This is a genomic window from Paenibacillus spongiae (assembly GCF_024734895.1).
GTDB classification, from domain to species: Bacteria; Bacillota; Bacilli; order Paenibacillales; family Paenibacillaceae; genus Paenibacillus_Z; species Paenibacillus_Z spongiae.
This window is the reverse complement of the sequence record NZ_CP091430.1, coordinates 1,914,388-1,997,500: the sequence shown is the minus strand read 5'-3', so window position 1 is coordinate 1,997,500 and position 83,113 is coordinate 1,914,388. Positions and strand designations below refer to the sequence as shown.

At 53.8% G+C, this 83,113-nt stretch carries 73 protein-coding genes, 1 other RNA gene and 2 pseudogenes (1 of these 76 cut by a window edge); 26 read left to right on the top strand and 50 right to left on the bottom strand.

Going from position 1 to position 83,113, the window contains the following annotated elements; translation table 11 throughout:
- Nucleotides 1-332: 332 nt before the first annotated feature.
- Nucleotides 333-701 carry a VOC family protein gene (locus L1F29_RS09140; RefSeq protein WP_258388014.1) on the bottom strand — a complete coding sequence of 123 codons (369 nt, stop codon included), beginning with the start codon at nt 699-701 and terminating at the stop codon, nt 333-335.
- 236 nt (nt 702-937) lie between these two features.
- Between L1F29_RS09140 and L1F29_RS09135 the strand changes: the two genes are divergently transcribed.
- A complete protein-coding gene (locus L1F29_RS09135) occupies nt 938-1,774 on the top strand; it encodes a helix-turn-helix domain-containing protein (RefSeq protein WP_258388013.1) in 837 nt (278 codons plus the stop codon).
- An 80-nt stretch (nt 1,775-1,854) separates the two neighbouring features.
- Here the strand turns inward: L1F29_RS09135 and L1F29_RS09130 are convergent, their stop codons facing one another.
- Nucleotides 1,855-2,316, bottom strand: coding sequence for a MarR family winged helix-turn-helix transcriptional regulator (locus L1F29_RS09130; RefSeq protein WP_258388012.1), 462 nt, complete (start codon nt 2,314-2,316; stop codon nt 1,855-1,857).
- 301 nt (nt 2,317-2,617) lie between these two features.
- Here L1F29_RS09130 and ilvD point away from each other — a divergent pair, with 301 nt between their 5' ends.
- The gene (gene ilvD / locus L1F29_RS09125) at nt 2,618-4,303 is read left to right on the top strand and encodes a dihydroxy-acid dehydratase (protein WP_258388011.1); all 1,686 of its coding nucleotides are present in this window, start codon (nt 2,618-2,620) and stop codon (nt 4,301-4,303) included.
- Nucleotides 4,304-4,407: 104 nt separating this feature from the next.
- On the opposite strand, the gene L1F29_RS09120 is transcribed toward ilvD, so the two are convergent.
- Nucleotides 4,408-5,790 carry a polysaccharide deacetylase family protein gene (locus tag L1F29_RS09120; protein WP_258388010.1) on the bottom strand — a complete coding sequence of 461 codons (1,383 nt, stop codon included), beginning with the start codon at nt 5,788-5,790 and terminating at the stop codon, nt 4,408-4,410.
- A 273-nt stretch (nt 5,791-6,063) separates the two neighbouring features.
- Here L1F29_RS09120 and L1F29_RS09115 point away from each other — a divergent pair, with 273 nt between their 5' ends.
- From L1F29_RS09115 to L1F29_RS09105, 3 genes are all read left to right on the top strand, one after another.
- Nucleotides 6,064-7,179 carry an AI-2E family transporter gene (locus L1F29_RS09115; RefSeq protein WP_258388009.1) on the top strand — a complete coding sequence of 372 codons (1,116 nt, stop codon included), beginning with the start codon at nt 6,064-6,066 and terminating at the stop codon, nt 7,177-7,179.
- A gap of 223 nt (nt 7,180-7,402) precedes the next feature.
- The gene (locus L1F29_RS09110) at nt 7,403-8,356 is read left to right on the top strand and encodes a metallophosphoesterase family protein (RefSeq protein ID WP_258388008.1); all 954 of its coding nucleotides are present in this window, start codon (nt 7,403-7,405) and stop codon (nt 8,354-8,356) included.
- Between the two features lie 278 nt (nt 8,357-8,634).
- Complete coding sequence (locus L1F29_RS09105) at nt 8,635-9,510, top strand: AraC family transcriptional regulator (protein ID WP_258388007.1); 876 nt, start codon at nt 8,635-8,637, stop codon at nt 9,508-9,510.
- Nucleotides 9,511-9,546: 36 nt separating this feature from the next.
- Here the strand turns inward: L1F29_RS09105 and L1F29_RS09100 are convergent, their stop codons facing one another.
- The 3 genes from L1F29_RS09100 to L1F29_RS09090 form a co-directional block, all read right to left on the bottom strand.
- Nucleotides 9,547-11,394 carry a peptidoglycan D,D-transpeptidase FtsI family protein gene (locus L1F29_RS09100; RefSeq protein ID WP_258388006.1) on the bottom strand — a complete coding sequence of 616 codons (1,848 nt, stop codon included), beginning with the start codon at nt 11,392-11,394 and terminating at the stop codon, nt 9,547-9,549.
- A gap of 138 nt (nt 11,395-11,532) precedes the next feature.
- Nucleotides 11,533-12,456: a glutamate biosynthesis transcriptional regulator GltC gene (gltC, locus tag L1F29_RS09095; protein WP_258388005.1), complete on the bottom strand. Its 924-nt coding sequence runs from the start codon at nt 12,454-12,456 to the stop codon at nt 11,533-11,535.
- A gap of 69 nt (nt 12,457-12,525) precedes the next feature.
- Entirely contained in the window at nt 12,526-13,128 is a 603-nt protein-coding gene (locus tag L1F29_RS09090) for a rhomboid family intramembrane serine protease (RefSeq protein ID WP_258388004.1), read from the bottom strand.
- A gap of 99 nt (nt 13,129-13,227) precedes the next feature.
- Here L1F29_RS09090 and tpx point away from each other — a divergent pair, with 99 nt between their 5' ends.
- Nucleotides 13,228-13,746 carry a thiol peroxidase gene (gene tpx / locus L1F29_RS09085; protein WP_258388003.1) on the top strand — a complete coding sequence of 173 codons (519 nt, stop codon included), beginning with the start codon at nt 13,228-13,230 and terminating at the stop codon, nt 13,744-13,746.
- 84 nt (nt 13,747-13,830) lie between these two features.
- On the opposite strand, the gene L1F29_RS09080 is transcribed toward tpx, so the two are convergent.
- The 4 genes from L1F29_RS09080 to cshA all read right to left on the bottom strand — a co-directional run bounded on the left by L1F29_RS09080 (nt 13,831) and on the right by cshA (nt 17,187).
- A complete protein-coding gene (locus L1F29_RS09080; RefSeq protein WP_258388002.1) occupies nt 13,831-14,220 on the bottom strand; it encodes a DUF1499 domain-containing protein in 390 nt (129 codons plus the stop codon).
- A gap of 99 nt (nt 14,221-14,319) precedes the next feature.
- Nucleotides 14,320-14,503, bottom strand: a non-coding RNA gene (ssrS, locus tag L1F29_RS09075) — 6S RNA.
- 52 nt (nt 14,504-14,555) lie between these two features.
- On the bottom strand, nt 14,556-15,371 hold the full coding sequence (locus tag L1F29_RS09070; RefSeq protein ID WP_258388001.1) for a YesL family protein: 816 nt from the start codon (nt 15,369-15,371) through the stop codon (nt 14,556-14,558).
- A gap of 229 nt (nt 15,372-15,600) precedes the next feature.
- Entirely contained in the window at nt 15,601-17,187 is a 1,587-nt protein-coding gene (gene cshA / locus L1F29_RS09065; protein ID WP_258388000.1) for a degradosome RNA helicase CshA, read from the bottom strand.
- 188 nt (nt 17,188-17,375) lie between these two features.
- Between cshA and L1F29_RS09060 the strand changes: the two genes are divergently transcribed.
- The 3 genes from L1F29_RS09060 (at nt 17,376) to L1F29_RS09050 (ending at nt 19,924) form a co-directional block, all read left to right on the top strand.
- The gene (locus tag L1F29_RS09060) at nt 17,376-18,200 is read left to right on the top strand and encodes a YitT family protein (protein ID WP_258387999.1); all 825 of its coding nucleotides are present in this window, start codon (nt 17,376-17,378) and stop codon (nt 18,198-18,200) included.
- A gap of 176 nt (nt 18,201-18,376) precedes the next feature.
- On the top strand, nt 18,377-18,571 hold the full coding sequence (locus tag L1F29_RS09055; RefSeq protein WP_258387998.1) for a hypothetical protein: 195 nt from the start codon (nt 18,377-18,379) through the stop codon (nt 18,569-18,571).
- 165 nt (nt 18,572-18,736) lie between these two features.
- Nucleotides 18,737-19,924, top strand: a complete 1,188-nt coding sequence (locus tag L1F29_RS09050) for a putative glycoside hydrolase (RefSeq protein WP_258387997.1) — start codon at nt 18,737-18,739, stop codon at nt 19,922-19,924.
- 265 nt (nt 19,925-20,189) lie between these two features.
- Here the strand turns inward: L1F29_RS09050 and L1F29_RS09045 are convergent, their stop codons facing one another.
- Genes L1F29_RS09045 through L1F29_RS09030 form a run of 4 tightly spaced genes read right to left on the bottom strand, consistent with a single transcriptional unit; the run spans nt 20,190 to nt 22,842 of the window.
- Nucleotides 20,190-20,390 carry a DUF3906 family protein gene (locus tag L1F29_RS09045; RefSeq protein ID WP_258387996.1) on the bottom strand — a complete coding sequence of 67 codons (201 nt, stop codon included), beginning with the start codon at nt 20,388-20,390 and terminating at the stop codon, nt 20,190-20,192.
- 28 nt (nt 20,391-20,418) lie between these two features.
- The gene (gene pfkA, locus L1F29_RS09040; protein WP_258387995.1) at nt 20,419-21,387 is read right to left on the bottom strand and encodes a 6-phosphofructokinase; all 969 of its coding nucleotides are present in this window, start codon (nt 21,385-21,387) and stop codon (nt 20,419-20,421) included.
- A gap of 36 nt (nt 21,388-21,423) precedes the next feature.
- The gene (locus L1F29_RS09035; protein ID WP_258387994.1) at nt 21,424-22,503 is read right to left on the bottom strand and encodes a tetraprenyl-beta-curcumene synthase family protein; all 1,080 of its coding nucleotides are present in this window, start codon (nt 22,501-22,503) and stop codon (nt 21,424-21,426) included.
- A gap of 24 nt (nt 22,504-22,527) precedes the next feature.
- Nucleotides 22,528-22,842 (bottom strand): hypothetical protein, encoded by a 315-nt coding sequence (locus L1F29_RS09030; protein ID WP_258387993.1) that lies wholly within the window; start codon nt 22,840-22,842, stop codon nt 22,528-22,530.
- Between the two features lie 186 nt (nt 22,843-23,028).
- Here L1F29_RS09030 and L1F29_RS09025 point away from each other — a divergent pair, with 186 nt between their 5' ends.
- From L1F29_RS09025 to L1F29_RS09015, 3 genes and pseudogenes are all read left to right on the top strand, one after another.
- Nucleotides 23,029-24,357: a multi antimicrobial extrusion protein MatE gene (locus L1F29_RS09025; protein WP_258387992.1), complete on the top strand. Its 1,329-nt coding sequence runs from the start codon at nt 23,029-23,031 to the stop codon at nt 24,355-24,357.
- A 10-nt stretch (nt 24,358-24,367) separates the two neighbouring features.
- The gene (locus tag L1F29_RS09020) at nt 24,368-25,552 is read left to right on the top strand and encodes an MFS transporter (RefSeq protein ID WP_258387991.1); all 1,185 of its coding nucleotides are present in this window, start codon (nt 24,368-24,370) and stop codon (nt 25,550-25,552) included.
- Between the two features lie 23 nt (nt 25,553-25,575).
- Nucleotides 25,576-25,744: pseudogene (locus tag L1F29_RS09015) on the top strand (nitroreductase family protein); the annotation flags it as partial.
- A gap of 99 nt (nt 25,745-25,843) precedes the next feature.
- Here the strand turns inward: L1F29_RS09015 and L1F29_RS09010 are convergent.
- From L1F29_RS09010 to L1F29_RS08985, 6 genes are all read right to left on the bottom strand, one after another.
- A complete protein-coding gene (locus tag L1F29_RS09010) occupies nt 25,844-26,566 on the bottom strand; it encodes a YebC/PmpR family DNA-binding transcriptional regulator (RefSeq protein WP_258387990.1) in 723 nt (240 codons plus the stop codon).
- 152 nt (nt 26,567-26,718) lie between these two features.
- Nucleotides 26,719-28,005, bottom strand: a complete 1,287-nt coding sequence (locus L1F29_RS09005) for a neutral/alkaline non-lysosomal ceramidase N-terminal domain-containing protein (protein WP_258387989.1) — start codon at nt 28,003-28,005, stop codon at nt 26,719-26,721.
- Nucleotides 28,006-28,021: 16 nt separating this feature from the next.
- Nucleotides 28,022-29,368: a DegT/DnrJ/EryC1/StrS family aminotransferase gene (locus L1F29_RS09000; protein ID WP_258387988.1), complete on the bottom strand. Its 1,347-nt coding sequence runs from the start codon at nt 29,366-29,368 to the stop codon at nt 28,022-28,024.
- Nucleotides 29,369-29,480: 112 nt separating this feature from the next.
- Entirely contained in the window at nt 29,481-30,416 is a 936-nt protein-coding gene (locus L1F29_RS08995) for an AraC family transcriptional regulator (protein WP_258387987.1), read from the bottom strand.
- A 163-nt stretch (nt 30,417-30,579) separates the two neighbouring features.
- Nucleotides 30,580-30,777, bottom strand: coding sequence for a cold shock domain-containing protein (locus tag L1F29_RS08990; protein ID WP_258387986.1), 198 nt, complete (start codon nt 30,775-30,777; stop codon nt 30,580-30,582).
- Nucleotides 30,778-30,853: 76 nt separating this feature from the next.
- Nucleotides 30,854-31,546 carry a class I SAM-dependent methyltransferase gene (locus L1F29_RS08985; protein WP_258387985.1) on the bottom strand — a complete coding sequence of 231 codons (693 nt, stop codon included), beginning with the start codon at nt 31,544-31,546 and terminating at the stop codon, nt 30,854-30,856.
- Between the two features lie 215 nt (nt 31,547-31,761).
- Here L1F29_RS08985 and L1F29_RS08980 point away from each other — a divergent pair, with 215 nt between their 5' ends.
- The 3 genes from L1F29_RS08980 (at nt 31,762) to pepF (ending at nt 34,234) form a co-directional block, all read left to right on the top strand.
- Complete coding sequence (locus L1F29_RS08980; RefSeq protein ID WP_258387984.1) at nt 31,762-31,995, top strand: hypothetical protein; 234 nt, start codon at nt 31,762-31,764, stop codon at nt 31,993-31,995.
- A gap of 90 nt (nt 31,996-32,085) precedes the next feature.
- Nucleotides 32,086-32,265 carry a hypothetical protein gene (locus L1F29_RS08975; protein WP_258387983.1) on the top strand — a complete coding sequence of 60 codons (180 nt, stop codon included), beginning with the start codon at nt 32,086-32,088 and terminating at the stop codon, nt 32,263-32,265.
- A 178-nt stretch (nt 32,266-32,443) separates the two neighbouring features.
- Nucleotides 32,444-34,234: an oligoendopeptidase F gene (gene pepF / locus L1F29_RS08970; protein ID WP_258387982.1), complete on the top strand. Its 1,791-nt coding sequence runs from the start codon at nt 32,444-32,446 to the stop codon at nt 34,232-34,234.
- Between the two features lie 205 nt (nt 34,235-34,439).
- On the opposite strand, the gene L1F29_RS08965 is transcribed toward pepF, so the two are convergent.
- From L1F29_RS08965 to L1F29_RS08940, 6 genes are all read right to left on the bottom strand, one after another.
- A complete protein-coding gene (locus L1F29_RS08965) occupies nt 34,440-35,006 on the bottom strand; it encodes a DNA-3-methyladenine glycosylase I (RefSeq protein ID WP_258387981.1) in 567 nt (188 codons plus the stop codon).
- Between the two features lie 194 nt (nt 35,007-35,200).
- Nucleotides 35,201-36,085 carry an ABC transporter ATP-binding protein gene (locus tag L1F29_RS08960; RefSeq protein ID WP_258387980.1) on the bottom strand — a complete coding sequence of 295 codons (885 nt, stop codon included), beginning with the start codon at nt 36,083-36,085 and terminating at the stop codon, nt 35,201-35,203.
- Between the two features lie 3 nt (nt 36,086-36,088).
- Nucleotides 36,089-38,980 carry an ABC transporter permease gene (locus tag L1F29_RS08955; RefSeq protein ID WP_258387979.1) on the bottom strand — a complete coding sequence of 964 codons (2,892 nt, stop codon included), beginning with the start codon at nt 38,978-38,980 and terminating at the stop codon, nt 36,089-36,091.
- 40 nt (nt 38,981-39,020) lie between these two features.
- Nucleotides 39,021-40,061, bottom strand: a complete 1,041-nt coding sequence (locus tag L1F29_RS08950) for an efflux RND transporter periplasmic adaptor subunit (RefSeq protein WP_258387978.1) — start codon at nt 40,059-40,061, stop codon at nt 39,021-39,023.
- Nucleotides 40,039-40,758 (bottom strand): ABC transporter ATP-binding protein, encoded by a 720-nt coding sequence (locus L1F29_RS08945; protein ID WP_258387977.1) that lies wholly within the window; start codon nt 40,756-40,758, stop codon nt 40,039-40,041. The genes L1F29_RS08950 and L1F29_RS08945 overlap by 23 nt, the downstream gene beginning before the upstream one ends.
- Before the next feature lie 227 nt (nt 40,759-40,985).
- Nucleotides 40,986-41,819: a DUF92 domain-containing protein gene (locus L1F29_RS08940; protein ID WP_258387976.1), complete on the bottom strand. Its 834-nt coding sequence runs from the start codon at nt 41,817-41,819 to the stop codon at nt 40,986-40,988.
- Between the two features lie 46 nt (nt 41,820-41,865).
- Here L1F29_RS08940 and L1F29_RS08935 point away from each other — a divergent pair, with 46 nt between their 5' ends.
- Complete coding sequence (locus tag L1F29_RS08935) at nt 41,866-42,213, top strand: hypothetical protein (RefSeq protein WP_258387975.1); 348 nt, start codon at nt 41,866-41,868, stop codon at nt 42,211-42,213.
- A gap of 79 nt (nt 42,214-42,292) precedes the next feature.
- Here the strand turns inward: L1F29_RS08935 and L1F29_RS08930 are convergent, their stop codons facing one another.
- The 4 genes from L1F29_RS08930 to L1F29_RS08915 form a co-directional block, all read right to left on the bottom strand.
- Complete coding sequence (locus L1F29_RS08930; protein ID WP_258387974.1) at nt 42,293-43,024, bottom strand: glycerophosphodiester phosphodiesterase; 732 nt, start codon at nt 43,022-43,024, stop codon at nt 42,293-42,295.
- Between the two features lie 6 nt (nt 43,025-43,030).
- Entirely contained in the window at nt 43,031-44,500 is a 1,470-nt protein-coding gene (locus L1F29_RS08925) for a CapA family protein (RefSeq protein ID WP_258387973.1), read from the bottom strand.
- 98 nt (nt 44,501-44,598) lie between these two features.
- On the bottom strand, nt 44,599-45,603 hold the full coding sequence (locus tag L1F29_RS08920) for an MBL fold metallo-hydrolase (protein ID WP_258387972.1): 1,005 nt from the start codon (nt 45,601-45,603) through the stop codon (nt 44,599-44,601).
- Nucleotides 45,600-46,343, bottom strand: coding sequence for a class I SAM-dependent methyltransferase (locus tag L1F29_RS08915; RefSeq protein ID WP_258387971.1), 744 nt, complete (start codon nt 46,341-46,343; stop codon nt 45,600-45,602). The genes L1F29_RS08920 and L1F29_RS08915 overlap by 4 nt, the downstream gene beginning before the upstream one ends.
- A gap of 410 nt (nt 46,344-46,753) precedes the next feature.
- Here L1F29_RS08915 and L1F29_RS08910 point away from each other — a divergent pair, with 410 nt between their 5' ends.
- Entirely contained in the window at nt 46,754-48,034 is a 1,281-nt protein-coding gene (locus L1F29_RS08910; protein ID WP_258387970.1) for an ArsB/NhaD family transporter, read from the top strand.
- A 125-nt stretch (nt 48,035-48,159) separates the two neighbouring features.
- Here L1F29_RS08910 and fni read toward each other — a convergent pair whose 3' ends face one another.
- Nucleotides 48,160-49,224, bottom strand: a complete 1,065-nt coding sequence (gene fni / locus L1F29_RS08905; protein WP_258387969.1) for a type 2 isopentenyl-diphosphate Delta-isomerase — start codon at nt 49,222-49,224, stop codon at nt 48,160-48,162.
- Between the two features lie 698 nt (nt 49,225-49,922).
- Between fni and nagB the strand changes: the two genes are divergently transcribed.
- Together nagB and nagA are read left to right on the top strand one after the other, a co-directional pair.
- A complete protein-coding gene (gene nagB / locus L1F29_RS08900; RefSeq protein ID WP_258387968.1) occupies nt 49,923-50,645 on the top strand; it encodes a glucosamine-6-phosphate deaminase in 723 nt (240 codons plus the stop codon).
- Nucleotides 50,645-51,838: an N-acetylglucosamine-6-phosphate deacetylase gene (gene nagA, locus L1F29_RS08895; protein ID WP_258387967.1), complete on the top strand. Its 1,194-nt coding sequence runs from the start codon at nt 50,645-50,647 to the stop codon at nt 51,836-51,838. The genes nagB and nagA overlap by 1 nt, the downstream gene beginning before the upstream one ends.
- A gap of 205 nt (nt 51,839-52,043) precedes the next feature.
- On the opposite strand, the pseudogene L1F29_RS08890 reads toward nagA, so the two are convergent.
- The 8 genes and pseudogenes from L1F29_RS08890 to citZ form a co-directional block, all read right to left on the bottom strand.
- Nucleotides 52,044-53,197 (bottom strand): annotated as a pseudogene (locus L1F29_RS08890) (IS3 family transposase).
- 285 nt (nt 53,198-53,482) lie between these two features.
- Nucleotides 53,483-54,277 (bottom strand): DeoR/GlpR family DNA-binding transcription regulator, encoded by a 795-nt coding sequence (locus L1F29_RS08880; RefSeq protein ID WP_258387966.1) that lies wholly within the window; start codon nt 54,275-54,277, stop codon nt 53,483-53,485.
- Nucleotide 54,278: 1 nt separating this feature from the next.
- The gene (locus tag L1F29_RS08875; protein ID WP_258387965.1) at nt 54,279-55,235 is read right to left on the bottom strand and encodes a sugar kinase; all 957 of its coding nucleotides are present in this window, start codon (nt 55,233-55,235) and stop codon (nt 54,279-54,281) included.
- Nucleotides 55,236-55,264: 29 nt separating this feature from the next.
- On the bottom strand, nt 55,265-55,690 hold the full coding sequence (locus tag L1F29_RS08870; RefSeq protein ID WP_258387964.1) for a hypothetical protein: 426 nt from the start codon (nt 55,688-55,690) through the stop codon (nt 55,265-55,267).
- 80 nt (nt 55,691-55,770) lie between these two features.
- A complete protein-coding gene (recQ, locus tag L1F29_RS08865) occupies nt 55,771-58,011 on the bottom strand; it encodes a DNA helicase RecQ (protein WP_258387963.1) in 2,241 nt (746 codons plus the stop codon).
- A 92-nt stretch (nt 58,012-58,103) separates the two neighbouring features.
- Nucleotides 58,104-59,045: a malate dehydrogenase gene (gene mdh / locus L1F29_RS08860; protein ID WP_258387962.1), complete on the bottom strand. Its 942-nt coding sequence runs from the start codon at nt 59,043-59,045 to the stop codon at nt 58,104-58,106.
- 145 nt (nt 59,046-59,190) lie between these two features.
- Nucleotides 59,191-60,483, bottom strand: a complete 1,293-nt coding sequence (gene icd, locus L1F29_RS08855; protein ID WP_258387961.1) for an NADP-dependent isocitrate dehydrogenase — start codon at nt 60,481-60,483, stop codon at nt 59,191-59,193.
- A 207-nt stretch (nt 60,484-60,690) separates the two neighbouring features.
- A complete protein-coding gene (gene citZ / locus L1F29_RS08850; RefSeq protein WP_258387960.1) occupies nt 60,691-61,806 on the bottom strand; it encodes a citrate synthase in 1,116 nt (371 codons plus the stop codon).
- A 294-nt stretch (nt 61,807-62,100) separates the two neighbouring features.
- Here citZ and L1F29_RS08845 point away from each other — a divergent pair, with 294 nt between their 5' ends.
- Complete coding sequence (locus L1F29_RS08845) at nt 62,101-63,630, top strand: Ppx/GppA phosphatase family protein (RefSeq protein WP_258387959.1); 1,530 nt, start codon at nt 62,101-62,103, stop codon at nt 63,628-63,630.
- Here the strand turns inward: L1F29_RS08845 and ppk1 are convergent.
- Entirely contained in the window at nt 63,610-65,685 is a 2,076-nt protein-coding gene (ppk1, locus tag L1F29_RS08840; protein ID WP_258387958.1) for a polyphosphate kinase 1, read from the bottom strand. The two genes, L1F29_RS08845 and ppk1, sit on opposite strands and share 21 nt — an antisense overlap.
- Before the next feature lie 186 nt (nt 65,686-65,871).
- Between ppk1 and ytvI the strand changes: the two genes are divergently transcribed.
- A complete protein-coding gene (gene ytvI, locus L1F29_RS08835; protein WP_258387957.1) occupies nt 65,872-66,987 on the top strand; it encodes a sporulation integral membrane protein YtvI in 1,116 nt (371 codons plus the stop codon).
- Between the two features lie 17 nt (nt 66,988-67,004).
- Here ytvI and L1F29_RS08830 read toward each other — a convergent pair whose 3' ends face one another.
- From L1F29_RS08830 to L1F29_RS08795, 8 genes are all read right to left on the bottom strand, one after another.
- Nucleotides 67,005-67,397 (bottom strand): FxsA family protein, encoded by a 393-nt coding sequence (locus L1F29_RS08830; RefSeq protein WP_258387956.1) that lies wholly within the window; start codon nt 67,395-67,397, stop codon nt 67,005-67,007.
- A gap of 17 nt (nt 67,398-67,414) precedes the next feature.
- A complete protein-coding gene (locus L1F29_RS08825; RefSeq protein WP_258387955.1) occupies nt 67,415-67,912 on the bottom strand; it encodes an acyl-CoA thioesterase in 498 nt (165 codons plus the stop codon).
- A 232-nt stretch (nt 67,913-68,144) separates the two neighbouring features.
- Nucleotides 68,145-69,899 carry a pyruvate kinase gene (gene pyk / locus L1F29_RS08820; RefSeq protein WP_258387954.1) on the bottom strand — a complete coding sequence of 585 codons (1,755 nt, stop codon included), beginning with the start codon at nt 69,897-69,899 and terminating at the stop codon, nt 68,145-68,147.
- Nucleotides 69,900-69,982: 83 nt separating this feature from the next.
- A complete protein-coding gene (locus L1F29_RS08815; RefSeq protein WP_258387953.1) occupies nt 69,983-71,011 on the bottom strand; it encodes an acetyl-CoA carboxylase carboxyltransferase subunit alpha in 1,029 nt (342 codons plus the stop codon).
- Entirely contained in the window at nt 71,001-71,873 is an 873-nt protein-coding gene (gene accD / locus L1F29_RS08810; protein WP_258387952.1) for an acetyl-CoA carboxylase, carboxyltransferase subunit beta, read from the bottom strand. The genes L1F29_RS08815 and accD overlap by 11 nt, the downstream gene beginning before the upstream one ends.
- Nucleotides 71,874-71,900: 27 nt before the next feature.
- On the bottom strand, nt 71,901-72,095 hold the full coding sequence (locus L1F29_RS08805; RefSeq protein ID WP_204817885.1) for a glutamate decarboxylase: 195 nt from the start codon (nt 72,093-72,095) through the stop codon (nt 71,901-71,903).
- Between the two features lie 279 nt (nt 72,096-72,374).
- Nucleotides 72,375-72,887, bottom strand: coding sequence for a phosphatidylglycerophosphatase A family protein (locus tag L1F29_RS08800; RefSeq protein ID WP_373876533.1), 513 nt, complete (start codon nt 72,885-72,887; stop codon nt 72,375-72,377).
- Between the two features lie 193 nt (nt 72,888-73,080).
- Nucleotides 73,081-76,779: a DNA polymerase III subunit alpha gene (locus tag L1F29_RS08795; RefSeq protein WP_258387950.1), complete on the bottom strand. Its 3,699-nt coding sequence runs from the start codon at nt 76,777-76,779 to the stop codon at nt 73,081-73,083.
- 129 nt (nt 76,780-76,908) lie between these two features.
- Between L1F29_RS08795 and L1F29_RS08790 the strand changes: the two genes are divergently transcribed.
- The 3 genes from L1F29_RS08790 (at nt 76,909) to L1F29_RS08780 (ending at nt 78,105) form a co-directional block, all read left to right on the top strand.
- A complete protein-coding gene (locus L1F29_RS08790) occupies nt 76,909-77,235 on the top strand; it encodes a YtrH family sporulation protein (protein WP_258389647.1) in 327 nt (108 codons plus the stop codon).
- Between the two features lies 1 nt (nt 77,236).
- Nucleotides 77,237-77,731, top strand: coding sequence for a sporulation membrane protein YtrI (locus L1F29_RS08785; protein WP_258387949.1), 495 nt, complete (start codon nt 77,237-77,239; stop codon nt 77,729-77,731).
- A gap of 83 nt (nt 77,732-77,814) precedes the next feature.
- Nucleotides 77,815-78,105, top strand: a complete 291-nt coding sequence (locus tag L1F29_RS08780; protein WP_258387948.1) for a YtpI family protein — start codon at nt 77,815-77,817, stop codon at nt 78,103-78,105.
- A gap of 78 nt (nt 78,106-78,183) precedes the next feature.
- Here L1F29_RS08780 and L1F29_RS08775 read toward each other — a convergent pair whose 3' ends face one another.
- Together L1F29_RS08775 and L1F29_RS08770 are read right to left on the bottom strand one after the other, a co-directional pair.
- The gene (locus L1F29_RS08775) at nt 78,184-79,530 is read right to left on the bottom strand and encodes a DRTGG domain-containing protein (RefSeq protein ID WP_258387947.1); all 1,347 of its coding nucleotides are present in this window, start codon (nt 79,528-79,530) and stop codon (nt 78,184-78,186) included.
- Between the two features lie 153 nt (nt 79,531-79,683).
- Nucleotides 79,684-80,019, bottom strand: coding sequence for a YlbF/YmcA family competence regulator (locus tag L1F29_RS08770; protein ID WP_258387946.1), 336 nt, complete (start codon nt 80,017-80,019; stop codon nt 79,684-79,686).
- Nucleotides 80,020-80,296: 277 nt separating this feature from the next.
- Between L1F29_RS08770 and L1F29_RS08765 the strand changes: the two genes are divergently transcribed.
- Nucleotides 80,297-81,661: a YheC/YheD family endospore coat-associated protein gene (locus L1F29_RS08765; protein ID WP_258387945.1), complete on the top strand. Its 1,365-nt coding sequence runs from the start codon at nt 80,297-80,299 to the stop codon at nt 81,659-81,661.
- Nucleotides 81,662-81,978: 317 nt separating this feature from the next.
- On the top strand, nt 81,979-83,113 hold the 5' portion of the coding sequence (locus L1F29_RS08760; protein WP_258387944.1) for a YheC/YheD family endospore coat-associated protein. The gene runs 32 nt beyond the window's last position; 1,135 of the gene's 1,167 nt are visible here — the first part of the coding sequence; its start codon is at nt 81,979-81,981; its stop codon lies beyond the right edge, outside the window.

Genomic DNA, 83,113 nt, shown 5'->3' with positions numbered 1-83,113 from the left:
ACCCCGCAAGAAAAGCACCGTCTTCACGAGCATAAACGTGTGAAAAACTACCACGCCTAATGTTTCATAACCACCTGCCAACGGAAGCAAAATACCGTGCAGTACCTTATGAAGGGAGGTTGCGTTAATGGCAAAACAACAAGGACATGCCCGGCAAAATACACAAACCCGTACGAAGGACCGGAAAGGAAACGGCGGCAAAAGCTAGCAAGCTCCAAGTGAGCGGATAAAGAAGGGAAGGCCCTTTATCGCTATGCTGTACACTCGCAAGTGGACAAATTCTCAGATGAAGGGGCCTTCCACCCGCTTAAGAACGGCTGCCTTATTGTACCTTACATCCATTCGATGAATTCGAGCCGGTTGCCGAAAGGATCATCGATGAAGAAACGCTCGATCCCTTCTCGCTCTTTATCGTCACGCACCTCGATTCCCCGCTGAATAAGGAGCGTACGAAGTTCAGAGAGCCCTTCCACCCGAAAAGCCGGATGAGCCTTGCGGGCCGCCGTGAAATTGTTTTGAATGCCAATATGGACCTGATGATTGCCGCATTGAAACCATACGCCTCCTCGGCTCTTCAGCTTCTCGGGCTTCTCGATTTCCGGCATGTTAAGAATGCCCGTATAGAAGGTCCGTGCTTGACTTTCCGATTGTGCCGGCGCCGCCAGTTGAACATGATCCAAACCGTGGTATTGATGCTTCAATCTCCGCCCACCCCCTTGTTCCACTTAATGAAACTAAGTTTCATTAATATCATACAATATGACGGCAATGATTTCCATAATATGTTTGCTATGTAGAACGAAGCATTCCTGAAACATCTCCTGCAGACGCTCATCGAACCTCCTTCTATTGCCGCCTCTTAAGCGGCATGCTATGCTCATTCCAATACCTAGTGCTGCCTCTTGTGCAATCGCAATTCAACAGGGGGGATAACCGAATGCAGACGCATGGCAGTATACCTTCGAGTCATTATGGGACATTGGGCATCGATACTTACGTTGCCGGCCATTTTAATCAAGCAGATACCTACTTCACCCTTCGGCCTGAAGGCAGAACAGACTGGCTCATCACATATACGTTGTCAGGGGAAGGCTATTTCAAGCTGGGAAGGTCAACCTACCGCACGCAGGCAGGCGACGTCGCTTTATTGAAACCGGGCACACCTCACCATTATGGAACAAGTCCCGGCCATAAGTGGAATTTCATCTGGACCCATTTCACCCCAAGCCCGCAGGATATGCCCATGTGGCAATTCCCTGAGCAGCAGCCGGGCTTCTATCATACCTCCATTGAAAACGCTCACAGCAGAGAGCGCATCGCAGGAGCTTTATCGCGAATTATTATGGATGTCCGGCAGCGCCGGCCCTACTGGAAGATGCTCTGCGCGGGCGCTATACAAGAATTGCTTCTCTTGCTGACACAGACCGCGTCGCGCAATATAGATCCGCGTGTGGAGGATGCTCTCGATTTGCTGACGAAACGGATGAAGGAGCAGGTACGCGTGGAGGATATCGCCAAGGAAGTCGGCATCTCGGAATCCAGGCTCTCCCATTTGTTCAAATCGGAGACCGGTCAATCCGTCATTGATGCTCTAAACCGTATGCGCTTGAGAGAGGCAGCCGCGCTTCTGCTGCATACGCACCGCAGTGCGGCCGAAATTAGCGAGGACGTCGGATTCGGCAATTACAATCATTTCTTGAATCAATTCAAGAAACGGTACGGAGCGAGTCCAAGCGCATACCGCAAATATAACTTTACGGCGCGTGACGAATAGAGCTGGGAATGTCAAACAAGCCCAAGGCTGCTTGTCCGTAAGACAACAGGCTTGGGCTTGCACGGACCATGCCGCATTCCTCAACATTCTTCAGGTTCAAGCGCGTTCGCAGCGTCCATATTCGCGTTTATTTTCTCGAAGAGCCGTGTCAATTCCCTCACATCTTCATTCGATAATCCCGAGAACATCTTCTCCGAAATCAGCTTGCGCCTCGACTTCAGCTTCTCGGCCAGCTCCGCTCCTGCTTTCGTAACCGTCAGAATTACGACACGCCGGTCGTCCTCCGCACGTTCACGCACGATCAGGTTCATCTCAAATAACTTATCGGCTATTCCGGTCACGGCACCGGGCGTTATGTAAAGCTGGTCCGCCAATGCGGAAGCCTTCTGCGGCCCATCGTCAAACAATCGGACAAGTATTCGGCCCTGCAGCGCATTCAAGCCACGGTAATTGCCTTTGGTCCATTCCGAATCCATTCTGCGTTTCATCTGGATAAACGACCGTTCGAGCAGCGCCAAATCATGCTGATCCATCTCCGACATGCGCCGTTTCACCCTCTCCATCGAGCATCTTTCATAAACTTAGAACAAACCGTTACAGTTGTAAAGGGTGCGGCTGCATCTAAGCGCAAATAAGCCCAAGTAAACCTCTATTCGTTTATCATGAGCCGTTCCAGCCGCTTTTATAATTTGAGGCGCCGGGCAAAATCGCGTTCAAGAAAGGGGGCTTCAGACAGTCTGGTTAAAGCATTCGGCCGCTTTCGATTCTAGTATTGTATTCTAGCCATATAGCGTCCATTGTGGTAGACTGTTCAGTATTGAATTATCCTTGGGAGGGACAGATATGGCGGCAAAAAAGATGCGCTCAGACATGATTAAAAGAGGTTTCGACCGCGCCCCGCACCGCAGCTTGCTGCGCGCTGCCGGTGTCAAAGAAGAAGACTTCGACAAACCGTTCATCGCGGTTTGCAACTCGTATATTGATATTATTCCCGGACACGTCCATCTGCAGGAATTCGGCAAGCTCGTTAAAGAAGCAATCCGCGAAGCAGGCGGCGTTCCCTTTGAATTTAATACGATCGGCGTTGACGATGGCATCGCGATGGGTCATATCGGCATGCGCTACTCGCTAGCGAGCCGCGAAATTATCGCCGACTCCGTCGAGACGGTCGTGAATGCGCACTGGTTCGACGGCATGGTTTGCATTCCGAACTGCGACAAGATTACCCCGGGTATGATGATGGGCGCGCTTCGCGTCAACATTCCGACGATCATGGTATCGGGCGGCCCGATGAAAGCCGGCAAAACTTCCGACGGACGCTCCATCTCGCTCTCCAGCGTATTCGAGGGCGTAGGCGCTTACCAATCAGGTAAGATCGACGATAAAGGCCTTCAGGAGCTTGAGCAGTTCGGCTGTCCGACCTGCGGATCCTGCTCCGGCATGTTCACCGCGAATTCGATGAACTGCCTGGCGGAAGGACTCGGATTGGCCCTCCCGGGCAACGGTACGATTCTCGCCGTCTCTCCGGAGCGCAAGGAATTCGTCAAGAAGTCGGCGGCTCAGCTGATGAAGCTGATCGAGCTCGGCATCAAGCCGCGCGATATTGTTACCAAAGAAGCGATCGACAATGCGTTCGCGCTGGATATGGCTTTGGGCGGTTCCACAAACACGGTTCTTCATACGCTTGCTCTTGCGCATGAAGCCGAAATCGACTACCCGATCGAACGTATCAACGAAATCGCATCGCGCGTTCCGCATTTGGCCAAGATCGCGCCAGCCTCTGACTGGCATATCGAGGACGTTCACGAGGCAGGCGGCGTAAGCGCCGTTCTTAACGAGCTGTTCAAGAAGGAAGGCGCGCTGAACGGGGAAGTTATAACGGTAACCGGCAAGACGCTCCGCGAGAACGTTGCAGGCTGCGAAATTACGAATACCGAGGTGCTTCGCACGATCGACAACCCGCATAGCGAGCAAGGCGGCCTGGCCGTTCTGTTCGGCAATCTTGCACCAGGCGGCGCAATCATTAAAGTCGGCGCGGTGGACAAGTCCGTCGGCGGTTATTTGAAAGGCCCTGCCATCTGCTACAATTCGCAGGACGAAGTACTTGCAGGCATTGCAGCCGGCCAGATCAAAGAAGGACATGTCGTCGTCATCCGTTACGAAGGACCTAAGGGCGGACCTGGCATGCCAGAGATGCTCGCTCCAACCTCCCAGATCGTTGGCATGGGTCTTGGCGCCAAAGTCGGTCTCGTTACCGACGGACGGTTCTCCGGCGCTTCCCGCGGCATCAGCATCGGACATGTTTCGCCTGAAGCGGCAGAAGGCGGCCCGCTCGCGTTCGTTGAAGACGGTGATCTGATCGAGCTGGACTTGAACAACCGCACGATGAACCTGCTTATCAGCGATGAAGAATTCGATCGCCGCAGAGCGAACTGGAGCGGCTTCGAGCTTAAGGTGAAGAAGGGCTATCTGGCCCGTTATGCACACCTCGTCACGAATGCCAGCACAGGCGGCGTTATGAAAATATAATCGGCATTACACCAAACAAAGCGCCAGAAAACGTCTACGGACGACTCCTGGCGCTTTGTTTGGTTTTCTCATACGCAAAGAACAGCCTCAACGGAAAAATGCCGTTAGGGCGTAAACTCCCTCGCGGCATTGGCGTTGTCGTACGTGCTATGCGATAGTGTCGTCCGGTTGGATGGCTGAAGATTCTCTTCATACCCCGCTGCCGATTTCCACAGCGGCTTCAACGACTCTTCCTTCCCGTAACGACGGTTAAATTCCTCCATTGACATGGCGATTATTCGTGGCGACAGCCGCCCTCCCTGATCCTTCACCCGCTTCTTGCCGGACGGATGAAGCACCCGCAGCAGAAACTTCAAGTACAATCGCGTCATTTTGTCGAACAGCCCTTTGGGAAGCTCCAGCACACTAAACCCGAATTGCTCCGCACCTTTGTTTATCATGCTGATCCCGTACAATCCTCTGACGCGTTCATAATCCTTACGGCCGGCTATTGTTGCCGCCAGCTTCGGCAGAGCCTGCTCCACCTCGCGAATGAGGCGAATGGCGACATGCATGACTGACCGCGACTCCGTCATCAAGCGGTATAACTTGCCGTTATCGAAGTGAAGCTCAATGACTTCATCTTTATCTTCGATTGTTTGTCCGTCAGAGAGGTGAAGGGTTTTGCCATGGTACGGTACAACCCGAATGTGGAAGACGGAATCCGTACCGCCGGATTCAATGCGGAACAGAACGTGAAACAACCGCTCCCAAGCCATCCAGCCGGCTACGATTGTTCGTTTATACCAGCTGATTGAGGGCTTCAAGGACTTGTTTCGGTCAGTGATCTTAATCATATCGGGTACGGTGACAAATTCGTATCCACGATGCTTGCCTGCTTCCAGAAAAGGCTCAAGCGCCGCCAGCATGTTGGCGGGCGCATCGCGATCGGCACCTAAGGTAGCCCCGCAGTCATGCAGCAGCAGCACCTCACCCGGGCGGAGCTTCTTAAACATACGCTTCTGCAATCGTTCGGATCCTACCCGACTGCGCCAGTCGCCGAACAGCGCCGACCATAAAATAATTTGCAGGTAGCCTAAATTGGAGAAATCGAATAAATTGACGATCCCCCATGGCGGACGATAATAAACGGTACGCTCGCCCGTTACCTTCTTAATAATTTCCGAGGTTCGGTGAATTTGTTTCTTGACCGTTCCCGGTCTCATGAACCAGTTGCTCTTATGCACGTAGTTATGGATTCCAATGACATGTCCTTCCTCGTGCATGCGGCGCAACAGCTCAGGATGTCTCTCCGCATGAATGCCGACTACAAAGAACGTCGCCTTCGCATTGAATTTCTTTAACAGATCCAGCAGCTGCGGCGTATAAACCGGATCAGGACCATCGTCAAATGTAAGCGCGATTTCGTTCTTCGCCCGTCCTTTCTTGAAAACCCGAAAACCGAACGTACGGCTGATCAGTCCCGGGAGAAAAGCGTAAAACGTCAAAATGTAAAAACCCCAAAGAAATAAATTTTCCATGTCCGTTTCCCCACCATCCTGTTTCAATCCCCTGTCCAACCCTGGAAGGCGGTGCTGCTTCAGATGCCTACTTTATTGTAACATACACCTGATAAGAACGGCTATGGTTGTTGTCATATAGGTGTACCATGAAATAACGGAGCACCACCTATTTTGAACAAGTTTAATTAGGCAACACTTGGAATATATAGTACAATCGTGATGATCCAAATCTATACTGAAGAAGAGGAGTTAGAAAGCATGATTTCCTTTTACCGTAAATATTGGCGAACCGCGTTCGACATCGCGCTCATCGCCTTGACGGTCTATTTGATTATGTTCGCGTTCAGTTATTTGTATCGAATTGCTACACCGATATTCCTCTCTTTCCTAATCTTTATGTTCATTGAACCGCCTGCCCGCTGGCTGACCCGGATCGGATTGAAGAAATCGATAGCCGCGGCGGTTTCCATTCTTATCTTTACGCTTGTCATTGTCGGCGCATTCGTCGGAGCCGGCATTATCGTCGCCAATCAAATAACAGGCCTCGCTGAGAAGCTGCCCGTTTATCAGCAAATTCTAGCCGAGGAATTCGCTCAGAACGCTTCGGTCTGGGTGGATAAGTACAAAGCGCTTCCGCCCGGTATCATCGAGAAAGCGCAGGATGCCATATCGTCTATTACGGAATGGGGACAGCGTATCGCCACCAGCTTTCTCGTATCATTAGGCGGGTATTTGACTTCGTTCTCCACCTTTATCTTTAACTTCGGCATCGGAATTATTCTAGCGTACTTCTTAAGCCTTGAAATTAAAGACTGGAAGAAAGTGGCCCGCGAGAAGACACCGAAGACCTTCAAGACAGCGTTCTTCTTTCTGAAAGATAATGTGTTCACAGGCATTGGCATCTACTTGAAATCGCAGCTGAAGCTAATCTCCGTCACCTTTATCGTCATTTTCATCTCGCTGTTATTTCTCGGCGTAGACAATGCGCTATCGATTTCCTTGCTTGCAGCTGTATTCGACGTTCTGCCGCTGCTTGGCGTCAGCGCCGTATTCGTGCCGTGGATCATCTACTTGGTTATTGTTGGCAAGCTGTCGCTCGCGATCTGGCTTACGGCGCTGCTGCTCGTCGTCACATTGACGCGGCAATTTCTCGAGCCCAAAATAACCGGCGAGACGCTCGGCGTATCTGCGTTTACCATGTTCGCGTTCATGATCGTTTCCATGTCGCTATTCGGCATAGCCGGCGTCATTCTTTCCCCGATCTTGATGATTCTAATTAAAGCCTTGTATGATCAGCGGTATTTTCACCGTTGGATCAGTCCGCCTAAGGGCGAATTCGATTCGAGTCCCGAAACGCCTGCCGCATCTGATTGATTCAGCACACATATAATGCAATAGGCTGAAACGAACCCTTGATTCCAGTTTGATGGATCAAGGGTTTTTGGATTTTTAGAAAGATCGCCTTTTCCATTGTTGATTCTTGTGTTTTTATCTTGTTTCTCATTGTTTCTCATTGACAATTCCCGATTTTTGCTATTATGATGAGGATAGATTGTTGCATTTATTGTCTTTAATAGGAAAGGGGAGCGCCTCGCAGATGGCCAATGATAAGCAGCTTCGTTTTCGCCAAGACGGCACGTTTAAGATCGTCCAATTTACGGATGTGCATCACACTAGCGACGGGAGAAACAGCATTCCGACGTTTGAACTAATGGAAGAGGTATTGGCGAAGGAAACGCCCGATCTGGTCGTGTTTACAGGTGATTTAATTGCAAGCCACGGGGACCCGAAACCGAAGGATGCCATTCAGGAGGTTACGGCGGTAGCCGAGAAAGCCGGTATCCCGTTTGCCGTCGTGCTCGGCAATCACGATGCCGAGGGACTCGTGCCGCGCGAGGAGATGATCTCGGTCTTTGACGGAAATCCATACAGCTTGACGGAAGCAGGCCCTGACGACATCAGCGGATACGGCAATTACGTACTCCCTATTCAAGGATCCGCTGCCGAGAAGCCTGAGGCGGCTCTTTACTTTGTCGATTCAGGCGATTACGCACCCGCCCATATCGGCGGATACGATTGGATTAAACGCGACCAAATCGAATGGTATGTCCGGCAATCGAGCGCATTGACCGCGCAGAATGGCGGCAATCCGCTGCCGTCTCTGGCCTTCTTTCATATTCCGCTTCCAGAGTACGACGAAGTATGGAATTCACATGCCTGCCGCGGTGTCAAATATGAGGAGGTATGCTCTCCAAAAATAAACTCCGGCTTTTTCACCGCATTAGTCGAGATGGGCGACGTTATGGGCACATTCGCGGGTCATGACCATGTGAATGACTATAACGGCGAATTCCACGGCATTCGCCTCTGCTACGGACGCGCAACCGGCTATAACACATACGGCCGGGAGGGCTTCCCGCGCGGCGCCCGCATCATACAGCTGCAAGAAGGGCAGCGCGGTTTCGATTCGTGGCTTCGGTTAGCCGACGGCTCTATCGTTCAAGAACAGCCCGAGCATCTGCCTGCCGGACGCGTGTTAAGCGAAGCGTAGTCCTAGTGGAAGCAGCAGCGTAACTGAGCAAGGTAGGACCGGGACCGTGCAATACTCGCTATGATCGTACCAAGTGGCCGTGCAGATCTTCATCCTGCACGGCCTTTTCTTGCTTCAGGCGGCAGCTTCCCTCTCGCATTGGGCTTGATGGGCCGTACACGGCCAAGCATCTCGACTCGTCACATCGAACATGGCATATGGACATATGTAGTTTTATAAGCTACGCTTTGAGAAGACTTTATACTTGCTTCTAACCCTATCTTGATGGAGGAATAGGTATGCATCTGCATCATTCTTTCTACTCACTAGGCGTTAACTCCCTGCCCAGCCATGGCGAGTTGTCGGCTTTATTTTGCGGCCATGCCCGGCCTCTCCCATCCCATCAGGTAGGACCGGCAGTACGCAATGATTACCTTGCCCATACCGTCATGTCCGGGTGCGGTTACTTCGAAATCGACGGCAAGCAATACCATTGCAAGGAAGGCGATACCTTCATCATTTTTCCGGAAGTGCTCTTCACCTACACCTCGGATGCGGCGGCGCCATGGTATTACCGGTGGGTAGCGTTCAAGGGAGCGCTTGCTCAGCCCTTGCTGGACAGCATGGGCATAACCCCCGCTCAGCCGATCATACATCTCCGGGATCTGCGTACCGTCATCCGGCTTTACCGGAAGCTGGAATATACGCTCAAGCACTCCGCCTACCCGGAGCTGGCCGATCTGGAAGCGAACGGACTGCTTCGGCTGCTGCTGAAGGAATTCGGCCTGGTAAACGCCGGGAAACGGACCTTCCGCACGCAGCCGGCCATACCGGATATTGAACGGCAGATCAAACAAGCCGTTCGCTGGCTCTCGCTGCAGTATGCCCAGCAGATTTCAATCGAGGACTTGTCCCGCACGCTCGGGTATCACCGCACTCATTTATCCAAGATGTTCAAGCAGACGACCGGTCTGTCGCCAATGCAATTTCTGCTGAAGGTACGTATGGAACGGGCGCGGGAGCTTCTTGACGGCCAGAAGCACCTGACGATCGATCATGTCGCATCGTCGGTCGGTTTTACCGATGCTCTGTATTTCTCCAAGCAGTTCCGCAAATGGTACGGAAGCTCGCCCACGGAATATCGTGCAGGCAGACGGGCAAATAGCCGCTCATAACCTTGGCATAGCTGATCTGCAGCAATTGCTGCTGCGTCACGGCATCTTCTTCGCTTCGTCAGAAGAAGCCTGCTCATGAATAGCCAGTATATTCATGATGCCGCCAAAAAGCTGCGTCGCCTTATTGATTGTACCCGGACTCCGATTCATGGCAAGCACGGCCACAGCGTAGCGAGGAGCGGACACCGGACCATAGCCGACAAACCAATGATGATTACGGGGCTCGCCGTCTCTCAATGTCTCGGCCGTACCGGATTTGCCGGCAACGGTCCATAGGCCGTCCCGGAGCGAACGCCCCGTTCCCTCGGTTACCGCTGCTTGCATCCCATGCAGGAGTGCCTGGGCGGTGGCTGGAGCAATACGTCCATCTTCTGCTTCGGCATACTGCACGGGCAGCTTGGCCATAAGCTGTCCATTCGCATAGCGAAGCTCGCTCACGAGCCGCGGCTTCACGACATGTCCGTCATGCAGCAGCGTCACAACGAGATTGGCCGCCTGCAGAGGCGTAATCCGCACATCCCGCTGCCCGATGCCGGTCTGCGCAAGCTGGCCACCGTCATAGCTAACCGGCGGCTTCGCAAATAAACCGCCCGCTTCCTCTTCCGGCAGCAGCCGAAGCGGTTCTCCAAGCGGCTTGAAAGGATGTGCATCGTTCCAGCCGATACGTCTTTCCAGACCCAATCGTCTTGCCGTAACCGATAACTGCTCTGCGTTAAGCCGTTCCGCTACGGACGCAAAGGCAATGTTGCAGGATTGGGCCAGCGCCTCCCGCAGCGTAAGACGTCCATGGCCACCGCTCTTCCAGCAGTGCAGACCGTATTTCCCGTAATCTCCCGAGCATTCGAATACCTCTCTCTCCCGCGTCACCTTCGCTTCTAACGCCGCCGCTTCCGTAACAAGCTTAAATACCGATCCGGGCGTTGCGCCGCGAATGGCGCGGTTAGCCGCATCGGTTCCCTCCCGCCCAATCGAACCGGGCGCCAGCTGCGGACGGGACGCCATTGCGGCGATATCACCGTTCTCTGCATCCAGCACGACGACTGCGCCTTCGGCTAGACCGATGCGGTCGACATATTGTTCGATGGCACGCTGGATCTCCAGATCAATCGTCGTCACGACCTTGATCGGATAATACGGGTTATCCGATCCCGTCAGCCGCATATCCAAGCCGTTCAGAGGCTTGTCCGCACCATCCGTGAAATACGATACGCTCGTCGGGCCGCTCCCCCTCAGCAGCCGGTCCAAAGACCGCTCCAATCCGGCGCCGCCGATCTGGTCGCTAAGCTTCATACTCTTCTTTAATAATTCGGAGGCATAGCTTTTATTAAGAAGCTCGGGGTGCTGACTAATGTAACCGATGGCATGTTTGGCTACCGATGAGACGGGATACCGGTTCCGATAAGGCAGTACGCGCACTCCGTTCACCCGCAGCCCCTGGATCACCGCGAGCTGGGCTTGCGAGAGCCGCAGCGGTACTTTCTCGCCCTTCTTCGACCAGAAGGCCGGTTCCCTCAATCCGTTCATCCAATTCGACAAGGCAGCTTGATCGACGCCCAGCACGCCGGCCAGCCTCTCCTGATCCAAAGCGGTCCCCCGGGCCTGTGCTTTCAGCGGGAATACCGCCAGCGCCTTATAGGTCTCGCCGGTTAATGCCCGTCCATTCCGGTCGAAGAAATCGCCCCGGCCCGAATCCAGCACTAGCGAGCGCTCCCGCTGCAGAACCGACTCTTTCTTCAGATTAGTACGGCCGCTGGCCGCCGGTGCCGCCGGCATCGCTTGCAGCCATGCGAGGCGCAGCAGGAAGCACAGCATGATCGCGCTCATCACCAGCAGTATGCCGAACACGCGGCGGTTCAGTCTCCGCCGCCGATCTTCTCCTGTCATAAACGTCCCTCCGGTAAAACAATCCGTTTCCTTCCATTATCGCCCACCCGCCGCCAATTCATCCGATGCCAGTCTTGACTCCAGCCGCAAAAAAAACCAAGCGAATCGGATTCGCTTGGTTTCTAATCTATTCAAAGACTACAGCTTGCGTATCAGATCTTTCTTCAGCAGCATCTTGCTTTCGAAAAACTCCAGCAGAAACCGCTGAAACACTCTGGCAACGAGCGGCAGCTTCTCATTGGAACGGTAGATCAGCCCGATGGTTCGCGTCACATGAGGCGACCGCACCCTAACCTTCGCCGGCTGCAGAGGCCCTGTCGGATATAACGCCATCTCAGGCAGCAGGCTTACGCCCATCCCGGCTGCCACCAGGCCGCGGATCGTCTCGGTCTCTTCCCCTTCAAAGCCGATGCTCGGCGTGAAGCCGGCCTTCTTGCATGCATCCCACACGATCGGACGAAGCGAATACCCTTCGCTGAACAATACGAAGGTTTCATCCTTCAACTGCGCCAGCTCGATCGATTCTTCACCCGCAAGGGGATGATTCGGAGGCAGGATCGCATAGAGCTCCTCCGTCAGTATCGTTTGTCCTGTCACATGCTCATGCTCCTCCGGGCATGGGGAGACGAACGAGAGGTCCACCTCGCCTCTCATGACATCCCGGATCAAGGAAGGATACATCCCTTGCTTGAAGCGGAATTTCACATTCGGATGCTTCTTCCGGAATTCGGAGACAACCTCCGGAATGAGCGATATCCCCAGACTGTGCGGAAACCCGAGCCTGATTTCGCCCTTCTCGGGATCGAGGAATTCATGCACCTCCATGACAGCTCGCTCAAGGTCGGTTAAGATAACCTCCGCACGCTTCATAAACAGCTGTCCCACCGGGGTCAGCTGCAGGTTCCTCCCTTTTTGCAGGAACAGCTTGGCCCCCAGCTCCTCCTCCAGCTGGTGGATTTGCCGGCTCACCGCGGATTGCGCCACGTGCAGCTCCTCCGCCGCCTGCGTTACATGCTCTTTCTTGGCCACCTTCACAAAATAATACAACTGCCGAAGCTCCATGACCGTCCCCTCTTCTCTTCATACAAACCAAAAGCGCGCTATTCCACGCGCCATACAACTCACCGGCTGCTATCGTCTTGCGCTTAAAGAGCGATCATAAATGAGCGCAAATACGAAACCTGCAATACCGCCGCCCACATGAGCCCATAAATCCACGTTGGCTGCAACTAACGAATAAATAACCCCGAACACCAGTATCGTGTAGACCGTTTTCCGCGAGGCCTCATCCAAGGTTTTCTTCATCGTCGCCAAGTACAGATAAGCACCGTAGACGCCGTAAATCGCCCCCGATGCCCCTACGCTGGCCGAAACGCCCGTCTCGACCACGGCGCTTAGCGCATTCCCTCCAATACCGCACAGCAGGAAGAACAACGCGTACCGCCCAGACTTCAGCATTCGCTCTAACGGAGGCGCAAATACAAGAATGGCAAACATGTTAAAGAACAGATGCTCGTACCCGCCATGCAGGAAAATGGATGTCACATACCGCCACGGCTCATTAAGCCCATAAGGGTCGAACGGGCTTTCAATAAACATGCCGCGGGCAAGCAGCTCACCTCCGGCAACCCATTTATCATAGAAGAATACGATCAGGTTGATGGCGATAATGGCGGATGTCACCGGGAACATGCGCAAATAACCGCGGAAGCTTTCGTATCTTAAAAAAATCATCATTTCGCCTCTTTCATTGAAGTTGGACAAGCGTATTTCATTACGATTATAATAAACATGGTATCAACTATTCAATTTGAAGGAGGCTGTTTGTACAAAATGGCACAACAACGTACGGGCGTAGCTACGCTCAAAGGTAACCCAATCACGCTGAACGGACCGGAGCTCAAACAAGGTGATCAAGCACCGGATTTTCAATTAAACAAGTCGCTTGTCGATACCGTCTCGCTGAAGGATTATGCAGGCAAAGTCAAATTGATTAGTGTTGTACCTTCCATCGATACTGGCGTATGCGATGCGCAAACCCGCCGTTTCAATGAAGAAGCCGGCAAGCTGGGCGACAATGTCGTCATCCTGACGGTAAGCGCCGACCTTCCATTCGCACAAGCCCGCTGGTGCGGCGCCGCAGGCGTGGATAAAGTCGTGATGCTCTCCGACTACAAGGACAATAATTTCGGCCAAGCTTATGGCGTTCTTATTGATGAGCTTAAGCTGGATATGCGCGCTATCTTCGTGATCGACGCGAATGACACGATTCAATACGTTCAGGTTCTTGGCGAAATGACCGAGCACCCGAACTATGAAGACGCTCTTGCCGCGGTTAAAGCACTCGCATAAGATTACATACGTACCGGCAAGCGTTTGGTAACACACAAAAAGAAAAAGCGCGGTGGGGCATACCCTCCTCGCTTTTTCTTTCATCTACGGTCCGCTTGTCTTGTAGGCTGCCAGTTTCTTGTCCAACGTCCGATACAGGTCGATGATGACGCGGTAGTTCGAACCAAGGTCTCCGAAGGATCCTCGTGAAGCAGAATAAATATCAACAGCCGCGGTAACAGGAGTGACCGAGATGACGGATACGGTAATATCCATCGTCCTTCCGGTCATCGTCCGCTTCTCCAGCACGATCTCTCCAACCGACTCCACTTCGTGAAGCACTTTATAGCCTTGAATCTTCTTAAGGGTAGAAACGACTTCCTCCCATGCCCTGTCCTTGGACAGCTTATAATAATGGGATTTGAGCAACGGATCTTTCGCTTTATCGCCAGTCGATTCATGACTGCGCAGCAACCCAATCAGGGTTCGCTTCAAAGGTGATCTCCCCCTCCGACGTCTATGTAAGCTAACTATAATGATAGCATAGGTATGACCATAAAAAAAAGGGGGCTAGCCCCCTTGATCATGCTTAAGTAGAAACCCGCCATGCCGTCCGACTGCCTTGTTTCTGAACCCGCTCTCGCAGGTGGGTGTCCGCAGAAACGGTTTTGAGATCCCTGACTTAAGGGCATGTCAGCCGCGTTCCGATGTTGGTCTCCCGTGAAACAGCCATTGGTTCAAAACAACGTATGCGCCGTAACGTACATCGCAGGATGTACTGCTATTATAGACTGAATTGATGAAAAAGTAAACGAAAGCGAAGCAGCAATTTACTTCCGGACGTTGCTTTCCTTGTCTGCTTCCAGCTTCTCGATGCCGACAGCATCCTCACTCGCGCGCTGTGCCGCTTCCTCGGCTTCGGCCTCCGCGGCCGCAGCGGCATTCTTCTCGGCTTGCATCTGCAGCTTCGTATAGATCCCGTAGAAGTTCCAGAATGCGATCGCAGCTACGATGCTGCCCGTAAAGAAGGGAATAAGAAACATCAATTTCGGGCTGCTTACGCTAATATAAATGACGATGCCGCTCATGATCGCCGTGGACATGGAGCGAATCGGCCGGCCAATCGTAAGGAGAACCGAATTTTTGAGCAATTGGAACGTCTTCATATGGTAGTGAACAACCATCGAGAAGAAATTAAACAGCGAAACAGCCAGAAGGACCATCAGTGCGATGAACAGATACGAAACAAGCTTAAGCGTTGTTAGCTCTTTGACATACACTTGAAAGTCCACGATCATGATTGCAAACAAGAGAACGTATAGGATTCCGCCGATCATGCTTTGCAAATAGCTCTCTTTGTAATTGCGGAAGAACGTGCGCAACAGCGGCGCGTCCACCTCGCCCATCACCCATTTGCGCGCAACGGCAAACATGGCGGAAGTTGCAGGAAACAGCGTGAACGGCGCAACGATACTGGACAGAATAATGCCGCTTAAAAACTGATCCGTCGTCTGAGCCATCAGCGTTGGCAGAAGCAAAAAGATATACGGAATCGAACAAATAATCCAAAGTAAGTTCGTTACCGAGAGCCGCATAATCCATTCGGATATTTTATACAGCCCGCCCATTAAACCTCTCATTTCCATAGTGCCTGATCCTCCTAAGCTTTGACTCCATTCATCAATTCCGCAAGCGATTTCACAAACCTGCTTATCGCTCTTATTGTTCTACTATAATATAGCTTGTCCCTTTATGCCAGCGTACTTTTCTTAGAAACCGCATCGCGGGTTCCAAGAGCACGATAACTCTAATTCAGAAAAAAACCGGGGCATCCATTCCGATCGCTCGGCAGCACGGATAACCCCGGTCCCCTAATTATGAGTTGACAAAATCATCGGAGGATGGACGCGGACGGCGAGTGTTGTCGCTGCGGCCCTCTCCTTTTCCCTTGTACTGGCTGTCACGGTCGCGGTTGTACCCGCCGCCGCTGCCATAGCTGCTGCTGCTGCGTCCGCTTCCGTATCCGCCGCGGCTGTCAGAACGTCCGCGCGAACCTCCGCTTCCGCCGCTGCGGTTGCCGCCGAACGAGCTGCTGGAGAATCTCCGTCCGTTCGAACGGACATCCGGTCTGCGTTTCTTCGCACGAATCGGATCCTCCGGCGTCAGTTCGATACTGACGTCCTTCTTCTCGCCGGTGAGCAGCTTGATCGCAGCTGCAAGCAGGTTAACGGAATCGTACTGCTCCAGCATTTGGATCGCAATGCCTTTGTATTCGTTAATGGAATCTTCCGAAACGAGTTCCAGAATCCGCTCCGCCGTCATACGCTGTTTGCCTTCGATTGCCTCGGCCATGCTTGGAAGAGGCTTCTTCGGAATGCGATGACGCGTCACTTTCTCAATGAAATGCAGGTGGTCCAGTTCGCGTGGGGTAACAAACGACCATGCCGTTCCTTCTTTGCCCGCACGGCCTGTACGACCGATACGGTGAACGTAGCTCTCCGGATCTTGCGGGAGGTCGAAGTTAATGACATGCGATACGCCTGATACGTCGAGCCCGCGTGCCGCAACGTCGGTAGCAACCAGCACGTCGATGCTGCCGTCGCGGAACTTGCGCATAACCGCGTCGCGCTGGTTCTGGGACAAGTCGCCATGCAGGCCGTCAGCCGTGTATCCGCGCTTCTGGAGCGCTTCGCTAAGCTCGTCTACCCGGCGTTTGGTACGGCCGAAGATAATGGCAAGCTCTGGCGATTCCATATCAAGTAGACGGCTAAGCGCATCGAACTTCTGGCGTTCGTGAACTTCGATGTACGCTTGGTCAATCAGCGGTACGCTAACCTGCTTGGGAATAACGGAGACATGTTCCGGATTCTTGAGGAACTGCTGCGCCAGCTTCTGAATGTTCGGAGGCATTGTAGCCGAGAACAGCATCGTTTGGCGATTCTCCGGAATAAGTGACAAGATGGAAGTGATGTCCTCCATAAAGCCCATGTCCAGCATTTCGTCCGCTTCATCGAGAACGACCGTTTGGACATCGTCTAGACGGATGGTCTTGCGGTTGATATGGTCAAGCATGCGACCCGGTGTACCGATGATGATTTGGGGTCTTTTCTTCAAGGCCCGAATTTGGCGGCCGATTTCTTGTCCGCCATAGATGGCCAGCGAACGCAGTCCTTTAAAGCGGGTCAGCTTCCCGATTTCTTCCGATACCTGGATGGCAAGTTCGCGGGTCGGTGTCATAATCAAAGCAACGATCCGGTCTTCACTAGTCGGGATTTTGTTAATCAACGGAATGCCGAAGGCAGCCGTCTTGCCCGTTCCCGTCTGAGCTTGACCGATCAAATCGCTGCCGGTGAGCGCAATTGGAATGGACTTCGATTGGATTGGGGTCGATTCTTCGAACCCGAGTTCCGTGATGGCTTGCAAAACTTTTGGTTCCAAGCCGAATTCAGCAAATGTTTTCAAACTTCTTCATACTCCTTTAATCTGCATCCTACAGAAAATATACAGTTCATTATAGCACAATAACCTTTGTGAATACCAGTGAACGGAAAGAACGCATAATAATAGTGTGCGCCTCCGCCTGCCAGTCCAATCCCTAAGGAAGCGTTACGCTCGTGATTACATTTCATTCCCAGAGGTGACGATTTCTGTTGAAAACGACCCGGACCGCACTCGTCATAACGATTAGCGCAGCGCTGATCGCCTTCGGCTTCAATCAGCTCATCATCCCCCACCAGATGATAAGCGGCGGAATTTCCGGCATCACTATGATTGCCTCATATGCGACCGGATTAAACATTGCCTGGCTTTTTTTCGTGCTGAATGTCCCGATTCTTGTGTGGGGATGGATGGTTCTCGGCACCCGTTTCATCGGCTGGAGCGTCGTATCGGTCGTCATGACCACGGTTGCCTTAAAGATTATTCCCGTGTATCCGGTTGTAACGAATCCGATTCTGGGAGCGGTATTCGGCGGTGTGATTGTTGGCATTGGAAGCGGTCTGTCGCTTCGCGAAGGCGGGTCAACGGGCGGATTCGATATTATTGCATCCATCCTATCCCGCAAGAGGGACATCTCGGTTGGCATGCTGCTCTTCTTTCTCAATGCGGCCATTATCGCCGCGCTGGGCATGATGAACCAGAATTGGGATATCGCCCTGTTCTCTCTTCTCTCCATCTTCACGACAGGCAAGGTGATCGATGTCGTTCATATCCGGCATGTGAAGATTACGGCTTTCATCGTTACGAACGATCCCGATGCGCTTCTTTCGGCCCTGCTTACCATGCAGCGCGGCGTGACCGTCATTCGTACGAGGGGCGGATATACGCAAACCGAACGCGATATGCTGATGACCGTAACGACGCGATATGAGCTTGCGGAGCTCCGGAACCGGATCGCCAAGGCCGATCCCCGCGCTTTCGTCAATTTCGTGGAAACCGTCGGGGTCATGGGAGACTTCCGCAAATCCGATCCGTAGCGGATTTGCGCTCTCATTCGTATGGATTCGAAATCCGGCCTGCCCCGTCATTCATGGAATTTATTGTATGACCCTAGGTTTTTCAATTCTCTACTGCTATAATGGAGTTATCCCGTAGTTCAAAGTTTCATGCCATACGTTTTTGCCCTCCATCATGAATGAAAGGGTGATGCTCCATGGATATGGAAACGGTAAAACTGTCGCGGATCGTCGAGAAACTAGTCCCGGAGCTGGTCCCCTTCCTCACGGAACGAGAGCTCAATTTAACGATTGTGCTCCGTGACGGAATGGCGCTGCTGGAGCCGGAAGACGCGATGGAGATTGTACATCACAGCATTTGCGAGTACCAAAGAGAAGTTATGCTGCAATAAGCATTTTTCGTAAAGCAGGGCGGGAACGGATTACGTTCCCGCTCTTTTTGTCATTCCGGTTCGAATGGCGTTCAGGCGTTTAATATCCTACAAAATACCTCTGTGCCACCTTCAAAAAGTGATTTATAATTTGGTTGAACGAAAGCTTGCGAGGAGAGAACTTAAATGGATGCCTTATTTTCCGTTATTATGCTGATGTATCAATTATTCACTGGAATCGGTACGGGAGAAGAGACCGCTTCTGTGAACAAACTGCTTGCTTCCCTTATCACGCCTGCGTCCGTACAGCAGCCGTCCGAAGGTCAAGGCAGCGGAGGAAGCCCGGGACAGAGCGGCAATGCCGGGTTGAAAGATCCTCAGCCGGACGCCCCGAAGATCAAGGGCATCTACTTAACCGCGCACAGTGCCGGCGGGTCAAGGCTGGAGACGCTGCTCAAGCTGCTGGACGACACGGCTTTGAACAGCATGGTAATCGATGTCAAGGACGATTTAGGCTATATTACATACCCGACAACGAATCCGGAGCTCCTGAAATACGGAGCGCCAAAGAAGTATATCCGCGACATAAACGCCTTGATGACCAAGCTGAAGGAGCATGAGGTGTACCCGATCGCCCGCGTCGTCGTCTTCAAGGACACCGTCCTCGCTCGCAGCCATCCGAACCTTTCGTTCCGGCACAAAGACGGCACCGTCTGGCAGAATGGCAAGAAGGACAGCTTCGTTAATCCCTATATGAAGGAAGTATGGGATTACAACATCGCGGTCGCCAAGGAGTCGGTAAAGCTCGGCTTCAAGGAAATCCAGTTCGATTATGTCCGGTTCCCAGAGGGCTTCGAGAACAAAGCCGATTCGCTTGTCTTCGACAAAACAAAGGAGAGCCGCGTAGATGCGGTAGCGGGCTTCGTCAAGTATGCGAAGGAACAGCTGGAGCCTCTCGGAGTAAGAGTATCCGTCGATATTTTCGGATACGCGGCATCCGTACCGGCTGCAGAAGGGATCGGGCAGGATTTCGTGAAGATTTCGAAGTACGTCGACGTCATCAGTCCGATGGTTTATCCGAGCCATTACAGTACAGGATGGTTTGGCGTGAAGGATCCGGATAAAGATCCATACGCGACCATTAAGGGCTCCATGATCGACACCCATAAGAAGCTGGATCCGATCGGGTCGTTCAAGCCGATTATTCGGCCGTGGATCCAAGATTTTACGGCCAGCTGGCTGGGCAAGGGCCGCTACGTCAAATACGGCAAAGCTGAAGTGGAAGCACAGATCAAGGCGCTGAAGGATACCGGCGTCGACGAATACTTGCTTTGGAATGCAGGGAACAAATATACGCCAGGCGTTATTTATTAATTATCATTCGGTTGTATAGCAAGAGCGCCCTGCCTTAAGGAACGGTCGATTCCGTTCCTTAAGGCAGGGCGCTTATATTTGTTCATATGATTGAATCAGATGAAAGGCACTAAGAGCGGAGCAGGAAGAAGGATTCTGGAGAAGCGTCAGCTGTCGCCTCTGTTCCCGGATTTCTACCTATAACAATGATATGATCCATGAAAATCCGGGAATAACAGCGATCGTAAGAGAACATTCTGCCTGCGCAGCGCAATTCGCCGAGCATTTACTGAGCAATCACATATCCGGAGCCGGCCTCCGTCCGCTTCTTCTCTACGATCGCAGCGGATCTGATTTCAGGCGACTTGATAAAGTGGCGCGCCACATGGCTGTCCACATATTCGAAGGCCATCTCATCGCTTGGCGCAAGCAGAATAAGGTAAGCGGTTTGGTCGGTTAATTCAAGTTCAATTTTGTATAGAAACATGATGGCTGCTCCTTCTACCTTATCCCTATTATTGCGATAAGCGGCTTGCCAGGTTATACAATTCCATGTTGAACGGTTTCTTCGTGTTGACCACTTGTTCGATATCCGTCACGACAAGCTCTCCCTTGACGATGCCGCATCCTTTGCCGGAATCGCCTTCCATGAGCTTGCGCACGGCGAAGTCGCCGAGCTGGCTTGCAAGGATACGGTCGTTATGGGTCGGGCATCCGCCGCGTTGAATATGGCCGAGCACCGTCACCCGCGCCTCGATGCCGTTGCGCTGCGTGATGCCTGCCGCGATTTCTTCGCCGCTTCCGGCGCCTTCCGCGACAATAATGATACTATGGCGTTTACCGCATTGGAAGTTCTCCTGCATCCTTCCCGAAACAAGATCCAGATCGAATCCTACCTCCGGAACGAGAATCGTCTCCGCGCCGCTTGCCAACCCGGCGTACAGCGCGATATCTCCGCAATGCCGGCCCATCACTTCGACGACCGATGAACGTTCATGAGAAGTCATCGTATCGCGCAGCTTATTGATGGCGTCAACGACAATGCTCACCGCGGTATCGAATCCGATCGTAAAGTCTGTAAACGGAATATCGTTATCGATCGTGCCCGGCAGACACATCGTCTTGATGCCCAGCTTGCTTAGTTTGTTGGCACCATGATAAGAACCGTCACCGCCGATCACGACCAGTCCGTCGATGCCGCGCTCGCGAAGCACGTCGGCACCCTTCTGCTGGCCTTCGGGTGTTAGAAACTCCTTGCAGCGGGCAGTCTGCAGAATCGTTCCTCCGCGCTGAATAATATCGCCCACACTGCGCAGATCCATCGGACGAAGGTCGTTGTTCAACAGCCCTTGATAACCGCGCTGCACGCCATAAACCTCAAGCCCGTGATACAATGCGCTTCTTACAACCGATCGAACGGCTGCGTTCATTCCTTGCGAGTCGCCGCCGCTTGTTAGAACAGCAATTGATTTAACAGCTGACATTACAATCCACTCCTTGACTAACGTATGTTATAGCTTCTATGTTTGTTGCATACGAATCCAGACGCTGTTTCCCCAGAAGAACAACCGGGTCAGCGGACTATTGCGCATCAGCCGTTTGGAGATGCGGCGGACATCGGATTGCTGCCGGACCTTCGGATCCGACAAATACAAGGCGAGCAGCCCTTCAATAATCATACGGTGAAAGCGCCACGCCGACAATCGCCGGACGTCTTCGCGCGCATTCTGGACAATTTCTCCAATTCGTTCGATAAGCGTAGCTTGGTCATCATAATAGTTACAGAAATTCAAATCGCCGCCGATCCGGTCTTCCTCCTGGTCGATCAAGTAATCGAGCATAATATGAAGACCGCATACATGAGGAAAATATGCATCGCGAATCAAACGCGCCTGGTCCTCCGATAGACGCTCGTCGGCAGCTGCCAGAAACAGCATAAACATGCCTAAAGTCGAGCCTGTCGCAGCGGCAAACTCATTCCATTGCAGATGTGCCCAGCGGGTCCGGTGCTTGTTCCACCATGCCATCAGCTGAGGCTCCCTCAGATCCTTCCGAATATGCTTGTACACCTGCAAATCGCTATATAGAGTCACCAGTTCCGCCACATGCGGCTGCGCATGCCGATAACCGGGCAGCTGCTTGACGCAGCTTTGGCAGGTGCGAACCAATTCGTGCAAATAGCCTCCGTCCAGCCGCTCCTCCCGGCAAGCATAGTAATCGCGGAGAGGCGCTTGCGGATCAATCGCATCCAGCATGGACTGATGAAGCAGACGAAAGTCATCCGGATCGAGCGAGGTGCTCCGGTCGCACAGATTATCCAAATAGTCGCTAATGGTCTGTAAGGCGACAATAAGAGGGATGAGGATATGCCGCTGGCCTAGATTGGCTGCGGCGTAGACCGCGCCACCCTCGCAATGAAACTGCTTGCCTGCCATGCTGGCAAGCGCCTGCCTGCGCAATTCCGGATCCGGAATGCTCTCCGCGAGGAAGCGGAGGCGGCTAAGCTCCGCCCGTACCTCCGGCAGCACATATTTGTATACCCGGTACATTAACTTCAGCGGCGACGTCGGCACGCGGCCGTTAGGAACCGAAAACCTCATGTGGCGCCCTCCTTGACCATTCCCTCAGGAATGGCGCCGCGGTTCAATCTCTTGATTGATGCGGTACCAAATATGCAAATCGTTGATCCTGCTTGCCAAGTCGGCAATGTCCCAATTCAACGCACAGGATGCCTCGAAATCAACCTCTTCGTACAGCAGCGCCTGTTTCTCGTTAATCTTTCGCTCAAACCGGATAACCTGGTCCGGTATCGTTCCTCGTATCGTTTCCCACTGTTCGACTATGGAAGCACGTTCTTCTTCGCTGTAACACGTCCATTCCGAAGCAAGCTTCGGGATCGGGATACCAAGCCGTTCATTATAAACGAATAAAGAATTCACGTTATAAACCTCCACAGATTAATGTACCATTTCGGAACGTACAAATCCAGTTCGAAAACATGTTCGCGCATCCCCGCAAGCCTGACAGCATCTCGGAAACTTTTATGAATCCTCTAAAAAGATCATCCTTACTCCGGGCTTTTCCATGCTATACTGATGTACATACTATTAAAGGAGTACTTTCGGATGATTCAACAGCCCAATACGGTGACGATGGGACGGCTGTGGTCGTTCTTTCTACCGCTTGGCATATCGGCGACGCTCGTTACGATCTCCCACGTCATTATTAACAGCACCCTGACCCGCGGAGACGATCCGGAGCGAATTATTGCCAGCTATGCGATTGCGATGAGTCTTCTCGTCATTACGGAGAAGCCCGCCGTTCTGCTCAGACAAACCTGCTCGGCCCTCGTCCGGGATAAACGCTCGTTTCGCGCCATGCTGCGGGTCGGACAGCTCGTGTTCACCGCGATCATGGCGCTCGGCTTGCTCATTTGCTACACTCCGCTTGGCGAGTGGATCTTCGCCGGGCCATTCGGCGTAAGCAGCCAGCTTGTACCGGATGTGATCGATGTTTATCAAGTCCTGATGTTCGTCAGTCTCTTCTCCGGCATCCGCTGTCTTTACCAAGGCGTCATTATTTATAATTTGCGGACCAAGTGGCTTACGATCGGCATGGCCGTAAGGCTTGTCGGGATGTATCTGCTCTCTCGCTATTTCATTCATACGGGAGTCGAGAGCGGCACGGTGGGTGCGATTATCTTTCTGCTGGGCATGATTATTGAGGCGGCGATCAGTTACACGGAAGGCCGGCTGCTCGTAAAGCGGATGCCTGAGAAGGAGCCTGCCCACACGATCGACTCGGGGCGGCAAGTCTTTTCCTTCTATCGTCCGATGCTGCTGTCGACGCTTATTGCCGTCTGGATCGGTCCTTCCATTAATGCGCTGCTGGGCAAAACGACCGATGCTTATCTCTCTGTAGCATCCTATGCGTTAGCAGCCAGTCTTGTTGGGCTGGTGGTCAGCTTCTTCAGTTATTTTCATCAAATTGTGCTCAATTTCTATAAGATTGACCGCAACGCCGTCAAACGTTTCACGCTTGCGTTCGGCTTCATACCGGCTCTTCTTATCGCCCTGCTCGCCTTCACTCCGATCGGCGACCTTATACTCGAACACATTATGGGTGTGCAAGGCCGCTTGAAAGCTGAGAGCTTAAATGCGCTGCGGGCTTTCTTCTTGTTTGCCCTTGCGGCCCCCTGGCTCGATGCCTTCAACGGCATCATTATGGTGCGGGGACATACGCGCGTAATGCTAGGCTCGCAAAGCGCCAACCTCATTTTCACAGTTGCGACGATGCTGCTGCTTGTGTTCCTCTCACCAGGGTGGAACGGCGCGATCGGCGCTTGGGCGCAATCGATCGGCGTAGCTGCTGAATGCGCGTTCGTTGCCTTCGCCATCAAGCGAGGCAGCCGTATTAACCGGGCAATCGCCGGAAAAGTAACGGATATGGAGTGATTACATCAGCATGGGAGCTTCATCTACGGCCAACAACACTGCCTCATCAGCCGCCGGGAAAGAAACGGCAATATTGCGAACGTTTACCTTCAGCTCCTACATGACGCTTGCCGTGGTCGTTTCGTATTTCCCGCTCTACTTTCTCGACCAGGGCTATAGCGAATCGCAGATCGGCATCCTGTATTCCACCGGACCTTTCATCTCGATCTTCGCTAATCTGATACTCGGTATCGCCAGCGATAAGTACCGCACGATCAAAAAAATCATGATCCTGCTGCTGTTCGGTCAGCTCGTCATGGTGTCGTTTCTCTTTACGACGGATTCGTTTATTATGGTTTGCATCATCATGACCGCGTTTTACTTTTTCCAGCAGCCGATGAACCCGTTAAACGACAGCCTCATTCTGCTGTCGACTCAGTACACGGGCACGCCATATGCGCTCGTGCGCATGTTCGGATCTCTCGGGTTCGCCTCCGCCGCGTTCTTCTTCGGACAGCTTCTGAAGACTACCGGCTCATCGGCGACATTGATGATTTGCGTAGTGACGATTATAATAACGCTGCTGCTGTCCTTCAAGCTTAGGGATTACCAAGGCTCCCTGCGCAAAATGGAATTCGGCGGTTTCTTCAAGCTCATACGCAAGCCGCAAATCGTCACCTTCTTCGCCATCCTGCTCATCATTTCCATCGCCCATCGGATGTACGAGGGCTTCCTAGCCGTGACGCTTCGTCATATGGGAGCCAGCGATTCGCTCGTCGGCATTGCATGGCTGACGTCGGCTACAAGCGAAATCCCGATACTCTTCCTGCTGGGCAAATACGGTCATAAATTTAAAGAGCTGCCGCTGCTTGCGATCGCCAGCTTGATGTATGCCATCCGATTCTGGCTGATCAGTAACATTTCGTCCCCGATATGGGTGATCCCTGTTCAATTGATGCACAGCGTCACATTCGGCATTTATTTCACAACGGCGCTTCGGTATATTTCAAATGTCATTCCCGATGAATACCGCGCTTCCGGACAAGCCTTGTTTGCTATCGTCTGGACGGGATTCGCAGGAATCATCAGCGGTACGGTCGGCGGCAGCATCTATGAGCATTACGGCAGAGAGTCGTTCTTCCATCTGGCCATGGTACTGGCGATCATCGCTTCCGTCGGATTCTTGGCCAAGCATACGCTCAGCCGCTCCACCTGAAGAAACGCTATTGACCGTACGCAACATGCCCGATGACCGGTCCCGTTCTGTTCGCCGAGCCTCTATCTCGCGATGAGGAGCAGTTCGACGTCAATATGGTCAATGCGCTTGGACATCCCTGCGATACGCCTGGCAAGCTGTCCCGCAAAGAAAGCGGATGAGATCCTGACGATTATCGAGCAGCTTCAATAAGGATGAAAGCGCATTGTCCGGCTCTCATGAGTTCGGACCTTACGAACAAAGACACCCGTTACCGGGTGTCTTTGTTTGTTGTATCTCTATTAGGCCTTCTTACGCTTCGGCGATTTCGAAATTCACATAAACGTCCTGTACATCGTCATTGTCGTCGAATGCGTCCATCATCTTCATGAGCTTGTCCGCATTCTCTCCTTCGGATGTCACCGAAGTTTGCGGCAGCCACCGTACGCCCGCAGTCGTAAACTCGAAGCCTTCCTTCTCGAGCGCATTCTTAACCTGCTCGAACTCATGCGGATGGGTGATAATCTCGAAGCTGTCCTCATTGACAATGACATCTTCCGCTCCGGATTCCAGTGCCTGCATGATCATCGTATCTTCGTCGGTTTCGTTCTCCTCGCGATCGATTACGAGCAGACCCTTCTCGTCGAACATATAGGATACGCAGCCGCTCTCCCCCATGTTGCCGCCCCGCTTGTTGAATATCGAACGTACGTCCGCTGCCGTCCGGTTGCGATTATCCGTCAAGCATTTCACCATGATGGCCACGCCGCCAGGACCGTAGCCTTCGTACATAATTTCTTCATAATCCACATTATCCGCGCTTCCGGCCGCCTTCTTAATGGCACGCTCGATATTGTCGACTGGCATCTGCTCCGCCCGCGCGGCCGCAATGGCCGTCTTGAGCGCAAAGTTGGCTTCCGGATTCGTTCCGCCACGCTTCGCATGAACATAAATTTCACGGGCAAGCTTCACGAATTTATTATTTTTAGCCTGGTCGGCTTTGCCCTTGCGATCTTTAAATAACTTAAACTTCATCCTTGTATCGCTCCCCTGACAAGTCATTTGCAACTTACATTTTAACATTTTCTCCAAGGGGCGGTCAAAACCAAATAAGGATTGCCGACTACGCGGCAATCCCGTCACTATCGCATATTCCTCTGATTGGCAAACCCGGCTTCCTTATTCCGTCATGCCCGAACATGTCCGATCAAAATGTGCAGCGCTTCTTTTATGCGGGATTCGACATCGGATGCAAACGGTGCCGGATACCCGAAAACATAACCCGAGGTGACGCTTTCATAGCCGCCTTCCTCGATCTGAGCTGCTGTAGGAACATAGCCGATCATTCCATTGCTGTAACCAAGCGGCAGGATCCGTCCGTCAGCCTCACGCTTGATCCATACCCCGTATTCGACCACCATCTCCCCGTTCATTCCGATAAGAGCGAGGCCGTCGGCCAACTTCAGCAGCTGCATGCACAGAACGGAGCTGTCCTTCTGAGAAGACGAGCCGGTTTGCTGCATGGCTTTCCAGGCTTCCGCGACTTCACTTTCCTCCATTCCGTATTCCGCAAAGGGAAGCGGGCGGAAGGGAAGCTCCACCTGGGTTATCCAGCCCTCGATGCGAGCCGGTTCCAGGCGAGTCATCGGCTGGGTCAGAATACGGTTAACCGCCGCGGACAGTTGAGCTCCGGAATTGGCAATATCACCTTCGTCCCCTCGATAGAAGCTGCCCTCCTTATGCAGGGAAGGACGAATATCTCCGCAGCAGCCTTGAAGAAAGCAGCTTACCCCGTCGCCCCATTCCCGGTCCAGCAGCTCCATGGCCGCTCCGCAATATTCCGATGTAACCCAATTGGCGTTCGTTATGGTGGGATGGCAGGTAAAGTGGAACAGCAGGCCCTTCATTCTGCCATCTTCCGTTAAGCAGCGGATTACCGTTACTTCATTATCGTTGAGACCGTCTGGATTAGGCGCAAATTGGGCAGCTCCATTGACGATTCTGCGGCGGCTGATCCCGATCCCTTCGCAAATCACGCTTCCCTTCTCCATCGTGACGGCTTCTACGTTCAAGTGCGCATCGGCAATCGCTTGCTCCACCGCCCGCTCCAGATCGTTGAGGTAAGCCGGCGCCATTACGCCAACCAGCGGATTGAACTCGCTCGTCGTTTGAGGTCCGCCATGCGTATGGGATGCGTGAAAAAAGACATGCTCCGGGGAAATTCCCCACTTCGCTTGAATGCTTCGTTTTATCGCCTCAACATGCCCGGTGCCCCACCAGATCAAGTCTGCCTGTATTATGAGCGCTTGCCGGCGTTCTACAGCAGCATCTGAGTCCTGCTCAAACAGCCATACCCGCACATACAATGGTCTAGCTACCCCTTCATAAACATCCCTTCGTTCGGAAAATCCGGCAAGCGGAACCGGATAGGGAGGCGTAATATCCGCCTTGCCGGTTCCCAGCATCATCTTCATGGGATAGCCCCCTCCATTAGCGTCGGTCCGCAACGGGAGCCGATAGATTCCATTGTCCCATCCTGGCCGGATTTCCGGCATCCTGCGCTAGCAGCTCCTTATAATTCGCGGTCACCTTCCGAAACGCTCGTACATATTCATCGATGATGTCCGTTCTGTAATGCTTGAACCAGGGGATCGCGAATACGCGGACAATCACGTTCTCGGTCACATCCAAGCTCCCCGCTTCGAGCCGGACATCTCTTGCCGAGTTGGCGATACGCGTCGGCTGACCATGTCTATATATATCCGCTTCGTGGAAGACAGGGTGCAGATGAAGAGGGAGGTTGCATCCCGGATAGCAGCCGGCTGCCCCCTCTGCTTGGAGCGCTTCACAGAAACGCGTGATGGACAATCCCTCTAATTGTTCGCTAATGTAGAAGCCATGCGGACTGTACCAGCCTCCCATGGTGCAGCCTGAGCCGCCTGGCGGGCGATGTGCGCGAATGCCGGGAACGTCCTCTAATTGATCCCAAAAATAATTCATTGCCTTGTCGATCTCCGCAATGCGCCGTTCGTAATGCTTCAGCTGTACCCGTCCGACTGCGGAGCTGATCTGGTGCATTCTGTATTTATATCCGCCCAGCGGCAGTCCGGCCAAGGGCTTAAGCTCCGCCGAAACGATATTCGCTCCGAATCGTTCATAATGTCCGAAAGCAACGGCCCGTTCATAGATCGAACGATCTCCGGTGACCAGTATGCCCCCTTCGCCGATCGCGAATGATTTGCCGGTCATCAGCGACATCGCGCCGACATCGCCGATCGTCCCCAGCTTGCGTCCTTTATACAGGCCGCCCTGCGCGTGGGAGACGTCCTCGATCACTCTCAGGTTATGCCGCCGCGCGATCTCCATGATCCGGTCCATATCGGCCGGATAGCCGATGTAATGAACCACGATAATCGCTTTTGTCCGTTCCGTAATCCGATGCTCGATATCGGCGGGGTCGATATTCAATGTATCCGCTTCCACATCGGCAAATACCGGTGTGCCGCCAAGCGAGAATACCTGCAGTGCGGATGCCCAATAGGTCAGGCTGGGACAGATGATTTCATCCCCGACGCCGATTCCGCACCCGTACATAGCCGCATGGATCGCTGCCGTTCCCGTATTGAACGCAAGCGCATAATCCAGCTTCAGCCAGGCCGCAAATTCGTTCTCGAACTGTAAGGTAACGTCCGTGCCCGACATGCTGCCCTTGCGGAGCACGTCCAGCGCTGCCGCTTCATCATCCCCGGTAATGATCGGCCAGCGGAACATCTCCTGATCGTCGGTTTGGACGGCCGGCTCGCCTCCGAATAGAGCAAGCTTCTCATTCATGCTCATATCTGCATCTCCCTTATCATCCGATTCATTCGATATGTAGATTGTAAGAGATAGGCGGCATACTTTCAGGCCATTTATTATAGGGATCGTCTCAATATTTATACTGCTGCGTCTATGATGAGACGCTGCCCGGATCATGGCCGGGATCGGCATATTTACTGCGGTATTTGGAAGGCGGCATGCCTTTCTTTCGTAGAAACACGCGGGAAAAGGTTTTGAAAGAGCTGTAGCCGGATTCACCGGAAACATCCAGAATGCTCATGCGGGTCGAAATCAACAAGCTGCAGGCCATCTCCATCCGCAGCTCATGCAGGTATTCCGTGAAGGTCATGCCCGTTATTTTTTTGATCATTTTGCTGAGATAAGGAGTGCTGGCATCGAACTGCTCCGATAAGCTCCCCAAGGACATGTCCGTGAGAAAATGACTATTGATATATTGCAGCACTTGCGTTATTTTATTGCCTTGCATTGCCGTGTTGGGGGTAGAAACGGGCACAGGAGGCTTAACAGGCACGCCTCTTGCATCCAATCCGCGAACGCCGCCCTGGCTTCTTGCAATTCCGATCAGAATTTCCACCAGCTTCGAGCGGATATACGCTTGCCGGAACAGACGGTCCGATTGATACTCATCGAATAACTCATCGAATAACCGTTCCATGAGGCCGCTCTCGGTATCGCTTAACTGAATGAATGCGGGGTGCCGGCTGCCCGGATCATTATAAAAATAGCGTTTCAGCGCGTACTCTATACCGGATTCCAGCAGAATATCCATATCAAACATTAAACTGAATTTGGTGTACGGCCTGCCCTCCATGATTCTCGTTTCATGAATGCGGTGAGGCAGCTTGCAGACGACCGTCCCCCGCGACGACCGAATCAGCTGTCCATTGACGACATCCAGCGCGCTCCCCTCGACATAGAAGGAAAGCTCATAGAACTGATGATGATGCGGCAGAACGGCTTGCTGCATCGTTGACTTGTGAATCACAATGGGGAAGGGAACGGTCTCCTGGGTCAGACTCGTTTCATTGGTTGGATATCTGGTCATTGGCGCGCACCTCCAATAACGTATGCACGATTTGTTCATCAGCTTAACACAGCTCGGCGAGTGAAAATATAACGAGAGCAGCGCATAAAAAAAATCCCCGAAATCGGGGATTCTATATGCGCTATTGCACTTGTTTATAAGAATAAGCGGTCGGGCCGTGATCTTACAACTTCGTGACGTTAGCTGCTTGTGCTCCGCGGTTACCCTGTGTGATATCAAATTCAACCGCTTGACCTTCTTCCAAGGACTTGAAGCCTTCGCCTTGAATGGCAGAGTAATGAACGAATACGTCTTCTCCGTTCTCCACTTGGATAAAGCCGTAGCCTTTCTCTGCGTTGAACCACTTTACTGTTCCTTTCAAATGAACAACCTCCTAAAAATGGCCGCCGTTGTACGGCGAGTATCCCAATTATACAACTACTGGGTAATAATTGCAATTAAAGATTTATTTTCAATCCGTGGATTGATCCTGGAATAAAGGGCAGCTGGCTGCGGAACAATTCCGGCCGGCCCTCGTGTTTGCGAATCTCATCCATTATATGCTCCATATGCGGATATGGATCCAGCCGCAGTGAAATCAATGGGTAGATCAGAACGGCCTTGCGGCTCACCCGCATCATCTCCAGAACGGCATCCAAGTGAAATTGCTTATCGAATTGATCCGCATATAAAAACAAAAAATGGCTGCACAGCACCAGATCGAACCGGCGGTCATCAAAGGGCAGGCTGGGCAAACTGCCCGGGATATAGAACTCCCGGCCACTTGCGTCTTGAGCATGCGAGGCAAACTGCTGCAAAGAAGCGACTCTCCCGGCACGGTGCCGCTCTAAATCACCGTAATAGGTCCAGTCGTAATGCTCGGCCAGACCGGCCAGCTTAGCGGTCGACGTCTCGATCTCGGCTTCCGCTTCGGCAACCCAGCCTTCGAATGATCCTTTATACCTGGGATCCACAGCGTAAGCCGCGTAGCCCCGCGTTCTCGCTTCCGCAGTAAACGACGAGCCCCCGCCCGCAATATCGAGCGTCTCTCCCTGCGCTACCTCTTCCTCCCGCAGATCAAACATCCGCATATACTCTTCATAACTCCGGCATGTCATGGCCACGCCAACCTGTTCATACGCTTGTTTCATTCTCTTCTCTCCTCCGCTCTGCTCGTTCTCAAACTCGTCTCATCTCATGTTCACCGTAAATCGCCGACGAGCATGCTTTGCACCGCCTGAACGGTAAATCCTCGTCTACCGCCGCTAGGGTTTCCACATTTTAACATAGGTTCAAGTTGATTTCTACCCCTTCTTATCGCTATGATTGTAGGATATGACGTATGATTAATGGAGGTCGCATTCACATGTTTAAGAAGCATCAAATTTATAAAACGGACAAGTACAATATGCTTACCGTTGAAGTGCAAGGCAAGACGCTGATCGTCAGGGAAATCTCCGATCAATGGGGCGAGGAGTGCCACACATTCGTAAGCCGTCCGCAAATGCTGCACTGGGCGGAGAACCGCTTCCGCCCCGAGGACTTCATCGGCCGCGAAGAAGAACGGCATGCAATTATGGAAGGATTCCGTGCGATATAAGCGAATCAGCGGCAGGAATAATCATCCAGGGCAGCGAACATAAGAAGTACAGAACCTGCATAGGTTTTGCGGAGGGAGCGTAAACGCAAGTTGGATACAACGGCTACGATTATTTTCATTATTGCCTCTTTCTCACTCGGGGTCATCGTCATCATGCAGCGGGACCGAGTTCCCGAACGTTTGCGCAGATGGATCGCCCTATCGTCAATCTTGTTCATCGCATTCGCTTTTTTCCTTATTGTTTACAGTTTGGCAACGATGGGGTCATAATGAGGCTGTAACCGGGTCAAACTAGGGGCAAACTTGATTGGAGCGTGATTCCATTTTGAGATGGCTGCCCCTTCTTCTGTCCCTGTCCCTGCTGCCGAGCGCTGCCATGCATCCGAATCACAAGGCGGCATCTGCCGCAGCGGCCTCATCCACTATATACCAACCGAGGAGGATACCGATGAGTCAATTACCGAAACGATCCGAAACCGCTGCCGAACACAGCTGGAAGCTGGAGGATTTGTTCGCCAGCCAGTCCGATTGGGACAAAGAATTTGCAGTAGCGAAGGAACAGATGAAGCAGGTTGCCGTATTCCAAGGCAAGCTGGCCGACCCGAAACAGCTGAAGGCATGCTTCGAGCTCGAGGACGACCTGTCCCTTCACGTGGAACGCCTCTACGTGTATGCCAATATGAAGCATCACGAAGATATGGCCGAGCCTACTTATCAGGCCCTCTCCGACAAATCCAAGAAGCTGTCCGTCGAAACAGGCGAAGCGCTCTCTTTTATCACGCCTGAAGTGCTCAGCTTGTCCGATGCAGAGCTGGAATCGTTCATTGCTCATCCGGAACTGTCCAAATACCGCCAAACGCTGGAGGAGATGCGCCGCCAGAAGGCCCACGTGCTGTCCAAAGCGGAAGAAGCGCTGCTGGCCCAAGTCGGCAACATCAGCCAATCTGCGGGTACCGTCTACAGCATGCTGAACAACGCCGATATGAAGTTTCCTAAGATTAAAGACGAGAACGGCGAAGAAATCGAGCTGACTCACGGCCGCTACATACAATTTCTGGAGAGCAAGGACCGCGACGTACGCAAGGCTGCGTTCAAGGCCATGTATGAAACATACGGTAAACTCAAGAATACGATCGCTTCGACGCTGAACGCCAACGTAACGAAAAATATTTTTTATTCCCGCGCCCGCAAGTATCCGTCCGCTTTGGAGATGTCGCTGTATGGCGATAACATCCCCAAGAGCGTGTATACGAATTTAATCGATACCATTCACAAGTATCTGCCGCTTATGCACCGCTACATGGAGCTGCGCAAGAAGCTGATGAAGGTCGATGAGCTCCATATGTACGACCTGTTCGCACCGCTCGTTGAAGAGTACAAGATGGACATTACCTTCGAGGAAGCGAAGAAAACGGTTAAGGAAAGCTTGAAGCCGCTTGGCGAAGATTATCTGAACGCGCTGGAGAAAGGCTACAACGATGGCTGGATCGACGTTTACGAGAATGAAGGCAAGCGCAGCGGCGCATACAGCTGGGGGGCATACGGCACCCATCCGTACGTGCTGCTCAACCATAAGGATAATCTGAACAGCATGTTCACTTTGACCCACGAAATGGGCCACGCGCTGCATTCTTACTACTCCGACGGCAATCAGGACTACCGCGACGCGCAGTATACCATCTTCCTGGCCGAGGTCGCATCCACGCTCAACGAGGCGCTGCTCATGGATTATATGCTTAACAAGTCCACGGACCCGAAAGAAAAGATGTATCTGCTGACGTACTACGCCGACCAGTTCCGGACGACCGTCTTCCGTCAAACGATGTTCGCCGAATTCGAGAAAATCATTCACGAGAAAGCCGAGGGCGGCGATTCGCTCACGCCTCAGGAGCTGAGCAAAATCTACTACGACCTGAACGTCCTCTACTACGGACCGGGCATGTCGGTGGACAAAGATATCGAGATGGAATGGGCGCGCATTCCGCACTTCTACACGAGCTTCTACGTGTACAAGTACGCGACGGGCTTCTCGGCCGCAACCAGCTTCTCGAAACAAATTTTGGAGGAAGGCGCACCGGCCGTCGAACGATACCTCGGTTTCCTGAAGAGCGGCGGAAGCGACTTCTCCATTAACATCTTGAAGAAGGCCGGTGTGGATATGTCATCACCGGAGCCGATCGAACAAGCGATGAGCGTCTTCGAAGATCTGATCAGCCAGATGGAGCAATTGACCAGCTAACGAGTTCTAATATCGATGAGCAGGGGGCGATCCCTTCAGTCATGAGTAATGACAGGAGGAATCGCCCTCTTGTTTATCCTACGGGCAGCAGCAGACCGAATAAGAAAAAGGGCTGGACAGGTTTGAAAGCCTGTCCAGCCCTCCTGCTATTATCGAAGCATAACTGCACCAGCAGCGGGGATCATTCTGTTGCTGCCTACTTCCTCTAGATGGGCTGCTTGCCATAACAAAAACAGCTCTCCACATGATCGTTCACCATGCCAACGGCCTGCATGAAGGCGTAACAAATCGTGCTGCCGACAAATTTGAAGCCGCGCTTGCGCAGATCCTTGCTCATAGCGTCGGAAACGATGGTTTGCGCCGGAACTTCCTTCAGCTCCTTCCATTGATTCCGTATGGGCTTGCCGCCGACGAAGCTCCATATATACCGGTCGAAGCTGCCGAATTCCTCTCTAACGCGTATGAAAGCACGGGCATTGCCGATCGTCGAGGCGATCTTCAGCCGATTGCGTACGATTCCTTCGTTAAGCAGCAATTCTGCCGCTTTCGCATCGTCATACGCCGCTACTTTCTCGAAGTCGAAGCCGTCGAACGCCTCCCTGTAAGCTTCCCGCTTCTTGAGCACGGTGTACCAGCTCAGACCGGCTTGAGCCCCTTCCAGCGTGATCATCTCAAACAGCTTCTGGTCATCATGTACAGGTACGCCCCATTCCTGATCGTGGTACGCCATATATAACGGATCGTCGTTTACCCAGCCGCATCTAATGGTCATGAATGAATTCCTCCGGACACCTTCGGTATAGAACATTCGTTCTTATCTTTACTATAGCATTCCAGCATCGATGAAACAAGACAGTGTGTAAATCTATGCCCGTTTCATATCAGCTTCAGACTTTAGCCTTCTCCAAGCGGAACAATCAAGAAAACCGCGAACCCAGTGCGGGCTCGCGGTTATGCCTTGAAACGCTACTTCTCCGGCGGATAGAGAATAATGCGTCCTTCTTCCATCTCGACACGGACTTTATTCTTTTCTTTAAATTCATCTGCCTGAAGATAGGAGGCCGGAATCTGAAGCCTGCCCGCCTTATCGATTACCGCATATTCGACGTGGCTTTCCTCATGCTCCTCAAGACCGACTCCGCTCTCGAGTGCGGCGAGCTCCTCTGCGTAGGACTGCCGGCGGAGGATCTCCGCCGATGTCTTCCCGTCGCGGATGGATACGACCCGGTCCACCTTGCGCGCGAGCAGAGGATCATGAGTAACAATGACGATCGTAATGCCGATCTTATGGTTCAGCTCGCGGAACAGGTCCAGAATCTGATTGGACATCTTCGTATCCAGCGAACCGGTTGGTTCGTCTGCCAGCAGCAGCTTCGGTTCGTTGGCGAGCGCAATGGCGATCGCTACCCGCTGCTGCTCACCGCCCGACAGCTCGCTGAGCCGGTTCTTGACGCGGTGACTGAGGCCCACAGCATCGAGCAGCTCGAGCGCACGCAGACGCTTGCGCCGCCCCTTGAGCAGAATGGGCAGCTCTACGTTCTCCAGCGCGGTCAAATACGGAATCAGGTTGCGTGAATTGCTCTGCCAGACGAAGCCGACGGATTCACGCTTATATTTGACCAAATCCCGTTCCGTAAATTTGAGCAGGTCCTTCCCGTCCACAGTCAAAGAGCCCGCCGACGGTTTATCGAGACCGCCAAGCATGTTGAGCAGCGTGGACTTGCCGCTGCCGCTGTTGCCGATAATCGCCATCAGCTCGCCAGTCTCGACGTGCAGGTCAAGCCCTTGCAGCGCAACAACTTCGAGATCGTCGGACTTGTAGATCTTGACGAGACCGTCGCAGTGTATCATGGGCTATTCCTCCCCCAGCTTCAGCGCTTGTGAAATTTTCATTCGGGACACCCTTACGCCAAGTATGGTCAGCCCGATAATCAACATCGTTCCAATGACGCTGTACAGCTGTACGTAATCGCTCAGCTGACGAACGATTTCGAACGGCGGAACCTGCTCCGAAGCGTTAAACGACAGCTGGAAGAGCGGCACGAACAGATCGCTCACCGCGTTGCCGATCAAGACGCCGATGATCACGGCGGCGGCCGACGTAAGCAGCTGCTCGCTGAACAGCATGCCTAGAATTTGCATGAAGGAAATGCCCATCGCCCGTAAAATTCCGTATTGCAGCGATCTTCCCGATAACGTCAGCACCCAGAACAGCAAGAAGCCGAAGAAGCTGATCGCCATCGAGATAACGAAGCCAAGCGTCATGACACCGTTAATGGCTAAACGGAACGGATCGTTCTTGGAACGGACCAGCTGATCGTTCGCATCCGATAACTCGGTGACAGGAATCTTCTTCTTCGTCAGATCATCGTATACAACCTGACTGGAAGAGCCTTCCTCCAGCTTCAGCCAGACCTTGTACGGCTCAAGCGCCAGATGATTCTGAATATAGGAGAGATGGCCGACGACCAGATTCGGCCGGATAACGTTCTCGTCGCTCTCTTCCTTCGCTCCGCGCGCCTTGGGGAGCGGACTCCAGCCCGGCCAATAATCGATGATGCCGTAGACGATAAAGCCTGCTTCATCCAACCCGCTCCACTTCGCGCCGATCCGGTCGCCCGGCTTCACGCCCAAGCTGTTCGACAGCGAACGGGAGATGAGAACCGCCTTCGGATCGGAGGCGATCAGGTTCAAATAATCGTTGATATGATAATCGAGCAGCCCTGAGCGCATCCAGGCTACATGTCCGAAATCATAAGTGTCGATTCCAAATAAAGTCGCCGCTCCGGTGCCGCCGTCCGTGTTTACGGCTACGTTATCCTTAATGAATACTCTTGCCGCGGCCTCTACCCCCGCGAGCTCCGTCATCGTAATAAACGGAGGCTCCGTATAAGAGACTCTCTTCGGCACGATCGGCTCTTCGGCTGATTCCGCAGGAGGACCTGCGTTCATATTGCCTCCCCCCATCTGCGGCGGAGGCGCATCATTCTCCCATAGGACGGATAAGGTCATATCCGCTCCTGTCGTATAGAGGATCTTGTCCTCCATATTGCCGTTAATCGTACGGGCTGCATTGGCACTGAACAGTCCCGTAGCGACCGTCATGATCAGAAATACTTTGATCGTTAAATATTGCGTGGACGACCGGCTGATCTGCAGCAGCGACGAGTACAGGGCAGGCGACCACCAGCGACGGCCGATCCAATAAACGAGCCGGATTAACCAAGGATAAATCCGGAGGGCGAATAAGCCGCAACCCAGCGAGAATATCGCCGGCAGGAAGAACAGCAGCGGGTCGACCTGAAGCGCATTCGGGTCGAGCGCAAGCTCCTTAAGCTCGCTCATCCTTTGATTGAATCCGTACAGCAGGTATATCGATACGCCTAACAGGATGACGTCGATGAACATTTTATGCCAGAAGGACATCTTGTTCGCACGCGCCATCTGCTGCTTATGTCCGACGATCGTCGTCCGCGTCGCCATGAAAGCAGGAATGAGGATCAGGATGATCGATCCGATCACCGCGAGTATAGCGGTTTTGTAGGACGTGCTGTTCAGTACGACATCCAGCGAGGAGCGCTGGACAAATTCGAGAAATCCGCTAGATGCGCCCAATATCTTCGTGAAGTACACGCCGACGAACGGGCCGACAGCCAGCGCAAGCGTCCCCAGCACAATGCTCTCCGCCGCAAAGACGAGCATGATTTGAAGACGGCTCGCCCCCCGGCTCCGAAGAACCGAAATCTCCGTCTTCTGGCGTTCGATGATCAGATTCGCCGCCATGTACAAATAAAACACGAGCATGAACATCACCGGCGAATAGAGCGACCAGAGCATCAAGTCCAGCTTTTCTTTCTTCACGATATACGTTTCGATCGGCGCTTTCGCCGGCACATCCACCGAAGCGATGCCAAGGCGCATGTTGAAGTAGCCGGACAGCGCATTTGCGCTCGAGGTGAATTTCTCGATATCGCCGATTTTGAGTTCTTCGTAATTCAACGAATACTGCCATACAATGGACGACAAACGCAGAATGCCCATGTTCTGGACAAAATCCTTTTCGAAGCGCTCGGACGGAATAAACAGGGAAGAATTAAAGTTTTCCACTTTAAACTGATCGTACGGATTCTCGGGGCTGGTCTCGACTAACCCAACCGGCAAAATCCGAAGCTGCTTGCCCGTCTCTTTGTTCGTATAAATAAATTCATTGTTCAAGTCGCGCTTCATGTCGATCAGAAACTTCTGCGTCACGACCGCTTCATATACATCGTCACTCCGGTTGGGGTCCGGGAACCGGCCGTCCACCAGACGCACGCGCTTCTCCAGATCCGTAACCATGCGGAAGCTGGCATTCAGCGTCATCTCTTTCTTTTCGCGCTCGGTTGCTTGCGCAGGCAAAATCCGTATCGTCTGCGTGCCTCGGGTAACGATGTAGGATTGCGAGCTGAGACCGAACCGCTCCGGCAGCTGGTTCATATAGTTATCGGCTCTAAGAATCAGTTTTTGCGTTTCCTCGACCGGCCGTTCGCCGGAGACCGAGGTCGCTACGCGAATATACCCGGGATAAATCTGTTTATCCTGCTGCAGCAGCTGCAGCTCCTTGAACAGCGTTCGCTGCAAGATGGCATGCGAGTATAACGGCATCGAGCTGAATAAAGCGACGCAAATGGTCAAACCGAGCCACAAATTAAGCTGCAGCCAGCGATTTTTTGCCATCTTTCGTAAAATCATCGTCCACAGGGCCATCGTTTCACCTCTTTATCCCTTCCATCACCCAATGACGAAACTAATTGTTTAAGATAACCTTCTGGCCAGGCTCCAGCCCCGCTCTGATTTCCACCTCGGTTGAAGTCATGACGCCAGGCTCCACATCCACTTCTTTGCGGCGCTCTCCGTCGAGCACCTGAACGTAATTACGCCCCATATATGTACGAAGTCCGCTGCGCGGTATGACAATAACGCCCTCCTGCCTCTCCAGAACGATCCTAAGATCCGCGCTTTGGCCCATCTCGATCTCCAGCTTCCCCGGATCGAAGCTGACAAGCAGCCGCTTGGAATTGCGCTCGGCCTGCTCCGGGTTTTCCGCGAGCGGAGCACCCGAAGGAGATTGAATCACTTTCCCCTTCAGCTTCTCTTTCTTGATCGACACTTCCACATCCATATTGATTTGGATCGGCGAAATATCCTTCTTATCCTCCGATTCGAACACGAGATACAGCTCATTCGGATCGGCAATGTTCACAATCGGCCTGTAACCGGTTACACCGTCGCCGGAATGAATCTCGTCCAAAAACGTAATGACGCCGCCGATCGGAGCGACCAAACGCGAAGCGTTGTATTGTTTTTGCAGCGCATCCAGCTGAATGGTCTCCCGCTCCAGGTCAATTTGCTTCAAGCGGATTTCATTCTCGTCCGCTTGCGCGCGCCTTACCCGGTTATACTCGATCTGCATTCGCTCGACGTTCAGCTTCTGCAGCTCAATCTGCATATTCAAATTGCCGGTCTCGAGCTCGGCAATCAATTGACCGGCTTTCACCTTCTCACCCTGCGTCACATATACATCCTTCAACCGACCGCCCGAATCTTTGTAGAAAACGGGGACAACCTGGCTGGAGGCAATCACGGCGGTTCCAAAAAAGACCCGTTCGATCTTCCCTTTCTTGACCTCCACGGCATCAATCTTCTCTTGGGCCGGCTTAATCAGGGGCGGCTTCAGCGTCTGTTCTCCTTGCGGCAGCAGCGAGCAGCCTCCAAGGAGCGAGGCGATCGTTATGACTGTACCGGCGAGCAGCGCCCGATGGCCTTTACGGGTTTGGTTGTATGACAATATGCCCATCCTCCAATGCTATGACGTGATCCACGATTTCCATAATTTCCGGATCATGCGTTGTCATGACGACGGTCATTCCAAGCCGTTCCACCAGATCGCGGAACACTCTAATCACCTGCAGTCCCATCCGGCTGTCCAGCTCGGCCGTCGGTTCGTCCGCCAGGAGAAGCACCGGCTCATGAGCGATGGCCCGTGCGATTGCCACGCGCTGCTGCTCGCCGCCTGAGAGCTCCGGCGGACGATGCTTCATCCGCGGCTTCATCCCGACCCATTCCAACGCCCGTTCGGCGCGTTCCTTGTTCAGCTTCTTGTCCGCTTCTGCGATTCGCAATCCGAACTCCACATTCTCGTAAGCGGACATTAAAGGAACTAGACCGTAGGCCTGAAAGACCAGTCCAATTTGAGAGCGCCTCCATGCACTGCGCCGTTTCTCGCTCAAGCGGGATATTTCGAGTCCGTTAAAGAAAACCTGACCTTCCGTCGGCTGATCCAGCGCAGCCAACAAATTAAGCAGCGTCGTCTTTCCTGAACCGGAGCGTCCTTTAAGCGCGACCATCGTCCCGCGGGCGATTTCCAGATTAATGTTCTTCAGCGCGGTAACAGCCGTATCGCCCCGTCCGAATACTTTCTTCACGCCGACTGTCCTCAGAATCGGTTCGGTACTCGGGAACGAAGCTGCCGTTTGAATCGTCACGGGCGGTCAATCTCCTTTCTATCAACTTTTTACATTTCATCCAATTCAAGAAGCCTTTATCAGAGTTAGAATACTAGCCGATGAATGCGCTGTCAACTATATGTTCTCATATTTCATCCCTTATTCATACCAGATATTTGAATCTCTGTATAGCAAAAAGACTGCCGACTCTCCCAGAGGAAGATTCCAGCAGTCTTTCGCGAATTAGAGGCCGGTTCATAAACACGTCAGCCTCCTGCCATCATGCCGATGCCCCAGCCGAGCAAACCGGCTGCTGCGGACGACAGCATATTCACGGCATCGTTGCTCATCCAGGCCAGTCCGCGGAGCGGCTCCGCCTTCTCGCCGCAATGATGGGTCCGTTCCGTCTCGCACCCGCAGATTCGGCAGCGAAACATCGCCTGGACTGCAGCGCCGAGCACGGAGTCGATGAAGGCGCCGGCCGTCCCCGCCACAGCGGCGGCGGCAATCAGCCATGCCGCGTCCGGCGGCTCAGAAGCGGTAAGCAGCGCCGCAATGCCGCCGATAAAGGCGGCGCCGCCCAAAGCGGCCGCGCTGCCAAGCGCGGTTACGCCGCCGCTCGTCCCCGGCGGCACGCGTCTGCCGCTCAGCAGCGAGCGCGGTGCGCTACGGCTGAGCGCGCCGATTTCAGTTGCCCATGTATCGGCGTTCACGGCGCCCATTACGCCTACGAACGCATAGAGCCAGCCTTCATGGGGCCATATCGCATGCAGCGCGCATAGAGCCAGCCCCAGCCCGCCATTGGCCCATACCTGGCTTGCATCGCGGCGTCCGCTTTTCGCATAATTCGTCTCCGCCTTCTGCTTCTGCCTATTCCGGCGCTTCCACTTGGACCATAGGGAGGATGAAACGAAGAACGCAATTAATACGCCGAACCAGACCGGACTCCCCAAGGTTACGAAGGCCGTCCCCATCAGGACCGCCGAGACCGCTCCGGATCCCGATAAAGAACGCATCCGGTACGCCCCCCAAGCGATGAGTCCGCTGCCAAGCAATCCGGCTGCAAGCCGAAGCCACCATTCCTCTATCCAGCCAATCATAGCTAATCTGTACCTCCTAATAGAATCGTCTCTAGAAAAACGCAATATGCCGTCTTTAACGGTGAATACATTCCTTTTCCTCGAAATAGAAGCGAAGGATCGGGGTGACCGCTCTCCCGAGCGGCTGCTGCGAATTATATTTGATTATACCGCCAAAATAGCCAATGAGCGAAATTTACACAGCGTGCTTCTATTAATGGCGAACATGGGAAGAGAAATCATCCTGGCGGACCGATGCACCGTCTGGATGATCGATCACATCGATAACGAGCTGTTCACCACTGTCGCGCATGGCGTCAACGAAATTCGCATCCCCCTGAATACCGGTATCGTCGGCTCTCATTCGATTCCCTGCCTCGTCGACGTGCTTATGAAGCAGCTGCCCAGATGCTGAAGATAAGCGAGCGGTACGAGGACTATGGGCAGTAGAAAGAAACCGGCGTTCCCTAGGAAGGGAACGCCGGTTTCGCTCTTCAGCTTGTCAAGAAAGCCTGTCCGAAGCGGTCTGGATAGTTGGTGCAGATCATCACCGCGGGATCGATAGCCGCGATCCGCTTCATCGTTGCGATATCGTTCACGGTCCATGCCATCACCTCGATGCTGGCGGCACGCATAGCGGCCATTAAGACAGGCGTCACCTTCGAATAGCCGAGCGATAAAAATGACGCGTCCAGCCGCTTCAGCTCTGCTGCGAGCATTGACGGAGAGGCGTCGGTTATAAGTCCGGTGCGAATGTCGCCCGAAAGCTGCCTTACCCTGCGCAGCGCTTCGGCGTCGAAGGACGTAATAACGGAATCATACTGCAGCCCTTTCGAGTGGATCAGGTCGACAACGCGCTTCTCCAGGTCCGGATATCGGCCGCCGTACGTCTTGAGCTCGATATTCAGCCGGCAACGGCCGATGGTTTCGTCGAGCACCTTCTCCAGCGTCGGAATGCCTTCGCCGGCAAAGGGCTTGCCGAATTTGGATCCGGCGTCGAAGCGTTTCAGCTCGTATGCGGAGAAATCGGCGACGCGGCCCGTTCCGTTCGTCGTTCTCTTCAGCGTATCGTCATGAATAACGACCGGCACGCCATCCTTGGACAGCTGCACGTCGAGCTCGATCCATTGCACAAACGGGAATGCCATCGCTTTGTTGAACGCAGCCATCGTATTCTCCGGTGCGAGCCCGGATGCGCCCCGATGGGCAACACACGCATGATCCATCCGTATCTACTCCTTCGCCCTCACGTTTCCTTCGGAATCCACCTGCGCGTTTATTGAAATCTTCGAAACATAAGCAAGCAGCGTTTTGGCTTCATTGCCGGTCAGCGGAGCCGGCTGCGAGTCAACGGACCGCATCGGGTTGAATTTAAGGGAACAGCTGCCTTCTTTCGTGCAAACGGCATCGAGAACGCCGGTATCGTCTGTTTTGGGAGTCTTCGTTTTATTGAATATAAAATTGCCGAGGCTGTATGAGATCCATTTGCCTTTATACTGCTCGAAGCCTTGAAGCACATGCGGATGACTGCCAATGATTAGGTCGGCGCCGGCGTCGATATACTCGCGGGCCAGCTGCTGTTGGTATTTCTCCGGATAGTCCTTCCTCTCTTTCCCCCAGTGGACCATGACAATGACGAGATCCGCCTGTTTCCGCGCGCTGCGGATCGTCGCTTTGGCTTGTGTCGAATCATACGTTTCCGCAACGCCCGCACGATCCTTGGTTGCCTTCCATTCAGCTACCGGTAGAACGCGTGAAAGTCCGATATAGGCTACTTTGATACCTTTGGCTTCCAGAATGGCCGGTTCAAACGCTTCCTTGTCGTCGCTGCCGCCGCCCATGTTCGGCATACCGATCTCATCCAGATAGCCGATCGTGTCGAGCAGCCCTTCTACGCCTTGATCGAGCGTATGATTGTTGGCCAAGCTGACCACATCGAAGCCTGCTTCTTTGAGCGCCGGCAGCGATTTCGGCGATCCCTTGAATACAAACTGCTTGTCCTGGGCCGGTACCCCGCGTAAGGTAATCGGCGTCTCCAGATTGCCCGCCATTAAATCCGGCTCCTTCAGGAACGGCAGCGTCTTCGCGTAAGGATAATCGTAGCCCTTGCTCTGCATGATCTTATCAACCGAAGCGGCCAGCAGGATATCGCCTACGAATGACAGCCTGATCGTCTTGCCCGTTACAGGCGGATCGGGAACGATACCGCCATCTGAACCGCTGCCGCTTCCATCCGATCCATCGCTTCCCGTCGAGCCACCGTTGCCCGGCGTGCCCTGATCCTCGCCGGTTGGCTTATCAGGCTCCGGAGCCGGATCGTTATCCGGTGACGGGTTCGGATCGGGTTCCTGCTCGGGCTTTCGGCCGTCCTGGTTCTGTGCGCCTCCTCCGTCATCGGTACCGTCGACTATACCGCCGTTGGTGCCATTGCTGCCCGTAACGTTGTTCTCTGTCCCGTTGTTATCCGGCTCTACGGCGCCGTCCGGATCGCCAGGCGGACTCTCGCCCTCTGATGGCGAGTTAGCGCCGCTGTCGGCGCTTCCTCCGGGCATACCTTTGTTTGTATCGCCCGACGCAAGCCAGACGGCAACCAGAATGACGATGACCGCGAGCATCGTCAGATTCAAGGCGAGAAGCCGCTTCATGCGCCGGCCTTTTCGTTTCTTAGCTTGCTGATGTGTTTCCGAGCGGGATACATACATCGTTTTGCTGCTCCTTAAATAAAGATATTGACTTGGATGAAACCTTCAATATTATAACAGTATCTTTTCTTGCTTGATAAGCGTTTCCCGTTCCCAAATTATTCAATGCCGTATGAAATAACCCCGCCACGAAGCTCGCCCGCGATCTGGCCTTGGCGTTCCAGATGAACCAGATGGGCCAGCGTCTCCGACATGGCAAACCGCAAATTATGCGTATTGCCGCTAATTCGCGCTCCGAACAGCAGCTCGCACATCTCATATCCCGTATAACGCTGATCAGCCAGCATCTCTCGGATTGAATGAAGCCTCCGGCCGTGATGCGCCAGCAGCTCATCGATCCGTCCCTGGAAATCCGTAAACGGGTTGCGATGCCCGGGGAAAGCCAACTCCACCTTGTACTTCCGCAGCTCGCCCAGGCTGTCGATGAAGCGCTGCAGCGGATCCTCGTCCTCCCCCGGAACGAGGCTAATGTTCGGCGTGATGTCGGGCAGCACTTGATCTCCGCAAATCATCAAGCGCCGCTCAGGCGCATACAAACAAAGATGCCCCCGAGCATGGCCCGGCGTATGGATCGTCTGCCACTCCGTACCGCCGATTTGCACGAACGAACCCGCTTCCAGGTACGTAACGTTGGGCTGCGGGGATACGCGGACGACAAATTCCTCCAGATGGCTTACCATGTCCGTCAGAAGCGGCTCCGGCATTCCATGCCGCGCATAGAGCGCCGTCAAATCGGCCGCAAACGACCGCTCCTCCCCCCATAAACGAACCGCATACTCGTGAGACTGCGAAGACATATACACCGAAGCGCCACTGCGCTGCTGAAACCAGCCTGCAAGACCGTAATGATCCGGATGCTGGTGGGTGAGAAGTATCGTGTGCACGCCGTCGAAGCCGATTCCCTTCTCTCCCAGTGTCTGCGTCCACAGCTTCACCGCTTCAGGCGTATGAAGACCGGGATCAAGCAGCGTATAGCCTTCATCGTCTTCGATTAAATAACTGTTCACCCATTTCAGAGAGAAGGGGAGCGGCACTTTCACCTGGAGAATGCCGCCCGGCCATTCCTTCACCGCAGACATCTTATCTTGTTCGTTACCGGTCAACGGGATATCCTCCCTATCATGATCATCCGCTTCGATTCCGTCTCCGAATACGAGCTCCCGTCGTAATCGCCATATACGCGCTCAAGCGTCAGACCGGCCTCATCCAATACCTTCCCGAACCAATCGAGCGTATACAGCCGGACCCTTTCCTCATAATGGCGTTTGTCGCCCCCCGGTTGTCCGATGGATATCCGCTTAACGACCGCGCCGTCTTCTATCATGCGCCGCTCATCGATATGTAGCCCTGTTTCCTCGTCCGTACGTTCTGAGTGAGGCACGAGATGCCGCTTGGTATAGACCGGGTTCAGAAAATCGATCAAGTATTGGCCGTCGTCATCCAGCACGCGCCGGATCTCCTTTAGTACTGCAAGGTTATCCCGCTCTTCAGCGAAATAACCAAAAGACGTAAACAGATTTAGAGTCGCTTGGAACCGTCCCGACTCGAACGGCAGCTGGCGCATATCGCCATGAACGAGCTCGACTTGTCCACCGCGGTTATGGGCGCGCGCTTCATGCAGAAGCGCCTCGGACAGATCAATGCCCGTCACCTTGAATCCCATCTCGGCCAGCGCAAGCGCGTGGCGGCCCATCCCGCATCCAATGTCCAGCACCTGCACATCTGCGGGCAGGTCCAGCCATCCCGCCATTTGCTGCACCTCGCGCGCGGCCTGTTCCCAGTTCCGGTGCCTGTACACAATCATATAATCAGAGCCGAAGCTCCGCTTGTACCAATCCAACATGAATGTACCTCCGGCAAAAAATAATAGAAATAAAACCTCCTTGACCATTGTACTGCACCGCCGGCTGAAATGGCAAAGACGGCTTTGGGTGGGATATTTTTCATAGCGTCCGCCGCAGGATCTCTATCCCCAGCCTTAAATTCAACTCAATATCGTAAGCTCGGGGTTGATTCGCTAGCGGAATACCCTTCCATTAATTCTCTTTACACATGCTGAAAAACGAAGTATACTATCGCTAATGTGTTGAATCGAATAAGCTTGGTACTGGAGGAGCCTGTCACGTACAGGCTCCTTCTTGCTATGCTCACCCATTGTCGTTCAATACCTATGTCTATGCTTCCTCCTGCGCGTTACCTATGATGACCGCTTCCAAGGAACCGTAGCCCCCAAAAAAACTATCGGAGGTCTTTATGGAACAACAAGCGATTTGGGCAATCGGTATTTTTCTACTAACCTATGGATTCATTATTGCGGAGAAAATCCATCGCACCATTGTCGCCATGCTGGGCGGGATCCTGATGATCGGATTCGGAATCGTCGATCAGGAAACGGCCCTTCATCACATCGATTTCAATACGCTTGGCCTGCTGATCGGAATGATGATCATCGTCAGCATTACGGCCGATACCGGTCTCTTCAAATACATCGCCGTCCGAGCCGCCAAGAAGGCTAACGGGAGTCCGGTCCGGATCCTCGTTTCCCTGGCGCTTATTACCGCCTTCGGCTCCGCCTTTCTGGACAATGTAACGACCGTTCTGCTCATGGTGCCCGTCACCTTCAGCATAACAAGGGCGCTCCAAATCAATCCGCTTCCATTCCTGCTGACACAGATCATGGCGGCCAATATTGGCGGTACGGCTACCCTGATCGGGGATCCGCCCAACATCATGATCGGCAGCGCGGTCGAGGAATTAGGCTTCATGGATTTCATTATTCATCTTGCACCCGTTGCCGCGATCATTATGATCGTCTTTATCCCGCTGTTCATCCTGCTCTTCCGCAAAGGAATCCAGACGAGAGACGAGCTTAAGCGCGGCATTATGGATATCAACGAGAAAGAGCTGATCTCCGATCCGAAGCTGCTTCGCAAGAGTCTGTCCGTCCTCGGCTTGACCATCATCGGATTCTTCCTGCATCAGACGCTCCACCTTGAATCCGCTACCGTCGCGCTAGCCGGCGCCTTCCTGCTGCTTCTGCTCACAGGCGAGCATATGATGGAAGAGGCCTTGTCCCGAGTCGAGTGGGCGACCATCTTCTTCTTCGTCGGCCTCTTCGCTCTCGTATCCGGCCTTGTCGAGACCGGGGTAATCGCGGAGCTGGCCGAGAAGGCTATGGAACTGACAGGAGGCGAGCTTGTTGCGGCATCTATGCTCATTCTATGGCTTAGCGCCATCGCTTCTGCGTTCTTGGACAACATTCCCTTCGTAGCCACGATGATTCCGCTGATTCAAGAGATGGGCAACATGGGGCTCTCCAATCTGGAGCCGCTCTGGTGGAGCTTGGCGCTGGGGGCATGTCTCGGCGGCAACGGCTCCTTGATCGGGGCGAGCGCCAATCTGATCGTAGCCGGCATGGCCAGCAAGGAAGGCTATCCAATCCGGTTCGTCACCTATTTAAAATACGGATTTCCGCTTATGCTGCTTTCCGTAGCGATTTCTAGCGTCTATATTTATTTAAGATATCTGGTCTAGTATCCTGACCGGAGGAAACGGTCTTCGCTGCATACGTATCTCACCTTCACACCGACAAAACAAGCCCAATGCCACGGACAATGTGAGCATTGGGCTTGTTTGCTTCATACTTACCTGTAATAACCCTACAGTTTCATCAAGCGGCCGCAGCTGCGAAGAGCATCGAGCGTTCCTGCTCCGACACCGAACATGGCGGCGCGCAGCTCCAGCTCGATCCGTTCCAGCGTCGTATGCAGCGCATCGGCCTGCACGTTCGGGCCGCCAGCGGCGCCGGCAAGCAGGCTTCTTCCGTATCCGGCCAGGTCGGCACCGAGTGCAATGGCTTTGGCAGCGTCAACACCGCTTTGCAGTCCGCCGCTAGCAATTATGCAGGCATCCGGCAGCGCTGCTCGAACATCGCTCACACATTCCGCTGTCGGCGTTCCCCAGCTCGCGAATGCTTCGGCTGCCGATGCGAGCAGCGGATCCCGTGACCGGAATTTCTCCACCTGGCTCCATGACGTGCCTCCCGCGCCCGCAACGTCGATGAAGGATACGCCGGCTTCCGTCAGCGCTGCAGCTGCTTCGGAGTCGATGCCCCATCCAACCTCTTTCACTCCGACAGGAACGCCGACCTGTGCGCATACATCGGCAATTCTGGCGAGTAGACCGCGGAAATTCGTATCGCCCTCCGGCTGGAACACCTCCTGCAGGCTGTTCAGATGAAGAACGAGCGCATCCGCCTCGGCCAACTCCACGGCCCGGCAACATTGATCGACGCCGTAGCCATAGTTCAGCTGCACCGCCCCCAGATTGGCTATGACCGGGATCGTGGGAGCCGCGGCTCTAATCCGGAAGGTCGGGGCGAGCTCCTCCTTCTCGATCGCTGCGCGCATCGACCCGAGCCCCATCGCCCAGCCGCGCGCCTCCGCCGCCTCTGCAAGCCGGAGATTGATGGCAAATGCCTCTTCCGTACCGCCAGTCATCGAGCTGATTAGCAGCGGCGTTCGCATTCTTTTGCCCAGAAAGCGCGTGCTTATATCGATCTCATCGAACGCGATTTCCGGCAGAGCCCGATGACGGAAGCGATAGCCGTTAAAACCGGAATCTATCCCGCTTCCCCGGACCTCCTCCTCCAAACAAATACGAATATGCTCTCCTTTCCGTTTTGCCGTCTGGCTGTGCTGCTCTGGTGTAACATGGTCCGTCATTTACGTTTCCCCCAAGTTGTAGTAAATAAGTGCGCCGAATCCGTTTCATGAGTGCTATTCATCGAGCTGTCTTATCCTGCAGCCTCACTACCGCTGCAGCCTCATCCGTACACGTTTCCGAACAAATCGATTATTGCCCATACGGATCACATTACGAACACCGGGGCATAACCGTTTCGGCTTCACATAATCGTCAAATTATCTGTCTGCCAGTAAAAAATGAATACTTGACGGAAAAAGGAAGCGCATGCAGCTTGCGAACCGCAGCTGTTTAACAGGACGCTGCGCTAACCTTATGATTTTGGTTCCCGCTCGTTTGATTCCTGCATCCTCATACGTTGGCTGCTTTATACAAGCATTATACATTTAGGGCAATGTTCTATAAACTCCATTTAGCTTATCGTTATATCAGACAATTATCTGCAGAACATTAAACTATTTTTTGATTTTAACAATCATTTTATTGAACTATGCAATCATTTTTATTGTTTAATCATCCCGTTTCCTTTAGAATGAAAGTAATGGACAGTTTCAAAAATTGCATTGTTTTGCACGCCTATTTCACTAATTAAGTTGATCCTTCCGATGCCAATCTGGCAGCTGTGCTTCACCTATTGAAGCGAATGCTTCCGATGCCAGTTTTGCTGAGATGATTTTTCGAGAAGCAGTGCTTCACAAAACTTTTAGGAGGTGGCCTCATGATTATCCGCAAGTTCGACAGCCGGGAGGAACTAGACTCCTACGCGGCGCAATATTTTATCTATATCATTCAGACGAAGCCAACGGCGACACTCGGTTTGGCGACAGGCTCGACACCGATCGGAATTTATGAAAAAATGGTAGAGAGATATCGAGGCGGAGAAGTATCATTCGCACAAATTACGACGTTTAATTTGGATGAGTATGTCGGTCTTCAACCGCAGAACGAGCAAAGCTACGCCTATTTTATGAACCGGCATCTGTTCGGCCATATCGATCTGCCGGATAACCGCGCCTTTCTGCCAAACGGAATGGCGGCCGATCTGGCGGCGGAATGCAGCCGCTACGATGCCATGCTGGCCGCTCAGCCAATCGACGTGCAGCTGCTCGGCATCGGTCATAACGGCCATATCGGTTTTAACGAGCCGGACAGAACGCTTCACGGCGGAACCCATGTTGTCGAGTTGAAACGGGAGACACTCGAGGCAAACGCCCGTTTCTTTGCATCCATGGATGAAGTGCCCAAGCAGGCCATAACAATGGGAGTTGGCTCGATTTTAAAGGCGAGAACGATCATGCTCGTCGGCAAAGGCGCCGATAAAGCGGATATTATGAAGCAAGCGTTAACGGGCCCGATTACGACAGATTGTCCCGCTTCGCTGCTGCAAACGCATGCGAATGTGCTCGTCCTGCTCGATCGAGAAGCAGGGAGGTATGTTTAATGGCAGACGCACGTAGCTTACGTATCGGCAACGTCCGTATTGTTGCTGAAGATCAATGGTTTTGGGGAGAAGTAGACGTTAAGAACGGCCTTATAGCCGATATCCGTTCCACGGAATCGAATGCGGATCAGACCGGCAAGCAGGCCGCTGCAGATAGCGGCGTTCCTTATGTGGATGGCAAGGAAGGCTGGCTGCTGCCGGGCTTCATCGATATCCATGTACATGGAGGATACGGCAGCGACTTTATGGACGCCAGCAGCGATGCTTTCGATGTTATCACGAAATATCACGCTGCGAACGGCACGACAGCGATGCTCGCTACAACCGTAACCGCATCGCATGACGCCATTCAAGCCGTTCTTGAAGCGACGGATGCCTACCGCAAGCGCGACATGCCGTATGCGGAGCTGATCGGCGTTCATCTGGAAGGTCCCTTCATTAGCGAAAAATGGCCCGGCGCGCAAAATCCGGCCTTTATTACCCCGCCGCAAACCGATTGGCTGAAACCATGGGCTGCGCAGTGGCCTTCCTTAATCAAAATGATGACGCTCGCACCCGAACGGGACGGAGCGCTGAACGTTATCGAATGGCTGTCCGCCAATGGTATCGTACCGGCCTTAGGCCATACGGATGCTTCGTACGACGATGTCGTGACTGCCGTACAGCACGGTCTTCGCCACGCCGTTCATACGTATAACGCCATGACGGGACTTCATCACCGTAAGCCGGGTACGCTGGGTGCCGTCATGACGGAAGACGCCATCAGCGCCGAAATCATCGCTGACGGCCATCATGCCCACCCCGCTGCAGTCAAGCTGCTCTCGCGCACAAAGCCGTCAGACAAGCTCGTCTTGATCACCGATGCGATGTCTGCGGCCGGTCTTGGCGACGGGCAATACGGACTCGGCGGTCTGGAAGTCAGCGTTAAGGATGGCGTTGCTCGTCTCGTGGAGGGCGGCTCGCTTGCAGGCAGTACGTTAACGATGATCGAAGCTTTCCGGTTTATGCTGAAGCATACCGACCTCTCCGTCACGGAAGTAAGCCGTTGTGCCAGCGGCAACCCTGCGAAGGTACTCGGCATGGAGAATCAGATCGGGAGCATTGCCGTAGGGAAGCAAGCGGATCTCGTATTGACGGACGACACGCACCACATTGTTACGACCTGGGTTAAGGGACGCAGCGTTTCCCAATAAATATTAACCATGCACACGAAAAAACCGACCATCTGATATGATGGTCGGTTTTTTCGTGTTCCGCTGCTGTAAGTCCGAAAAACGGACTTACAGACCGATTCAACACCTGCGACACCTGCTGTAACGCCGTTTTTCGGTCTTACAGCTTCCTTTTGGCTGAGCGCACCGTCTTCCTGTATCTCTGTCAAGAAAGTGGACACAGTTTTTAAGCGATCTGGAGTTGCTCATAGTACCTTTTCTCGGACTGATGCGGGGTCAGGTAGTGAATGGACGAATGGATCCGGATACGGTTGTACTCGAGTTCAATGTACTCGTAAATCGCATCGTATGCTTGCTTGCGGGTCTTGAAGGTGGTTTGGTAGATGAGTTCTTTCTTAAGGACACTGTGAAAGGCCTCGATGCAGGCGTTATCGTAACAATTTCCTTTTCGACTCATGCTTCCAATCATCTCATTCGCCGCCAGTCGCTCGCAGTATTCCGTCGAGGCATACTGTGAACCTCGGTCCGAGTGGTGGATTAACCCTTTCGGCGGCTTTCGATGTAAGACAGCCTTGTCAAAGGCGTCTAGCACCAGCTCCTTGGTCATGCGTTCGCCAAGTGACCAGCCCACGATCTTGCGAGAGTAAAGATCCATAATACTCGCTAGATATACCCAGCCTTGCCGCGTGGCAATGTAGGTGATGTCGGCTACCCAAACTCGATTGGGTGCATCCGGTTTAAACGCACGATTCAGCACGTTTTCAAACACCGCCATGTTGTGCTTCGAGTTCGTTGTTGCTTTTTGCTTCTTCACTGTAATCGAGCGAAGTCCCATGTCCTTCATGTAACGACTCACCGTTTTGGTGGAGACTGTCCAGCCTTCTTCGCGCAGCTTTTCAGCGATCTTATCGCTCCCATAACGTTGCTTGAAGCCATCGAAGTGGTGCCTGATGCGTTTCTTCAGCTTCTGACGGCGTTTCTCCTGCTCGCTTGGTTTTCGCGTGACCCACTTGTAATAACCGCTTCGGGATACATTCATGACACTGCACATCTTCTCAACACGAAACTGGAAGCGGTGTTTATGAATAAATGAGTAAATCAGTCTCGGTTTTTCGTGAAGAAGTGCATTGCCTTTTTTAGGATTTCATTCTCTTCTTGCAACTCGCGATTCATTTGTTCAAGTTTATTCAAACGCTCGTAGTCGACGAATAACTGGGACTTCTCCCCAGTATCGGCAAACTTCTTTCTCCAGGCGCGGATGGTACTTACCGGGATATCCAGCTCCTTTGAAACTTCAGACGGGGATTTCCCTGTTTCTTGCATGTGCTTTACGGTTTGACGTTTGAACTCATCATCAAAATGTTGGCGAATATCTCCCATGACACACCTCGACCCTTATTGTTAGTTTTATTGTAACAGGTCGCTACTACAGTGTGTCCACTTTCTAGTCTAGCTGCATCCACCTGGCTGTAACGCCGAAAAACGGACTTACAGACCGGTCCACCTGCCCGGGCGTTCGCAGTAAGTCCGTTTTTAGTTCTTACAGCCGCTTGATGCCCTGACACTGCTGTTAGTCCGAAGAACGGACTTACAGAGGGGACTTGCCAACTCCCCGCCAACGCTGACTTATCTAGCACCGGCCTGGCTGCCGGCTCCTGACGCTGATCACTCGCCGCTTTCGCCGGCTACATATACGCGGATGCCGAAGCCGCTCGCAACCGCGCCCAGGTGCTGCGGCAGCGGCGCGTCGGTAATGAAGCCCTGCAGCGCTGTCAGCGGCGCAATGGAGAACAGCGAGGTGCGGCCGATCTTCGTATGATCGAACATCGCGTAAGTGGCCTGAGACCGGTTGATCATCGCTTTCGCAATTTGCGCTTCCTGTTCGGAATAAGTGGTAATGCCGCCCGTAGAGGAAACGCCGTCGACGCCGAGAAACATTTTGCCGATATTGAGCTGTGCAATCATCGCCTCACCAAGAGGACCGCATAGCTCGAAGCTGTTATGACGCATCATGCCGCCTATGAGAACGACCTGAATATCGCTGCCGGCCAGCTCCATGGCGACGTTGACCGCATTGGTGACGACCGTAATGCCGCGGCGCATCTTCAGCAGCTTCGCAAGCAAGTAATTCGTCGTGCCTCCTGAGAGGCCGACGACATCCCCTTCCACGATGAGCTCTGCAGCCGCACCGGCAATCCGTTCCTTCTCCAGAAACGATAGCCCTTCCTTCTCAGCAAAAGGAATCTCTCGCACTGCGTTCATGCCGTCATACATTGCCCCGCCGATCGTCCGGATCACGGGCTCCTTCTTCTCCATCAGCTCCAAATCGCGGCGCGCGGTAGCTTCCGATACACTGAATCGTTCCACCACTTCCGAAATGGTGATCTTCCCCTGACGTTTCAGGACGTTCATGATCTGCTCGCGCCGCCTTCTGCCTTTGGACGTTTGAGCATCCTTCATCTTATCGCTCCACCCAGCCATTGCCCTGCAAGCGGCTCTCCACGGTCTGCCAGTCCGGCAGCGCTTCCCAGTCCCCTCGCATCTGGACGACCAGCGAGCCGCTGATGCTGCCGATACGTACCGCTTCTATGGAGCTCTTGCCTTGCATAAGCCCGGTCAAGAAGCCTGCGCAGAACCCGTCGCCGGCTCCTACGGTATCAATGACTTGATCCGCTTTGTAGAACGGAACGGCTGCAGCTTCGCCGCGTTCAAGAACAACCGTAGAATCCTCTACGCCTTTAATGACAGTAACGGCATTCAGCTTGGCAAGCTTCCCTTTCACCGCTTCCAAATCATCCGTCTCATAAAGGAGCCGCAGCTCGTCCCATCCCGGCAGGAAGTAATCCGCCTGTTCGGCAAGCTTGAACACGACGTCGCGCGCTTCCTCGATCGTCCACAGCTTCAGCCTTAAATTCGGATCGAAGCTGACGAGGACGCCCGCTTCCTTGGCCGCCGCTACGGCCGCGAATACCGTTTCGCGGCAGCTCTCACTCAACGCAGGCGTAATTCCGGTGATATGCAGCAGCTTACAACCTCTAATGTAATCAAGATCCAGATCCGCAGGCGTCATCCGGCTTGCAGCCGAATGCTTGCGGTAATAATGAACGGCCAGCTTGCCTGCTACGGTTTCTCTGAACATCAGGCCTGTCGGGCTGTCGGATCTGAAGCGGGCTCTCGATACGTCGACGCCCTCGCCGCGAATCGTTTTAAGAATCTTGCGGCCGAACGGATCTTCGCCGAGCGCTCCGAACCAGCCGACCGAGCATCCCAGCCGGGCTGCTCCGATCGCTACGTTGCTCTCCGCACCGCCGAAGCTCTGCTCAAGCTGAGCGGCCGTTTCCAAGCCCCGGTACTCCGGAGACATGAACAGTGCCATCGTTTCCCCAAAGGTGATTAAATCCGGAGACTGCTTCGTCATGCTCTCTCCCCATTTAACTGCGAATTAGATTACTTGTAGATCGGATACTTCATGAAGTATAGAATCACGATGTAAATAATCAGCACAAGAACACTCAATGTACGCGCTTTGGCAATATGCGACGAAGCGCTTTGGCCGGTTTGAATTTCCGTTACGATCCGCTTAAGCGGCTTGCTGATAATGCCGCCCAAGGCTGCGATGGCAAGGAACAGCACCGTCGTGATGATCATCCACATGACCGCATAATCGCCCTGCGACATCAGATAACCGCCTGTTAGAAGCTGCAGCACAAGAAAATATTGCGCAATCCGGTTAGCAGACGCCAGCCCGCCGGCAAGACCGGCTTGTCCTTCGCCTGCAAGCTTGGAGATCCGTCCGACCAATACCGGCATAACGATGTAGAATCCCATGCCCGTCGCCCCTAAAACGTGCAGAAATAGCATAAAATTATTCATTCCGCATCCTCCTGATAGTTCATATACAATCCTCACCAGTATACTAAATCAATGAGTTAAATTCAAAGCCGAAACTGGAACTAGTTACCGCCGGACCCGGCAAGCCGGTGCTTGGCAATGACCGCTTTAATCGCAAAATAATCGATATCGTCCGGCAGCTCTTCTTTGATCGGCTTCAATCGTTCTGCGCCGATCCGGGTGACGGCTTTCACAATTAACGCTTCGCTTGCTTCCGGGATGAATTCATCCCAATCCACTTCTTCGCCTTCATCCGCGCAGCGAATCAGGTGATTCTCGATCGTAACCCGGCTCATATCGCGGTGCTCGGCAATTTGGGTCAACGTATGACCGGCTTGCAGCAGCGCCAGTGTCTGCAAATGGCTGGCCAGCTCCGAGGTTTCCGCCAAAAATGCGTCTCTTTCGGCACCTAGTACAGACGCAGCCGCACTACCGGCAGCTTGTGTGGATGAGGCCGCCGCCTCGTTAACCATCCGATCGCCCGCGCTATCCTCGTCCGTCCCCCGCGGCGGCTCTCCTGCCGGTGCGCGGAATCTGCGAACGATGTCAATAACATCGGAGCCGTATTTCGCCACCTTTGCGGCTCCGACACCCTTCACCGTCAGCAGCTGCTCGGTATTAAGCGGCTGGCGGTCCGAAATATCTCGCAGCGTAGCGTCGAAGAACAGCATGAACGGCGGCACTTGCTCGCGCGCGGCCGTCGCGCGGCGCCACTCTCGCAGCGCCTCGAACAACGGACTGTTCGCCGCGGCTTGATCCGTCGTCTTTCGCTTGACGGACGTGCTCCGTCTGCGCATGACCTGCACGCTTCCTTCCAATACGGGAAGCGCTTCGGTCGTTAACGATACGGTCGGATATTCGCCGTCGCTGATCCGCATGTAGCCTTCCGCGACAAGCCAGTACAGCCAATCGGTAATCTCCTTCTCCGCCCAGTCCCGGAATAACGCATAGGTCGATAAGCGGTCTAAGCCCAGCTCCAGGATCCGCTTCTCCCGCGATCCCTTCAGCACCTTGGCCGCTAATGAGATGCCGAACCGTCCCTTCAGCCTGCCGACGCAAGACAGCGCTTTGCGCGCATCCTCGGTCATATCCACCTTTTCGCTCTGGTCCAGACAATTGCCGCACTTGCCGCAAGGCGGAACGTCGGCTTCACCAAAATAGCTGACGATAAATTGAAGGAAGCACCGGTCTGTACGGCTGTAATGCATCATCGTGTACAGCTTGTTCAGCTGAATGGCCCGACGCTCGGAATCGGCCGTTCCCCGCTCAATCAGGAAACGCTGCACCTGTACATCTTGCGGCTCGAACAGCAGCACGCACTCGCTTTCCTCTCCGTCACGGCCAGCACGGCCTGCTTCCTGGTAATAGGACTCCACATCGCCAGGCATCTGCCAATGAACGACATAACGGACATTCGGCTTGTCGATCCCCATGCCGAAGGCGTTCGTCGCCACCATCACCCTGACATCGTCGAAGCGGAATTTCTCCTGCGCATCGGCCCGTTCGTCATCGCTTAGCCCGCCGTGATATTTGCTTACGGAGACTCCCTGACGCTGCAAATCGCTGCAGACCTCTTCCGCTTCTTTGCGCGTTGCCGTATAGATAATGCCTGATTGATCATGCCGCTGCTTCACGTAATCGCGAAGAAACTTCCGTTTATCGATACCGGTAACGACCGATAAAGAGAGATTCGTACGGGCGAAACCGGTTATGAATACATTCGGCTCACGAAGCCCAAGCATGGCGGCGATATCCCGTGAAACCTCCGGCGTAGCCGTAGCCGTGAAGGCAGCGACCGGCGGACGGTTCTCCAGCCTTCCAATCCAGCCGGCAAGCTGCCTGTAGCTCGGACGGAAATCATGGCCCCATTGCGAAACGCAGTGCGCCTCGTCTATCGCGATCAGCGATATCTGCATTTGGCTCGACAAAGACTCGAACATGGTCCCGTCAAGCCTCTCGGGAGCCACGTACAGCAGTTTATATGCACCCTGTGCGGACTGCCGGACGACTTCCCGATATGTAGCCGCGTCAAGTGAGCTGTTCAAATACGCAGCCGATACGCCTAAACGGGACAATGCGTCCACCTGGTCCTTCATCAGCGAGATTAAAGGTGAGACAACGATTGCCGTCCCCGGCAGCAGCATAGCGGGCAGCTGGTAGCAAACCGACTTGCCGCCGCCTGTCGGCAGGATCGCAAGCGTATCCTTCCCTTGAATCAGGCCTTCGATAATTTCGCCCTGTCCTTTGCGAAAGCTGTCATAACCGTATACCTGCTTCAATAACCGCTGCGCTTGCTCCAACATCATTCCGCCTCCTTCTATCGCTATAAAATAGCGAAGACCCTGACATCTGTCGGTCAGGGTCTCATGTGCTTCACGAGTAAGCGTCAACTCTACTAGCCGTTAACTACCGCAATGACATTGCGCACGGAGTCCGCTGATTTCTCAAGCGCAGCCTTCTCGTCAGCCGTCAATTCCAACTCGAATACTTTCTCGATGCCGTCGCCGCCAAGTATGACCGGAACGCCCATGAACAGGTTGTTATAACCGTATTCGCCTTGCAGCAATGCGATAACCGGAAGAATGCGTTTCTTATCCTTCAGGATCGCTTCGGTCATTTGGACAAGCGATGCAGCCGGCGCATAGTATGCACTGCCGTTGCCCAGCAGGTTTACGATTTCGCCGCCGCCAACGCGCGTGCGCTGTACGATCGCTTCAATGCGGTCAGCCGGAATCAGCTTCTCGATTGGAATACCGCCGACGTTAGAGTAACGAACGAGCGGCACCATGTCGTCGCCGTGTCCACCAAGTACGAAGCCGCGAACGTCTTCCGTCGAGACGTTCAGCTCTTGCGCGATAAACGTGCAATAACGGGCGGTATCGAGTACGCCGGATTGGCCGATTACGCGGTTCTTAGGGAAACCAAGCGTTTGGAAAGCCACGTAAGTCATCGCATCAACCGGGTTGGAGAGGATGATGACATATGCGTTCGGGCTCGTAGCTTTGATGTTCTCGCAGACGGATTTCACGATGCCTGCGTTGGTGTTCACGAGGTCGTCGCGGCTCATACCCGGTTTACGGGCGATACCGGCCGTAATGATGACGATATCGGAATCTTTGGTATCCGCATAGTCGGCCGTACCGGTAATTTTCGAATCGATGCCTTGTACAGGCGTCGATTCCATCATGTCGAGCGCCTTCCCTTTGGTAGGGTTCTCCAGCTGGGGAATGTCAACGAGGACAACGTCTCCCAGTTCTTTTTGAGCCAGCATTAGCGCAGTCGTAGCGCCTGTGAAGCCGGCGCCGACAATCGAAATCTTGTTCCGTTTAATAGCCATTGCGAATATGACCTCCTGGTATTGGGTTCACTTCTATAAGAATTTATAGGAAGAAACCAGAAAGGAACAGCGGCGGATAGCCGGTGCAGAACTCCTGCCTCCACCAGCTATCCGCGCCTATTCAGAACGTCCCTCGAATTGCAGACTACATATTTTTGATGATTTCGTCCGCAAATGCCGAGCATTTAACTTCCGTAGCGCCTTCCATCAGGCGGGCGAAGTCATACGTTACGGTTTTGTTGTTGATCGAAGTTTCCATCCCTTTGTAGATCAGGTCAGCCGCTTCCTGCCAGCCAAGATGCTCAAGCAGCATAACGCCGGACAGAATAACCGACCCTGGGTTTACGACGTCGAGATCCGCATATTTCGGAGCCGTGCCGTGCGTTGCTTCGAAGATAGCATGTCCAGTCAAGTAGTTGATATTCGCGCCCGGTGCGATCCCGATGCCGCCAACTTGAGCAGCCAGCGCGTCAGACAGGTAGTCGCCGTTCAGGTTAAGCGTCGCGATCACGTCGAAGTCCGTAGGACGGGTCAGAACTTGCTGCAGCGCGATATCGGCGATAGCGTCCTTCACGATGATTTTTCCTGCAGCTTCCGCTTCCTTCTGAGCCTTGTTCGCCGCTTCTGTGCCTTCCGCTTCCTTGATGCGGTCGTATTGGCCCCAAGTGAAGGTTTGGTCCGCAAACTCTTGCTCCGCTACTTCGTAGCCCCAGTTTTTGAACGCGCCTTCCGTGAACTTCATGATGTTGCCTTTGTGTACCAGCGTAACCGTTTTGCGGCCATGCTTGATTGCATAGTTGATTGCGGCGCGAGCCAGACGCTTCGAGCCTTCTGCGGAAACAGGCTTGATGCCGATACCGGACGTTTCCGGGAAGCGGATGTTCTTGGCGCCCATTTCTTCTTGCAGGAACGCAATCACTTTCTTCACGGCGTCTGAGCCTTCTTGATATTCAATACCCGCGTAGATGTCCTCTGTGTTCTCACGGAAAATAACCATGTCCACAAGCTCAGGACGCTTTACCGGGGAAGGCACGCCGTTGAAGTAACGAACCGGACGCAGGCAGGTATACAGGTCAAGCTCTTGACGAAGCGCAACGTTCAGCGAGCGGATTCCGCCGCCGATCGGCGTCGTCAAAGGACCTTTGATTGCAACGATATATTCACGAATAGCCGTAAGCGTATCGGCTGGCAGCCACTCACCATAAGCATTGAAGGCTTTCTCGCCGGCAAAGACTTCGTACCAAGCGATTTTTTTCTCGCCATTGTAGGCTTTCTCAACGGCAGCATCAAGGACGCGCTTGGACGCTTTCCAGATATCGCGGCCAGTGCCGTCGCCTTCGATAAACGGAATGATTGGATTGCTCGGAACTTGCAGGACGCCATTGTCGATCGTAATTTGCTTTCCTTCTGTCGGCATTGCGAATTTTTCAAGCTTCATGAATAAATTCCTCCTATGGGTTGCTATTGAAATGGGAAAAGAAGCAAAACATGCAAAAACAGCTTTCCTGCCGCTAGAAGGGCAAGTTAGCATGCTAATTCAAGAGATGGCTGACATAGCACGACGGGAGCCAGTTGCACAAGTAAACGCCGTGTGCGCAGACAACCCGTCTAAAGCATCTCAGAATTTATAATGGGGTTGGTGAGCCTAGCCGCGCTCAGCGATCGGCTTAACCTTCTGGTTAACCGGTCCTACGTACTCGGCGCGCGGACGGATCAAGCGGTTGTTCTCGTACTGCTCCAGAATATGGGCGGTCCATCCTGACACGCGGCTGATTGCGAAGATTGGCGTAAACAGATCGCGGGCGATCTTCAACGTCGTATAGACAGAGGCCGAGTAGAAATCTACGTTTGGCTTCAAACCCTTCTGGCCGGTAACGAGCTCTTCAATCTTAACGGACATCTCATAAAGCTCCATGTTGCCGGTCAGCTTGCCAAGCTCGCGGGACATCTTCTGCAGGTGCTTCGCGCGAGGATCGCCGTTCTTGTAAACACGGTGGCCGAAGCCCATGATTTTCTCTCTATTGGCAAGCTTCTGGTTAATGACCGATTCCACGTTGGCAATCGAGCCGATCTCTTCCAGCATAACCATAACCGCTTCGTTCGCGCCGCCATGAAGAGGGCCCTTCAAAGCGCCGATCGCCGACGTAACGCCGGAGTAGATGTCGGACAGCGTTGCAACCGTGACGCGGGCCGCGAATGTAGAGGCATTCAGCTCGTGGTCGGCATGCAGAACAAGCGCTTGATCCAACGCTTTAACGGCAACTTCGTCCGGTTCTTGACCGGTCAGCATATATAGGAAGTTGTGCGCAATGGACACGCCCGCTTTAGGAGCGACAGGCTCCCTGCCTTCGCGGATGTGTGCGAAAGCGGCCACGATCGTTGGAAGCTGGGCTTGAAGCTTGATCGCTTTGTTCAAGTTCGCTTCCGGTGACATATCGTTGGCCGATGGGTCGTATAGAGCAAGGCTGGATACCGCTGTGCGCAGCGCCGCCATGGAATTGGTATCTTTAGGATAGAGCTTAAGCTGTTCCAGCACTTGTGCCGGAATCGCAGCATATTCGCCAAGCTGTCGGTTCAGCCCGTCAAGCTCGGATTGTGTTGGAAGCTTTCCGTACCAGAGAAGATAAGCCGTTTCTTCGAAGGAAGCATGTTCCGCAAGATCATCAATATCGATACCGCGATATGTCAGAACACCATCGATAATCGAGCTGATCGAGGATGTTGTGGCGACGATGCCTTCCAGACCTTTGGTTGCTGTCATGTCTCTCTCTCCTTTAACTTCAATTATTACCATATTTTCTCAACAATAAATGGATTCGATTCCGGACCGTCCTTTCAATCATATCGGATTTTGACAACGAAGTGAACAAAAATACACATAAAAACTCTTTATCGCTATCATAAAGTTTTTTTCTGTCGTTATATGTGCAAAAATTTTACCCGAAATCATTTAATTATAACCATGTTAAAACAATACTTTTGACCGTGCGGCCCCGGATGTTACACTATTCATATAAGAAAGCAATATCTACGCATGTTTACGGGAGGCGAACTCATGACTGAACAACGAATAGGGATCATTGATATCGGCTCCAATTCGATCCGGCTAGTCATTTATGAACGAACGGCGAATGGCGCCCACCGCGTCATAGACGGAAGCAAACGAGCAGCCCGGCTCAGCGAGCAAATCGATGAGAATGGCAATATTCCGGCACATGCCGTTCATGAGCTCAGCGATACCTTGAATCACTTTCGCCTCATCTGCGCCCATCATCAGGCAGGACATATCCGGGCGGCTGCCACTGCAGCCATCCGCAATGCGGGCAACCGCAAGCAGGTGCTTCAGCAGATCGAGTCTGAGACAAGCTTGCGCGTTGAGCTGCTGTCCGGCGAAGAAGAAGCCGGCTATGGCTTTCTCGGGATGATCAATTCCATGGATGTGAAGGACGGCTTCCTCATCGATATCGGCGGGGGCAGCACCGAAGTATCGCTGTTCCGCGATCGTTCGCTCGTCCATTCCGTTTCGTTTCCGTTCGGCTCCGTCAGCGCAACCCGGCGATTCGGCTCGAAAGGCATTCTGGAAAACGCCGATCTGCGCGAACTGGAGGCATACATACAGGAAACCGCTGCACGCGAGCCATGGATCGGTCAGTCGCCCGGACTACCGCTCATTGGAGTCGGCGGCACCGTTCGCGCGTTTGGCAAGATTCATCAAGCGCAGCTTAAATATTCGTTCTCGAGCAGTCATAACTACCCGATTCCGGGTCAAGACGTCGATAGAATGTTCGAGCAGCTGCGAATGCTGCCGCTTAACAAACGGCGCCAAGTGGCGGGGTTGTCCAAAGACCGGGTGGATATCATCGTTCCGGGCATCGCCATTCTGCGGACGCTCTTTAAGCTAATGCAGGCTACGCACTACGTCGTCTGCGGCTCAGGGCTCCGAGACGGGCTTTTCTACGCGACCCGGTTCCCTGACCGGCCCCGGCTGGACAATGTGCTCTCTTATAGTGTGAACAATTTGGCGGCTCTACACCCGGAATTGCCCCGGCAGCATGTTTCCCAAGTGAACCGGACGGCGCTGCTGCTATTCGATCAGCTCCGGCAGAAGCATCCCTTTCCGGAACGGGCGCGGCTGTGGATCGATACAGCTTCCACCTTGTTCCGGATCGGGACAAGCATCGATTATAACGATTATAAGAAGCATACGTTCTATCTGATGGTCAATTCGCATATCTACGGCTTGTCGCATCGCGAGACGCTGTTGTGCTCTGCGATTGCCTCCTATAAGAACAAAGGACGCGTCAAACAGCTCGTGTCGGCGTATAAGCCGCTGCTCGACGAGACCGATGCGGCGACGATCGGCATGCTAGGCACGCTGCTTCAGCTCTCCATCGCTCTCGATCGCAGCGAGACCCAGGCCATAGGCCGACTGGAGACCGAGCTGACCGAGAGCAAGCTGCTGCTGCGCGCCGTTCGGGCAGAAGGCTCGCTGGCCGTCGAACGCCAGGAAGTCAACTCGCTCGCAGCCGAATTCAAGAAAGTATGGGGATTGACGCCGGTCTTGTTATTGCCCGACTACAGATAGCTTTTTCCATTTGGGAATTTTTTTGGCTTCCATTTGGCTGCGCAGCGGGGACAGCCCATTGCTGACCGGCACATACGTGCCATTCGGCTGCAGCTCGCGCGCCTTCACATTGTCATTGAGGCCCAATTGAAGCATGTTGACAAGCATCTTGCGCAGCTTGGGATCCAACACCGGACACATCAGCTCGATCCGGCGCGTTAAATTACGCGTCATCCAATCTGCGCTCGACAGAAAAACCTCCTCATCGCCGCCATTATGGAAAACCATAACGCGCGAGTGCTCCAAGTAGCGGTCTACCACACTGATGACGCGTATGTTCTCGCTCCTGCCGGGTACGCCGGGACGCAAGCAGCAGACGCCCCGGACGATCAGTTCGATCTTCACGCCTGCCTGCGAGGCTTCGTACAGCTTGTCGATCATCTCTTGATTCGATAAGCTGTTCATCTTGGCGATGATTAAAGCCGGCTTGCCTGCGGCGGCATTCTCCTTCTCCCGGTCGATCAACCCGAATAGCTTCTCCATCAATCCGGTCGGCGCGACACCGAAGGCTTTCCACTCATAAGGGGCAGAATATCCGGTTACCTCGTTGAACAGCGCCGATGCGTCCGCTCCGATAACGGGATGGGACGTGAACAGGCCGAAGTCGGTGTACAGCTTGGCCGTATTGTCGTTATAGTTGCCGGTGCCAACATGCACATAGCGGCGGAGCACCTCCTGCTCTCTTCGCACGACCAGCAGAATCTTCGCATGAGTCTTCAATCCGACCAATCCATACACAACGTGGCAGCCCGCTTTCTCCAGCTGTCTCGCCCACGCGATATTCCGTTCCTCGTCGAACCTCGCCTTCAGCTCGACGACAACCGTTACCTGCTTGCCGGCCTCGGCCGCCGTAGCGAGCGCCTGGACGAGCGCAGAATGACCGCTGACCCGGTATAATGTCATCTTGATGGCCAGAACATCCGGATCATTCGCCGCATCGGTGACAAAGTCGTTTACCGCATCGAAGGACTCGTACGGATGGGATAGAAGCACATCCTGTTGACGGAGAACCTCGAACATATCCTCCGTATCCTCGAACTCATACGGGTATACGGGCTCCATGCGATCAAACCGGAGGTTATCGTGCCCTTGCAGCGAGCTGGCCCATCGCATCAGAAAGCTAAGATCGAAGGGGCCGTCGATTTCAATGCTGTTCTCGTCCAGCTCAAGCTCTTCCTTGAGAAGCTGCAGCGCATAGGGGTGCATGTTCTTGGCGTACTCCAGCCGCACCGGCATTCCCCAGCGGCGGCGGCGCAGCTCCTTCTCGATTTCCTCCAGCAAATCCTCCGCGCCTTCTTCATTGAGCGTTAAATCCGCATTGCGCGTGACGCGGAAAGGGTGGACCGCTATCGGCGCATACCCGTTGAACAGCTTGTCGATGTGGCGCTCGATCAACTGCTCAAGCAGGACGAACTCCATTTTCTTGCTGCCCGTCCGGACAGGAACGGCGACATAACGTTGAAGAATAGACGGAACCTGCACAATGGCGAATAACGGCTCTTCTTCCGGCGGCTGATGATCTTTGCGAAGGAGAACGGCCAAGTAAAGCTCCTTCGTGTGGAGCAATGGGAACGGCCGGCTCTGGTCGACAGCCATTGGCGTCAAAACCGGGAAGACAATCTCGTTAAAATACCGGTCGATGGCTTTCATCTGCGCGGCGTTCAGCTCATCCGGCTTACGAAAGCTGATGCCCTCCTTGGAGAGACAGCGCATCACTTCGCGGAACGTACGGTATTGATCGGTTACAGCTTGGGCCGTCCGTTTGATCAATCGCTTCCACAGCCCGGCCGGCGTGTAGCCGGTAAAATCCTTTTTCGTATACCCCGCCTTCATCTGATCCTGTATGCCCGCCATCCGGACGCTCATGAACTCGTCCAAATTGCTCGATACGATAGACAGAAATTTGACGCGTTCCAGAAGAGGGGTGCCCGGATCCTGCGCCTCCTCAAGTACGCGCCTGTTGAAGGCAATCCAGCTCAAATCACGGTTGACATAGTGGGGTAAAGTCTTGTTCATCGGTAATCCTCCTACGACAGCGCATCAAAAACAAGACGCTTCTTGTCTCATTATGCAGGAGCTCTGTTCGGTTAATGTTAATAGATCGTAAATACAGCGTAAAGTACGTTTTTTATTCATTTATTTGGCAAAAGGAAGAGCGTCGGTGATACAATATGTTATAGACGTTGTAAGGAGGGATGTTCATTGGATCGAACCGTCTGGCGGCGTATCGGCCGTGCAGTGCTCGTCCTAATTGTCATAACGATCATCATTCTGCTCGTTGTATATGTAACGCCGCTCGTGTATCCGTTCATTGCGGGATGGCTGCTTGCCTATATCATCAATCCCATCGTGACCGTCCTCCACCGGAAGCTAAAGGTCCCAAGGTGGCTTGGCGTCACCCTTACCTTGATCTTATTTGTTGCCGCAATGCTCACCATCGTCTCAGCCCTCGTAACGCGGATCGTCGTCGAAATCATTCATTTATCCAAATCGCTGAACAGCACGATCGATTGGTGGAAGAATCAATTCGAATGGATCGTCGCCTCGCCGGAAATACAAGATCTGATCAATAAGCTGAACACCTTCTACAAGGAAAACCCCAACTATCAGGAAACGATCAACTCCCGCATATCAGACACAGCCAACCTGCTTGCCAACAAGAGCTCCAGCATCATCAGCTTCTTCTTAAACGGTATCGTCGGCCTCATATCGTCTCTGCCTAATCTCGCAACCATTCTGATCGTCGTGCTGCTTGCCGCCTTCTTTATCAGCAAAGACTGGTACCGCCATCTTGCCAGCATGACCCTCTGGTTTCCCGATGGCATGCGCAAGTCGACCTCCATTGTCTGGAACAACCTGCAGCGGGCGTTATTCGGCTATGCCAGGGCGCAGCTTATCATGATTTCGATCACAGCCGTCGTCGTCACGGTCGGATTAATGATTCTGGGCGTCGATTACGCGATCACCATCGGGATGCTGATCGGATTCATCGATCTGCTTCCTTATCTTGGCGTAGGCGCGGCTATGGTGCCCTGGATCATCTATACCTTTATATATGGAGATATCTCGCTCGGTATCGGTTTGAGCGTGCTCTACGGCATTATATTGGTAGCCAGGCAAATGCTTGAGCCCAAGGTGCTCGCCAGCAGTGTCGGTCTTGACCCGCTGCCCACGCTGATCGCCATGTTTGTCGGGCTTAAACTGTTCGGGGTGTTCGGATTGATCGTGGGCCCGGTTTCGCTCGTCATTATTTCCGCCATCCATCGGGCCAATGTGTTCCGCGATTTGTATACGTTCGTTATAAGAGGGTCCAAGTAATCCGCCTGCCTGCCCGATTAACGCTTGTATATTGTAAACTGGCCCGAACGAAGCTTCTTCTCGATCCAGCGCAGCATGATCCCTTTATAGAACGTTCTAGTCAGCGGGAACAACAGCGTAATCCCGACAATATCGGAGAAGAAACCGGGCAGCAGGAGGAGCAGTCCGCCTATTAACACACACAGCCCATTAAGCATGGCATGTCCCGGCGGCTGCCCGGTTTGCATCTGTCGCTGCACCTCGATGAACGCTTTACGTCCTTCGAGCCGGGCAAATTGGGCTCCGGCAAATCCGGTCGCCAGAATGAGGAAGAACGTCATCCAGCCGCCGACGAGATGTCCCATCTGAATGATGCCCCACATCTCCACCGCCGGAATAATAATGATTGCGGCAATGATCCACTTCAGCATCGCACTCGCTCCCCTTCCTAAATAGTGCCCCGCGAGACGCGCTGCAGCAGGCCGTAGAGCTCCGGCAGCGTCTTGTCCAACCGTGTGGGGCGGAAACTCTTGTTCACCCATACGTGGCTCGTACCGCCTTCGACAAGCAGTTCGCCCGGCGGGGTTTGGCCATGCCATTCAGGCGGATAGCCCTCACCTTCTCCAATGCGTCTTACCTCGGAACGAAACGTTACGCGTAAAGGCGAGAATTGCTCAATCGCCGTACAGATCAGCACGATATCGTCATACCGCGCAGGGGAGACATACTTGCATGCCAGATCGACGACCGGCAGCAGCAGCCCTTCACGCTCGATCTGCTCGTATGACATTCCGGCCTGTCTGATGAACTCGGTTCTGCCAATTTCGAACCATGTTACATAGTTGCCGTGAAACACGACACCCATTTGATCGGTTTCCTGGTACCGAACTCTGATCGGATGCAAATGCCATAATGTTGTTTGTTCGGATTGTTCGGTTTCTTCCATTCGTCCACAACCTTCGTTTACGGCCAGCCGTTAGCCTCAGCCGCTTGTCCAATGTTTTGGTGATAAAGCAAGAAGAACCGGCTGCGCCGTCATTGGAGGCGAGCGAGTTTCTTCGCTCTGAAATATAAGCGAAGTATGGAAGATACTCTCTTATATTTGAACAAAAGCGACGGCAGCTTTCGCACCATCGCTTTCGTTAGTATGCTTATTCCGTTTCCGTATAATGCCGGCCTTAGAGAACCTTGGCTTGTCCGGAGTAAATGACTCCGACCTCGGCATATACCGTTACTTCCATGCCGTCTTGAAGCTGATCCAGCGCATTCTGTACGCCCAGAATAACCGGAATTCCCAGGTTTAACGCTACGATAGCCGCATGGCTCGTTACGCCGCCCTGCTCGGTAATGACTGCGGCCGCTTTCTCGATCGCCGGCATATAATCTTTATCGGTCGAGCCGGTAACGAGAATCGCACCCTCCGTCGTCTTCGCCAGCGCTTCTTGCGAGGAGCGCGCCGTGACGATTTTGCCGGTTGCGCTTTGCGTTCCGATGCCTTGGCCCTTGGCAAGCAGCTCTCCGATCGTATGAATCTTCATCAGATTGGTCGAGCCCGAACGGCCAACCGGCACGCCTGCCGTAATAATAACGGTATCGCCCAGCTTCACGATTCCGGAGTCGATTCCGCCGCGAACCGCAATATCGAACATTTCGTCCGTCGTTTCAGCCGATGTGCCCTTAACCGGAATGACGCCCCAGATGAGCGACAAGCGGCGCATAACTTGCTCGACCGGGGTTACGGCGATAATCGGCGATTTCGGACGATACTTGGATATCATGCGGGCCGTATAACCGCTCTCCGTCGAGGTGATGATCGCTTTGGCTTGCAGATCCAAGGCGGAGTTCGCTACTGCTTGGCTGATCGCCTCGGTGACGGTCGTTTGCTGCGCATTGGCTTGCTTGGTGAAAATCTCGCGGTATTCCAGCGCCTCTTCGGCACGAACGGCAATACGCGACATCGTTTGAACCGACTCCACGGGGTATTTGCCCGCCGCCGTCTCGCCGGACAGCATGATCGCATCCGTACCGTCGAAGATCGCATTCGCGACGTCACTGGCTTCCGCGCGCGTCGGACGCGGGTTGCGCTGCATGGAATCAAGCATTTGCGTAGCCGTAATGACAGGCTTGCCGGCAAGGTTGCACTTCTGGATCATTTGCTTCTGAACCAGCGGCACCTCTTCAGCCGGAATTTCCACGCCAAGGTCGCCGCGCGCTACCATCAAGCCGTCGGATACTTCAAGAATTTCATCGAGGTTGTCTACGCCCTGCTGATTCTCGATCTTGGAAATGATCTGAATATAGCTCGCATTATGACGCTCGAGCAGCTCGCGAATTTCCAATACGTCACTCGCCTTGCGGACGAAGGAAGCCGCAATAAAGTCGACTCCTTGTTCAATGCCGAAGACGATGTCGCTTGCGTCTTTCTCGGTAATGCCCGGCAGCGAGATATGAACGCCCGGCACGTTAACGCCTTTCTTGCTCTTGATCGGACCGCTGTTCACGATGCGGCAGTTGATTTCCGTGCCCTGGATCGATTCAACGACCAATCCGATCAGACCGTCGTCGATCAGAACGGTGGAACCGATGTGCACATCCTCCGGCAAATTCGAGTAGGTCACCGGGATACGTTCCTTATCGCCGAGAATCTCTTCCGTTGTCAACGTAATTGTCTCGCCTTGTATAAGCTCGATCGGTTCTTCCTTCAGCTTGCCCAGACGAATTTCCGGACCCTTCGTATCCAGCAGGATCGCGACGTTCTTCCCAAGCTCCTGGCATGCCTGGCGGATATTCTTGATTCGGTTGCCATGCTCCTCGAAATCGCCATGGGAGAAATTAAGGCGGGCAACGTTCATTCCGGCGTTAATCAGCTTCTTCGTATTCTCAAGCGATTCGCTGGAAGGTCCGATGGTACATACGATTTTTGTTTTGCGCATTGTGTTGTTATTCCCTCCGTATATTGCATAACTTACGTACTTGTTTACAAGAACGGCCTCTAACGCAGGCCTCGCGGTAATTACTATGCTTGACCGGAATCAGCGGTCTCAAACACTTCCGGCAGCTCCTGAACGGATTCGGGCTGTACGGCCTTCTCCGGCTCCCGGAATTCGCCGATCTTGCGGAACTTATTATAGCGGTCCGTCACGAGCTCCTCCGCAGACAGGGGAGCAAGCTCCTGCAGATGGCGCCATACCGCGTCTTTGATCAATTCCGATTGCGAGGCGTAATCGCGATGAGCGCCGCCGCGCGGTTCGGGAATGATCTCCTCGATAATACCGAACTCCTGCAGATCGCCGGCCGTAATCTTCATGACGCCGGCCGCTTCATCTGCGCGGGACGCATCCTTCCATAGAATAGAAGCGGCTCCGTTGGGCGATATAACCGAATAGATCGCATTCTCAAGCATGAGCACCCGGTTGCCTACGCCAAGCGCAAGCGCGCCGCCGCTTCCCCCTTCACCGATGACGACGCAAACGATCGGCACGCCGAACGTTGCCATTTCGCGCAGATTGCGTGCAATAGACTCCGATATCCCGCGTTCCTCCGCGGTATTGCCGGGGTAGGCGCCCTTCGTATCGATAAAGGTGATGATCGGGCGTCCGAACTTATTCGCCTGCTGCATAAGGCGGAGCGCCTTCCGCAATCCTTCCGGATGCGGGCTCCCAAAGAAACGGGCGATATTATCCTTCGTATCTTTGCCGCGCTGATGCCCGACGACGGTCACAGGCACCCCGTTCAGCTTAGCCAGTCCACCGACAATCGCCAGATCATCCGCGAACAGGCGGTCGCCATGCAGCTCGATAAAATCAGTAAATATCGACTGTATGTAGTCCAGCGAAGTCGGACGTTGGTGATGTCGGGCAATGTGCATCTTCTGAGCGGGCGTAAGCTCGCTGTACATCTCTTCCTGCAAAGCCTTGCAGCGCTCCTCAAGCCGCGAAATTTCTTCCGAAAAATCGATGCCAGACCCTTGGCTCAGCTTGTTGAGCTCTTCAATTTTGTTGCGCAGGTCATTTAAAGGCTTCTCAAATGGCAGATCAACCGCCATAAGTCGTATCCCCCTTTGCCGAATGCATGTCAACCAGCTTGGTCAGCAGCGATTTCAGTTCCTTGCGGTGAACAACCTTATCGAGCTGCCCGTGCTGCAGGTTGAACTCAGCCGTCTGAAAATTGTCCGGCAGCTTCTGGCGAATCGTCTGTTCGATCACGACCCGGCCGGCAAATCCGACGAGAGCGCCGGGCTCGGCCAAATTAAAGTCGCCAAGCGTCGCGAAGCTTGCGGGAACCCCGCCGTAGGTCGGATCGGTCATGACCGAAATGTACAATCCGCCCTCGCCTTGGAATTTCGCTAACGCCGCGCTGGTCTTCGCCATTTGCATGAGGCTGATAATGCTCTCCTGCATGCGGGCGCCGCCTGACGTCGAGAATATGATGAGCGGAAGACGCTTCTCATGGGCGTATTCGATCGCACGCGTAATCTTCTCGCCTATAACCGAGCCCATGCTTCCCGCGAAGAAATCAAAGCTCATCACGGCGACGACGACCGGTAGTCCGCCGATCAAGCCTTCGCCGGTCACGACGCCGTCGGCCATGCCTGTTTTTTTCTTCTGCGCTTCCAGCTTGGCGGCATAATCCGGGAAGCCGATCGGATCCTTCGATTCCATCTTGGCATCGAATTCATTCAAGTGCCCGTCGTCAAGCGTCATCGCGATCCGTTCCCAAGCATTCAAGCGGAAGTGGTAGCCGCAGCTTGGGCAGACCTTTAAGTTCTTTTCAATTTCTTTGCTGAATTGAATGTTGCCGCACTGGGGGCATTTTGACATCAATCCTTCGGGTATGTCCGGCTTGGTCCGCGTTTGCCCGGAAGGAATCGTCGCATATTTCTTTTTATGAAATAAGTCCTTGAACAAAAGAGACACCTCTTCGGGGCGCGGTAGTTACCGCTGCGTATTCAAAATGTTGTTGAGCACTTCCTGAACTTCTTCCAACTCACCGGATGGAACCAATATTTCAAACTGCTGCTTGGATACATTAATCGGGCGAATCTTTACGAGAAACCCTTCCTGCGTCAGTCGATTTCGAATGCTTTCCGCGATTTTGGCCGTTGGCGCGATATAAATGACCGTCCACATGAAAGGTACCTCCTGAACATAATTAACCTGCTTGATGCAAGGGTCGATCGCATGCACGCTGTGTTTCTTTCTCATGAAATTCACGGTATCCGGGCATATGATGTCATAATGATATCATAAATGTTATTTTCATCGCAACGATGCACGAGGGTATGTTTGCGGGAGCCCGGGACCGTGAACCTTCGAATGAGTACTTCCTTAAGGAACGCCCGGGATCTGTGAACCTTCGGGCAGGCACTTCCTTAGGGAGCGCCCGGGATCCATGAACGATTCCCATTATTAGGGGGCGTCCGGGATCTGATAACGGTTCGCTTTGGGATCCTTATGAGCGATGCGAGCCGATGCCGCGGCCGCCAGTCCGGCGATCAAATCGTCAAGAAACACATGCACATGCTTGCCTTTCTCATTCAGCTTGCGAATGATGCCCGGCTTCACTTTATCTAAATAACCAAAGCTGGTCAGTCCGATCATCCCGTATACATTCGTTATTCCGAGCGCCAGCGTCTCATCCACGCCATACAAGGATTCGTCTGCTTCCATAATCGCCTGCAGCGGCTGCGGCAGCTGCTTGCGCTCCGCCAGCTCATCCAAGGCGATGCCCGTGAACAGCACATATTGAACTTCGCGTTTTGCGAGCACCGCCAGTACGCTCTCCGCGCATTCCTCTACGGTCAAATCGGTATTATACGGCCTCTGCAGCGAATAGACGATTTCTGCAACATCGCTGACGGTAACTCCCCGGCTGAGCAGCCACTTCTCCATTTCGGATAACAATGATTCATCCCCCCGCATCGGCTTGCGCGTGAGGCTGAGACATTCTCCCGTAACCGGATTTGTCGTCGTACTCACGCTCAAGCGGCGAAAATACGGAGCTCCACAAGCGGATCTTCTACGCAGAAGATCCGCTGTCTTCGGGCTCCGTGTCTCATAAATGTATGCGGACAGGGCGTAAGTTGTGCATGTAAAATAGCGATCAGGCGGCAAGTTATTTCACAATTGCCGAGCCTTTGCCGAATAACGACTCGATGTCCGTGATCAGCTGCTCGGACGGCTTCACGCGGTAAGCCTCGCTGAGGGCGACCGTCTTCTGCCGTGCTTCATAGAACAGCACCGTCTCAAGCGGGCCGTTATTACCGGACAGCAGCGTCTTGAGCCGCTCGAGCGCCGCCGCTTCTTCCCGGCCTGCGGCAACCTTGATATACAGCCGCTGCTGATGCTGCTGCCGCCTGACCGCCGCAGCGGGCGCAGCCTGGGCGGCCCGCTGCTGATGCGGCTTGCCCGCAGGCTCCGCCGCGCCGCCTTGAGGCGGCTTCGGCGCGGACGCAGCCGCGGCTGGCGCCGAAGCCTGGGCAGGCTGCGCGCTGCCGCTTCTGCGGGCGCCGGCCTGCGCCGTGGGCGCTTGCGCGCCGCCGCCGCGGGACGCTCCCCGCGCTTGCGCCTGCCGCTGCAGCCGCCGGACCTGCTCCGCCAGGTTCAGGTCCGGGCGGCCGAGCGGGACGACGTCATCAAGCAGCAGCTTGAAGTCTTCGTCCTGATGCTGGACCGTCGCCAGCACGACGGCGAGGCTTCCGGGCTCCAGAAGCGCCGCATGGCGCGACCAGACCGCCGGGAAGGCGACTGCTTCCAGGCGCATGATCCGGTCCTCCAGCTCCAGGAACGCCATCGCCTGCCCCTTCTTCGTCGTAAAGCGCTTCGCCGATACGACCATCCCGGCGATAAGCGCCTTCCCGCCTTCCGGCGCTTCAGCCAAATCGACCAGCCTGTCCAGCGGCAGCTCTTCCAAGGCGGGCTCGTAATCATCCAGCGGATGGCCGGACAGATAGAGCCCGAGCAGCTCGCGTTCCAGCTCAAGCAGCTGACCGGTCGTGAATGGCTGCACTTCCGGCAGCTCGACATCCCAGTTCTGAACTTCGTCGAAGCCGAACATCTCCAGCTGCAGCTCTTCCCGTTCCTTGCGCCACCTGGACGCGGCATCCACCGTCTCGTCCAGCGCCGCGAAGAGCTGCGCCCGGTGTCCCGGGAGCGTATCGCAAGCGCCTGCTTGAACAAGCGATTCCAGCACCCGCTTGTTCACTACGCGCAGATCGACGCGTCTGCACAGATCGAGCAAACTGTCGAATGGACGCTCCGCTCTTTCTTTCTTGATCGACTCGATTGCCTGGCTTCCGACATTCTTGATCGCCGCCAAGCCGAACCTAATCGCGCCTTCCGCCGGCGTGAACGAGATATCGCTCTCGTTCACGTCGGGAGGCAGCACGTCAATGCCCATTCTTCGGCATTCGTCGACATATTCGGCCGTCTTGTGCTGGTTCCCTGTCACCGATGCGAGCATCGAAGCCATGAACGGCACCGGATGATTCGCCTTCAGCCAAGCCGTCTGAAAGGAAAGCACGCCGTAAGCGGCCGCATGCGCGCGGGGAAAACCATAGTCGGCGAACCTGACGATCATATCGTAGACCCGGTTCGCGTCTTCCTCCGAATACCCCTGCCCCAGACTGCCCTGCACAAAATGTGCCCGCTGCTCGTCAAGCACCTCGCGCTTCTTCTTTGATACGGCACGCCGGAGCAAATCCGCTTCTCCGAGCGAGAAGCCCGCCATCGACGAGGCGATCTGCATAATCTGCTCCTGATAGACGATGATGCCGTACGTATCGGCAAGAATCGGCTCGAGTGACGGATGCGGATACTCGACCTCCACGACCCCGTGCTTGCCCTGGATGAACTTCGGAATGAACTCCATCGGGCCTGGCCGGTATAATGCGACGACGGATACGATGTCTTCGAACTTCGTTGGCTTCAGCTCCCGCAGCACCCGTCGCATACCAGCGGACTCCATCTGGAAAATACCAGTCGTATCCCCATGGCTCAGCATGGCATACGTCAGCGGGTCATCGTCGGGAATAAACCGAAAATCGACTGTGATCCCATGCTGCCGCTTTACCCATTCAAGCGCCCGTTCCAGAATCGAGAGCGTCCGTAGGCCGAGAAAGTCCATCTTCAGCAAGCCAACGGCTTCCAGGTGCTCCATCGAATATTGCGTTAGCGCCGTCTGCTCCGTGCCGGCCTGAAGCGGAACGACATGCGTCAGCGGCTTGCCGGAGATCACGACGCCTGCGGCATGCGTAGAGGCATGGCGCGGCATGCCCTCCACCTTCAACGCCATATCGAGCATCGCCCTGGTCTTCGGCTGCCGCTCATACGCCTCGCGCAGCTCGGTGCTGACGCGGAGGGCTTCCTCCAGCGTCATGCCGAGCTGGCCGGGAATCAGCTTGGCTGCCCGGTCAACCTCCGCGAACGGAACGGCCATCGCCCGGCCGACGTCACGGACCGCCGCGCGCGCCGCCATCGTCCCGAAGGTGATGATCTGCGCGACATGCTCCTCGCCATATTTTGCCGATACATAAGTAATGACCTCGTCCCGCCGTTCATCGTTGAAATCGATGTCGATGTCCGGCATCGAGATGCGTTCCGGATTCAGGAACCGTTCGAAGAGCAGCTTGTACTTGAGCGGGTCGACATCCGTAATTCGGAGCGTGTAAGCGACCAGACTGCCTGCCGACGAGCCCCGTCCGGGACCGGTGCGGATTCCCTGGTCGTGGGCAAACCGGATGAAATCCCATACGATCAGGAAGTAATCGTTGAAGCCCATGCTGTCGATAACGGAAAGCTCGTAGAGCAGCCGCTGCTCGGCCCGCTCCCGGTATGCCGGATCTTCCGTCCATTCCGGTTTGCCTGCATAACGGGCCTCGAGCCCTTCCCGGCACAGCGTCGACAAATACGCGGCGCTTGTCATCCCGGACGGAATAGGCCCGAAGGATGGCAGCAGCGCACGTCCGAAGGTCAGCTCGAGCTCGCATTTGGCTGCGATTTCGACCGTCCTCGCCACCGCCTCGGGCGCTTGCCGGAACTGCTTCGCCATCTCGTCTGCGCTCTTCAGATAGAGCTGGTCGGTTAGAATCCGCATCCGGTCTTCATCCTCGACCGTCTTGCCGGTTCCGATGCTGATGAGCACATCCTGAACCGCCGCGTCCGAAGCTTCGATATAATGGACGTCATTCGTCACCGTAAGCGGAATGCCCGTCTCCTGCGCAAGCGCGATCATGGCCTGCACCACTTTCTTCTGATCGAGCAGCCCGTGGTCTTGAAGCTCCAGATAGAAGTCCTCGCCGAAAATATTCCGGTAACGGAGCGCCGCTTCGCGCGCCTCCCCGGTCCGGTCATGCAGCAGATGCCAGGAAACCTCGCCTCTCAGGCAAGAGCTTAAACAAACAAGCCCTTCGGAATAGGCGGCCAGCACCTCCATATCGATGCGCGGCTTGTAATGAAAGCCTTCCAGATGGCCGATGGAGCACAGCTTCATTAAATTCCGATAGCCGGTCTCATTCTTGGCCAGCAGAATCAGATGATAAGTCGGATTTTCCTTCCGCGAACCTTTCTCAAACCGCGAGCCTGCGGTCAAATACAGCTCGCAGCCGATGATCGGCTTGATGCCGTGCTTCCTGCATTCTTTATAAAACGGAACGGCGCCGTACATGACCCCGTGATCGGTCAGTGCCAGCGCCTTCATTCCAAGCTCTGCCGCCCGGGCGACAAGATTCCGGATGCGTGCAGCGCCATCTAACAAGCTGTATTCGCTATGAACGTGCAAGTGCACGAAATCTTGTCCGCCGCCCATGTCATCCATTCCTTCCTCGTTCGTTCTTTCGAAGCATCATTTTATACTAGTTTATCATATTGACGGGCTTATCGCCCATAGAATGAGATAGGAGGGACAAGTGTCCTTTCAAGATCCGTAAAGCAGGTGGTGCCGGTGTTGAATCCTTTTCTGACTTGGGCCATTATTGACTTCTTCATCGCGTTCGGCGTTGTATTCGGCGGTGCGATGCTGGCCGGCATCGGCTCCGTCTTTCTTCTCATGCCGCCGGCCGCCATTATGGTCAAAACCGCCAGTCAGCTCAAAATTTGGGCGCTCGTCGCGGCTGTCGGAGGCTCTATCGATCCGATGCGCGTCATAGAGAGCAATATCATCGAAGGCCATCTGTCTCCGGTTGCGATGCAAATCGGCTATATGCTGTGCGCCTTTCTTGGGGCTCATCTGGGCACGGAGCTTATCCGCTGGCTATGCAGAGGAGCGATCTGACATGCGTGTTCCGATGTTTGAACGCTATCACGCTCTTATGCAGGGGGCTGCCGGCTTCATGGTCGGGCTGATCGTCGGCGCCATCGTCTATCATTCCATCTTCCTGCTGAATTTCGAAGCGATCAAGAACATGAACGGCCAGCTGGAAGAGAAGCTGAACCAATACGAGACGGACATCAAGCAGCTGAAGCAGTTCAAAACCCAGCATACGGTTATTAAGAGCGTGCTTCCGATCATCGAACAGGATTTGAAACTCGACGAACTGACCCAGACGGCCTTGAAAAAGAAGCTGCGCGATAATTTGAAGGTATTGATCGGCAGAAGCATCTACGAGATCGACTCCGACGCCAAGATGGCCCGGCTGCTGCTGAGCGGGAAAGTATACACCGATATTTATAAAAAGGATTATACCGTCGAGATCAAGACGATGCTCGTTGTCGATAACGTACTTCAGGTGTGGTTTAAAGCAAAAGTATTGGAGCGGCCTCCTGGATGACGGATGCGACTTTCGCCTATTGTTCCTCTCATGTTACAATGGGGCAAGAAACCGTCCACTGCAAAGGAGCTGTACCCTCGTCTATGGTTGCATTAAATTGGTTATTGGTGATCGGCGTATTCGCATCGCTATTCGCCTCTGTCTTCTTCAGCTATAAAACGCGCCGGTCCAGAGACGGGCGCCAGCGCGGTTTGAACGCCTCGATGATGAACATATCCATGGGCATCATGCTGCTGCTCTTCGCATTGCTGTTCATGCTGGTATACAGCGGCTCTACGGTGAAGGTGATTATCGGTACGCTGTTTATCGTGATCGGCTTGTTCAATTTGTTTGCCGGTCTGCGCAATCATAGCATCTATCGGGCTATGAAATAACGGTGCCGACTCGTTTAAGGGGAGGTGATGGGCAGCGAATAAGCCGCCGAATCACCTCCCTTGTCTTTGTCACCGAATTCAGAACGGATCCATAAGCTGGGCTGTCAGCATTGCTTTGGCGGCCAATCCGCCGGCATCGGTTAATTCAACTTCCAGCTTCGCATTCTTCCGGCTCATCTCCAGCAGCTTCGGCACGATGGCTACCTCGCTTTCAAGCTGCACCGGACGGACGAAATAAGTGGTCAGGCTCTCCACGATATGATCGCGTTTACCCAGCTCCCGGATAAGCCCGCGCGCCGCTAGCGTCATGAGCGTCACGATCACGCCTTCGGAGATGATGCCGAACGTTCCCGACATCTGAGGCGTAATTCTCCCCTTATACACCCATTTGCCGTCCTCGGCGATTTCCGTCTTCGTAAAACCCGCGCTGATTAAATCATCGAAGGTGTCGCCGGATTCGGACTGCCTTCCCGTATACCGCATCGCATCCAGCACTTCGCTGCGGCTGATGGCGGCCAGAAGCTTCCGGTTCTTGTCGACGATCGGCAGCAGATCGATCCCTTCCGCCACCATCGTATGGGCTGCCGATGCGATCGGAATGTTCAGGGCCGCGGTAATCAGATGCCGAGTCATCAGCTTGTCCACGAGCTGGCCGGCGGGAGCGCCCTCGGCATCCTTCATCGTCATCATGCCGACGACGCGCCCGCGGTCGTCCAGAACCGGAAAACGCGATCCGCCGGTGCGCGCAGACAGCTTATAAAAGTCGTCGACCGATTCGCCGAGGCGCATCGTCTCTACCGGTCTGCTGTAGGTGACAATATCTTCGACGAGCATAATCTTCTGCTTAATGAGCCGGTCGAACATCGCCCGGTTAATCATCGAAGCAACGGTATACGTATCATGCTTGGAAGAAATAATGGGCAGCCCCAATGTATCCGCAAGCCGGTTGACGTCCTCGCTCGTTCCGAACCCGCCGGTAATCAGCACGCCCGCTCCCTGCTCCAACGCACAGCGGTGAGCCTTCTCCCGGTTGCCGACGATAAGCAGGCTTCCGGCGTCAATGTACCGGACCATTGCATCCAGCTCCATCGCGCCGATTACAAATTTATGCAGCGTCTTGTTGAGCCCGGATGCGCCGCCGTACAGCCTGCCTTCGACAATATCGGCCACTTCGGCGAAGGTGAGCCGTTCCAGCTTACCGCGCTTCTTCCGTTCGATCCGGACCGTTCCGATCCGTTCCTTCGTGCTGACGAGCCCGAGCGTCTCGGCTTCCTTAATGGCCTTATATGCCGTGCCTTCGCTTACTTCGAATTCTTCCGCCATGGAACGGACCGACAGCTTTGTCCCGATCGACAGCTTCTCTATATATTGAATGAGCCTCTCGTGCTTCGTAAGGGCTTCGTATTCTTTGTCCCCGGTTGCCATACGCTTTCCCCTTTCAATCACATTGAGCGCGGAACAAATTCCTTATTCCTGCCCCGCTTAGACAAACCCGCCTCTGCCGCATACGGCAGAAGCCCGCAGAAGGAAGCGCAATTCGCGCCATCTCTGCGGGCTGCTTGGACATGCGTTTGTCCCCTATTCGACGATGGACCGCAGTGCTTCCGACATAATCCGATTCACATCGTCATAGATGACGCTAAACCGCCGCTCGGCCTCAAACAGTCGGTTGACATGCGGATTCAAGGAAATCAACTCGTACAGCTTGTTCATCTTCTCCATCTCGCCCGGGGACGGCTCTTCGCCGGACATGATTAGCTGCTGAAGCTTCTCCTGCTTCTCGCGGAAGTCATCCATCATCCGCTTCGCATCCGGATCGGCTTCTACAGCCTGAAGCGCCTCCTTGAGCGCCTTCGCTTCTTCTCCCGCCTTCAGCGCGTCCGCCAGTTCATAAGCCTTGTCATATACATTCATCGTCATTCTCCTCCTTACGAATCCTTATCTATCCGCCATAATTGCATTGCCTATCTTGTATCTATGAAAAACTTCTTAATCCCATTATAGCTGCAGCCGGCCTTGCCTAACCATCCTCTGGCAGCATTCGATAAAATTCAGGCTTATTCATACGGAAAGTGAGGGCTCAGGCCAATCACCAAGGGATAGATGTCCTCATATGATAAATTAATTCGTGTAAATCACCTACAGGCCGCTAGCTACTCGTCGCCATCCCCCAGCTTGGAAGGAGATTCCCATGCTGAAATCAAAAATCGCCGTACAAGTGATCAGCTCCGGCATATTGCCCGAAGATGCTGTCATGCTTGGCGAAGCTTATTTGAAACAGTGGAAAATCCCGCTAGGCCAGCCGGTCACGCTCAAGTTCGGCGCATTGCGCCAATTCGTAAAAGTCGTGCCGGTCGAAAAGTTCGACGGCATGCGTATCGGTCAAAGCTTGGCAAGACGAATGGGAATCTATGCAAACACGTCGCTTCGCCTTCAATACCGAAGCGATTCCGCCACACTTGCGATCGGTCCGTTGATCGGCGTGCTGATCAGCCGGGATGATCCGAGTATGCGGGATAAACCGTTTGGTTCCATTACGATGTTTTGCAAGGAGCTTGTCGACGCATGCGTCGCGCAAGGCGCCCATGTCTACTTCTTTACCCCAAATCACATCGAAGGGAACTTCAATACCGTTGAAGGCTGGGTTTACGCTGACGGCTGGCGCAAGGCGTCCGTCCCTGCGCCGGACGTTGTCAACAACAGGCTTACGTCCCGTAAGCTGGAGAATAAGCCCAGCGTACAACATTTTTTGAAAGAAGTAAAATCCCGTTATAACACTGTCGTATTCAACGAAAAGTTTCTGGATAAGCCGGAAGTGTTCGAAGCATTGAAGCGTGACGCGGCGCTTGTCAAATACCTGCCCGAGTCCCATGTGCTCCGTAATTACACCTTGCTTAAATCGATGTGCTCGCGCTACCATACCGTATTTCTGAAGCCTGTACGCGGCAGTCTCGGGAAGGGCATCATCCGGATCTCGAAGGACGGCGATCATTACCAGGCCCATTTCGCGACGGTCGGCGGTACGCGCAAGCAGCAGTTCGCCAGCCTGCTGAAGTTCTTCACCTCCATTTCCGGGAAAATGAAGACGGTCCGCTATCAGATTCAGCAAGGGCTGAACCTCATCGATATCGGAGGCCGGCCCGTTGATTTTCGCGCACTCGTGCAGAAGAACGAGACCGGCAAATGGTCGCTCACCTCAATCGTCGCGCGTACGGCCGGCAGCCATCACTTCGTCTCCAATCTTGCGCGGGGCGGCACGCTCAGCACCGTTAAGGAAGCAGTCGCCAAGTCCAATCTGTCCTATGCGCAGGGCCATGACGCGCCTTCCCGGCTGCAAAAAGCCGCGCTTGAGATCGCCAAAGGTATCGATACGCATATCCCGGCCCATTTCGGCGAGCTGGGCATCGATCTGGCACTCGATTCTAACGGCCGCATATGGCTGCTGGAAGTGAATTCGAAGCCGTCCAAGAACGACAATACCCCGCTGCAGGAGCAAAAAATCCGGCCATCGGTCCGTAATATGATCCGTTATGCAAGGCATGTGGCGAAATTTTAGGAAATCGAGAAGTTTAAGCTCCGTAAAAACTAAGATTATGCTTACGAAGCGAGTTTTGCTGCGAAGGATTTCGTGAAGCATAGGCTACACAAAACTTAAGCCTATGCTTCAGATGCGAGTTTTTACTGTGTAGTTATTCCAGGTAGTTTAAGCTCCGTAAAAACTAAGATTATGCTTACGAAGCCAGTTTTGCTGCGAAGGATCTCGAGAAGCATATGCTGCACAAAACTTAAGCTTTTGCTTCCGAAGCGAGTTTTTACTGTGTAGTTATTCCAGGAAGCTCAAGCTCCGTAAAAACTTTTAGGAGGTTGCAAACCGTGACCAAGCAGAAATCCGTGATCGGCATTCTGGTCCATGAACCAGACGAAAGCCGGATCCATGACTCGGGTACTCCGGAAAGGGTGCCGGAGAATAGCTTCTGCCGGGAGTTATGCCGGCTTGGCCGAGAGCTGGGACTGTTCGTTTACGTATTCTGGGCATCAAACGTCCGGGCCGCCTCCAGCACAATCCGAGGGTATATACACCGCCGCGGCAAATGGGAAGCCGTCGACTGCCCGCTCCCTGATTTTATCTATGACCGCACCTTATGCAAGAACGCTTCGGACCGGCGGGATCGTCATGCAGCCCTCTCGGCGCTCAAAGAAAGTCATCTGTTCATTCTCCTGAATGGTTCCCTTCCCGGAAAGTGGGACGTATACGAAGCGATGCTGGGAGATGAGCTGCTGCGCCCGATGCTCCCGCCTACGTACCGATATAATGGCCTAGAGTTGTTGTCAGAATTAATGAATTCCCACCGGTCAGGTTTGTTTCTTAAGCCTTCGGCAGGTTATCAAGGACGCGGCGCCTTACGGCTCGAACAATGCGCGGAGGGTTACCGTATCTCGGGAAGAAACGCCGGCAATAAGCCGCTGCACCGGACATTTGCCCATTTAAATGATTTCACCCTCTGGATTGAACCATTTGCCCGTTCGGCGGCATACATTATTCAACCGTATTTGCAGCTTACCGATATGAACGGGCTCGCTTTTGATATTCGATCACTCATTCAGAAGGATGAACGAGGTCGTTGGCATACGACTGGCTCAGCCCTGCGCGTTGGCGAAGCAGGCAGCGTGACGGCCAATCTGCACGGCGGCGGCACTGCGCAAGAAGCATTCAAAGGACTGTCGCACAGATTCGGCGCCAATAAGGCGCGTGAGCTTTTAGCCCGCATGAATCGTATCAACGAGCGTGCTGCGATACTGCTGGAGCAGCGGTTCGGACGTCTCTGCGAGCTTGGTTTCGATTATGGCGTTGAGCCGGATGGCCGGCTGTGGCTGCTGGAAGCGAATGCGAAGCCAGGACGCCAGTCGTTTCAAGATAACACGGAAACGGCAAGGAACGCAGCGGTTCGGCCGCTTCAATACGCGCTGCTGCTGGCAAACAGCCGCAGCCCCCTTTTTCAGTCGAACG

Bases quoted from the DNA above. Each gene is read 5' to 3' on its own strand.
- L1F29_RS09135 (WP_258388013.1), top strand. From the start codon at position 938: ATGCAGACGCATGGCAGTATACCTTCGAGTCATTATGGGACATTGGGC.
- L1F29_RS09130 (WP_258388012.1), bottom strand. From the start codon at position 2,316: ATGTCGGAGATGGATCAGCATGATTTGGCGCTGCTCGAACGGTCGTTT.
- ilvD (WP_258388011.1), top strand. From the start codon at position 2,618: ATGGCGGCAAAAAAGATGCGCTCAGACATGATTAAAAGAGGTTTCGAC.
- L1F29_RS09115 (WP_258388009.1), top strand. From the start codon at position 6,064: ATGATTTCCTTTTACCGTAAATATTGGCGAACCGCGTTCGACATCGCG.
- L1F29_RS09110 (WP_258388008.1), top strand. From the start codon at position 7,403: ATGGCCAATGATAAGCAGCTTCGTTTTCGCCAAGACGGCACGTTTAAG.
- L1F29_RS09105 (WP_258388007.1), top strand. From the start codon at position 8,635: ATGCATCTGCATCATTCTTTCTACTCACTAGGCGTTAACTCCCTGCCC.
- L1F29_RS09100 (WP_258388006.1), bottom strand. From the start codon at position 11,394: ATGACAGGAGAAGATCGGCGGCGGAGACTGAACCGCCGCGTGTTCGGC.
- gltC (WP_258388005.1), bottom strand. From the start codon at position 12,456: ATGGAGCTTCGGCAGTTGTATTATTTTGTGAAGGTGGCCAAGAAAGAG.
- L1F29_RS09090 (WP_258388004.1), bottom strand. From the start codon at position 13,128: ATGATTTTTTTAAGATACGAAAGCTTCCGCGGTTATTTGCGCATGTTC.
- tpx (WP_258388003.1), top strand. From the start codon at position 13,228: ATGGCACAACAACGTACGGGCGTAGCTACGCTCAAAGGTAACCCAATC.
- L1F29_RS09070 (WP_258388001.1), bottom strand. From the start codon at position 15,371: ATGGAAATGAGAGGTTTAATGGGCGGGCTGTATAAAATATCCGAATGG.
- L1F29_RS09055 (WP_258387998.1), top strand. From the start codon at position 18,377: ATGGATATGGAAACGGTAAAACTGTCGCGGATCGTCGAGAAACTAGTC.
- L1F29_RS09050 (WP_258387997.1), top strand. From the start codon at position 18,737: ATGGATGCCTTATTTTCCGTTATTATGCTGATGTATCAATTATTCACT.
- L1F29_RS09045 (WP_258387996.1), bottom strand. From the start codon at position 20,390: ATGTTTCTATACAAAATTGAACTTGAATTAACCGACCAAACCGCTTAC.
- pfkA (WP_258387995.1), bottom strand. From the start codon at position 21,387: ATGTCAGCTGTTAAATCAATTGCTGTTCTAACAAGCGGCGGCGACTCG.
- L1F29_RS09035 (WP_258387994.1), bottom strand. From the start codon at position 22,503: ATGAGGTTTTCGGTTCCTAACGGCCGCGTGCCGACGTCGCCGCTGAAG.
- L1F29_RS09025 (WP_258387992.1), top strand. From the start codon at position 23,029: ATGATTCAACAGCCCAATACGGTGACGATGGGACGGCTGTGGTCGTTC.
- L1F29_RS09020 (WP_258387991.1), top strand. From the start codon at position 24,368: ATGGGAGCTTCATCTACGGCCAACAACACTGCCTCATCAGCCGCCGGG.
- L1F29_RS09010 (WP_258387990.1), bottom strand. From the start codon at position 26,566: ATGAAGTTTAAGTTATTTAAAGATCGCAAGGGCAAAGCCGACCAGGCT.
- L1F29_RS09005 (WP_258387989.1), bottom strand. From the start codon at position 28,005: ATGAAGATGATGCTGGGAACCGGCAAGGCGGATATTACGCCTCCCTAT.
- L1F29_RS09000 (WP_258387988.1), bottom strand. From the start codon at position 29,368: ATGAGCATGAATGAGAAGCTTGCTCTATTCGGAGGCGAGCCGGCCGTC.
- L1F29_RS08995 (WP_258387987.1), bottom strand. From the start codon at position 30,416: ATGACCAGATATCCAACCAATGAAACGAGTCTGACCCAGGAGACCGTT.
- L1F29_RS08985 (WP_258387985.1), bottom strand. From the start codon at position 31,546: ATGAAACAAGCGTATGAACAGGTTGGCGTGGCCATGACATGCCGGAGT.
- L1F29_RS08980 (WP_258387984.1), top strand. From the start codon at position 31,762: ATGTTTAAGAAGCATCAAATTTATAAAACGGACAAGTACAATATGCTT.
- pepF (WP_258387982.1), top strand. From the start codon at position 32,444: ATGAGTCAATTACCGAAACGATCCGAAACCGCTGCCGAACACAGCTGG.
- L1F29_RS08965 (WP_258387981.1), bottom strand. From the start codon at position 35,006: ATGACCATTAGATGCGGCTGGGTAAACGACGATCCGTTATATATGGCG.
- L1F29_RS08960 (WP_258387980.1), bottom strand. From the start codon at position 36,085: ATGATACACTGCGACGGTCTCGTCAAGATCTACAAGTCCGACGATCTC.
- L1F29_RS08955 (WP_258387979.1), bottom strand. From the start codon at position 38,980: ATGGCCCTGTGGACGATGATTTTACGAAAGATGGCAAAAAATCGCTGG.
- L1F29_RS08940 (WP_258387976.1), bottom strand. From the start codon at position 41,819: ATGATTGGCTGGATAGAGGAATGGTGGCTTCGGCTTGCAGCCGGATTG.
- L1F29_RS08935 (WP_258387975.1), top strand. From the start codon at position 41,866: ATGCCGTCTTTAACGGTGAATACATTCCTTTTCCTCGAAATAGAAGCG.
- L1F29_RS08930 (WP_258387974.1), bottom strand. From the start codon at position 43,024: ATGGATCATGCGTGTGTTGCCCATCGGGGCGCATCCGGGCTCGCACCG.
- L1F29_RS08925 (WP_258387973.1), bottom strand. From the start codon at position 44,500: ATGTATGTATCCCGCTCGGAAACACATCAGCAAGCTAAGAAACGAAAA.
- L1F29_RS08915 (WP_258387971.1), bottom strand. From the start codon at position 46,343: ATGTTGGATTGGTACAAGCGGAGCTTCGGCTCTGATTATATGATTGTG.
- L1F29_RS08910 (WP_258387970.1), top strand. From the start codon at position 46,754: ATGGAACAACAAGCGATTTGGGCAATCGGTATTTTTCTACTAACCTAT.
- fni (WP_258387969.1), bottom strand. From the start codon at position 49,224: ATGACGGACCATGTTACACCAGAGCAGCACAGCCAGACGGCAAAACGG.
- nagB (WP_258387968.1), top strand. From the start codon at position 49,923: ATGATTATCCGCAAGTTCGACAGCCGGGAGGAACTAGACTCCTACGCG.
- nagA (WP_258387967.1), top strand. From the start codon at position 50,645: ATGGCAGACGCACGTAGCTTACGTATCGGCAACGTCCGTATTGTTGCT.
- L1F29_RS08880 (WP_258387966.1), bottom strand. From the start codon at position 54,277: ATGAAGGATGCTCAAACGTCCAAAGGCAGAAGGCGGCGCGAGCAGATC.
- L1F29_RS08875 (WP_258387965.1), bottom strand. From the start codon at position 55,235: ATGACGAAGCAGTCTCCGGATTTAATCACCTTTGGGGAAACGATGGCA.
- L1F29_RS08870 (WP_258387964.1), bottom strand. From the start codon at position 55,690: ATGAATAATTTTATGCTATTTCTGCACGTTTTAGGGGCGACGGGCATG.
- recQ (WP_258387963.1), bottom strand. From the start codon at position 58,011: ATGTTGGAGCAAGCGCAGCGGTTATTGAAGCAGGTATACGGTTATGAC.
- mdh (WP_258387962.1), bottom strand. From the start codon at position 59,045: ATGGCTATTAAACGGAACAAGATTTCGATTGTCGGCGCCGGCTTCACA.
- icd (WP_258387961.1), bottom strand. From the start codon at position 60,483: ATGAAGCTTGAAAAATTCGCAATGCCGACAGAAGGAAAGCAAATTACG.
- citZ (WP_258387960.1), bottom strand. From the start codon at position 61,806: ATGACAGCAACCAAAGGTCTGGAAGGCATCGTCGCCACAACATCCTCG.
- L1F29_RS08845 (WP_258387959.1), top strand. From the start codon at position 62,101: ATGACTGAACAACGAATAGGGATCATTGATATCGGCTCCAATTCGATC.
- ppk1 (WP_258387958.1), bottom strand. From the start codon at position 65,685: ATGAACAAGACTTTACCCCACTATGTCAACCGTGATTTGAGCTGGATT.
- L1F29_RS08830 (WP_258387956.1), bottom strand. From the start codon at position 67,397: ATGCTGAAGTGGATCATTGCCGCAATCATTATTATTCCGGCGGTGGAG.
- L1F29_RS08825 (WP_258387955.1), bottom strand. From the start codon at position 67,912: ATGGAAGAAACCGAACAATCCGAACAAACAACATTATGGCATTTGCAT.
- pyk (WP_258387954.1), bottom strand. From the start codon at position 69,899: ATGCGCAAAACAAAAATCGTATGTACCATCGGACCTTCCAGCGAATCG.
- L1F29_RS08815 (WP_258387953.1), bottom strand. From the start codon at position 71,011: ATGGCGGTTGATCTGCCATTTGAGAAGCCTTTAAATGACCTGCGCAAC.
- L1F29_RS08805 (WP_204817885.1), bottom strand. From the start codon at position 72,095: ATGTGGACGGTCATTTATATCGCGCCAACGGCCAAAATCGCGGAAAGC.
- L1F29_RS08800 (WP_373876533.1), bottom strand. From the start codon at position 72,887: ATGCGGGGGGATGAATCATTGTTATCCGAAATGGAGAAGTGGCTGCTC.
- L1F29_RS08795 (WP_258387950.1), bottom strand. From the start codon at position 76,779: ATGGATGACATGGGCGGCGGACAAGATTTCGTGCACTTGCACGTTCAT.
- L1F29_RS08785 (WP_258387949.1), top strand. From the start codon at position 77,237: ATGCGTGTTCCGATGTTTGAACGCTATCACGCTCTTATGCAGGGGGCT.
- L1F29_RS08780 (WP_258387948.1), top strand. From the start codon at position 77,815: ATGGTTGCATTAAATTGGTTATTGGTGATCGGCGTATTCGCATCGCTA.
- L1F29_RS08775 (WP_258387947.1), bottom strand. From the start codon at position 79,530: ATGGCAACCGGGGACAAAGAATACGAAGCCCTTACGAAGCACGAGAGG.
- L1F29_RS08770 (WP_258387946.1), bottom strand. From the start codon at position 80,019: ATGAATGTATATGACAAGGCTTATGAACTGGCGGACGCGCTGAAGGCG.
- L1F29_RS08765 (WP_258387945.1), top strand. From the start codon at position 80,297: ATGCTGAAATCAAAAATCGCCGTACAAGTGATCAGCTCCGGCATATTG.